The organism is Paenibacillus sp. FSL R10-2796 (assembly GCF_037965315.1).
Classification (GTDB): Bacteria; Bacillota; Bacilli; order Paenibacillales; family Paenibacillaceae; genus Paenibacillus_AQ; species Paenibacillus_AQ odorifer.
This window is the reverse complement of sequence record NZ_CP150178.1, coordinates 1384113-1495790: the sequence shown is the minus strand read 5'-3', so window position 1 is coordinate 1495790 and position 111678 is coordinate 1384113. Positions and strand designations below refer to the sequence as shown.

General features: G+C 42.6%; 150 protein-coding genes, 6 tRNA genes and 1 pseudogene (2 of these 157 running past the window's edge). 22 read left to right on the top strand and 135 right to left on the bottom strand.

Annotated elements, in window-relative coordinates; genetic code table 11:
- Positions 1-792, bottom strand: partial view of a transketolase gene (gene tkt, locus NST58_RS06905; protein ID WP_036681727.1) — the start only. It extends 1251 nt beyond the left edge of the window; only the first 792 of its 2043 coding nucleotides appear in the window; its start codon is at positions 790-792; its stop codon lies off the left edge, out of view.
- A 303-nt stretch (positions 793-1095) separates the two neighbouring features.
- Here tkt and NST58_RS06900 point away from each other — a divergent pair, with 303 nt between their 5' ends.
- A complete protein-coding gene (locus NST58_RS06900) occupies positions 1096-1728 on the top strand; it encodes a hypothetical protein (RefSeq protein ID WP_036681725.1) in 633 nt (210 codons plus the stop codon).
- An 87-nt stretch (positions 1729-1815) separates the two neighbouring features.
- Here NST58_RS06900 and NST58_RS06895 read toward each other — a convergent pair whose 3' ends face one another.
- The 11 genes from NST58_RS06895 to NST58_RS06845 all read right to left on the bottom strand — a co-directional run bounded on the left by NST58_RS06895 (position 1816) and on the right by NST58_RS06845 (position 12714).
- Positions 1816-5610: a hypothetical protein gene (locus tag NST58_RS06895; protein ID WP_339246991.1), complete on the bottom strand. Its 3795-nt coding sequence runs from the start codon at positions 5608-5610 to the stop codon at positions 1816-1818.
- A 12-nt stretch (positions 5611-5622) separates the two neighbouring features.
- Positions 5623-7881, bottom strand: coding sequence for a hypothetical protein (locus NST58_RS06890; RefSeq protein ID WP_339246989.1), 2259 nt, complete (start codon positions 7879-7881; stop codon positions 5623-5625).
- A 13-nt stretch (positions 7882-7894) separates the two neighbouring features.
- Positions 7895-8539 carry a hypothetical protein gene (locus tag NST58_RS06885; RefSeq protein ID WP_339246987.1) on the bottom strand — a complete coding sequence of 215 codons (645 nt, stop codon included), beginning with the start codon at positions 8537-8539 and terminating at the stop codon, positions 7895-7897.
- 36 nt (positions 8540-8575) lie between these two features.
- Positions 8576-9073, bottom strand: a complete 498-nt coding sequence (locus NST58_RS06880; protein WP_339246985.1) for a hypothetical protein — start codon at positions 9071-9073, stop codon at positions 8576-8578.
- 20 nt (positions 9074-9093) lie between these two features.
- Positions 9094-9474, bottom strand: coding sequence for a hypothetical protein (locus NST58_RS06875; protein ID WP_076220818.1), 381 nt, complete (start codon positions 9472-9474; stop codon positions 9094-9096).
- Positions 9475-9489: 15 nt separating this feature from the next.
- Positions 9490-9633: a hypothetical protein gene (locus NST58_RS06870; RefSeq protein ID WP_162636675.1), complete on the bottom strand. Its 144-nt coding sequence runs from the start codon at positions 9631-9633 to the stop codon at positions 9490-9492.
- Positions 9634-9638: 5 nt separating this feature from the next.
- A complete protein-coding gene (locus NST58_RS06865) occupies positions 9639-9848 on the bottom strand; it encodes a hypothetical protein (RefSeq protein WP_339246982.1) in 210 nt (69 codons plus the stop codon).
- A 57-nt stretch (positions 9849-9905) separates the two neighbouring features.
- Positions 9906-10775 (bottom strand): hypothetical protein, encoded by an 870-nt coding sequence (locus NST58_RS06860; protein ID WP_036681711.1) that lies wholly within the window; start codon positions 10773-10775, stop codon positions 9906-9908.
- An 11-nt stretch (positions 10776-10786) separates the two neighbouring features.
- A complete protein-coding gene (locus NST58_RS06855; RefSeq protein ID WP_339246979.1) occupies positions 10787-11836 on the bottom strand; it encodes a hypothetical protein in 1050 nt (349 codons plus the stop codon).
- A gap of 12 nt (positions 11837-11848) precedes the next feature.
- Positions 11849-12301, bottom strand: a complete 453-nt coding sequence (locus NST58_RS06850) for a hypothetical protein (RefSeq protein WP_339246976.1) — start codon at positions 12299-12301, stop codon at positions 11849-11851.
- A 221-nt stretch (positions 12302-12522) separates the two neighbouring features.
- Positions 12523-12714, bottom strand: a complete 192-nt coding sequence (locus NST58_RS06845; RefSeq protein WP_339246974.1) for a hypothetical protein — start codon at positions 12712-12714, stop codon at positions 12523-12525.
- Positions 12715-12781: 67 nt separating this feature from the next.
- On the opposite strand from NST58_RS06845, the gene NST58_RS06840 reads away from it, so the two are divergent.
- The 5 genes from NST58_RS06840 (at position 12782) to NST58_RS06820 (ending at position 14884) form a co-directional block, all read left to right on the top strand.
- Positions 12782-13009: a helix-turn-helix transcriptional regulator gene (locus NST58_RS06840; protein WP_076144367.1), complete on the top strand. Its 228-nt coding sequence runs from the start codon at positions 12782-12784 to the stop codon at positions 13007-13009.
- A gap of 209 nt (positions 13010-13218) precedes the next feature.
- The gene (locus tag NST58_RS06835; RefSeq protein WP_339246971.1) at positions 13219-13425 is read left to right on the top strand and encodes a hypothetical protein; all 207 of its coding nucleotides are present in this window, start codon (positions 13219-13221) and stop codon (positions 13423-13425) included.
- Between the two features lie 123 nt (positions 13426-13548).
- A complete protein-coding gene (locus NST58_RS06830; protein ID WP_339246968.1) occupies positions 13549-13737 on the top strand; it encodes a type II toxin-antitoxin system HicA family toxin in 189 nt (62 codons plus the stop codon).
- A gap of 36 nt (positions 13738-13773) precedes the next feature.
- A complete protein-coding gene (locus NST58_RS06825) occupies positions 13774-14196 on the top strand; it encodes a type II toxin-antitoxin system HicB family antitoxin (protein ID WP_339246966.1) in 423 nt (140 codons plus the stop codon).
- Between the two features lie 208 nt (positions 14197-14404).
- Entirely contained in the window at positions 14405-14884 is a 480-nt protein-coding gene (locus NST58_RS06820; protein WP_339246963.1) for a hypothetical protein, read from the top strand.
- 129 nt (positions 14885-15013) lie between these two features.
- Here NST58_RS06820 and NST58_RS06815 read toward each other — a convergent pair whose 3' ends face one another.
- Entirely contained in the window at positions 15014-15220 is a 207-nt protein-coding gene (locus tag NST58_RS06815; RefSeq protein WP_339246960.1) for a hypothetical protein, read from the bottom strand.
- 337 nt (positions 15221-15557) lie between these two features.
- On the opposite strand from NST58_RS06815, the gene NST58_RS06810 reads away from it, so the two are divergent.
- Complete coding sequence (locus NST58_RS06810) at positions 15558-16226, top strand: hypothetical protein (protein ID WP_339246958.1); 669 nt, start codon at positions 15558-15560, stop codon at positions 16224-16226.
- Positions 16219-17403: an XRE family transcriptional regulator gene (locus tag NST58_RS06805; RefSeq protein WP_339246955.1), complete on the top strand. Its 1185-nt coding sequence runs from the start codon at positions 16219-16221 to the stop codon at positions 17401-17403. Before NST58_RS06810 ends, NST58_RS06805 begins: the two co-directional genes overlap by 8 nt.
- A 42-nt stretch (positions 17404-17445) precedes the next feature.
- Here the strand turns inward: NST58_RS06805 and NST58_RS06800 are convergent, their stop codons facing one another.
- The 4 genes from NST58_RS06800 to NST58_RS06785 form a co-directional block, all read right to left on the bottom strand.
- Positions 17446-17790 carry a YolD-like family protein gene (locus NST58_RS06800; RefSeq protein WP_339246953.1) on the bottom strand — a complete coding sequence of 115 codons (345 nt, stop codon included), beginning with the start codon at positions 17788-17790 and terminating at the stop codon, positions 17446-17448.
- Positions 17771-18016 (bottom strand): winged helix-turn-helix transcriptional regulator, encoded by a 246-nt coding sequence (locus NST58_RS06795; protein ID WP_339246950.1) that lies wholly within the window; start codon positions 18014-18016, stop codon positions 17771-17773. The genes NST58_RS06800 and NST58_RS06795 overlap by 20 nt, the downstream gene beginning before the upstream one ends.
- Positions 18013-18204, bottom strand: coding sequence for a hypothetical protein (locus NST58_RS06790; protein ID WP_076303973.1), 192 nt, complete (start codon positions 18202-18204; stop codon positions 18013-18015). Before NST58_RS06790 ends, NST58_RS06795 begins: the two co-directional genes overlap by 4 nt.
- Before the next feature lie 313 nt (positions 18205-18517).
- The gene (locus NST58_RS06785) at positions 18518-19315 is read right to left on the bottom strand and encodes a hypothetical protein (RefSeq protein ID WP_339246948.1); all 798 of its coding nucleotides are present in this window, start codon (positions 19313-19315) and stop codon (positions 18518-18520) included.
- 118 nt (positions 19316-19433) lie between these two features.
- On the opposite strand from NST58_RS06785, the gene NST58_RS06780 reads away from it, so the two are divergent.
- Positions 19434-19808 (top strand): hypothetical protein, encoded by a 375-nt coding sequence (locus tag NST58_RS06780; RefSeq protein WP_339246945.1) that lies wholly within the window; start codon positions 19434-19436, stop codon positions 19806-19808.
- A gap of 162 nt (positions 19809-19970) precedes the next feature.
- Here NST58_RS06780 and NST58_RS06775 read toward each other — a convergent pair whose 3' ends face one another.
- The 76 genes from NST58_RS06775 to NST58_RS06400 form a co-directional block, all read right to left on the bottom strand.
- A complete protein-coding gene (locus NST58_RS06775) occupies positions 19971-20195 on the bottom strand; it encodes a hypothetical protein (RefSeq protein ID WP_339246942.1) in 225 nt (74 codons plus the stop codon).
- Positions 20196-20217: 22 nt separating this feature from the next.
- A complete protein-coding gene (locus NST58_RS06770; protein WP_339246939.1) occupies positions 20218-20436 on the bottom strand; it encodes a hypothetical protein in 219 nt (72 codons plus the stop codon).
- 37 nt (positions 20437-20473) lie between these two features.
- Positions 20474-21100, bottom strand: a complete 627-nt coding sequence (locus tag NST58_RS06765; protein ID WP_339246935.1) for a restriction endonuclease — start codon at positions 21098-21100, stop codon at positions 20474-20476.
- 168 nt (positions 21101-21268) lie between these two features.
- Positions 21269-21577 (bottom strand): STAS-like domain-containing protein, encoded by a 309-nt coding sequence (locus tag NST58_RS06760; protein WP_076144349.1) that lies wholly within the window; start codon positions 21575-21577, stop codon positions 21269-21271.
- On the bottom strand, positions 21562-22452 hold the full coding sequence (locus NST58_RS06755; RefSeq protein ID WP_339246931.1) for an ATP-binding protein: 891 nt from the start codon (positions 22450-22452) through the stop codon (positions 21562-21564). The genes NST58_RS06760 and NST58_RS06755 overlap by 16 nt, the downstream gene beginning before the upstream one ends.
- A gap of 131 nt (positions 22453-22583) precedes the next feature.
- A complete protein-coding gene (locus NST58_RS06750; RefSeq protein ID WP_339246928.1) occupies positions 22584-22862 on the bottom strand; it encodes a holin in 279 nt (92 codons plus the stop codon).
- 3 nt (positions 22863-22865) lie between these two features.
- Entirely contained in the window at positions 22866-23678 is an 813-nt protein-coding gene (locus NST58_RS06745) for a M15 family metallopeptidase (RefSeq protein ID WP_339246925.1), read from the bottom strand.
- Complete coding sequence (locus NST58_RS06740) at positions 23650-24096, bottom strand: phage holin family protein (protein WP_339246922.1); 447 nt, start codon at positions 24094-24096, stop codon at positions 23650-23652. The genes NST58_RS06745 and NST58_RS06740 overlap by 29 nt, the downstream gene beginning before the upstream one ends.
- Positions 24097-24186: 90 nt before the next feature.
- Complete coding sequence (locus NST58_RS06735; RefSeq protein ID WP_256715915.1) at positions 24187-24321, bottom strand: hypothetical protein; 135 nt, start codon at positions 24319-24321, stop codon at positions 24187-24189.
- Positions 24322-24371: 50 nt separating this feature from the next.
- Positions 24372-24950, bottom strand: a complete 579-nt coding sequence (locus NST58_RS06730; protein ID WP_339246919.1) for a hypothetical protein — start codon at positions 24948-24950, stop codon at positions 24372-24374.
- A 13-nt stretch (positions 24951-24963) separates the two neighbouring features.
- Positions 24964-27834, bottom strand: a complete 2871-nt coding sequence (locus tag NST58_RS06725; protein ID WP_339246918.1) for a hypothetical protein — start codon at positions 27832-27834, stop codon at positions 24964-24966.
- Positions 27824-28381: a YmfQ family protein gene (locus tag NST58_RS06720; protein WP_339246915.1), complete on the bottom strand. Its 558-nt coding sequence runs from the start codon at positions 28379-28381 to the stop codon at positions 27824-27826. The genes NST58_RS06725 and NST58_RS06720 overlap by 11 nt, the downstream gene beginning before the upstream one ends.
- Positions 28378-29442 carry a baseplate J/gp47 family protein gene (locus NST58_RS06715; protein ID WP_339246912.1) on the bottom strand — a complete coding sequence of 355 codons (1065 nt, stop codon included), beginning with the start codon at positions 29440-29442 and terminating at the stop codon, positions 28378-28380. Before NST58_RS06715 ends, NST58_RS06720 begins: the two co-directional genes overlap by 4 nt.
- On the bottom strand, positions 29429-29842 hold the full coding sequence (locus NST58_RS06710; RefSeq protein WP_339246909.1) for a DUF2634 domain-containing protein: 414 nt from the start codon (positions 29840-29842) through the stop codon (positions 29429-29431). Before NST58_RS06710 ends, NST58_RS06715 begins: the two co-directional genes overlap by 14 nt.
- The gene (locus tag NST58_RS06705; protein WP_339246908.1) at positions 29839-30132 is read right to left on the bottom strand and encodes a DUF2577 domain-containing protein; all 294 of its coding nucleotides are present in this window, start codon (positions 30130-30132) and stop codon (positions 29839-29841) included. Before NST58_RS06705 ends, NST58_RS06710 begins: the two co-directional genes overlap by 4 nt.
- Positions 30133-30134: 2 nt before the next feature.
- A complete protein-coding gene (locus NST58_RS06700) occupies positions 30135-31100 on the bottom strand; it encodes a hypothetical protein (RefSeq protein ID WP_339246905.1) in 966 nt (321 codons plus the stop codon).
- 6 nt (positions 31101-31106) lie between these two features.
- Positions 31107-31805, bottom strand: a complete 699-nt coding sequence (locus NST58_RS06695; RefSeq protein ID WP_339246903.1) for a LysM peptidoglycan-binding domain-containing protein — start codon at positions 31803-31805, stop codon at positions 31107-31109.
- A 13-nt stretch (positions 31806-31818) separates the two neighbouring features.
- Positions 31819-34257: a tape measure protein gene (locus NST58_RS06690; RefSeq protein WP_339246901.1), complete on the bottom strand. Its 2439-nt coding sequence runs from the start codon at positions 34255-34257 to the stop codon at positions 31819-31821.
- A gap of 61 nt (positions 34258-34318) precedes the next feature.
- Positions 34319-34957, bottom strand: a complete 639-nt coding sequence (locus NST58_RS06685; RefSeq protein WP_339246898.1) for a hypothetical protein — start codon at positions 34955-34957, stop codon at positions 34319-34321.
- Between the two features lie 248 nt (positions 34958-35205).
- Positions 35206-35628: a phage portal protein gene (locus NST58_RS06680; protein WP_036684221.1), complete on the bottom strand. Its 423-nt coding sequence runs from the start codon at positions 35626-35628 to the stop codon at positions 35206-35208.
- A 26-nt stretch (positions 35629-35654) separates the two neighbouring features.
- The gene (locus NST58_RS06675) at positions 35655-36116 is read right to left on the bottom strand and encodes a phage tail tube protein (RefSeq protein WP_076208586.1); all 462 of its coding nucleotides are present in this window, start codon (positions 36114-36116) and stop codon (positions 35655-35657) included.
- On the bottom strand, positions 36117-37433 hold the full coding sequence (locus NST58_RS06670; protein WP_339246896.1) for a phage tail sheath family protein: 1317 nt from the start codon (positions 37431-37433) through the stop codon (positions 36117-36119). It abuts the gene before it with no gap.
- 3 nt (positions 37434-37436) lie between these two features.
- The gene (locus NST58_RS06665; RefSeq protein ID WP_076303922.1) at positions 37437-37631 is read right to left on the bottom strand and encodes a hypothetical protein; all 195 of its coding nucleotides are present in this window, start codon (positions 37629-37631) and stop codon (positions 37437-37439) included.
- Positions 37628-38050, bottom strand: a complete 423-nt coding sequence (locus NST58_RS06660) for a DUF6838 family protein (protein ID WP_339246893.1) — start codon at positions 38048-38050, stop codon at positions 37628-37630. Before NST58_RS06660 ends, NST58_RS06665 begins: the two co-directional genes overlap by 4 nt.
- A gap of 2 nt (positions 38051-38052) precedes the next feature.
- Positions 38053-38457 (bottom strand): HK97 gp10 family phage protein, encoded by a 405-nt coding sequence (locus NST58_RS06655; protein ID WP_339246891.1) that lies wholly within the window; start codon positions 38455-38457, stop codon positions 38053-38055.
- Complete coding sequence (locus NST58_RS06650) at positions 38454-38828, bottom strand: ABC transporter ATP-binding protein (protein ID WP_339246888.1); 375 nt, start codon at positions 38826-38828, stop codon at positions 38454-38456. The genes NST58_RS06655 and NST58_RS06650 overlap by 4 nt, the downstream gene beginning before the upstream one ends.
- Position 38829: 1 nt before the next feature.
- Positions 38830-39198, bottom strand: coding sequence for a phage head-tail connector protein (locus NST58_RS06645; protein ID WP_339189800.1), 369 nt, complete (start codon positions 39196-39198; stop codon positions 38830-38832).
- Positions 39182-39490, bottom strand: a complete 309-nt coding sequence (locus NST58_RS06640; RefSeq protein ID WP_339246885.1) for a hypothetical protein — start codon at positions 39488-39490, stop codon at positions 39182-39184. The genes NST58_RS06645 and NST58_RS06640 overlap by 17 nt, the downstream gene beginning before the upstream one ends.
- A 45-nt stretch (positions 39491-39535) precedes the next feature.
- Complete coding sequence (locus NST58_RS06635; RefSeq protein ID WP_076208592.1) at positions 39536-40579, bottom strand: major capsid protein; 1044 nt, start codon at positions 40577-40579, stop codon at positions 39536-39538.
- Positions 40580-40602: 23 nt separating this feature from the next.
- Positions 40603-40974: a hypothetical protein gene (locus NST58_RS06630; protein WP_339246882.1), complete on the bottom strand. Its 372-nt coding sequence runs from the start codon at positions 40972-40974 to the stop codon at positions 40603-40605.
- An 18-nt stretch (positions 40975-40992) separates the two neighbouring features.
- Positions 40993-41634: a phage scaffolding protein gene (locus NST58_RS06625; protein ID WP_339246879.1), complete on the bottom strand. Its 642-nt coding sequence runs from the start codon at positions 41632-41634 to the stop codon at positions 40993-40995.
- Positions 41635-42045: 411 nt separating this feature from the next.
- Positions 42046-42207: a hypothetical protein gene (locus NST58_RS06620; protein ID WP_339246876.1), complete on the bottom strand. Its 162-nt coding sequence runs from the start codon at positions 42205-42207 to the stop codon at positions 42046-42048.
- Positions 42208-42216: 9 nt separating this feature from the next.
- Positions 42217-42465, bottom strand: coding sequence for a hypothetical protein (locus tag NST58_RS06615; protein WP_339246873.1), 249 nt, complete (start codon positions 42463-42465; stop codon positions 42217-42219).
- Between the two features lie 5 nt (positions 42466-42470).
- Positions 42471-44231: a minor capsid protein gene (locus NST58_RS06610; RefSeq protein ID WP_339246872.1), complete on the bottom strand. Its 1761-nt coding sequence runs from the start codon at positions 44229-44231 to the stop codon at positions 42471-42473.
- Positions 44228-44452, bottom strand: coding sequence for a hypothetical protein (locus tag NST58_RS06605; RefSeq protein ID WP_339246870.1), 225 nt, complete (start codon positions 44450-44452; stop codon positions 44228-44230). Before NST58_RS06605 ends, NST58_RS06610 begins: the two co-directional genes overlap by 4 nt.
- Entirely contained in the window at positions 44421-45947 is a 1527-nt protein-coding gene (locus NST58_RS06600) for a phage portal protein (RefSeq protein ID WP_339246867.1), read from the bottom strand. The genes NST58_RS06605 and NST58_RS06600 overlap by 32 nt, the downstream gene beginning before the upstream one ends.
- Before the next feature lie 20 nt (positions 45948-45967).
- Positions 45968-47212, bottom strand: coding sequence for a PBSX family phage terminase large subunit (locus NST58_RS06595; protein WP_339246865.1), 1245 nt, complete (start codon positions 47210-47212; stop codon positions 45968-45970).
- Positions 47205-48065, bottom strand: a complete 861-nt coding sequence (locus tag NST58_RS06590) for a terminase small subunit (RefSeq protein ID WP_339246862.1) — start codon at positions 48063-48065, stop codon at positions 47205-47207. Before NST58_RS06590 ends, NST58_RS06595 begins: the two co-directional genes overlap by 8 nt.
- Before the next feature lie 51 nt (positions 48066-48116).
- The gene (locus tag NST58_RS06585; protein ID WP_339246860.1) at positions 48117-48635 is read right to left on the bottom strand and encodes a hypothetical protein; all 519 of its coding nucleotides are present in this window, start codon (positions 48633-48635) and stop codon (positions 48117-48119) included.
- A gap of 120 nt (positions 48636-48755) precedes the next feature.
- Positions 48756-48908, bottom strand: coding sequence for a hypothetical protein (locus NST58_RS06580; protein WP_339246857.1), 153 nt, complete (start codon positions 48906-48908; stop codon positions 48756-48758).
- 18 nt (positions 48909-48926) lie between these two features.
- Positions 48927-48999, bottom strand: a tRNA-Ile gene (locus NST58_RS06575).
- Between the two features lie 25 nt (positions 49000-49024).
- A complete protein-coding gene (locus NST58_RS06570; protein ID WP_076208597.1) occupies positions 49025-49309 on the bottom strand; it encodes a hypothetical protein in 285 nt (94 codons plus the stop codon).
- A 161-nt stretch (positions 49310-49470) separates the two neighbouring features.
- Positions 49471-49992 (bottom strand): sigma factor-like helix-turn-helix DNA-binding protein, encoded by a 522-nt coding sequence (locus NST58_RS06565; protein ID WP_305953685.1) that lies wholly within the window; start codon positions 49990-49992, stop codon positions 49471-49473.
- 44 nt (positions 49993-50036) lie between these two features.
- The gene (locus NST58_RS06560; RefSeq protein WP_339246851.1) at positions 50037-50258 is read right to left on the bottom strand and encodes a hypothetical protein; all 222 of its coding nucleotides are present in this window, start codon (positions 50256-50258) and stop codon (positions 50037-50039) included.
- 297 nt (positions 50259-50555) lie between these two features.
- On the bottom strand, positions 50556-50732 hold the full coding sequence (locus tag NST58_RS06555; RefSeq protein WP_339246847.1) for a hypothetical protein: 177 nt from the start codon (positions 50730-50732) through the stop codon (positions 50556-50558).
- 15 nt (positions 50733-50747) lie between these two features.
- The gene (locus NST58_RS06550; protein WP_143767721.1) at positions 50748-51155 is read right to left on the bottom strand and encodes a YopX family protein; all 408 of its coding nucleotides are present in this window, start codon (positions 51153-51155) and stop codon (positions 50748-50750) included.
- Positions 51156-51400: 245 nt separating this feature from the next.
- Complete coding sequence (locus tag NST58_RS06545) at positions 51401-51775, bottom strand: hypothetical protein (RefSeq protein ID WP_339246845.1); 375 nt, start codon at positions 51773-51775, stop codon at positions 51401-51403.
- A complete protein-coding gene (locus NST58_RS06540; protein WP_339246841.1) occupies positions 51772-52071 on the bottom strand; it encodes a hypothetical protein in 300 nt (99 codons plus the stop codon). Before NST58_RS06540 ends, NST58_RS06545 begins: the two co-directional genes overlap by 4 nt.
- A complete protein-coding gene (locus tag NST58_RS06535) occupies positions 52072-52632 on the bottom strand; it encodes a hypothetical protein (RefSeq protein WP_339246838.1) in 561 nt (186 codons plus the stop codon).
- A gap of 282 nt (positions 52633-52914) precedes the next feature.
- The gene (locus NST58_RS06530; protein ID WP_076306095.1) at positions 52915-53148 is read right to left on the bottom strand and encodes a hypothetical protein; all 234 of its coding nucleotides are present in this window, start codon (positions 53146-53148) and stop codon (positions 52915-52917) included.
- A 105-nt stretch (positions 53149-53253) separates the two neighbouring features.
- The gene (locus NST58_RS06525; protein WP_178944294.1) at positions 53254-53397 is read right to left on the bottom strand and encodes a hypothetical protein; all 144 of its coding nucleotides are present in this window, start codon (positions 53395-53397) and stop codon (positions 53254-53256) included.
- The gene (locus NST58_RS06520) at positions 53390-53701 is read right to left on the bottom strand and encodes a hypothetical protein (protein WP_339246835.1); all 312 of its coding nucleotides are present in this window, start codon (positions 53699-53701) and stop codon (positions 53390-53392) included. Before NST58_RS06520 ends, NST58_RS06525 begins: the two co-directional genes overlap by 8 nt.
- A gap of 3 nt (positions 53702-53704) precedes the next feature.
- The gene (locus NST58_RS06515; protein WP_339246832.1) at positions 53705-54094 is read right to left on the bottom strand and encodes a hypothetical protein; all 390 of its coding nucleotides are present in this window, start codon (positions 54092-54094) and stop codon (positions 53705-53707) included.
- Positions 54091-54318 carry a hypothetical protein gene (locus NST58_RS06510; RefSeq protein ID WP_339246830.1) on the bottom strand — a complete coding sequence of 76 codons (228 nt, stop codon included), beginning with the start codon at positions 54316-54318 and terminating at the stop codon, positions 54091-54093. The genes NST58_RS06515 and NST58_RS06510 overlap by 4 nt, the downstream gene beginning before the upstream one ends.
- Positions 54315-54752 (bottom strand): hypothetical protein, encoded by a 438-nt coding sequence (locus NST58_RS06505; RefSeq protein WP_339246827.1) that lies wholly within the window; start codon positions 54750-54752, stop codon positions 54315-54317. The genes NST58_RS06510 and NST58_RS06505 overlap by 4 nt, the downstream gene beginning before the upstream one ends.
- Positions 54746-55102 carry a hypothetical protein gene (locus NST58_RS06500; protein ID WP_339246824.1) on the bottom strand — a complete coding sequence of 119 codons (357 nt, stop codon included), beginning with the start codon at positions 55100-55102 and terminating at the stop codon, positions 54746-54748. The genes NST58_RS06505 and NST58_RS06500 overlap by 7 nt, the downstream gene beginning before the upstream one ends.
- A complete protein-coding gene (locus NST58_RS06495) occupies positions 55099-55509 on the bottom strand; it encodes a YopX family protein (RefSeq protein WP_339246822.1) in 411 nt (136 codons plus the stop codon). The genes NST58_RS06500 and NST58_RS06495 overlap by 4 nt, the downstream gene beginning before the upstream one ends.
- Positions 55510-55696: 187 nt before the next feature.
- Positions 55697-56872, bottom strand: a complete 1176-nt coding sequence (locus NST58_RS06490) for a hypothetical protein (RefSeq protein WP_339246819.1) — start codon at positions 56870-56872, stop codon at positions 55697-55699.
- A 38-nt stretch (positions 56873-56910) separates the two neighbouring features.
- Positions 56911-57177 carry a hypothetical protein gene (locus NST58_RS06485; RefSeq protein WP_339246817.1) on the bottom strand — a complete coding sequence of 89 codons (267 nt, stop codon included), beginning with the start codon at positions 57175-57177 and terminating at the stop codon, positions 56911-56913.
- 34 nt (positions 57178-57211) lie between these two features.
- Positions 57212-57877 (bottom strand): HNH endonuclease signature motif containing protein, encoded by a 666-nt coding sequence (locus NST58_RS06480; protein ID WP_339246814.1) that lies wholly within the window; start codon positions 57875-57877, stop codon positions 57212-57214.
- On the bottom strand, positions 57849-58211 hold the full coding sequence (locus NST58_RS06475; RefSeq protein WP_339246812.1) for a hypothetical protein: 363 nt from the start codon (positions 58209-58211) through the stop codon (positions 57849-57851). The genes NST58_RS06480 and NST58_RS06475 overlap by 29 nt, the downstream gene beginning before the upstream one ends.
- A gap of 53 nt (positions 58212-58264) precedes the next feature.
- A complete protein-coding gene (locus NST58_RS06470) occupies positions 58265-58972 on the bottom strand; it encodes a hypothetical protein (RefSeq protein WP_339246809.1) in 708 nt (235 codons plus the stop codon).
- Positions 58973-59000: 28 nt separating this feature from the next.
- Positions 59001-59396, bottom strand: a complete 396-nt coding sequence (locus NST58_RS06465) for a replication terminator protein (protein ID WP_339246806.1) — start codon at positions 59394-59396, stop codon at positions 59001-59003.
- A gap of 94 nt (positions 59397-59490) precedes the next feature.
- Complete coding sequence (locus tag NST58_RS06460; protein WP_076144261.1) at positions 59491-60012, bottom strand: Holliday junction resolvase RecU; 522 nt, start codon at positions 60010-60012, stop codon at positions 59491-59493.
- Positions 59996-60154 carry a hypothetical protein gene (locus NST58_RS06455; protein ID WP_175618927.1) on the bottom strand — a complete coding sequence of 53 codons (159 nt, stop codon included), beginning with the start codon at positions 60152-60154 and terminating at the stop codon, positions 59996-59998. Before NST58_RS06455 ends, NST58_RS06460 begins: the two co-directional genes overlap by 17 nt.
- Positions 60151-60411: a hypothetical protein gene (locus NST58_RS06450; protein ID WP_076303890.1), complete on the bottom strand. Its 261-nt coding sequence runs from the start codon at positions 60409-60411 to the stop codon at positions 60151-60153. The genes NST58_RS06455 and NST58_RS06450 overlap by 4 nt, the downstream gene beginning before the upstream one ends.
- A 2-nt stretch (positions 60412-60413) precedes the next feature.
- Positions 60414-60581 carry a hypothetical protein gene (locus tag NST58_RS06445; RefSeq protein WP_339246803.1) on the bottom strand — a complete coding sequence of 56 codons (168 nt, stop codon included), beginning with the start codon at positions 60579-60581 and terminating at the stop codon, positions 60414-60416.
- Positions 60578-61570 carry a Lin1244/Lin1753 domain-containing protein gene (locus tag NST58_RS06440; RefSeq protein ID WP_339246800.1) on the bottom strand — a complete coding sequence of 331 codons (993 nt, stop codon included), beginning with the start codon at positions 61568-61570 and terminating at the stop codon, positions 60578-60580. The genes NST58_RS06445 and NST58_RS06440 overlap by 4 nt, the downstream gene beginning before the upstream one ends.
- 18 nt (positions 61571-61588) lie before the next feature.
- The gene (locus tag NST58_RS06435; RefSeq protein ID WP_339246797.1) at positions 61589-61939 is read right to left on the bottom strand and encodes a hypothetical protein; all 351 of its coding nucleotides are present in this window, start codon (positions 61937-61939) and stop codon (positions 61589-61591) included.
- The gene (locus NST58_RS06430; protein ID WP_036684313.1) at positions 61939-62337 is read right to left on the bottom strand and encodes a hypothetical protein; all 399 of its coding nucleotides are present in this window, start codon (positions 62335-62337) and stop codon (positions 61939-61941) included. Before NST58_RS06430 ends, NST58_RS06435 begins: the two co-directional genes overlap by 1 nt.
- A complete protein-coding gene (locus tag NST58_RS06425) occupies positions 62327-62800 on the bottom strand; it encodes a hypothetical protein (RefSeq protein ID WP_339246796.1) in 474 nt (157 codons plus the stop codon). Before NST58_RS06425 ends, NST58_RS06430 begins: the two co-directional genes overlap by 11 nt.
- Positions 62790-63098 (bottom strand): hypothetical protein, encoded by a 309-nt coding sequence (locus NST58_RS06420; RefSeq protein ID WP_339246794.1) that lies wholly within the window; start codon positions 63096-63098, stop codon positions 62790-62792. The genes NST58_RS06425 and NST58_RS06420 overlap by 11 nt, the downstream gene beginning before the upstream one ends.
- Positions 63099-63123: 25 nt before the next feature.
- Entirely contained in the window at positions 63124-63819 is a 696-nt protein-coding gene (locus NST58_RS06415; protein WP_076303886.1) for a Rha family transcriptional regulator, read from the bottom strand.
- A 286-nt stretch (positions 63820-64105) separates the two neighbouring features.
- Entirely contained in the window at positions 64106-64306 is a 201-nt protein-coding gene (locus NST58_RS06410; protein WP_339246789.1) for a hypothetical protein, read from the bottom strand.
- A 56-nt stretch (positions 64307-64362) separates the two neighbouring features.
- Positions 64363-64569 carry a helix-turn-helix domain-containing protein gene (locus tag NST58_RS06405; protein ID WP_339246786.1) on the bottom strand — a complete coding sequence of 69 codons (207 nt, stop codon included), beginning with the start codon at positions 64567-64569 and terminating at the stop codon, positions 64363-64365.
- Positions 64556-64798 carry a helix-turn-helix transcriptional regulator gene (locus NST58_RS06400; RefSeq protein ID WP_339246783.1) on the bottom strand — a complete coding sequence of 81 codons (243 nt, stop codon included), beginning with the start codon at positions 64796-64798 and terminating at the stop codon, positions 64556-64558. The genes NST58_RS06405 and NST58_RS06400 overlap by 14 nt, the downstream gene beginning before the upstream one ends.
- Before the next feature lie 194 nt (positions 64799-64992).
- Between NST58_RS06400 and NST58_RS06395 the strand changes: the two genes are divergently transcribed.
- From NST58_RS06395 to NST58_RS06385, 3 genes are all read left to right on the top strand, one after another.
- Entirely contained in the window at positions 64993-65349 is a 357-nt protein-coding gene (locus tag NST58_RS06395; protein WP_339248752.1) for a helix-turn-helix transcriptional regulator, read from the top strand.
- Between the two features lie 20 nt (positions 65350-65369).
- Positions 65370-65843, top strand: coding sequence for an ImmA/IrrE family metallo-endopeptidase (locus tag NST58_RS06390; RefSeq protein WP_339246780.1), 474 nt, complete (start codon positions 65370-65372; stop codon positions 65841-65843).
- 81 nt (positions 65844-65924) lie between these two features.
- Complete coding sequence (locus NST58_RS06385; RefSeq protein WP_339246777.1) at positions 65925-67136, top strand: tyrosine-type recombinase/integrase; 1212 nt, start codon at positions 65925-65927, stop codon at positions 67134-67136.
- Here the strand turns inward: NST58_RS06385 and NST58_RS06380 are convergent.
- The 5 genes from NST58_RS06380 to NST58_RS06360 form a co-directional block, all read right to left on the bottom strand.
- Positions 67120-68163, bottom strand: a complete 1044-nt coding sequence (locus tag NST58_RS06380; RefSeq protein ID WP_339246775.1) for an ATPase, T2SS/T4P/T4SS family — start codon at positions 68161-68163, stop codon at positions 67120-67122. The genes NST58_RS06385 and NST58_RS06380 overlap by 17 nt on opposite strands.
- Positions 68160-69224, bottom strand: a complete 1065-nt coding sequence (locus NST58_RS06375; protein WP_076304499.1) for a hypothetical protein — start codon at positions 69222-69224, stop codon at positions 68160-68162. Before NST58_RS06375 ends, NST58_RS06380 begins: the two co-directional genes overlap by 4 nt.
- Before the next feature lie 12 nt (positions 69225-69236).
- A complete protein-coding gene (locus tag NST58_RS06370) occupies positions 69237-69986 on the bottom strand; it encodes an SAF domain-containing protein (protein WP_036681705.1) in 750 nt (249 codons plus the stop codon).
- Between the two features lie 175 nt (positions 69987-70161).
- Entirely contained in the window at positions 70162-71061 is a 900-nt protein-coding gene (purU, locus tag NST58_RS06365; protein WP_036681703.1) for a formyltetrahydrofolate deformylase, read from the bottom strand.
- A 65-nt stretch (positions 71062-71126) separates the two neighbouring features.
- The gene (locus NST58_RS06360; RefSeq protein ID WP_036681702.1) at positions 71127-72236 is read right to left on the bottom strand and encodes a deoxyribonuclease IV; all 1110 of its coding nucleotides are present in this window, start codon (positions 72234-72236) and stop codon (positions 71127-71129) included.
- A 172-nt stretch (positions 72237-72408) separates the two neighbouring features.
- Here NST58_RS06360 and NST58_RS06355 point away from each other — a divergent pair, with 172 nt between their 5' ends.
- The gene (locus NST58_RS06355) at positions 72409-72870 is read left to right on the top strand and encodes a DUF2621 domain-containing protein (RefSeq protein WP_036681700.1); all 462 of its coding nucleotides are present in this window, start codon (positions 72409-72411) and stop codon (positions 72868-72870) included.
- Between the two features lie 39 nt (positions 72871-72909).
- On the top strand, positions 72910-73821 hold the full coding sequence (locus NST58_RS06350; protein ID WP_339246770.1) for a TIGR01777 family oxidoreductase: 912 nt from the start codon (positions 72910-72912) through the stop codon (positions 73819-73821).
- Between the two features lie 27 nt (positions 73822-73848).
- Here the strand turns inward: NST58_RS06350 and NST58_RS06345 are convergent, their stop codons facing one another.
- The 15 genes from NST58_RS06345 to NST58_RS06275 form a co-directional block, all read right to left on the bottom strand.
- Positions 73849-75423: a DUF6382 domain-containing protein gene (locus NST58_RS06345; protein ID WP_076147972.1), complete on the bottom strand. Its 1575-nt coding sequence runs from the start codon at positions 75421-75423 to the stop codon at positions 73849-73851.
- A gap of 18 nt (positions 75424-75441) precedes the next feature.
- Positions 75442-75951 (bottom strand): prepilin peptidase, encoded by a 510-nt coding sequence (locus tag NST58_RS06340; RefSeq protein ID WP_036681695.1) that lies wholly within the window; start codon positions 75949-75951, stop codon positions 75442-75444.
- A gap of 25 nt (positions 75952-75976) precedes the next feature.
- The gene (locus NST58_RS06335) at positions 75977-76957 is read right to left on the bottom strand and encodes a TadE/TadG family type IV pilus assembly protein (protein ID WP_036681693.1); all 981 of its coding nucleotides are present in this window, start codon (positions 76955-76957) and stop codon (positions 75977-75979) included.
- 18 nt (positions 76958-76975) lie between these two features.
- Positions 76976-79204 carry a hypothetical protein gene (locus NST58_RS06330; protein WP_339246766.1) on the bottom strand — a complete coding sequence of 743 codons (2229 nt, stop codon included), beginning with the start codon at positions 79202-79204 and terminating at the stop codon, positions 76976-76978.
- Between the two features lie 27 nt (positions 79205-79231).
- A complete protein-coding gene (locus NST58_RS06325; protein WP_339246763.1) occupies positions 79232-79903 on the bottom strand; it encodes a TadE family protein in 672 nt (223 codons plus the stop codon).
- The gene (locus NST58_RS06320) at positions 79900-80088 is read right to left on the bottom strand and encodes a Flp1 family type IVb pilin (protein WP_036681690.1); all 189 of its coding nucleotides are present in this window, start codon (positions 80086-80088) and stop codon (positions 79900-79902) included. Before NST58_RS06320 ends, NST58_RS06325 begins: the two co-directional genes overlap by 4 nt.
- Before the next feature lie 13 nt (positions 80089-80101).
- Complete coding sequence (locus tag NST58_RS06315; RefSeq protein ID WP_172628783.1) at positions 80102-80974, bottom strand: type II secretion system F family protein; 873 nt, start codon at positions 80972-80974, stop codon at positions 80102-80104.
- A gap of 13 nt (positions 80975-80987) precedes the next feature.
- Positions 80988-81791 (bottom strand): type II secretion system F family protein, encoded by an 804-nt coding sequence (locus tag NST58_RS06310; protein WP_076099050.1) that lies wholly within the window; start codon positions 81789-81791, stop codon positions 80988-80990.
- Positions 81792-81820: 29 nt separating this feature from the next.
- A complete protein-coding gene (locus NST58_RS06305) occupies positions 81821-83053 on the bottom strand; it encodes a CpaF family protein (RefSeq protein WP_076099051.1) in 1233 nt (410 codons plus the stop codon).
- Positions 83046-84209: a hypothetical protein gene (locus NST58_RS06300; RefSeq protein WP_076185824.1), complete on the bottom strand. Its 1164-nt coding sequence runs from the start codon at positions 84207-84209 to the stop codon at positions 83046-83048. The genes NST58_RS06305 and NST58_RS06300 overlap by 8 nt, the downstream gene beginning before the upstream one ends.
- Positions 84210-84394: 185 nt before the next feature.
- Positions 84395-84829: a DUF6526 family protein gene (locus tag NST58_RS06295; RefSeq protein ID WP_076099053.1), complete on the bottom strand. Its 435-nt coding sequence runs from the start codon at positions 84827-84829 to the stop codon at positions 84395-84397.
- Positions 84830-84864: 35 nt separating this feature from the next.
- Entirely contained in the window at positions 84865-85770 is a 906-nt protein-coding gene (locus NST58_RS06290) for a copper amine oxidase N-terminal domain-containing protein (protein ID WP_076099054.1), read from the bottom strand.
- A gap of 79 nt (positions 85771-85849) precedes the next feature.
- Complete coding sequence (locus tag NST58_RS06285; RefSeq protein ID WP_248547863.1) at positions 85850-86269, bottom strand: thiol-disulfide oxidoreductase DCC family protein; 420 nt, start codon at positions 86267-86269, stop codon at positions 85850-85852.
- Between the two features lie 94 nt (positions 86270-86363).
- Positions 86364-86642: a hypothetical protein gene (locus NST58_RS06280; RefSeq protein WP_036681678.1), complete on the bottom strand. Its 279-nt coding sequence runs from the start codon at positions 86640-86642 to the stop codon at positions 86364-86366.
- 190 nt (positions 86643-86832) lie between these two features.
- Entirely contained in the window at positions 86833-87255 is a 423-nt protein-coding gene (locus tag NST58_RS06275; RefSeq protein ID WP_339246758.1) for an organic hydroperoxide resistance protein, read from the bottom strand.
- A gap of 180 nt (positions 87256-87435) precedes the next feature.
- Between NST58_RS06275 and NST58_RS06270 the strand changes: the two genes are divergently transcribed.
- Positions 87436-87915 (top strand): glutathione peroxidase, encoded by a 480-nt coding sequence (locus tag NST58_RS06270; RefSeq protein WP_038569095.1) that lies wholly within the window; start codon positions 87436-87438, stop codon positions 87913-87915.
- Between the two features lie 169 nt (positions 87916-88084).
- Positions 88085-88594 carry a GyrI-like domain-containing protein gene (locus tag NST58_RS06265; protein WP_248547864.1) on the top strand — a complete coding sequence of 170 codons (510 nt, stop codon included), beginning with the start codon at positions 88085-88087 and terminating at the stop codon, positions 88592-88594.
- A gap of 67 nt (positions 88595-88661) precedes the next feature.
- On the opposite strand, the gene NST58_RS06260 is transcribed toward NST58_RS06265, so the two are convergent.
- Both NST58_RS06260 and NST58_RS06255 read right to left on the bottom strand, forming a co-directional pair.
- Positions 88662-88744 (bottom strand) — tRNA-Leu (locus tag NST58_RS06260).
- 88 nt (positions 88745-88832) lie between these two features.
- Positions 88833-89198 (bottom strand): helix-turn-helix domain-containing protein, encoded by a 366-nt coding sequence (locus NST58_RS06255; RefSeq protein WP_036681672.1) that lies wholly within the window; start codon positions 89196-89198, stop codon positions 88833-88835.
- A gap of 227 nt (positions 89199-89425) precedes the next feature.
- Between NST58_RS06255 and NST58_RS06250 the strand changes: the two genes are divergently transcribed.
- Positions 89426-90049, top strand: coding sequence for a hypothetical protein (locus tag NST58_RS06250; RefSeq protein WP_076185837.1), 624 nt, complete (start codon positions 89426-89428; stop codon positions 90047-90049).
- Between the two features lie 87 nt (positions 90050-90136).
- Here the strand turns inward: NST58_RS06250 and NST58_RS06245 are convergent.
- The 14 genes and pseudogenes from NST58_RS06245 to NST58_RS06180 all read right to left on the bottom strand — a co-directional run bounded on the left by NST58_RS06245 (position 90137) and on the right by NST58_RS06180 (position 98968).
- Positions 90137-90219: transfer RNA gene (locus NST58_RS06245), tRNA-Leu, on the bottom strand.
- A 6-nt stretch (positions 90220-90225) separates the two neighbouring features.
- A tRNA-Glu gene (locus NST58_RS06240) sits at positions 90226-90297 on the bottom strand.
- 138 nt (positions 90298-90435) lie between these two features.
- A complete protein-coding gene (locus tag NST58_RS06235) occupies positions 90436-91626 on the bottom strand; it encodes an ABC transporter substrate-binding protein (protein ID WP_076099058.1) in 1191 nt (396 codons plus the stop codon).
- A 71-nt stretch (positions 91627-91697) separates the two neighbouring features.
- Positions 91698-92399 carry an ABC transporter ATP-binding protein gene (locus tag NST58_RS06230; protein ID WP_076304490.1) on the bottom strand — a complete coding sequence of 234 codons (702 nt, stop codon included), beginning with the start codon at positions 92397-92399 and terminating at the stop codon, positions 91698-91700.
- Between the two features lie 6 nt (positions 92400-92405).
- Positions 92406-93188 (bottom strand): ABC transporter ATP-binding protein, encoded by a 783-nt coding sequence (locus NST58_RS06225; RefSeq protein WP_076307110.1) that lies wholly within the window; start codon positions 93186-93188, stop codon positions 92406-92408.
- The gene (locus NST58_RS06220; RefSeq protein ID WP_076128228.1) at positions 93157-94125 is read right to left on the bottom strand and encodes a branched-chain amino acid ABC transporter permease; all 969 of its coding nucleotides are present in this window, start codon (positions 94123-94125) and stop codon (positions 93157-93159) included. Before NST58_RS06220 ends, NST58_RS06225 begins: the two co-directional genes overlap by 32 nt.
- A 10-nt stretch (positions 94126-94135) precedes the next feature.
- Positions 94136-95041, bottom strand: coding sequence for a branched-chain amino acid ABC transporter permease (locus NST58_RS06215; RefSeq protein WP_038569087.1), 906 nt, complete (start codon positions 95039-95041; stop codon positions 94136-94138).
- 472 nt (positions 95042-95513) lie between these two features.
- Entirely contained in the window at positions 95514-95975 is a 462-nt protein-coding gene (locus NST58_RS06210; protein ID WP_076280575.1) for a DinB family protein, read from the bottom strand.
- A 34-nt stretch (positions 95976-96009) separates the two neighbouring features.
- Positions 96010-96331 (bottom strand): annotated as a pseudogene (locus NST58_RS06205) (macro domain-containing protein).
- Positions 96332-96572: 241 nt separating this feature from the next.
- Positions 96573-97178, bottom strand: a complete 606-nt coding sequence (locus NST58_RS06200) for a class I SAM-dependent methyltransferase (RefSeq protein WP_248547869.1) — start codon at positions 97176-97178, stop codon at positions 96573-96575.
- Positions 97179-97280: 102 nt separating this feature from the next.
- Positions 97281-97601 carry an oxidoreductase gene (locus tag NST58_RS06195; RefSeq protein WP_339246753.1) on the bottom strand — a complete coding sequence of 107 codons (321 nt, stop codon included), beginning with the start codon at positions 97599-97601 and terminating at the stop codon, positions 97281-97283.
- Between the two features lie 299 nt (positions 97602-97900).
- A tRNA-Ser gene (locus NST58_RS06190) sits at positions 97901-97989 on the bottom strand.
- Positions 97990-97996: 7 nt separating this feature from the next.
- A tRNA-Asn gene (locus NST58_RS06185) sits at positions 97997-98072 on the bottom strand.
- 143 nt (positions 98073-98215) lie between these two features.
- Positions 98216-98968: an MBL fold metallo-hydrolase gene (locus NST58_RS06180; RefSeq protein ID WP_248547870.1), complete on the bottom strand. Its 753-nt coding sequence runs from the start codon at positions 98966-98968 to the stop codon at positions 98216-98218.
- 129 nt (positions 98969-99097) lie between these two features.
- On the opposite strand from NST58_RS06180, the gene NST58_RS06175 reads away from it, so the two are divergent.
- Positions 99098-99526, top strand: coding sequence for an Lrp/AsnC family transcriptional regulator (locus tag NST58_RS06175; protein WP_038569079.1), 429 nt, complete (start codon positions 99098-99100; stop codon positions 99524-99526).
- Positions 99527-99971: 445 nt separating this feature from the next.
- Here the strand turns inward: NST58_RS06175 and NST58_RS06170 are convergent, their stop codons facing one another.
- Positions 99972-106817: an S-layer homology domain-containing protein gene (locus tag NST58_RS06170; protein ID WP_339246750.1), complete on the bottom strand. Its 6846-nt coding sequence runs from the start codon at positions 106815-106817 to the stop codon at positions 99972-99974.
- Between the two features lie 203 nt (positions 106818-107020).
- Between NST58_RS06170 and NST58_RS06165 the strand changes: the two genes are divergently transcribed.
- Positions 107021-107659, top strand: coding sequence for a pentapeptide repeat-containing protein (locus NST58_RS06165; RefSeq protein WP_076219628.1), 639 nt, complete (start codon positions 107021-107023; stop codon positions 107657-107659).
- Here NST58_RS06165 and NST58_RS06160 read toward each other — a convergent pair.
- On the bottom strand, positions 107649-108110 hold the full coding sequence (locus tag NST58_RS06160) for a SprT family protein (RefSeq protein WP_081383508.1): 462 nt from the start codon (positions 108108-108110) through the stop codon (positions 107649-107651). The two genes, NST58_RS06165 and NST58_RS06160, sit on opposite strands and share 11 nt — an antisense overlap.
- A gap of 120 nt (positions 108111-108230) precedes the next feature.
- Here NST58_RS06160 and NST58_RS06155 point away from each other — a divergent pair, with 120 nt between their 5' ends.
- From NST58_RS06155 to NST58_RS06145, 3 genes are all read left to right on the top strand, one after another.
- A complete protein-coding gene (locus tag NST58_RS06155; protein ID WP_036686808.1) occupies positions 108231-108593 on the top strand; it encodes a hypothetical protein in 363 nt (120 codons plus the stop codon).
- A 64-nt stretch (positions 108594-108657) separates the two neighbouring features.
- Positions 108658-108789 carry a cortex morphogenetic protein CmpA gene (cmpA, locus tag NST58_RS06150; RefSeq protein WP_094903512.1) on the top strand — a complete coding sequence of 44 codons (132 nt, stop codon included), beginning with the start codon at positions 108658-108660 and terminating at the stop codon, positions 108787-108789.
- A 96-nt stretch (positions 108790-108885) separates the two neighbouring features.
- Positions 108886-109371 carry a hypothetical protein gene (locus NST58_RS06145; protein WP_076280204.1) on the top strand — a complete coding sequence of 162 codons (486 nt, stop codon included), beginning with the start codon at positions 108886-108888 and terminating at the stop codon, positions 109369-109371.
- Between the two features lie 26 nt (positions 109372-109397).
- Here NST58_RS06145 and NST58_RS06140 read toward each other — a convergent pair whose 3' ends face one another.
- The 4 genes from NST58_RS06140 to NST58_RS06125 all read right to left on the bottom strand — a co-directional run.
- On the bottom strand, positions 109398-109592 hold the full coding sequence (locus NST58_RS06140; RefSeq protein ID WP_036686806.1) for a hypothetical protein: 195 nt from the start codon (positions 109590-109592) through the stop codon (positions 109398-109400).
- 121 nt (positions 109593-109713) lie between these two features.
- Entirely contained in the window at positions 109714-110604 is an 891-nt protein-coding gene (locus NST58_RS06135) for a carbohydrate ABC transporter permease (protein ID WP_076187513.1), read from the bottom strand.
- 13 nt (positions 110605-110617) lie between these two features.
- Positions 110618-111499: a sugar ABC transporter permease gene (locus tag NST58_RS06130; protein WP_036686803.1), complete on the bottom strand. Its 882-nt coding sequence runs from the start codon at positions 111497-111499 to the stop codon at positions 110618-110620.
- Between the two features lie 101 nt (positions 111500-111600).
- Positions 111601-111678, bottom strand: partial view of an extracellular solute-binding protein gene (locus NST58_RS06125; protein WP_038569072.1) — the end only. It continues 1245 nt past the right edge of the window; the window shows 78 of its 1323 coding nt (coding positions 1246-1323); the start codon falls outside the window, past its right edge; the stop codon is at positions 111601-111603.

Here is a 111678-nt window from a genome sequence, read left to right as displayed (position 1 = left end):
GCTACCATAACCAATAACTGTCTTCACTTCGATCAAAGTCGGTTTGCTAGTCTCAGCTTGCGCCTCAGCGATAGCTTTTTCAATAGCCGGAAGGTCATTTCCGTCTTCTACGCGCAGAACTTGCCAACCATAAGCATCAAAACGTTGAGCTACATTTTCGGAGAAAGAAAGATTCAATTTACCATCAAGGGAAATATCATTTGAATCATATAATACAACCAATTTTCCGAGTTTCAAATGACCAGCAAGAGAAGCGGACTCAGAAGAGATCCCTTCCATAAGGTCACCGTCACCACAAATAGCATAAGTATAGTGGTCAACTACGTTATGTCCTTCTTTGTTGTAGGTTGCGCCCAATTGAGCTTCGGCCATAGCCATACCAACGGCCATACCAATACCTTGTCCAAGCGGACCTGTAGTTGCATCAACACCAGCTGTGTGACCAACTTCCGGGTGACCAGGAGTCAAGCTACCCCATTGACGGAATTGTTTCAATTCTTCCATAGGAAGATCATAGCCGCTAAGGTGCAGCAAGCTGTACAGAAGCATGGAACCATGTCCAGCGGACAATACAAAACGATCGCGGTTTACCCATGTTGGATGATCAGGGTTATGATTCATTGTTTTTGCAAACAGCTGGTAGCCCATTGGTGCAGAACCCATTGGCATACCTGGATGGCCGGAATTCGCTTTTTCGATAGCATCAATAGCCAACGTACGAATTGTTGTGATCGACAGGTTATCTACTGTTGAGTTTTCTTCCTTCTGGATCGCTTGTTCTTGTTCACTCATTTAATAGTTCCTCCTCTGAAATCTCAAGAATGTCATTTTGACTCTTATTGTATCACTAGTGTGGAAGCAATTCCAATTGTTTTTAAAAACTCTTTGTTTGACAGCTTATGTTTTGCAATATCTACGCATTTATATACGCAAAAGTAACTATGTCATGAGACGGGTTTTTACTTAGCCTATGGTCTAGTTTTCTATTGCGACTAAAGTTTGTTTTACAATGCTCGAATATAAAGTAAGATGGAGTTACTCAAGTAAAATTTTCATTCATTATCCAATATCTCCAAGTGGAAAGGAATTCTGAACATGACTTCGAAAAAGGATGTTTATATTGTGCTTACCGGTACAGGTACAGCCTTCAGTGGTTTCATTAAGTGGTTTACAAAAGCTGATCTGAACCATGCTTCGATCGCCTTTGATAGTGAACTACGTGAGGTGTACAGCTTCGGAAGAAAAAAAATGCACAATCCATTCGTCGCGGGTCTGATTCAAGAAAATTTCATTCACCCTTTCTATAGCAGCGCAAATTGCTCTATTTATCAGTTACGTGTCAGTGCCACGGAATACGATGCCATGTACAATCATGTCCAAGGGATGATGAAAAATCAGGAACGTTATAAATACCATCTTTTAGGCCTGATCGGCGTACTTCTAAATGTTAAAATAGATCGAGAGAACGCTTATTTCTGCTCTCATTTTGTTGCTTCCTTATTTGAAAATACCGCAGTTCAGCCTGTGAATAAGCCTTCCTGCTTTGTTACCCCGGAGGATTTCGCTCTTTCACTCTGTTCCCATAAAATATTCAGCGGCAAGTTATCCTATTATGTGCGTAGAGCTCAAAGAGCCTCTGCACGTTCGACGAATATACCTTTACATACCCCTTCTGTTGCGACAAGAATGATGAGAATGAATGAAGAACGGACTGAAGGAGTTATATAAGTTGTTGCTCGTAAAAAAGGGCTATGCGGATCGTATTTCCGCGTAGCCCTTTTTAGATGGAAAAAGGATAAATTCGTAGATGTATCATTACTTCACACGATGGTTCCGAAAATATTCAGACCAATCGCCAGCAATCACAACAGTAACTGTATCAATTTTGGTATTGTACTCATTCTTAGCTGTGAAGGTAAAGGTCACTGGACCATCGGGAAGTTTCACAAATGCCGGATTATAAAATTCGCCTGTCCACAAGGTTTTATCACTGTTCGTTGGATTTAGTTGCGTAGAATAACCTCCCGTCATCGTTACCTCAACAGTATCAGGTAGACCGGTTGCTATCCCTTGCAAAATAAATCGCTCACCTGCCCAAAACACATTATAGCCTCTTGGACTCTCCTCATTACCGCTCTTGTTCAAATTGTAGCCTTTACGGTTGTTATTCCATTCCTCTGTGTGCTGGACCCCACCTTTAATACTCAGTAGATTAACCATGAAATATTTACGCGCTGAGATATTACTCCAGTTATAACCATCAAAAGCTTCCACTTCCACGGCATATTTTTCGTTCTCAACCAATATTCCCGCGGGCACTTGCCACTGTTTGGCACTTGAATTTTGTTCGCCAGATTGAACCTTAACCATCCCTGTCGCCAAGTTGATAATTTGTACCTTATACCGCTGTTGTTCATCTCCATCCTCATCTTGATAATCCCACTTGATGATTGGTGTAAGCGTACTTGCGATCATAGGCTTACTTGAGTCAGTACTTGTTGGGTACGTTATCGTTACGGTAGGTTTACGGTTGGCTACGGTGATACTCAGAGATAGCTCTCGATACAGTCCTAGAGAATCCGTAACGGTTTGTTTCAAGGTAAAGACGCCATTTGAGGTGAATTTCTTCGTAAATTCAGCTTGAGTACTAGCCAATCCTTCCGTCCCGTTAGATGATTTCAAATCATACTTATGGCTGATCGTATCTCCTTTTGGAAGGTCTGGATCCGTCGCTTTGCTCTTGATATTTAGAAGATCCGTGCGATAAATCGGCTCTTTGGCAGCATCTCTGCCTGTATCCGTGATAAGTGTGAATCCGGGCTGCGGCGGATTGTCGATGATAAACGTTTTTTCGTTAGATATTTCTGACCAGCTTAATTTGGAATAAGCCCGCCCATATACGGTGAAGTATTCAAAGCGATTAAATGTATGGTTAGGGAGTTGATACTGCCGCAGCTGACCTGTGGTGTCAAGGTTTTCAACTGTCTTAACTAAGAGTCCGTCTTTCGAAAAAAATTCTAAACGGTACTTCTCCTGCGGATCACTCTCTGGGTCTGTATAATTCCATTTAATTAATGGATCTCCTTGTATTTCGGCATCTATAACGGATGGATTGGTTACGGTTCCCGCCGGGGTTATCAATGTCATTGAGGGCGCTAGATTTTTAGTAACACTCACCTTCAACGTAGCTATATTAGACTTATCACCGATCTGATCGATAACCCAGTGTTCCAATGTATAGATACCGGACTCAGGAAAATTAACATCAATACTAGGAGTTCGAAGCCATTGCGTAATGCCATCACTATCCGTTACTTTCCAGAAGTATTGCAGACTAGCGATGTCGGAGGGATCTCCATCCTCATCAAAAGATGTATATTGTCGGGTATCATATTGGAATACTGCCGATGGACCATTAATAGCAGCTGTTGGAACATGATTTTTAACAGTAAATACGCGTGTTGCATTGGAACTTAAAGCTCCAATACTTGAGGGATTAGGTACATCTGTTGCCTTAAGGCGCATTTCCCATCCTTCTGATATAGCCTGCTGCGGTGAAATTCCGTTTCCAGCAATAAGATCTCGTATCGTCAAAGATTGGTTGCGGTTACTGCCAGCATAATAATAAGGACTATTGTTGAGTTTGGCGTACCATAAATAAGCAAGCGAATCTCCATCTTCATCAGGATCTGGTGTTAGATTATCCATTGTAATTACAGTGTCTCGATATACTTCAGCTGGCATGTTAAATGCTGCTGCGGGTGGGTGATTAATCACCTGAACATTTTGGCGATACCAATCTGACCATAATCCTCGGTTGTCATGCACTTGTAAACTAATTTGATAATTACCGATTCCAAAAGCTGCGATATTAGGTGGCGTTGTAGCTCCACCCCAATGCTCCCAAACTTTGTTCCAACCGTCTTTGATAACCGTCCAGTAATACACATCTAATGGATCATTATCCGGATCAAACGATTTGTCAGTTATGGTAGTAGCTTTACGATAGGAAACAATATTAGGATCCACAGTAAATAACGCTACGGGAGGTAGATTACCTGCAGCTCCCACCGTCCTTACACACCAGTCGCTCCAGACCCCCAACCCATTTTCACCATCGACATCCCGTACTCTAAGACGTATGTCATATTGTCCAGAACTCGGTAATTGAGCTGGCGGTTGACCATCTGTCCATATTTCAGAATCAGTTTTTTTATACTGCCATTGCCAAGCTATAAGCCCCTTATTAACAGCCGTGATGTGGTCCAAATCGTAGGAACTATCTGTTAGCTGAAGAGATCCCCACGCCAGTTTGGCAGCAAACAATGCAGTTGGCTTCCGATGAACATGATAAGTCATTGAAGATAAATTATCTCGGCTCCATAAACGATAGTCATCGAATCGGTCATCGTTTTTAGGATTATCTCGTGCTTGAAAGGTTGCGTTATAGAGTCCGCTATATGGAAAGGAGGTATACCTTTCTGAACGCCATAACCCACTATCCGAAATGATACCCATCGAATTATCGAAGAAATACGGGTTATGGTCGTATCTATAGCGTTCTTGATATTTAGAATCTCCTTCATAGTCCTTGTATGTGGTTGATACGTCTATAGGAGTGTTAATCAATATAAAGGATTTATTCCTAAGCCTATAGGATACATTAACGACCAACGATTTCTCATCCTTATAATTATAGGGATCCACAACCTTGATAATGATATTGTGTCGTCCGGGAGGAATTCCGTCTGCCAAAACATCTATTGGGATGGAAAACCATTTATTATTCAGTGCCTGTTGGACATTGACTTGTTTATAGAACACATTAGGAATTTCAGCACTAACGACTAGATCATTATTGTCCACATCTCGAACATATCCTTCGATATTCATACCACTGAATCCTGGCTCATTCAGTAGCTGCTGCTCGCTTGGTGTAGTCACTGTGAGCGTAGGTGCTGAATTTATTACTAGAGGTATGTTAACCCAATCATAATATACGTTGTTATGCCAACCATTCATCCATTCGTTAGGTTGGTGTTGCGCATCACTTGCTCTTAGTGCGACTTTAAGGGCTTTTGGAATGCCATACTTCGCTGGATAAGCATAACTTTCATAAAAAGCGGTTGTATTTCTGTCAAGGTTAAACTGAAGACTATCCGAACTTTTCACAGGTGGCATTTCTTCAATTCTCCATGAGGCATCAGTAGCATAATCAGTATTACCACTTCCATCTGTCCTGTACATATAACTGTAGATATTAAGAAATCTAGTACGCTGCGTATCATAGTACCAATTAATATCCCCTGATGTTAAAACTACAGGCGCATCAGGTACATAATCGTAGCGCAGTATTCTTGTTGTTAGATCAAAAGTAATATTGGTTAGGGTTATAGCAGGCATATTCAAACTTAAAGATCCTATATTCCCCATAGCTGGCTCCCAAGGAGTTGTTTTATTAAATCCTTCAAGACGGATATCCATAAAATTGATGATATTTGGGTCACCTGTCGCCTCTACCTTTGCACTCCCCGAATAAAATTCAGGGAATGAAAGAAGTAGTAATACAAGGGCCATAAACGTTGAAATTGTTTTTTTTAATTTCTGCATCTCTAATCCTCTCTACCATGACCAATCGACATCAGGTGCCTGATTTTTAACCGTGAAGATCCGTTCGATCACATTTTGTGTAACTTCTGAATCTATGGATTGCCGATCAGCCTGCGTCACAAACTCCTCGATGGTCGGCTGGCCAAACTCTTCAAATACAGTTAGTCTTACTTCGTATTTTCCGACTTCCTTTACCTTGAGATTCAAACGATCTAAATTCTGATTATTAAAAATAACCCATGGTTCACCCGAAAAATTTCCGTTGTTATCAGAATCGTAGCGGTATTCCCAAAGCCTTCGAGCCACCATATCTTGGTCTGGTGAGTACGACATATCATCTATTGATAGGGTCGCTTGATTACCATCTGAAGGATTGCGATACACTGTTCCAGCCATCGTAAAGTATGCAAAAGGTTTCTGGTCTGGAGCTATATCAAAAGTTGTTTCGTTTCTCGCAGTTAGCCCTAATGTATTCTCCACATAAATGGTTGCTTTATATTTCCCTGGCTTCTTGAATAGCACATCTTTGCTATATACTCCGTTCAGCGATCCGCTATATTTAATATCAGAATTCGTTCCACCTGATACGGCTGTGATCGTGAATTTAGTCTTAGCATCTACTAATGGGTAGTGGGTCGGGCTACTAACGTAACTTTGTATGATAACCTTTCGATTTTGCTTTAATGTACCATCTACCCTGATAGATGCATCTGGTTTTGGCTCAATGACATTAACCTCAGTACTAGTACTTCCAGTCATTTTGTCGTCGTCCATTACAGTCAAAGCAAGTGTTTGTTCCCCCAAATGGTCTTTATCATACCAAAGCGTTCCCCTTGGCAAAGTGCTCAATTCTCCCTTAGCATTAGGCGTATCCCAAAAGTAATCCGTAATATAACCATCGGGGTCATACGACCCTGCTGCACTGGCTACAAACTCTTGTCCTGCTTTTACAGTTTTCGGTGCATTTATAAGAGCTACTGGGGGTTTTAACTCTCTCGGTAGTTCTGGCGGTGATGTAGGACCTGGAAACCCTCCTCCCGGAGGACCTGAGGTTGTATACACTCCTGCTTTGACTGTAAAAGATTCTTTTAACGAGTCGAACTTACTTCTTTTGGTCACGACTTCATTCTTAAATCTCACTACTATACTTAGTTCGTACTCTTGACTGTAGTTACTTTTACCTGCCACTTTCTCCTTCGGAATTTCAAACTTGAAAGTTTCGTTTGCCGTTAGAGTTTTGATATACATCTTTTTTGTCTGGAGTGAGCCTTCATTACCTTTCTCTTTGGCATAAAAAATCCATTCTGAAATGTTTGATGTATCTTTATAGGATAGCAGCTCACCCTTCAATGCGATCTTAACCGAAACATTCTTATTATCAAACTTAATTGGGTTTGGATTAGGTTGTTCTAGAATTGCAGAACCTGTGAGTGTAGCTTCATCTGGGAGACCATATTCAAAGCTGACTGTTCCCCCGTAGCTGTAGGTGGTGACTTTAGCGTCTGCAGTGTAATAATAGGATGCGAATGCTTTATACTTTCGTCCTTCCGCTTTACCAGATAATCCGTCATTACTTTCTTTATCCCAAGGAACACCGTCAGGGATCATATAATTCAATATAATTCTCCCATTTTTAAATTTAGGATCGTCTGCATATGATGATTTTTTAAAAGGAATAACTTTTATAGTAGATTGAATGATATCTTGATCATTAATAACATCATTTACCGATCCGTTATACCATTTTAGATATTCTTTATCTTGATAAGGTCCTGCCGTTACCTTTGTTCTAGGTGGATTTTTTGAGGGATACCCATCAGTGGCAATTTTATCATCTGTCACCATCCGATCATTTCTTTCATCGTATTGATTTATTTGCCATCTTCTTCCGTCTGAATACAACCAAATCGAGTTGTATATGTCTGTTCTATACATTGCTTTCCAAGAAGCTTTATATCCTACTACATTACTAATATATTTTTGATTAGGCACTCCTTTAAGTGCAACTTTGATTTTCCCATTTTCCAACGAGATGCTTATTTTTCCATTAGATCCAGTATATTTTAAAGTGCCTGTTTTGATAGAAGAGCCAGTTATACCATTAGGTAGCTCCAAATAAAAATCTTTAGCTGAATTGTTAGATCCAAGCAAACCAGTCGTAATAGGAACAGAAATTGAAGTTAATTTTGTTTCAGCAGCTTGCACAGATGTGGAGAATGCAAAAGGAACAAGTAACAAAAAGCACATACATATTAAAATATCTTTTTTCATATTGATTGTCCTTTTAATAGTTGACTATTAATTTTTCATCAAATCCACCAGCATGATACATACGAATTGCAAAATAGTCAAAATCTTTTTCATATAAAAATGCTTGATAAGTGGATAGTTGTTCCCCTGGCTTGAGCGTGTAGTAATAGAATGCACTTTTATTGTTGATTTTCTCTTCATTTACCTTCGGCCAAATCGGGTCTAATTCCCCCCCATCTTTTAGTGATAAAACCCATTTATCTTTTTGATCATACAATGCTCTTTTCACAATACTTTTGCTGTTGTTTTTAATTATTATCTTAGTCCAAACCAAGTATTTAGGATTGCTAACCATTCCTCCAAATGAGTCATATTTAAATTGTTTCACTAGATTTTGTGCATCTTTTGACTTGAAATCATAAATCATGAATTTCTCCAGCGTATAACTAAACCCACCCGCCGTAACCGTAACCGGCAACTCTAAATCCTTTTTCAAACCATATTTACTTAAGTTATCCCTCATAATGGGTGCTGGTGTAGCAGCAGGTTTTGCTGTAACTGATGGTGTAGCTGCGGCTATTGGTGTAACCGCTGCTGCGTTAGTAATCACGTTCTGCCCCAATACCATGCTAAATAACATTGTCGTAGTCAAAACTGCCCTTACAATGGTCTTCTTCATCACTGAATCTCTCCCTTTTCTTTAATTGGCATTTTATTACTTATTGAACTTATACTCCTGAACTGCTGGCACCCTGATGGGCTGTTGTGTTTTGGATCTTGAGATCAGAACCGGGTGTTCCGTCTCAATGACGGCAATAACCGAAGGACCTGCGATGTATTTGGTTATGCCATATTCGCTATCCTCGTATAAAAGTGGAAAATTCACGCCATCGGAATCGTCAATAATATCGAACTTCACAATCTTTACTTGTGTCTTAAAACGACTGCCCCCTTGGGGGGAAAGGCCGCTATCAAGGCCTAGATTGTTCTGCAGGGTTTGCTGAAAAGTATCGTACGCATCTTCGGGATCTATAATCAGACGACCACGAGTCAATTCGGTCTCATCTAATTCCTGTGCGGCATCGTGAACAGCGATATTATTTGCGTCTTTTAACATGCTGCGCAGCTGGTCCCACTCCTGATTCTGGATCTGAAAGAACCAGGAGTAGATAAAGATCAGTAGGACAAATGCCAGCTTAATAATGTAATCCATAAATTACGCTCATCCCTTAGTCAATCGAGATACTCACTCATAATTGATCCATGCCCATAATATCGAGTCGGCTGCGAAACCGTAGAAAAATTATAAGGAAACAGATTTATCCGCGGCGCGGTTACATACACATCAATTCGTTGCTTTCGCTCTTGAACGGTGTCTGTACTGCTAGTAATTTCTATCGAAGCTTCAGAAAATCCAATCGCCTTCAGATTTGAAATTACTTCATTCCGCATAGAAGCTGTAACCATCCCCTCTGTTGCTGCTTTTTGTGTGATATAGGACGTATTAGCTTTGACCTGTAAATCTAGCAGATAATCTATGTAGGAGAAGATAGGCTGCAGGATAATAAACAGGACTAGCCACATGAACAATGCCCGGAGGACGGTCTCCTTCATTAGACACGCCTCCTTCTAATACTGTTCCACTTGCTTAGTATGTGAGATGATATCATCCTGACTGCTGCCGATCATATGCGTAGCTACCGTGACAAACATCCCCGCAATTACAAAGCCAATGGCCAAAAACATAGCGACGGAAATAGAGTCTTTTTTCATCTGACTTATACCGAAACGTGAGTCATGGACATAGTTAGTGCAGTCTGGCTGGAATCCAGCGGTTGAGTTAGAGATACCCCCGGGATCGTCGGTCTATTATCATCGGCAGCATTAATCACGTCACGCACCAGAGGAATCAAAATGGAAATTACGATGGCCACACACAAAAAACCGATAGCGATAAACAAACCTGTAGAAATAGCGTCTTTTTTCATTGTTAATTTCTCCCTTTTTATTTTAGGTTTTAAAAATAAGGTTGAATATACAATTTTTCACTGGAACATGCCGACTCCATTAAAATTTCCTTTGATTAGCAAAATGTACTGCATCGCCATGGCAACGATCATCAAAAAAGTAGCAATCGATGGAATAACATTAATAATCGTCGATAGATCACCGATGAAAGACCATTTTTTTAAATACTGATCGCTGGAGATTTTGGAGATAATCTTGCCTTGTTCACGCAAATAGTTTGCAGCTTCCGTGTCATCATCCATGCCTTCTGTCGCCAGCAAAATGGACCGGATGTCATTAATAAAGTGATGGTTATCCGGAAATTTGGCACAAAACCATTCAATCGCCCCCTCCACACCCTCATCTACTGCCCGTTCTGACAGCTCATACAAATCCTGACGTATATATTGAAAATGTCCCGCTGTACTCCCACAAAAAGCACCAAACTGCACATATCCGCGCTTACGTAGGCGATTATTCTCATAGAGACGAATGAAGGAGATCAACTCGCCATCTTTTTGAATATTCGTCTTTTGGTGAAGCCACGCCAACACCCAACCAAGCGGAAGATAACGCATCGGACTGCTGATTACGAGAATAAGTAGAGCAATTAGAGGGTCATAGAATGAAAAAGGAACAGATCGGATGAAATCGCTGACGACTTGGCTAAATAAATAGATGATTGCCGCTGAATAACGAAATAGCGTAACTTTTCGAGCCGAAATTGATAAACCGCATTCATTCAACAATTGCTGAAATCTATCACTCTGCACGTGTTCACCCAGCGAATTCCACCGGATGCCCAGTCGGACAAGATATCGTTCCTGCTTACTGCTGCTGCTCACAAACACAAGTAATGCGACATACACGATCCCGATCACTGTAATTAGTAGTAATAATCTATCCATAGTTCATCACCTTAGTGGTAGTCCAGTTTGGGCCTGGCAAGAATAGTACTGATCACAAAAGAGATAAAAAGGCCGGAGACGATCACCATCAAAAAGGAAAGGCCTACCGTAGTTTCGAACTGCAGTTGGAAATAGACATCGGGCTTCAGCATATACATAAAGGTTCCAACCGTAGATACCAGCACCAGAAGATTCCCATATAAGCCAAGGCTGATCGCATCTCTGCTTCCTGCTTTTACAGTTAAAATCGTCTCTCTCTGCTGCTCCATAGAACGATTCAACAGCATTAGCGAGCTTTTTAAATAACAGGTTCCCTCCTTCTCGGCATAGAGCAGATCTGATATAAACTCTAAAGCGAAGGTGGTGCCGATCGCACTGGAGAATCTCCCTGCCTCCTCAACAAGCTCCTTCTCATTACTGTAATTAGAAAATGCGGCACCTAGCAGCTTCAGAGGGCTCTTTAGTACATTTTTATCCGTAAGAAAATCCGCTGTCCGATCAAGGATCGAATCTACCGACAAATGTGTGAATTTGGTGGAGATTTTGACTACATCGAGGAGAGCGTAGCTTCCATGTACCTTCCGCTGTGCATAGATGTATCTCATACGAAAATAAGGAATCGTCGCAGATATTACAGCTATAAAAAGCGGAAATCTCCACGCCCCCTGAATCGGCTGTCCTTCATTAAAAGTAATCCCCTCCAAAAAAGGATTGTTAAAACTCAACCTTCCAGGGAGCTCACTAATTGTCAGTAGTCCTGATAAGAAAACCGCAATAAACAAAATGGCTGTACGCATAACAAAACGCATAACGCTAATACCCGGTTCATACTTCCGGTGTACGAAATACAGAAGCTTGTCCAGATGGCGGTAGAGCCACAGCCTTTTTTTAACCGAGCTAACTCTTTTGCCAAAAATGCTCATCTTATGTTTAATTCGAAAATCGAATTTCTGGACTACCTGCCGTAAATGCCTTTCGATGAGCAGTTTGGTGAGTAACCACAGTCCCCACACAATCCATAAATGAAGGACAAAACGAAAAATATAAAATAGTAAATCCATATCTGCACCTCCTCACTCATCAAGTACTATCTTAGATTTCAAGCTTTCTTTAAGCGGCTGATCCATTGGCTTTGTTAAAGCAAGTCGTCCCAGCTCTTTTTGGAGAATCCGCGTAGCCTGCGCATTTTTCTTAGTCATTTTCAGCATCAGATTTTTCGTCAGCTTGTCATTATAAGACCAACACATTTCCTCCGGCTCCCAGCGCATAAGATCATTAGCAAACACTGAATTTCTCTCCTCTTCGTAAAAGATTTCTGATATTCGCGCCAGCCGCTTCTTCCCGTTCGGGACACTCTCCAAAATAAACACCAGCTCGCATGATTTCAGCGCAGAAATCAAATGCCCCTTTAGACTCCCGCCAATTCTTGTCGACACAGCAAACGCACCTTGATAAGGAATGTCCTCCGAATCCACGGTGTGGAAGGTTCCGGTGATCCCGTCGTATCCTTTTTCCCCACTCCACAAATAAAATTCCCACTCGTTATAACGCATCTCTGTCGTGCAATAATTTCCCCGTTTTTATCTCATGATTAATTTACATCGTATTTTTAGCACATTTTCATCGTAAATATGTTTGTTTTCTCAGATTTGAATAGTAATAAAAAATATCGTTGTGGGGAAAATGTGGGGAAATAAATAAAGCCTTGCTTATCTTGATAAGACAAGATTTCAAGGCTCTATCCACTCTATATTATAGAATCAATTATTTTTGATTGAAGAGTATTTTCTAGTTCAATAACATCTTCGATGACACTAAGAATATCATTAGATGCTTCACCTTTAGTACACCCGTTTTGTTGCTTGAGCTGCCAATACACAGACATCATTTTTGATTTTATACTAGCGACCCTAGATAAATCATTCATATCAACTTCCATGAGTAGTCCTCCTTGATGTGCTATAATTTGCTGGTATAAAAACTGAAATTGAAGGGAGCTTGGCAGCTTGCGCGTAACTCGCGGAAGGTGTCTACTCCAAGATTGGATCGACAGTAAAGGCTGGACTCAAGCAGAGTACGCCAAACGATCCGGTCGGCCCAAACGTATCATCTCCCATTTTTGCAATAATGAGAGAGTGATGAAGCCAGAAGATGAGTACGCAGCATCTCTCATATTTGATTGCAGAATGGAAGATTTACACGAATGGATTGTTGTACAAGACAACAAGGAGTAGGCTGTGCGGAAAGTCCGCACTTCCCTACTTCAATTAGGAGCATTTTGCTCTTAAATCATTTTAAATCCGTTTATTGGAATTTACTGTCGCTATATGTCGAAACGTCTATCGGTAATTAAATACAGACTTTAACAGTTAAGACCATATTCATATAACAACGACAATTAATACTACGAAGTAAGGAAAATTTGCCTTAGGGGATGGAAGAAGTGAAAATCGAAGAGTTAAAACTTGGCGTTCGAGTCCGTATCAAAGAAGGTTTCCATATCGGTAAGATCGGTATTGTTATAGCTAAAGGAACAGAAACTGTCTTGCTCGATATTGGCGAGCCATTACTTATTAGTGAACCACCTGAACATCTGGGACCTGCACCTGAGGATCCATTACCACCAGGATGGGAAGAAGTTGAGCTATAAAATGACTTATACACCATCAAACCTTAAAGAATTAGAAAAACCTTAAAACTCAAAGATACGTATAATAAACACGTTGACACGTACATTTAACACGTGTATAATAGGAACATAAGGAGGGTTGAGATGAAAGCTTATAATTCAAGAGAAATCATAAATATTCTTGAAGAGGACGGATGGTTCCTAATCGGAGTACATGGTAGCCACCATTACTTCAAACATTCGAAAAAGCCCGGAAAAGTTACAGTGCCACACCCTAGAAGCAGCTTTCCTCCGAAGACACAAAAGAGTATTCTAAAATCAGCAGGGTTGTAGGGGCGAAAGCCCCTCTCCACAAGGAGGTTAATATAAATGAGCAAGAAAGATGTTTATCGCTACTGGGCGTTGCTAGACACTACAGACGAAGGAATCTCTGTTCGTTTCCCCGATCTTCCCGGATGTCTGACTTCCGGTGATACAGCTGAAGAAGCACACACCGCAGCACGTGAAGCTCTTGAAGGGTTTATGTATATGATGGAGCAAGACAATGACCCTATTCCTTCACCGTCTGTTCTCGGTGATATCTTGAAGCAAGCAGATCCGACAGAGGCCGCCTGTGAAGTGCAGGTCTATATGCCAACTGTTAGGGATGCAATGGAAGCCAAGGCTGTAAAAAAAACATTGACTGTACCGAAGTGGTTAAACGATGAGGCAGAAAAACAGCATCTGAACTTTAGTCAAATATTGCAAGAGGGATTGAAACGAAGCCTTGGAATCGAAAAGCAACGCATTTAATTAGTTACCTCCTTGCGAACATACCTATCCTATAGGGACCTTCGCAAGACTACCTAATTCAACCTCCTCAATGATGTATTAACGTCAAATAGAAAAATCCCTACCGACCATATAGGTTAGTAGGGATTTTTTTATAGAATCAATACAACTTTCACCATAACAGTAAACGTGTTATAGTGTCCATATAATTTGATGGAGGTAAATCATTATGGAGAAAATCATCGATGAAAACACAGCATTAAGACACTATTTCCCGCTTCCAGCACATCTTTATTGTATGGATATCGATTGTTTAAAAACCGTGGCTCATGAAGAAGAACGAGGACACAATTTAACGGGGCTTATAAACGCTCTATACATTCAAGGTCATTTAGATCTTGATCGTTTATTAAACTGTACTTGGAAGGAAATATGTCAGGCGCGAAGAATAGGTGTTAAAAAGCACGAACTTTTAATTAGTTTACTAGAACGGATTTCTGCAGAGCCCATGATAATAGAAAATCACAAAATCGCCCCAACGATAACAATGCACACTGAAAAAGATATCGGGGAATTAACCTTAAAGAAAATCATTGAAAAATATAAAGAAACACCCGTGGATTTATTAAAGATGCAAGAAGCAAATGAAAAGGAAGCTCGTTTACAGAAAATTAAAGATAGGCTCCGTGAAATGGGGATGATACATTAAATAAGCCCTTCCAGTGTCATTACTGACTAGTTTTTCACTCATTCTCTAGACCAGGAAAGAAACTCATTTATTTCTAAAGCCCATCTATTTCCACTATTTAAACTGCTTTTAAGTTTACTAGCCACTTGTTCAGCACTCATATTCACAATCGATCCCTCGTTTACTAACCCCCCTACCTGAAATCCCTTTTACAATCGAAATAGATTTTTTTATCGGTCTTTTTCTATGAATGTCGTAAACAAATGCTAATGCTTTTTCCATTTCATTTTCGCTAAGACTTCGGTCGATTAGAATCATCATGTCTAGAACTGGGATGAAGTTTTCCTTGTATTCCACTAACAATCTCCTCTTCTTCCAACTTGGTCTTCCGCGTATCCTTTTCTAGTTTCCTTTTCATCGCCAAATAACAAAGTTCGTAAATGAAATTTTGTGTTTCCTTTGGGAATTGATCAAGATGCACAATTAACACCCTCTAATATAACTTTTATCATGAATTATTCCCAAAACGATCAAACGTTAACGCGATTCAATAAAATGACTACAATATATATAAAAACCTATATAATTACTGACGGAATTGGTTATATGTATTTATATGGAAATTCACTTTACACTTTTAAACGTTTTATGTATAATTACTTTACACCGAAAATGTAAAGTAAGGAGTGAAGCTATGATTAATGAAGTGACATTTACCGAGGCTATGTTCAGAAGAGATTTTAATCCACGTTTACTTGGTCACTTAAAACTCGCAATTAACCACGGCTACATAATGTCAAACAAGTGCATAGACGACAATGATTTCTTGAAGGATTTTGTAGGTAAACGTGACAGATCGAGGTTACAGAATACAGCAGTTGAATTTGCTATCAAAGACAGGGCCGAGCGATTTGGGTTGGAGTTAAAAGCTGTTCCATCTAACAATGTCCGTGGAAGCTTTCCGCATTATGATTTTTTTACTGGGAAGTCTATTTTCACTGTCAGTAGAACTGATAAGTACGATGCCTTTCCTCGTGATGCTGATTTTAGGAGTTTCAACGGTGGAATGAACTCTCAAATCGAAATGGTGCATGATGGAAATTCATTGGTTGTCGTGAATGACTTCGATGATGTTGAAAAATATTACTCTATTTTAACCTTCGGCGGAAAATTAGATGTTGAATTTATGTACTTGGGAGTACCAAATATGACCATCAATAGATGGTTACATCAACAAAATATCGCTACTGCACTTACACCAGTAGAAAAGATAGTTCCACAAAAAGAAGAAATTGCAGAAACTCAAGTAGCAGCCATTAAAGATGAATTCTTAAAACGCAAGGAAGTGTCACAGGGTGAATAGAAATAACGATCACGGGAAATCATCTAAAGCCGCGCATTTACAACAACAATTTGTCCCGGATCGTTTACGACAACTAAGGGTTGCGCTTGGATACTCCACTATAGATTTCTCAGATAATATCAATGTTTCACGTCAAGCTCTAAATCAGTTTGAGACAAATCGCATCACACCGAGTTACGATACAATGCTGTTGATTGAAAAAGTAACTGGTTTTCCTTCAAGTTATTTTTTCAAACCTTTTTCAGCCGCAAACGAAGGACCTTTTTTATTCAGGGCAAATCGTACATCCTTAAAGAAAACTAAAGAGTTCTCACGATTCATCATGCTACAAATGCAAGAAATATATGAGTACTTTAGTAACTATTTAGATTTCACCCCTGTAAATATTCCCCTTTTAGAGTTTGATGTCAGTTCTTCTTTAGATGATATCGAAGAAATCGCTATTGAAGTTCGTAAGCATTGGGGATTAGGTTTAGGTCCGATAAGTCATGTATATCGGCTACTTGAAAACAATGGTGTCGTTCTTGCTCGTTTGAATAAGAAACTGGATAAAGTTGATGCTTTCTCTCAGTGGAGAAACGGAAGACCGTTTATGGTTGTTGGTAATGAAGATTTCACTGCATGCCGACTGAGACTAAACGCAATGCATGAATTCGGTCATTTGCTTATGCATACTGATAGTGAGTTTGAAGATAAGGTGAATCTAGACCCCGAGTTTAATGAATTGGTGGAAGCGCAGGCATTTAGATTTGCGGGCGCCTTTTTGCTACCAAGAGAATCATTCTTAAATGAATTGTTCTCCTTCTCGCTCCCTCACCTTATTGAACTCAAACAAAGATGGGGAGTCTCGCTAGCTGCTATTGTGCGGCGCTGCAAGGACTTGGAAATAATTACTGAATCGAAATATGAAACACTGATTAGACAAGTCAAAAAATATGGAAGAACGGAACCATTGGATGATGTAATAGAACGTGAAATACCTACGGCATTCAGTCAATCTGCTAATCTTCTTATTGACCATGGGATTAAACAAAGACAAGAAATTTTAAACGATCTAAGAGTCCCTGCTAATTTAGTTGAGGTACTAATGGGAGTGAAAAACGGATTTTTCTCTGAAGTTGAATCTCCTTCGAATATTGTTAACATCCGATCGTTGAATAATAGACAGACTTATTAAAAAAACAAGCCCTATCAGAGTTAACTGGTGGGGCTTGTTTTTTTATGAGATCACTTCTATAATATCCTCTATCTTTATCCATTCCCAATCATCGCCATAACGAAACTTAATCTGTCTAAGGTGCTGATCTACTCTCATGACTATTCCATGGATGGATCTGTCCTCATATTCCCCAAACAATGTAATCGTGATCGGACTGCAATCCTCTAAAGATTGAGCTAATACCTGTGAGATTTCAGCTAATGCTTGGGGATCCAACTCAGGCTTTGATCGCACCTCTTCATTCAGCGAATCGTCCAGAATCCTATTTTTATGCTCAGGCATTATCATCCGACTTCCCTCCCAAAGTCCATTACCTTCAAGTTTCTTACGCTGTTGTGGTTTCATTGTCTTCGTCTACTCCCTTAATAACTCTCAACGCTCGTGGCAAGTTCTTACCTCTCTGTATGTACCCCTTGATCTCTAAGCGCTCCATATGTGCATGTATTACCGCTGTAGATGACAATCCTACCTCCTTGGCAAGCTCCCGCAAAGTAGGTGGATAGTGATTAATTTCGATCATCTTAATTAATGATCTGAGTATTTCTTTTTCTTTATTCGTTAATGGCTTCATGCAATTGCTCCTTTATCACTTGGCTGCCAAGCTAATATGTTTACCATTAGAAACACTCTTGGCGCTCCTGTATTTAAGCATGTTGCGCGAATCTTGCCGTCATTCATGCTTTTAACTTCAATTTTGCGCTGAGTAATCTTGCCGACTTTATCTAAGTAAACAATTTCAACGGTTTGACCAATCTGCATTTGCAAGTTGATAGCCTTCCAAAATAAGAACGTTTGTTTGTATTATAACCAAACATACGTTCGAAAATCAATGTAAAAAAGAGCCACGATTATTCTCCGGGCTTCTTTGTGTATTCAATTAATTTGATTACTTTTTCTTAGAGGTTTTCGTTATTGTCATTTCTAGACCAACCTTTGAATTTGTTTTGTCTAACCTCACAGTTAACTTCTTGAATATAAAAACACACTACGAGCTTAATAAGCGTAGTGTGTTTTTGTTCATCATTCAATTTTTAAAATCTCATTTATTAAAATCTCATTTATTAAAATCTCATTATTCTGGCCATTGTGGGAAAGTTCCTAAAACCATTACCCCAAAAGTATATTTCCAAGTCGTGCTTCCTCTTTTAAGTTGCGTTGTGAATTTCACTCCAATTTGAGTGCCTAATCCACTAGTTAATACGGGTTCCCAATTATAATTTTGGACTTCAAATAAATATGTATTTCCAGATATTATATTCCAAGGATTTCCGGGGTGATTGCCCTCATTTGTATAATTTTGATTCGTGACGGCTCCGTTTTTTCCAGGACCGACCTGTATGATAGTCGAGTCTGCAGTCATAGATGAAATCGTAGAATCTTCTTTGTCCCAACGGACATAGGCTTTATCCATTCCAGTATACATGTCATTATAATAGGTACTAGAATAGATCGTTATGGATAGATTCACACCTCCGGAAGGATCCCATTTATTGTCTCCCTTAAATGCTCTTAAACTAACATCAGTTTTATACTGAGTTCTTTCTTCACCTGTTTCAAGGTTTTTAATATCACGGATCTTGTGTGTTTCATTTTTGAGGATTTCAGTTTCTAATGAACTTTCCGTTTCACCATCCGTAGACAGTAGTAAAGCCTTCTCATTACTGTTATCAAAAAAACGAGCAGCCTTCTGTTCACTCACATTGTAATCTAAATCCGTCTCATCGTAAGCTTTGGTTACTGTAAAGCCTTCCGGAATAAAATCATTATCAACATCCTCTACATTTTTAGCTGATACAATACCACCTACACTAGTCAATGATAACGAAAAAACAAGTGTCATAATTCCAAATTTAATTTTTTTTCTCAACATTTCCAAATTCCTCCTTTAAATGTGATATATAGACACTATACCACATTAAAATAGTATTACTAGTATAATTTCCAGATTTATTGTATTATTTTAGTAGATTAAAATACATTAAAAGTAGGTGTCCATCACGAAAAAACTAATTCTATTAAGTATTTTGCCATTATTTTTTTTGATTGGTTGCTCTGATAAAACTCTCAGTTGGGAAGGACAAAGTGCTCATTGGACCGCAACAATAAAAAACGAAAAAAGTTCAGAACTAACTAATTTCACTATTAAATATATCGGAAAAGAGAAAGAATTAACTACTATCTCTTATCAGTTCGCAGGGCAAGTTATAACAGCTAAAGGGCTGTACGATGATAAAACTTATCCTAATTCACTTCAAATTCAATCAACTTCAGAGAAAAATATGGAACGCGAAGAATCTTCGGTAAAACTTATAATTAAGTGGAACAATAGTAATGAAGAAATCGTACAATTAAAGAAAAATTAAACTTTTATGAGATATATCACAATGTTCACTCGTGCCGTTCGATGTAAACCTAGGCTTAGAGCAGTAATAGAAACTCCGAAATCATTTTTAAGTAAATTAATGAGCAGATCAACAAATACCCCGCCAACCACTTTAGGTTGACGGGGTATTTGTTATACATACTTAAGCCAAAACCATCCTAAACTCAAATTCATTTCTCATGTAATAAGCATCAGCAATCTTAACGCTCACTGGACTCCATTTCTGAATTGGACCCTCACAATCAATTGTACAGTCAGCTAGATCACCGCGACGTTCAAGTATATCCACTTTAGATTGTTTAAGGGCAGCTGTTAGAAATTCAGAGTCTGTCTTGAGGACTTTGTATACATTACTCAACAAGATCACGCCTTTGTTTTAAATTGAAGTTCTACATTATGTATACTCTGAATTCAAACCGCCCCCGAACAAAATGAGCTCCAGCGAGTTTAATAGAGTCTGGTGTATACCCCTCTACAATTCCACCATAATCCATAATATGCCCCATTGGATCTTGTTCCAGCCGAAACCATACGGTTACCTTGGATTGGGACAGGGCTGCTGCTAGAAACTCGGAATCCGAGACCAATACCTTATATGTAACACTCACTTCTTTCACTCCTATGTATTGAAATCACGAACGATAACTATTTCTTCGCGACCAGTCGTTTTTCTGCTTTAAAATCCTTCTTAATTACTTTATTGTTGTTCATGTAATTATCCCATGAATCATACTTCCAATGTGGATCTCCTTCAATAATATCCTTGACCTTGTCTATTTGCCCCATTTTAAATAAATCAATTATCTCAATAAGATCATTTCTGCTATGTAATTTAACGCCGTTATATCCTGCAAGTTCATCACAAGCAGCAGTGTACACATTTGAGGCTATCACCATAGACTTCTTGGCTCGATAGTACCTCATTGAGCTATACACCTCTTGAACTGCTCCTAAGCCTACTGGGTACGAATAGCGCTTCGCCTGGACTACATCACGATACCCTTCACGATCTGTAAAAACTAAATCAGTACCAAAGTCTCTACTTCTAGGAGTTTTGTAAGCATCCTTATATCCCAAAGCTAAAAACAGGAGATATAAATATTCTTCAAAGTCTGATCCATCCTCCATCTGATCTATGTCCTTGATTGTAATCTTCAGAGGATCGATTATTTCACCTTTTGAGTACTGCGGTTTTCTTTTCGATAAAAGAAGAACTACAACAACTGTAGTAACGACTACGATAATCCCAGCAAAAATTAATACCTTAAGCAATTTTTATCCTCCTCAGCAAAAAAAACTCACGAGCTTCCTCGTGAGACCTTAACTACAATATAATTCATTTGGGACATTATGTATATGTTTCTATATCATTGGTAAGAATAGGGTTCCAAACAAAACACCTCGCCAATAAATGGCAAGGTGTCTATTAATAACAATTATTTAAACCTCAAGAAGCCTTTTTCTGTTATTAACCTCAAAAGCAAATCGACGTTTAATTGTTTCATTTATTGTCCTATTGGCATCCGAAAACCCTAAGTGTTCCTTTATGAAGTCAAAATCATAAGTCTCAAGTAAATCAATAAAAGCCGAGTTAATGAATGACGAAGATGCGCTGTCAATTCCTTTGAAAGAAACGATTACTTTTTCGCCGCTTCTAAAATGCCTTAATAGCAGTTTTTGGATTGTTTCGCCGTCATCATTGGAGTAACATTGACTTACAAAATCAATGATCTTCAATAATCGTCCCATGAGAAATCCTCCTTAACATATTCAATTGTGTCCGTTCTGAAATTTAATTCAAGTAATGTTCCTGGGTAAAATCCCTCGCTCAGTTCTGAGCTGATAACCATATGCTCACCATTATGGTTACAACATAGTATACCACTGTTTGAGTGTATGTAAACATCGCCTTTATTATTATTTACCACATTATGTAATAAGAAAGCAAGACCTGCACCTCTGTTTCTAGGGGTAGATTTTGTTGTAAACCCCTCTTCAACAGCCTTAATTAAGGCTTCAGCATCATTAAGCGATGGATGCTTAGTTTGCACACTTGATGGTATCCCTATTCCGAAATCCGAAATAGCTACAGTAACCAAATTCTTCTTTGCGAATTGTTGTATGAAAATAAATCCATTATTCTCGCTCGAATGATCTTTGATGTTGTTAAAGACTTCTTTAAGACATGTTTTAATATCTCCCAAAGACTCTTTGCTTAAACTCAACTTTAGTGCTAACCATTCCATAGCGTTATCTAAGTACTGGTAACTTCTGTCATAAACCACATTTTCTAAAGGAAGTGTTGTAGCTCTCAAAGCAGAAGTTGAGTCAAGTGTCTCGTTTAGATAGCTCTTAAAAAACATTGAATCGTCAAGGTATGACATAGTACACCACTTATTCTTCTTGTTTGGCTTTCTATACCTGAAGGAAACTGAAGATCCATGTTTCTGTAATTTTCCAATTAAATTGCTGAGTACCGTTATTCCAACTGGTTGTATGAATTCTAAAGGTCGAAAATCAAAAATTATCTTTTCATCCCTTGGTAACATTTCCTCATCTAAAATCTGTTTAATAAATGGGTACATAGACTCTCTAGTAAACCTCGAAGGTAGTTCAACTTCCATGCTAAAATCTCCTCTGTAGCGTTATAGATGTCTATTGTACTACCCTTATCAACAATTCGTATACAATAAAATCCAATTGTTTTGTATTTATACAAAAATCCCACCAGCTGAAGCCAGTGGGCATACTTTTTTTACTCTTTTGTATTCCCTGATCTATTACTAAACGCCATCTCAAATAATCCCGTTGCTGATAGTCCCGCTAGGCCGCCCGCCCATAATCTAAGCACTAAGCCTAGCTCTGTAAATGGATAAGCAGCTGCGCCGATCAACAGGCCGATAACTAATCCAATCAAGGGCAATATATTTTTAGGCACGTTAAACGAAGTCTTTACGAACTGCACTCCTGCCAACACAAAAACGGCGATCACCGAGGCGAACGCCAGTACATTAGTTAGGTTTTCATTGTCCATAAATTATTTATCTCCCTTCGCAAATAATCCCATATTGTACAACATTTGAATCACATTAAGTTCTAGTTTTGATTTTTCTGCCGATGTAGTAATCGCTCCAACCGCTTTAGCAGCTGTAATAGCCTCACTATAATTGATGGCATATGTTTCCTTGCCCGAGATGTTTAATCGCTTTTCTACGTCCATTAGGCGCTCATCCTGTTTCGCTATGATTGCTTCTAGCTCCTCAATTTTACTCATGTCTTCCTTTACCTCCTCTTTTAGTCGATCTATAATAGCTGTTGCTTTTGCCATAGCAATCTCTGACGGATTAGCACCCGCACGTAGTTGTGAGGTTGTCATTCCAAAAGTGATTTGAAAATGTGGTGCATCCTTAATCGAGACAAAATCACCGCCCCATTCAAAACCAAGAGCTTTAGCCTCCTGAACTACCTCAGTCCAATCAGCTACCTTGTCACCATCACCGTCACGTTTTAAATCCCATGATACCTGTTTCCCATCTGGTAGTAACAACGCGAAGTCGATAGCTAGTCCAAAGTTATGATAACTGGTCCCGCCCTTAGCGTTGGTGACCTTTAGTTTATCAGGCTGTGCCTTAACGCTAGATAATCCAACTGCATTAAGCTCTGCTTGCGTCCGTCCCTGAGCAAATAGTCCATTCTGCTCAGCTATTGTCCGCAACCCCTGAGTTATCAAAATAGGCACTCCCCGAGCGTAACAGCGTTCAATTAAAACTGTCGCAGCTGCTAAAACTACGGGATGTAAACCAATCAATCTCGTAGATGATTTACTCTTTACTTGATCCAGCGTCAACATCGTTCTTCCCCTCCTTCTTTCCACCAGATTTAGACTCCAAGACTGCAACAGCATCCCGCAGGATTGGCGGCATAGGTAAGCCCATTTTCCCAGCGTTCTCAATAATGCTCAAAAGCTCGTTTGCCAAATAAAAAAACACTACTGCATCCCGCAAGTAGTGCATGTCACCGAGTACAACGTCTATAAAATGAGCGACCACAACAAACATAAAAATGGATACTTTTTTCGCCACACCAATGTAACCCTTCATACTTCTCAATTCTCCGTTTATCCAGGCGGCGATCCATCCTGTTACAAAATCCACGCAAACTAACATAAGAAGTGCTTGTAACATAACAGTCCATCCTCCCCAAATGTATCCAACAACAACGCCTGCTGCTGTTGATACAGCTTTTATAATTTGAGCCTTGTCATCCATACGCCCCCGCCCCTTCTATCTCTGATTTTAAAAATAGCCCCCGGGGATCCGAGGGCAAAATAAAAACGCCTCAATGGGCGCCAACTTTATTTATTCTTCTTCAGCAAGGAATTCAAGTCCGCTATCAACCAAAATTTCTTTTACTCCTGGTCTCAAAGTCGATGGAACCTCAATATATTTGGTCTTACCTAAGATTACGCGCTGTGCAAAAAACATAGCCATCATGATGTCACCCCCTTTCCTCTTTGACATGAACCAGTAAAAAATGCGCGCTATCATTGGTATATCTGCATTGCCATTTCAGCAATGATATCCTCAATGAAATCGGCGCGTTCAGTTATTGCGTTGTTCTGTGCTTTTAAGAGCATGTTTTCTTTTTTTAGCATCTCAATTTCTGAGAGTTCTCCAGGCTTCGTCAACTCCGCAATCTCTTCTGGTGTTAAGCTCTCGATCCATAGGTTATCTGGCATCATAGGTGGCATATAGATAGGCTGCTCGCCTTGTTCTTCGCCTTCTGCATAACTCTCCCGCCAATCGTGTAGCTCGTCGGCATAGTCGCTCTGTGCCTCTAGTACAACGTCCTGATATGCTTCCCATGCTAATAGATCAAATCGAGGATGATACAATCCGGTGGGCATCGGAACACCTACAAGATAACCGATGATCTCTCTTGGCTGTTCTGGTTCTTCTGGCATGTCCGGTTCATCTTCGATCTCTTCATCTCCCGGCAGCTCAGGAGCTTCTTCCTGCACTGGCTGGGCATAAATAGGGACGACCCCTATTAAAGAGTCGTCCGGTTCTACATCTTCTATATACAGTCCGTTTAGGTCTACTTTCGGTACTGCTTTTCTCATGATATCGCCTCCTTTAATCTAACGGAAACCGTAGACCATCAAATATAATATTTTGCTTTACGTTGACCTCTGTTGTTATATCTCCATTTACACCTACTGACACTGCGCTCGACATTGGATCTACTTTTGATGTCCATGAGGATGTAAGCATTCTAGTGATTCGCACAGGTCGAAACTGCGTCGGCAAATTAAAAATCTTTGTACCCACTGGTACGTCAGTAATGTTGTAATATACGTACCCACGAAATTCAATAAATCCTTTATTCACGCGATAAGCTAAATCGAAGGCAGTAAATCCGCTTAGCACTGCGGACGGTGTAATCCAAGGCCCTGCATCCTTCTCCGCTTTCTTGGCAGCTAACACACTAACGGTTGAGCTTATCTCTGTCACTGCATCTGTTAAATCATGAATTTGCATCTTCTCAGTGGCGGCGTACGCTCCTGATACCGAAGGTACTGGTGATTTATCCAGTTTGATGTAAGAGACGCTGTAGGAAGCAGCTGTATCGTAATTATCCGTCCATGCATAAAACGTTCCGTCTGCTAATTTATCAATATTCCAAAAATCAGGCAGACCGTTTTTAAAAACTTGTTTAATTTCGGAGGCGCGTTTTTTCAGGCTAGAATCTCCACCATTGCCTGCGTCATTGAGTCCAATGTAGTATACGTCTGATAAAGCATTTTTCTTCGGTCTCGCAGGCTCCCTCGATATATAACCACTGCCTACCTCGATAAAGTTATCGCCTTCGAGCAGAGAAAGAGCGCCATCCTCTTGTACCGTCTCCGTGGTCGGTGTTGCTAGACGGTATAGAAGTTGATACGGTGTCCAGCCCGAAGGTATTGTTGTTGGCAATACTCCTACCGGATTGCCAGCACTCAAAATCTCGACCCATCCTTTTGTTTGTCCGGCCGTACCGTTATATGGATTTGTAGCCACTCCACTAGCGCCGTTGTACATCCGCCAGCCATTAAAATATGCCTTAATTTCGTCAGATGTAGGAGTGTAGGAGTCCCCCCAACCGGAATCTGTGATGGCAATAGTAATGTATAATACACCATTGTAAAGCGTTGATTGATCAGCAGCTGAATAAACACCCGCTGAAGGATATAAAGGGTATCCGTTATACTTAGTCACTCGTTCTGATGCGTTTATGCCACTAGAAGTTGGTAAAATAACGCGTACACGTTTGAAACCTGTGTAATTCGTATCGAATAACCACGACCAGTCACCCACAAGATTGGATTTACGCCATAACCTCGTCACCTCATACCGTCCGTTAACCTCACGCAGTATATCCGGTTCGTTGCCATCCGTTGGGTTAGCGTGTAACTCTACTCCACCAAAAGAGATAGGAGAGTCTTCGCGGGGCTGAAACGGTGTGGCGACGTTGCCGAGTTCGAGTTGCCAGTTTTTGAACCTATATACTCCATTGATTTCATTGGACAAATACACTCTAATTTTAATCGCATTAGCTGGGGCAGGGCCTATATTAATACTACCGCCAGTCATGGGCAAAAATGCTTGCATAATATTTTGACCATCGCTGCCAAAAAATCCGCCATCAGCGTAGGCGCCTGCATCTACGGTATCCATGCTAAAAGTATATTTTTGTCCAGGTATAACCGGAAAATCAATGTAGGAAGTGTTGTATATGCCTTGTGCCGTAAGCGTCATATCATATGGCCCGTTCATCTTTGCGTTGGCGTGCAAACTATCCGGCACGCTTGGCAGCAAATTACGTCCATACCGTCTAACCCATAACCCATCCACTCCATTAATACCAGGAGGTACATAAGGCAATAGAGCATCAATAGCAGCGCCTGTGATCGTGGTTCCGATGGCTGCATAGTCTGTTGCGGATACGGCGTATAGGCGTAATTCATCGTAATATACCGTGCTTGCTCCCGCGCTTCCATAACCAACTACAATCCTCAACCCATTGCCAACCAAAGAATTGTTTACTGGTAATTTAAGAGGTACAAACTGCCAACTACCAACAATACTTGTGTTTGGAGAGGTTGAGTATCTTATTGTATTTGTCCCCATATCATATAATGCAATTGTCGGGGCTCCCGCAGTGTAGGACTCAATAAATACCCAAACACCAAATACATATTGCAGCGGCTTATCAATTTGAACTGAGAAGTCACGCGTCATGTAGCTCCCGCCTGTTGAACCCGATGCCATCTTAAACGATGAAGCACCCGATTTTTTCTGAGCGGTAGAAATAGCCGGGAGTGTTGACCCAGCCAACGACCACCCCGTTAAACTCTCTCCACTCCCAGCCCCACCAAGTAAATCTATTAACGTCCTACCCTGTACCTTTAATCCTTGTAGTCTAGCGTTCTTTGTTGCGTTTAGAATTTGCTGTCCAGCCACTAAATTGATAGCTGTGAGAGATTCAGTATTTAGCCTGTTATTAATCGGAAGCACTGCTGCATCCGCTTTAGCCTGAGATCCTGTTGTTGTTTCTTTGGCGTTCCATGTTGCCTTTTCAGCATCAGTTGCAAAACGATGTGTGGCATCTTCTACAACTTCCGATCCGTTAACATTTCCCCATGATGAGCTTCCGGCTGTTGTTCCAGCTTTAAGTACTTTGCCATTGTTACTAGTACCCGTAGCTGGTACGTGTTGATTACCATCTCCTGTAGGATGTGTATAATTATTAGCTCCGGTAGCTACTCCAGACAATTTTGTCTTTTCCGCTGTCGTGTAATCATTGGTAGATAATTGCTTGCCGGATACCTTATCTACCTTATTACCAACAGTTGTGTCTATTTTATCCCAGTTATCATTGAGCATAGTATCGATGTTAAAAGTATCATTACCATCGGTAACTGGGTTAACTTTGAGTAAATTCAAATTGGGTGTATTACTGGACAACAGGCCCACCTCCCGCAAATTTATTTAATAGCGTCTGCTGCAATTGGTTGATTGTCATGATCTTATGCACCTCTTTGATAAGCAAATAACGGTAGGCATAAGACAAAGTCATATGAGCCGGTTTGATATCCTCTAAGGCTTTTTTAAGGTCATCTATGTTAATTGGCACACCCAATGTATCAATAAAGGTAATCACGATCTTATACTCAGCTGGAGATACAGCCACATCAACAGTGCCGCCGTCATATGCCTGTGCTACATTCTTAATCATGTCTCCGGATACCTTGCCAAATCCACGCATTTTTGAAATGATCACAGACCGCCGTTGCTCAGTAGGTTTGTTGGTATCGACTACGATTTGTAATTCCTCTTCGTATCTCCCCAATGCCCAAGTAGCCGACTCCGGGAATGCTTGGTTCAATAATTCTTCAACCCGTGCGCCAAGGAGATCAAACTCTGGTCCTTCACCGTTCATCAACTCGTTCATTTCGAGTATGTCGGCATAATAAGCTGGGAGATATCCTTTTAAATGGTCAGCCCCACTCATGTTACAGTCACCGTCCCAAGCACTGCTACAGCATCATCTGGTATCTGAATATTAACTGTTTGATTGTTTACTTTCAGATTTGTATAATCAATCACCGGTGGTATATCTAATATTAGACTCTGTATCCGGGTATAACGGACTAACGAGTCAGTAAAGGCAAGAGTGGCCAGATAATTCCTAGTCGCTGTCTCCAACTGCGTTTTTACTTGATCCGTTGTAGCTCCACTTGCAAGAGTTACACTCACCGATATATTAATAGGAAACTCAGTAGCCCCAACTACCGTAACAACTGCACCGATCGGTGCTACTCCTTCACCCATCCCGTCCTTTGTCGGATCAATAAAATTCTGAACAGCCTCTACAATCGCTGTCGATGGTTTTCTCATATCATTGTTTAGCAACACTACCTTAACGGTACCAGGTCCATTCCATAGAGGGAACGCCTTAGCCCGACCAACACCGCTGATTTCCCGAGCCCATTGCTCATATTGGTATCTGTTACCGCTGGTGACTGGTTTGGTTATCCGCTCCTGATACCTCTCGTAGAGCGCTTTATCCGTTTCCCGGTCCACTCCGGCAACAAGCAGTTCTGTCAGTTCGGCCCGAGCTAGGTTATTAATAAAATCAATTGGCAGTAGTGCCCCGAATGTTTGATTTCCAGCAGCTCCTACAGTTTCTGATTCCATCCGGTAATTACCAAGAGAAAGCCGTTCTATTGCCTTGTAGTTGATATCACCTATTGCAAACCGACTGCCTACCGGGATATCTAAAAGTGTATTGGATGAATTGTAAAACAACCCTCTTAATTGCGCTTTAGTAGCCACCTTTCTGGTAACACCTGACCATGCTACTGCCCGATCTAAGTAATCACCACTCGTTGTGTCTGCGAAGATCAGGTTTGTATTAATATCTAACTCGACATACATCTGAGCTAATTCCATTGCTGCTGGAGCCATAGCATCATAAATAATGCTACCTTCTCGCTTGTCCAGCCCATCTGGTACCCTGTCTAACATCCGTTCTAAGATCGTTTCAAACGTTTGATCTTCATACACCACCATTCACCTCCAATCGGTCTGTATAGTTTCCGTAATCACTCTCTACGTCAAACAAGACGAGCACCGCATCGCCATCATAGGTAAATCTAAAGTTGGTTACAGAAACGATACGATCATCCTGCAGTAACGCTTCCCTAGTCCATCGTTCCACTTCAGTTTCAAACACCGCACGGCCCCGCATCGCTCCAACATCTGCCTCACTACCGTAATTGTCACTGTAAATCAAGTTTTCAAATCGGATTGTCGAGAGTATTTTTATAACTGCCTGTTTTACGGCATCCAATCCATCCACTACCACAGATCCTATACGCCCATTTACAAGGTCTAATTTATAAGTAAGACTTGGTTGGGGTGTATCCTCCATATCCTCATTCAGTAGCACATTATCGCTCTGTGGTATCAAACGCTCACCACCCTATCCATGATTACGTAGCGTTGACCACCTTGCATGCGGATAAGTAAAAGTTTATCTCCAGTAGCTAACGGCTTACGAATTACGTATTCTTGGATTCCTATTGATATTTTCTGTTCAGATAAGGTTTCCGGAACAATTAAAAAATCCTCCGTAAGTGAAAGCCGATTATCGACCAACACTACAAGAGGATTAATTTTTTCTACAATTCCTAGCTGTACCAGAACTGGACCAGCAGCATTCACCGCTTCAGTGGCAGCGCGTTTTATCGCATCTATCATGATCACACCAACCTTAGCTCTAAGTCCATGGTATGCACTCCGCCTTCTTTCTTATGAGTACATTCATCGACTAGGAAGAATTTATTTATGTTCATTACGTTGATATATAAATTAACGTAGCATCCTGCACGCATCCGGTAATCTCCAAGGGCCTCTATACTAAGCGTCCGCTTCTCTCGATTCTTCATAAACAGTTGCTGAGTTAGTTGCTCAGTAATTTGAGCCTGATTCAGATTCTCATCTACCGACTCGTAGAGTTGTAGCAATCCCCACTTAGCAATGCTGGCGCTATCCTTGGTAACGTAAGTTTCCCGCTTACCAGTCTCCTTGTTGTCTCTGTACAATACAATTTGATTGTATGTCTCATCGTCAATGTTGCGGCTGTAAGAATAATCCGTCATGAGTGAATCATCACCCACCACAAAAGGAAAGCGCATATTAGAAGCATTACGTATCGTCAAGCTCCCAAAATCGTCAAAGAATACAAAGTTGGTCCCGTAGTTAATCAGGGTCTCATCTAACGCCATGCAGATCATATCGATAAACGTTTTATCGTCGCGGATCTGGGAAGGAATAATGTACTTTGTATCTTCCAGCGTTCCGGTCTTGAGCTGCATGTCTTGAGCGATCTTTTGAACTACCTGAGTTGCTGTCTGTTTCGTAAATACATAAGTTCCGCTATTCATCAGATACCGGATCTGATCATAAGCAAGGATGCTTATTTCTTCCGTCTTACCAGTTTCAATACTGAAAATATATCCATAGAAAACCTTATGTCCCTCATCTGTGTACCTAACCACATCGCCATTATTCAGTTGGAATTTTTTATCTTGCCATGGGCCATGGTCTACAAGGGTGAATTCTAAGGATGCCGCCTTACCTATACGGATCGTCTTCCAAGATATATCAGTAACGATGCTGGAAACATCCCAGACGGCGCCATTTTTATTATCGATCAATAATTCCATGTATCATCACCCCGGTAGCTTCAGAACAGAGCCGATTTTGAGTGTCTTCAGCTGCGCGTCTGTTAAGCCGTTTAACTTCTGAATCTCTTTCCACCGGCTACCGTCACCGAGTTCTCTTTTAGCTATCTTCATCAAAGTGTCCCCGGATTTGATGGTAACCGTTTTAGACTTGGTACGTTCATCTGCGCGTTTCGCTGGCTCTTTCTTAGTGGTGGTGGTTGTTGTACCAGCTGGTGTTGTATTTGTCTTCAACGTCACCTTTTTAGCAGCGTAAAATACATACTCCTTCAGGCTGATTTCATATTCAAAATCGCCCGGGCTCCCGGCAACCTCTTTATAATTAAATTCTTCGATACTGGCAGCAATATTTATTTTGAGACCCGTTGACGTAAAAATAAACCGGATCGGCTTGCGCTTGTTCATCCAGGTTTCAATTAATTGGATGTAGTCCGCGGGTTGCCCCCAGTTTTTTGATGATACATAGCTTGGTACAGTACCACCGACTGCTATCGCCGGAAAAAAACTACTAAAGCTAATCTCTTTCAGCTTAGCGGCCTTGATTACATTAATTTCACCAAGATCCGTTATATCATAAGTCTCTCCGTCACCTTCCCCGCCGATCTCTATTTCTTCCGGAAGGACGGGGATTTCAAACCATATTGCGCGGTTGTTAAAACTCAGTTCGATGCTGTAGTCATTAGCCACGCTATCGCCTCCTTTAGCTATAGAGACCCTTTGCAGTACTAGCTATATCTTCGTTAAGTTTAGTTTCAATCTTCTTAACAATGGAATCGACATTAGCCTCATTGGTTACTGGTCCTGTCTTGACCTGAATAGTCGGTGTCAATGTCACAAAGTTTTGAATGTTCTTCATTTCCGCGACATCGCGCATAATCTTCAGGTCTTCTTTAGAGATATCAATCGGCTTCTCTACTTTGCCGACCTTATCGACTTTTTTTAACTTATCAGTTTTTGGAGCTGCAGCAGCTGCGGCACCACCAGCAGCAGAAAACCCCATTCCAGCAACCTTATCATCTTTTCCTGATTTTGCATTTTTAGCGTTCTCAGCAGCTGCTTCAGATTCACGTTTCGTTGCACGTTCATCTAACATTTTTTGGACTTTAGCCTCACGTTCTTTAGCCTTTGTTGCTGCACTATTCTCCATTGCAGCTAAGTTTGCTGCCCTCTGTTGCTTCGCAGCTTCTTCTTCAGCGGCTTTTCCAGCAGCTAATTCTATGTGGCTAATGGTCTCAAGTTCAACAAAGGGTAGTTTATTCAATGTATTAATCAAATCATTAATTCGATCAATAGCGCCATTTGCCAAATCCTCCATAAAAGTTAAGGACTTGGTTTTAGCCCATCCGAATGCATCCGCTATTGCGTACCCTATACTTGTGAAGAAAATTGGTACCTGATTGAAGAAATTCATTATTCCATTCCAAACCCTAAGAAATCCGGCTGCAAACGCATCATTTGTATTCCATAGTTTTATTAGCCACATAATCAAACCTGCCAGAATAGTAGCAACTAAAATAAATATATTGGCTTTCATAGCTGCGTTTAAACCTCGCCATGCGAGAGCCAAACCACCTGTAGCAGCTGTTTGAAGAAATACTGCCGCTGTCATTATTCCTGTTCCAATTGAAGCAAATATAGAGGCAGATCCAACAGCCATAGATGCGAGTTTCCACGCCGTTAATGCCGCTGCAATCCCCCAAACAATTGGCTCAATAGTTGTCCAATTCGTAGTAATATAGCTATACACCTGTGCAGCAGCATCTCCTAACGAAACAACAATATCGACAGTTGTGGTGATGCCTTCGCTTAAACCACTCAAAAATTGTTCTCCGTCACTCGTACTTAACCATGCAGTTAGATCCTGTAGCATCTTAGTAATCCTACTAAGAGGACCTTCTGCCCCGTTGATTGTTCCAATCCACTCAGCTACTTTATTCTTCATAATTGTCATTGCCGAACCAAAAGTCATAGGCATTTGACTAAACATCTTATCGATTTTTCCGCTTTGCTTTTCAAAAGCTTTAACAATCATCGCAGATGTTAGTTTACCATCAGCTCCCATTGCTTTAAGTTCCCCGCGTGCTACACCTAGCCCCTCCGCTAATAGGCTCATCACCGCTGGAGCATTTTCACTAAGGGACCTCAATTCATCCCCTTGTAAAACCCCACTCCCGAGCGCTTGCCCCATTTGCAATATAGAGGCAGTCGTTTCTTGGGCTCCTGCACCTGAGATTACCAAAGCTTTGTTGAAGCTCTTCGTGAATTTAATAATATCGTCATCTGTTTTAAAAATACCCTGAGTACTCATAGCGAGTTTAGTGACCATATCCGCTGTAGCTTGGTAGTTTGCCCGAGTATCATTCGCCGCGTCCATTACCTGACGTTGTAACTCTAGCTGTGTTCGAAGGCCATCATTAACCATTGCTAATCTAGCGTTAGTCAACGCCACATCATCTGATGTTTCCAAAAGTTTTTTAGCTGCAGCAATAGATAGATAAGCTGCGACTACATTTTTGAGGCTACTTAACCAATTAGATGTGTTTTTCGTTGCATTATTAATTTGTCCGTTCACCCTAGACTGTAGGTCGGCAATTTGCCGTTCTAACCTAGCGATACGTTCTAGAGCTCTTTGCAATTCACCTGCGTCTGCACTGCGTGTTCTTAATTGTCGCGTTGATCTAATGAGTTGAGACACCAAGCGTTGGAGATTTGTAAACATAGCCTCCAAAGACCGAGGTAGCTCAATTCGAATCTGCGCAACGACACTACTTAATTCAGATTCAATCTGTCTTTTTATAATTGCAATTTGCGAGGAAATATCAGCGGTATTGATTTTTATTTTAATTAACGATTCTTCACCGCCTAACCGCTGCCTGATTACTGCTAATTGCTGTAATATTTCTGTAGTATTAATGTTTATTCGTATCAGGCTACCTGTTCCTAGAGCTGAAATCTGCTGTTTAATCATATCTAAATTACTGATCACATCAAAAGCGCTGATTCTTAATACCATTGGATTCTGCATTTGAGATTGCAATCGTGCCATTAACTGAATAGTCGCTGCTAAAGAAGCGTTAACCTGATTCAAGCGCTGACTAAAGACATCATTTAATGCAAGACTCGCTGCAATGCTTGGCAATTTGGCTTCCTCCTTTCTACACAATATAAAAAAAGCACTCCAGCGTGGAGTGCTTCGTTAACTACAATTGAACTGATTGCTTTGGATTGTTCGTTATTATTGGTCTAAGTTTATGTGTTATTTTTTGTGCCGATGCTGCTGTATGACCTCCATCAAACATGAGCGCGGCCATCTCGCCGTTAGAATTCGTATAGTTAATTATAAGATAGTGCGTGTTAGTTCTTTTTTCTTTGTTCGTCGCTCTTGATCCGACAATTAAACCGATTGGGCCAAACAACAACCCTCCAGCGATTCCTTTAGTTGCACTACTATGGACTATATTTGCAATTTCCGTATCCGTTTTTACTTCTACAGCCCTTATCTGAGAGTTGTTAATGTTAAAGTCAGTGCCACCCCCATCTATCACCAGTTTATCTTGTGTTACAGATAGGTTGCACAATGTTCCCTCACCTAATGGCAATCCTTCAACATGATCCAATGCACTTGTTACTAAAAACTCGTTTTTATCATCGTTTGAGTCTAAATGGTTATGTGGTTTAACTCTAAGGAAATAACCTAAAGCAAAGAAAATTAAAGTAAATATTACGCCAATTGTCCCTCCATTTACATCAGGCTTAACAAACAAAAATATAGTGAATGTCAAGAAGAATATAGAGACTATGAAACAAAGCACCGCTAAAACATTGCGTAAGCCTTTCATATAAATTCCACTCCCAGAGGTAATATTTACTAACAATATACCAAACAGGCAATGAACGGTCTATTACTTTTTACGTCCTTTAGAACTGGCCTTAGACGCTTGTTTCTTTTCCTTATCCACCCGAAGAGAGATCATAGCATATATAGCGGCACGTTCCCTCTGTCCCATCGCCATAAGGTCATGCGGTAAAATGTGAAGCTCATGGAGGGCGTAGTAAGCTAAGTTAGCCTCACCGTCACCCTCCTCTATTAGTTTTTTACTTCTTCTATCTGCTCATTGATATCTTGATCAAAACCGTTTAGTGTCTGTACCCGTTCGCTGAGGGCTGAGAATTCGCCAGGAAGCAACATTTTGCGTAACAGAACTTCTGAACCAAGTACTCCATAGGATTTTTGAATTTCTGCGTTTTTGAGATCTGGATAAGATACAGAAGCCACCACCATTTTTGCCATGTATTCATTAGCATCCATTTCAGATGTAAATTGTCCGTATTTACCTTTGGTTCGCTTCGTGGCAGCCTTACGAAGTTCTTTATTTTCTTCTTCCGTGATACTTCGTAGCTTCCAAGGAATCGCCTTTCCATCTTTATCTTTAAATCTAGGAGAGACCACGAAATCCTCTGTAGTCTCCACCGCTGCGTTTTGTGCGTAGAATGCTGAAAAATCGCTCATATTATTAATTCCTCCTGAATTTTATTTTAATTGGCTGGTGGGTTAAATGCCTGACCCATATCAATATCCTCAAAGGTAAAATCGATATCCTCTTCTAGTGCATCAGATTCTGTATCCAGTGATACCATAACTACACTATCAAGGTTCACACCTAGTAGAGTAATTGTTTGAGACCCAATGGTAGATCCCGGATCTTCATTAGTTACCGTAATATCAAAGTTGGTATCTCTACCCGTTTTGATATAATCGATCATTAACTGGCGGAAACGACTTGTTACATAATAAATCGTCATGCTGCCGGTACCCGACCATCCAGTAGTTTTATGCTGAGTACCACGGCGGCCTAATGTTTTAACTTCAGCCTTTTCCTTCTCTACGGAAGCTTCTAGCGTTTTGATATAAAACATTTCCTCAACCTGGCCGTTAATTGTGGCGTAAGCCCGCCCCTCTTGTCCGCTAATCGTGTCATTCGCCTTTAAAAACGACATTTATCTCACCTGCACTTTCATATATACTTTTTCGATACTATCTACTGGTTGAATATTGGCTTCCACGTAGATGGCATCTGAGTCAATACCAGGAAGTACCGTGATATCCGTCTGGGCATCAAAGTTTTCAATGGCATCAATACTCTGTAGGTTATCCAGATAGATCACAGCCTCTTTACGAAACAGAGCTCGACCATCAACATTATTTGATACCTTACCGATGTAAAATGATTCAAAGATACGCTTCAGATCATTCGCAATACCATCCAACACACGGAGCACACGGTTTTTTTGAAGTTGTTTTCCCTTCTTTGGAGTGTAAGAGAGGAAAGTGTTAATATCCTGTTCTATCACAGCCCGATTAACGGAAGGGGTGAAGACAAATTCTCCGGCTTTCAGAGCTGCTTCAATTTGTGTACTTGTATACCTTGGTGCCACATCTACAGCATCGTCGTATGCCGAATAAGTAAGAGACTCATTCATCTCAGCTGCTGCCGAAGCACCTGCTACCCAAGCAGTAGCCTGGGCTGCTGTAAGGATGGTCCCGTCTGAAAGTACCACGCCATTCTTGACGCTGATTACACCTTCGAAATCGGCTACAGGGTAGTTCTCAAGTGCTGCCTGTACCTTTTTACCTTCTGACTCTCTCAAGCGCCGTACAAAGGCAGCATATACCGCTTTGAGCGCATTGTCCGTGGATGTCAGTGCCACTGTCTGGAAATCGTACAGCTCTAGTGCAGCAAGATATGCAGTATGATCCGCATTAGTCACAGTGCCGTTTGCTCCACCAATCAAAGGAGCTCCAGCATTTGCAGTTAGTGTGCCGGTCCCGCTCCATATAATCCAGTCATTCGGGATGAGCCCCGCAATATTAGCGACTACCTGCGTGTCCACTACTGCATTATCCAGCAACGTTTTTACATCAAACTTGCTACTATCGTCGATGTTGGTTTGTACGACAACCTTCAGGCTATTACCTCTCGTACCACCGTATCTGGCTGTAGCCATCAGAGTGCCTACTGATACAGTCGCTTTAACTCCTTCGTTAAGCTTGTAAAGCAACACTGTACGTGCTCGTTTCAGTGCCTCACGCACTAGCAATAGTTCCGGGGCTGTAATGTCATAGCCAAGCGTTTTGAATGTATCCTCACCAGCTATAATCGGTGTGATGACCTTAGCCGCTCCCCATGGGAGAGTTAGCGCTAAAGAGGTTATTCCCCTGCTGCCAACCGTGCCCAATGCCCCGCCAGACGTTTCCACGTTAACATATACACCGGGTCTTACTTTATTTTGAGTTGTCCATGTTCCACCGGCCATAATCTACTCAGCCTCCTTGTTCTTAAAATCTTCGATGACCTGCTGTGCCTCAGACGCCGTATACAACTTCTCCGGCTCCAGCAGCGCCGACAGGACATCTTTATCCTGGTATGAGTATTTGGTAGAGTTCAAGAACTGCTCCTTTGTATACGAAGCTTCAGGAGCTTCAACACCTGACTTTTCATTTTTAACACTCACTTAATACCGCCTCCTTGCTTCATAGTCTGCATTTTAATATCCGGTGCTTTATCCCGGATCAGGTGAACATTGTACTCAACGAAGAAATGCAATACTCCATCCACTATTTCATGCCTCATACCTGTTCCCCGGTAGAGCCCATCATGCCCAGTTACATATTCCAACTCGGTATACAATTGTTCAGATATCAGCTCGCATTCTTCTCGGGGAGCTGCTGATTCCTGTTGCGGGAAGTAATGAATGTCAAAGGGATTGAAGCGCTGATAACGCCGGTTAACCCCTCGGACCTGACTGCTTTCCAATAACAGCACAAAAAAGCACGGCTGCTTCATGCCCTGCTCCACTGCTTCGTCATAAACCGGATACTCCGGAGTAAATAACGATAGCTTTTTTATGAGTGCGTTTTTTATATCCTGCATACTCACCGCCCCATATGCTTCTCCATATATTTTTTCAGCTTCCGCTCCATGATCCCTGGTAACTCTCTCTTAAGTTCCTGCTCAGACAGTGTCAGCATGAATTTACCGTTAACCCAACCTGTCCGTAGTCTGGTAACATGGCCGTACTCTACATAGAGGGCATATTCTACATTATTGACGATCTCGACGTGTACACCGCCTCCTGGGAGCCGAACCACATCACCAATTTGCCAGCCTCGCCGTAAGTCTCCCGTTTTGACCGGGGTACGTGCTACGGTTTTAGCTAGCAACCTCCCGGCAAGTTCGCGAATACATTCCTCCATAAACTGAGGAAACTCATTTTTCATCCGTTGTAGGTTTTTCTGAAGCTTCTTAACGTCCTTGAAGTCAAACTTTCCCATGCTCATGCGTTCAGGACCTCTTTTAGCTTAATCTCCTGATGAGTAGCATACCTGAATGCCTTACCCGTCTGTTCTCCTTTGAACTCCATGCCGTTCTGCTGAACCGTGATTCGGCTCCCTGGCTTGATAGTTATATCAGGGGAGATAAATAACTTGGCATCATAATTGATCTGATCGGCTGTCACTGTTTGCGTGGCAGCAGGTAAGGAAGACTGAGAGAGAGCACACGGCTCATTAGCCAAGATAATGATAGGCTGCTGTCGTGTTTTACCGCTTAATGGATCTTTTACATCCTTCATTTCCGAAACAGTACATAGGCCTTCATAGGTGCTCTCAATAGCTAACCGCTCTGCTGGTATATTACCGAAACTGACCATGTTACCACCTCAATCTTCGGAAAGCCTGTAATTGAGCTGCGTAGTTCCGAACGAATGCTGCTCCGTTGCCTGCTACAACTGTAGCCTTAGCTGATCCGAAAGCCGTAGTCACATCACCGCGCTTGATGCTAGTGACAGCCGGGACCGTCTGCTCAAACTCCGTTGGATGCTTGGTCCGATAATAGTCCTCTGCGATCTGCAGCACGACATTATCCAAAGCAGCCGGAATAGATGAGATGTTACAATAGGTTTTGATCTCCTGAATGATAGTCTCCAAAACAAACTGCAGCCGGCCATCCTTGGAAGTATCTTCGATGGGGATGGAAAGCAATCTCTTCAACTTATCGAGATACTTAAGATACTCCTCCATTAGGGTCACCCGCTTTCAGGATTGCCGCGAGCACTTCCTCCTTCTTGGATGCATCACCCAAATCGATGGCATGCTCAAAAGCGTAAGCCTTAAGCTCATCCACTTTCATCTTTTCTAGCGGTTTATCTACCTCATCGATTTCTGGTACATCTTCCCGTCGGATTACTCCATCCTTAATCAGGGATTCTACTTCACTAGGGAGGATCAAAATCCTATCACTCGCCTTATAGAATTTCCGATTGTATTTCGCTCCAGTTATCAGAGCTATCTCGATTCTCTTTTCCTCAGACACTCTCATCATCCTTTCAAAATAAATAGGAGAGGCGTTAGCCCCTCCTTAAACCACTTTCGCAATAAAAATATTGTCGATAGTTTCAAATGATGGCAGCGTGATTGCAGAAACGATTGTTTCCACACTTACTGGGTGTGGCTGCTTAATTGTTGTGATGGCCACACCTGTATTCACGATAGATACTTCTGCACTTGTTGCCCCGCTCATAAGATCAGCTTCTTCTGGAGTAGTACCATACCACGTTTTACCCAAAGCTCCGTCTGGAATCAGTGTGAAATAATCGTCTGGATAGAATTGGTGTGAGCTGCCATCTTGTAGAGCATATTTCTTGTTGTAAACCGCAACCGTCAATCCCAGTTTGGACTCCAGGTATTGACGCATCAGTGCATCAGTCATGATGATGTTTAGCCCGCCAAGAGGATTCATATCCAAACGCACCTTTTCGTTAGCTAGAATGTTATTCCACGTCTTACGAGTAACGATGGCCTTTGTTGGACGCACACCTTGCTCATCTTCAATCGTGTCCTGCCATTCTTTGATGTCTCCCACGATATTAGCTGTTGGATCATCCCATTTATCTGATCCTGTAAGAGTGGTCTTATGCCCAGCCTTCATGTTGTAGTCATAATCATAGTCAATCCGATTGGCCGTGATTCTGATTTTACCCGATGACAACAATTGCATTCGCATGCGCTCAGCATTAACCTCTGCACCGCTAACCAAACTAGCTCTATCATCGTAAATTTGAGTAATCAAAGATTTTACATATTCGCCGTTGTTCGAGTCCAAAAGTCTTAGCAATTCTTGACGATCTTTTTCTTTTAACAGCATAGCCTCACGGAAAAACGGCATCTCTGTTTCTACCTTTCCGAATCCGATTCGATCTCTCAGAGTTGCTTTAACATCGAATTCCGATGGCATCAAGGCTACAGGCAGTCCTCCTGCTCCTTTGATCCAACCAATATCTAAACCGAGCTTTTTTGCTGATGGAAACAACGTTGCTCCCAGATATGGAATAGCGTTTGATGGGTTAGCCGCAATATAAGCCGCAATCTCTGGAGCTCTTACTAAATCTTGAATGTTAGGCATAATTTATTTTCACCTATCCTTTCTTAGTCGATAAATGTGATCTGCTTCAATGCTGTCAGTTCTTCAGCAGTAGGAGCAGTCGGGATTTTATTTTTATTAATGAACGCATGAATGAGCATCGCCCCTGGTGCTGGACCACTTGTTACATCTGTATCATTCAACAGAACACCTTCAGCATTGGATACTCCAGTAGTGGTTGTAGCCTTGACCGCCAGTTTAGTATCATCAGCAATCACACCGCCACCTAGAATAGTTCCAGCTGGCACAATCTTTTTACCATCAGCGTTAGCAGTAACACCTGCATCGCTCACCGTGACGGCAATTGCTACATAGTGATCTGGGAATTTAAGAATTTCTTTCTTATTCCCATAGGTAGTTTCTTTAAATTTACTCATTTTGTTTATCCTCCGTTCTTATTTAAAGTAGCTTTCTCGGGCTGTATCCAACCCTTCAATGCCTTTAGTAGATTCCGCCAATTGTTTACCGAAGCTACCGACCTTGTCATCGCCTTGTTCACCCTTAGATTGATCCTTGCCGTCCAATAGAGAGGTTCCTTTAAACTTGAACCCTCCACCACCGCCTTTATCCTCGGTTTTAAACAAGTAGGCATCCGATGTTTGTAAACCCTTAAGCTGCTCGTCTAAGCCGACCACTTTACCGTCATCACCGATGACCAGCCTTTCCTTGTCTATTAGCCCAGTAACATGCTTCTCGTTATGCACCTTACCAGTTAGCGCAGCAGTAATAGCATTGTCCAACTTAATCTGTTGCAGGTCGGCGTCATATTTTTCCTTTGCTGTCTTGTTATCAGTTTTGAGCTGGTCAATCTGCTTCTTTAGGTCATCTGACAGTCCGGCAGCTTTACTCAGATCCTCGATTTGCTTGTCCCGATCAGCGACATCCTTCTCTGCCTGCTGCTTAGCCGTAGAAACTTCGTTATACTGACTCTTCGGAACGAAGTGCTTCGGTATCTCTTTGCCAGCATCTGCAATAGCTCCGTCAATCTTGGAATCTTCAACGCCCAACTTCTTCAACAACTCTTTCAACCAATCCATCTATCATCTACCTCCATAGATTTGTATAGCTGCTCTCCAGCTTAGGGAGTGAACCGATATGCTCCGGTTCATGAGCAAATAGGCCGCGGTAGTCTCAACCACGGCCTAACTTTTTCTTATCCCGTTTCCAAATGTCCGAAAATCTCATGTAACATCCTAAAGGCGTCTTCATGATTCCGACTTTATTAAACCAATGATATAGCCCTACTCGCTTGGAACGAAAGAATACGTAAATCAGCTTGAAGGGATATGCCCACCATCTGCATAAGCGTATGGATTGAGTCCAGTGGTCTATTTCCCAAACAACCCATCCAACAACTGGGGGTTTCCTTCTGTAGTCACTGAAACTGACCTTCATGGTACCCTCCTGTTCAGCAATATAAAAAGCACCCTCGCATATTGGAGAGTGCTTTACTTTAACAATTCATTAAGTTCTTGTCGCAATGCTTCAATTTCCCGGGCTGTCCTGTCAAAATCCTCAGAAGTCCCGCGATCATGGTTAACTTGATCCTCGGAAACTTCATAGCTTTCGATTAACTGCTCACAAAATTCCCTGATTTTTTCTTTATCCACCGACACACCTCACAATCCATATTTCTGTTTGATCATTACCCACTTCATACCTTCTTCACGATTTAACCGCCGTTCATCCGCCGCATTAGCGTCTAGAACACCTACTGGCTGTTTCGAGAGCTCATCGCGCTTCTGAAGGTACTCATATCTAACGGCGCTGATCTCGTCTACCAAAGCGTCAAATCGTTCGCCTAGCTTATCGCGTTGCGGGGCAAACTGTTCAGCAATAGCCGCTCTATTCTCTTCTTTAGTTCGCAAGATCATCACTCCTTTGTATATTGTAGCGATTCAAGTAGCATTACTAGCTGTTCCATGGTTAGATGCTTTTCGTCATAACCTGTGAGTGCCTGCTCAATAGTTAGTAATGCAAGATACGAATCTTCTGCTTTATCAAGTAAACGGTTTATCTCATCTGTACTCAGGTTTATTGGGGCTGACTTCTTGAGAATGTACGTACTGCTGGAATCAACAGCTCGTAATTCCTTAATACCCTTTTGTATGAATGCTAGGACATCGTCACGGCTAAATGATCCACCTGCTTCACCGTCTATCGTAGGGTGATTATGGGTAACAATGCTCTTTTTAAGTACATCAGGTGGTGTAATCTTGTTGATATCAACGGATGCTTTATCACCCTTAACATGGATAACCTCACCTTCTTTAGTAAGAGCTATTGCATGTTCTTCCGGTGCATTCCTGATGGCTTGCTCCGCATCCTTTACATAGTTGCGGACGATATCAGGTTTAGATAGATCGATATTACCTAGTTTACGCGGAATGTCTGGCTGCAGCTTCGGTAGATCCATCTTACTGAGATTAATCAGCGGTGGTGCAGTCTTTCCGGTTTCATCATACCATTTCTCTGGTTCCAGGGTATATATGCTTTTCTCAGGAATTGGAATATCCTTTGTTGGCCCACCTGGAACCTCAATAGTAGGTAATGGAGTCTCCGGCGCTTGCTTAGTTGGGGTTTCAACAGTAACTGTCTCAGTAGCTTCGGGAGCGTACTTTTCAGCCCAGTCATTGTAGTTGATATCCTCTGGAACCTTATACGTTTTGCCATCTTCATCCCTAGCAACCCGCTCTTTGATGTTGTCCTCATAGTGCGGTATGGTGGTTGATCGGCAATAAGCATGCATAGGTGGATAATTGACATTAACCTGAGCATCTTCGATATCAAATACTTTCCCGTCTAGGTCTCGGCAAGTAATGGATGTCCGGCTGTCCAGTGTAGCAGTGTAGCGGTATTGCTCTACTCCAAGTTCTTTGTAGCCGGCTATACGAGACTGACCAGCGAAGTATGCTGATTCCGTCAGTATTAACCGCTCTGCATTCTTCCGTGACACATCGAAGCGTTTCATAAGCTGCTCTATCATTTGCTTAGAGGTATCACCACTAATAAGCCCCTGACTAAAGATGTTACGAAGCGTTCCAGTCAGCCTGACGCGATCAGTCCATATACGTTGGGAAAAGCTGCTGCCATCTGGTGCCCAAGGTGCTGATAGGATAGCTTCCAACTGCCTTTTATCGATCTTTGCAAATGAAGCTCCTATACCGATACCCTTTTCAAGTTCAAAAATACTTCGATAGTAACCATCCTTGTAGACGTTACCTAATAGCTCTGTTGTGCCTGATAGACGCTTAACAGATAATTCCTCGACATGTTGTTTCATCTGCAATTGAATGGATTCTAAGCGGGTAACACGTACTCTAATGCTGGCATTCTCTAGTTCCTTCATCCACCGCTGATCTATGGCGTTCTCTTTACCACGAGCAATGTAATCCTCAACGGTCCACTTGAATTCTTTCAGCTCTCCAGCTTTAAGAACTTGCTTAGCAGCGGATAAGCTTACAATCCCATTATTATCTGCAAACCGTTGATAGAAATTGTTAACATCTGTCTGGATGGATATCTGAGCCTTCCGATATTCCTTATTCATTGCCTTTGTGAATGGTACACCCTTATTTAAAAGTGATTCATTCAGTTGCTCCATTCGCTTAGACCAGTAAGCTGCTGACTTCATTCGTTATCAGCTCCCGCCTCTTCTGATGGATTAGAAATAACGAATCCACAAACGGGCGGCTTATCTTCGGATATCCCTCCAGCTGTAACCTCTATCAATCTCCTTAGGCTATCAATAGTACTTAGCGGCACAGCAGAGCCAGAAACGATATCGGTGGTTGCTCGATCACTCAAGGCACAGATTAGATCGTTAATTTTCGCTTGTGTCTGTTTTGTTATCATCAGCTCCACCTCCTGAGGAAGTGTCATTATTAGGGAGCTCGTATTCATCAATTTTTGCAAGACTTGCGGCCTCTTCAGCTTCCAGACGTTTCAATTCTTCCTTTACATCAGTAACCCACGGATGATTTGCTACTTGTGTCTCTTTGGATACGATTCCCTCACTGTTCTTAGCATCAGTGATAACCTGTGATTCATTAATGACGATGTCCCGATTAAATAGGAAGTTGACTGTTTCTTCAGAAAAATCGTCGCCTGTGGTGTTCTCGATATGTTTATCAACGAACCAAAGAAGCTGTTCAAGTGCTGCTTGGAATTCATTTTCTATGTCATTAGCATCCATGTCCAAATCAGCATATAAGAATTTTAACGCTTCCCCGCTCGGTGCTGTAGCAAATGAATCTGCTTGAGTATCTACCCCACGGCCAAATTCATAGATATCGTTTCGAGTCATATCCATATGAGTCTTGTACGCTTCCGTGTCGATCTCTAAGTTAAGAGTGTCTACTCCACTGTTATCATCTGCTGACACCTTAACAGCCCGTAGTATGGACAGGTTACGACGGAACTCACCTAAATCAGAGCCCTCATATCCACGGATTACATAAACACTGTTCGGCAAATCCTCCAAGTTATTGCTATTGTCAGATTTTTTTTGATCATACTCATCAATCTGGCTCTTGAGCAATGATATTAGCGGTAGCTCATCCTCGTTGTATTTAAAGCATATGAAGGGGATTCGCTCCCAGTTCAATGCCTTCTCATCTGTCTCTTCCTTTTCATCAATTACAGAGAAGTGGCCGCTATTCCCTCCCGATTCCACATCAGAGATGAGACCGCTTATAGATGGCGTGGGCAAATGGCTACTGGAGCCAACCACATAACGGTTAACACCCTTAGAATGCCAATACTCAACTTTCTGGATAGTGGTCTTTTTAGTTCCTTGATAGGCTTCGACCTCATACACCCGGATGAGCGCTTGCAGATCAGTGTGAGCAGCGTCCCTCCATAGGGGAATGATCTCTTCTGACGGCAGCATTTTAAACCGGAAATTGCCCTTTTCATCATAGTAAATGTGAAGCCAAGCGCGGCCCTTCTTAATGGACTCCTTTAGCAGGCTCTTGAGCATCCGTTTGAATCCTTTATCAAAGAATCCGCTCAGCAATTCATCGTAGACTTTGTTTTCTGTTTGAATGCTCATTTCCTTACTCAGCAGATACCCCGCTTTTTGGTCAACAAGTTTCCTCAAGAATCCATGAACGATTTTATTATTAGCCAGGTTTTTAGCTTCAATTTGTGCCCCACCATCACCGATCGTCATACGCTTTCGGTCCAGTATGTCGCTCTTATTTCGGTAATACTTCTCCCCGGCAAGCATGTCCTTGCGATCTTGGGAGTTGTACCAATCATCGATTTCCTGTTTGATGATCTGTTCAATCGTCATAGCATTTGCTGCTCCGTCTTCAATGATTTTGAAAACTTCCTGTGTGGTACTCAAATAGGTTTCCTCCTCTCCTATTAATCAAATGAGAATGCATCTGGTTTGCGGATTTGTTCCATAGCATAACGCAACGCATCCATAGCATGGTTAAAGTCATCTACTGGCTTTTTCGTGAACTTCCCAGCTTTATTCTGTTCCCATACATAGCTTGATAATTCTATGCTGACATTCGGGCATTTGAATTTATGAACTATAATTTCATATTGCTGAATGGTCTGAATACCAACCTTAATGCTATCCCCGCCCTTTTCAGCAGCTCTAATCCTACCGATCCCGAAGCCGCGGATTTCAGCAATGGACTTCGGCTCTGAGGAATCCGCAATGATACGCTCCTTAGAGTAGCCCTTTTCTTTCAGCATATCGGCAATATCATCATTCAGCATGCCGTGCTCATAGTGTTCATCGAAGATATACAGCTTCTTCTCCTCTTTGTTGACCAGAGCGCATACAAGAGCGGTAGGGTCATTCGTATAACCAAAGTCGAGTCCAAACACTGCCCTGTAACCCTTTTGCTTGGCAATAGTTCGGTAATCAAACTCTTCTTCCCGCCAGTCTTCATATATAGCACCCTCAGCGATACCCCAATCTCCGTCACCCTCTACCCTATGACGCTTTGGTTTATGCTTCTTCATCCATTCAAATAGCTTGCGGTCCTCGTCTCCCAGGAACTCATTACAGCGGTATGTTGTAGTATCCACGAATGTATCTGGGTTCTCGGTATCAAAGAAGCGATGTTTCAACCAATGCTTTTCATTCCATGGGTTAAAAGTAATCGTTAGCTGCTTATAATATCCTTCAGGCAGCAGACCACGAATAGACATATCCACCTTATCGAAATCATCTTCGTTAAGGATCTGATAGGCTTCTTCAAACCATGCCCAACACAAATATCCGGTGTCCACAGTAATAGAGGTGATTGACATCGGATCATCTAGGCCTCGGAACAATATTTTTTGTCCTGTTGGCTTATATATAGCTTCCAGCGGAGATTTCTTGAAATGCCACTTGTTACCTACACCCAACCTATTAGCCGCCCATTTGAGTTGCGCCCACGTCGAGTCTTTATGTGAGTTGAATGTCTTACGAAGCACCAAGGTATTAGCAAGTGGGTACTCCATCATCTTTGCGATGATCGATAGAGCAGCTGTTACACTCTTTTTGGAGCCCCGTCCTCCCTTTACAACCCGATAGCGTCCTTTAAAATGCCAGAACTTTGCGTATCCCTTACCAACGGTCTCCTGTAAGCTGATAACCTTACTCATGGAGATCATCCTTTATGAATACGACCTCAGATTCGACTTCTTTACTGATGGCTGCAACCTCAAGCTGCATCTTCTGGACTCGGAGTTTAGTCTCTTCATCCATGTAGCCTAGATATTTCTCCAGTTCTTTCAGGGCCTTCAATTTATCGTAGAACTTAATACTGACTCCATCGCGCCCCTGCTTAACCTCGCTTATTAGCGTTCCGTCAACTTCATAACTGTTTTTAAAATGTACGAAATCAACGGTACGGGTCAACTGGACACCTTCTTGATCTAGCACCGGACCATATTCATTCAGCACGGGTTCCTCAGTCTGTCCAAATTCAACATAATCTGAGGTATCAGCAAAGGCGATCTTAAGATATTCCGCAATTACACGCTGAACACTTAAACCAAGTTCAGAGGTAACAGCCTCTTTATGCTCTGCAATTTTGGCCTGTACCTTAGGTTTTCTAAGGTTCTCCCATCCAATTACATAAGCAGTCTTCTTACTGTAGCCTGCTGCCATTGCTGCACGAGTTGCATTGAAGTCTCTGAGGTATTCAAGAATGAATATTTCTTCCTTCTCCGTGAGTTTTGCTGAGTCGCTTTTATCCGGGTCACCCCTAGCCGCTATCTTTTGGCTCTTGTTAACCTTTGGATTCTTTTGTTGTACAACACTCTTCTTTGGCTGTTGTACAACGTTATTTGATAATTGTTGTACAACACTCCATTTATCACGCTGCTTCCATACGGCTACCTTCTTCTCATCAACGTCTAGTTTCTCCGCTATCTGCCTGTTTGTTATTTCCCCACCGTGTTTACGCCATATCTCTAGTGCGCGGTCACGGTTTGGATCGCGTGCTCTTGGCATTACATTATCACCACCCCCGTATTTAAGGCATGAAAAAAGCACCCTAAGGTGCTAAATTTTTTTTATCAATTGCTCTACCTCATTAGCAACACCAAACGCCATAGTTTTGATAGGGCCTGAATTAAGTTCATAATGTGAAAAAGTAAAGTCATCTGTGTCATTATCAAACCAAAAATCACTATAGTGTTTATCGAACACTTTAATTATTTTTGGTAATGCATCGATCTGCGTTTCATTGAAGAATTGAGCAAATTCATAAGGCGATGGAAGTGTAATTAATTTCGCTTTCTTTATCGCCAATTTATTAGGCGCTCCTGAAGCAATCCCAGACAATACATTATGGATGTAAATGGCATCATTTCTATACCTTTCTTGATACACCTTACTCATAATTTCTCTTTCTTTTTCCTGCATAACGTTTTGTCTCTCGTTAAATTTGAGGCTCTCCTCAGCAGCTAAAGCACTCCTATCCGCCGCTTTTGCAGCTTTAACAGAAGCGATCAAGAGAAAAAAACTAAAAACGATCGATCCTGAAGCCGCTACTGCATCCCAATTTATTTCTACTGTCATTCAATCCCCTCCTAACCAAATATTTCGACTACCGGGGAATATTTTCCTGCTATTATTTACCCATGTACCTTACTTCGCCGTCACCTCTGCAGCTTTTTGGGTTTAGATTATGGGCAGGTATTAATTTAGGATAATCGCTGCCACAGCAGCAAATGCCAAACAATAAAAAGCTTCATTCCAATCCTTCTTACCACGCGCTGTATTTGATTTGAAGAGTAAATATCCCATGCCTATACTTCCGATGATTCTAAATGCAACCAGTACATATTCCATGAGTCACCCCCGTTTCTATACTCCCTGCTGGAATCGAACCAGCGGCCGCCGAGATATAAGCTCGGAACTCTTACCCCTAATTTAAGGGAGTAAATAAAAAAGCCGCCTACCGGCGACTAGGATTCTTTAGATATTCTCTTATTGATGTGTAAGACAATTAGGTTAGAATCGATGTCTCTAAAATTAATTTTAGCGGAGTTATTAGACACCTCTTCTACACCTTCCTCGGTGATTTCACCCTTCTTACCATACTCAGGAAGTATAAGGTGGTTTCCATCAAGTTTATAATCAACAACATGACGAACTCCCGCTTTGACTACTTCACCATCATCCGTCCAAATCGTTATATCAATTAACCCTTTACCATCGAATAACTTTTTGACCTGATCTACTTTACTCATACAATCGCCTCCTGTCATCTAATTCAACAAAAGGTGACATATTCCTTTATTTGGTCGAGCTCAATTAACCGTGAGCTCATCGGCTGGCGTGGGGTTTTACACGTCATTCATTATAAGAGTCCAACCGTTAATAGGTTCCTCCTATATATAGTGGGCGTTTACTAGACAAAAAACAGGGAATTCTCTACGGTATCGCTAATCTTACGCTGCGCTCGTTGAATATATTCGCTAACGCTGCCGTAGGTAATGCCGAGCATCTTGGCTATTTCAGAATGTGGGATGCACTGCCCATGTGCTAGGGTATAACATTCTCGTTCCCGTTCGCTTAATTGATTTAGTGCGAATTCTAGTTGAAACCGTTGTTCGTCCGAAAGATTGGCGGGGCTTCCCGCTTTTGAGTCACTAGCGAAAGCCTGCATTCGTATTGGATCAAGTAGTATTTCTCGCTCATAACCAGCTCTACGTTCAATTCCTCTCTTATTTCCCGGTCTTCTTCCAGTGCTTAACCACTCTATAGCAAATTCACAATCTGACACCATTCCGGAGATTACCTTTTTATCATCAGCGTCAGCCTTCCTGTATGCTCGCTCCGCGCCTTTGAGGGAGAGTTGATAGTTTAGGGCAGTTGCTGGACCTAAGTCCGTTACCTTCACTACAGGAGCCTTGCTATTGGCGATGTTCATCCTCATTCCCCTTTGTGGTATAATTTGGTCGAGGATAAAAGCTGCTATTGCCCTGACGCTTCAGGGCTTTTTTCTGTATAAATACCTTCTACCAACATAGAAAACATCTTCATATTTGTACTGATAGGATATGTGTTATACGGATCTTTGAATCTAACCCAGCTCGGACCCCACGCCAGTACATTTACAGGCTCTCCAGGGCTTGCAGTAAAAATATATTGTCTATGCCCGTCCGACAATGCTTTTTGAATGTCCTTGTATCTCATTGTCTGTACCCTCCCTCGGAAGGTTGATATGGGCATAGTGAGTGACCTCATGTAGTTCAATAAAGTTATGATCGTCTCTCCATACCTTTGTTTGGTTATTATAGTCTGCTGTCCATATGCAATCCCCGTCCTCTAAGACGATATAATGGCCGGATTCTTTCGGCGGATTTTCCGGGTCATACTTTATCCAATTGATCATAGTGTCTTGTTCCTCTCTTTATGGGGAGCAGATTATGTTAACCTTATCCGGCCCCCGTTATCACTGGGATTATTCGGTCTGACTCGATGACCTGCAGCCTATGATTTAGGTCTGATCTTCATACTGTTCTTCTTCACCATACCCCATACCCAATCAATGCAATGCTCGGCTGCTTCATTTCGTGTAATGGAATCCACACCAGAATCCGCGATCATCTCCATAATTTCGCCCAACTTCTTGGCTTGTTCTTTACCGATTTCTACTGTTTGCCTCATATCCTCTTCTCCCCCTTATACCTCTAGATTCTCGAATTCATTGCCTATGATATTGAATCTACATTTTCCATCCTCTTCAACGTACTGCCATAGAGGGAATGAAGCATTTTTTATGAGTACGGACTTCGTTTTAATAACCTTCACCTTAAATTGAGCCTTTTCGCTGTCCCAAGAAATTAAGTAAGTCGCATGTTCTCCTTCGGCTATATCACCATTGCATATTTCCTGACCGTCTTTGTCCTTTAATCCGGTATACTCCATTAGTTCGAAATCCGACATCCTCAGTACGTGGTATCCCTTTCCGTCCATTTCCATGTATACGCCCAATACTTTAGTATCGAAGTTGATCATTACCAGATTTTCCGGCTGAATCATGACTCCTAATGGTTTGTACCACGCGCGATATTTTGGGACTCTGCTCAATCTGATCGTCTCCTTTGATTGGGGTCTCAGCCCCCTAAATTACCAATTAATCCAGTACACCGGATCTGCATGCACTACGCCGATCAACAATTCATGTATTGCAAAACCTATAACCAACATTGCACAGAGAGTTTTAAACGTTTCCCACGTATTTTTCATGTGTCTCAGCCCCCTTATAAGTTCATCCAGCCCTGCGGCCTCCGCTGTCGCTAAGTAATGCGGTCGAATCGGAGGCCTGACGACCGTTATAAGTTCAGTACTGCCAATAGTGCTACCTTACAAATTGCATCAGGAGTTGTTTTACACATAACCTCTTCAAATGCAAGTCCACTGGCTGTCGATGGGTATACAATAGAGTAGCCGGATTGGTGTACATATAAGTTTAAGTTGAATCCAAGGTTCCTCATCTTCTCTACAACTATCCATGCTGCGGATATGTCTTCGGAATACCTAGATATGTCAATCCAAGTTACAGAACCATCCGTGTTTTTGAACATACTGTTTCCTACACGCGCCCATTGGAACCCCGATAAATCAACGTTGAAAATGTGTTCTTCGATAAGGGCATCCAGCTTACGTCCCGGCTCCATAGCCAGTATCTCTTCCCTTGTGAGTGTCATTGGTTAGCTCCTTCCTCAACCTTATAAGCATGAAACCCTTTAAACTCATCTGCGTGCTGCCATTGTCTGTACCATTCCCGTGCATGTTTAGCAAAGACTGCGTTATGCTCATCTTGATTGTTGACCGCCCATGTTATTTCGTGGTAACTATACTTGGGATGTTGGGTTTTCAGATCGTCGATCTTATAACTACCGCTAAGCTTCCGTTCTCCGACTTTCCAAATCTTAATTTTATCGTTTTTAAGAATGACGGAAGCATGCACCTCATGTGGGTAAACATCTAACCAGTGTGGCATCTATTCTCCCTCCTTGGGTGCTGGGGCTGTTGGAATCACGATTGGTGTCCAGTGCGTATAACAATCAGACCAATCGGAATCCAGTGGATTGCCGCAATATGGCGGTTCCTGAATCGGAAACATCCACCACAGCATATCTCCCATTTCTTCATGCCATTCGTCTAATGGTCTTGCGGCAAATTGTTGTTTGATCTCTGGTGTGGGTGCTGGGGTATCTGGGTAAAGGGTGGATAAAATATCGTTACATTCCTCGTGAATTCCTCCGTAGTAGAAGTCATGAGCGCTGTTTTCTTCTCGAAGCTTTTCCACAAATGCTTTCAGTTGTTGTTCTCTTGCCTCTGCTGCGTCTGCACGGCCTCTATGCTTTTCTAAAGCTGTACACGCTGCTTCATACGCTTCTGGTGTTGGATACTTCCTGAACGCTTCCTTTCGCCATTTCTCAGCTTCTTGTAGCCAGTGGGAAGCAATGTGCAATTCATTCGGGACACTACCTAGTACTTCCCATCGTTCCTCTTCGCGTATGATCAGCGCCATATCCTTTTGCCAGTCCCTTTGTGTCATTGGTCTTCCTCCCCGATCTTGATCAAATCACCTTTAAACATTTCTGACTCTTTTCTGCACTCTGGATTAGGGCAAATGTGAAATGAATTGTTTTCCCTTTGTTGAATCTCGCAAATTTCATCTGAGTATGTTCCGTACTTTTTCATTGTCTCGGCATTCCAAAGTTTTGAGTAAGATTTAATCCTGCAGTGTGGACATGTATATTTCAGTTTCACGTTACATCCTCCTTGTGGGAGAGGAGGGCTATTAACCCTCTCTGTCCCTGTATCTTCGTACTGTGCTTTATACAATCAAAGTTCCAGCGTTCCCCACGATAGTCCAGACACCATCTGGATAAACATCCAGCCAATCCCCTAGACCAATGATCTTATTTTCAACCGCCAGACCTCTTACACCCGCCTTATTCTTCGCTTGGACAACTAGCGCCATTTCTCCAGTCTCTTCGTCCTTCAACACATCATGCTCCTGTATAAGCTTTCCTGTTGTGTCGTGTCTTGGTTCAACTATTCTAGCCATTACCTATCACCATTCCTTTATAGTTTGTTTTACTCTGCCTTTGGGAGAGGAGGGATACTCCTACTCCCTTAATGATCTGGTTCGGCCCCCGGCTAAAGCCTGGGGTTATGCTGTCGGACGATGGCCTTCGTCCGTTTCTTCGTACTGTGCCGCTTTTGAAATATATACCTCGCCTTCTCCAGCACAAGTATCGCAATCTCCATAATCGGTATAACCTCTACCATTACAGTCAGGACAAGTCTTATTCATTGTTTTTCTCCTTCACATCTACTTTTCCGGTCTCGTCGTACACATCAAACAGCTCATTGGTGGCCCTGAGCGTGGACTCTCTCAGCTCAAGGATGCGCTTAAGCGTCTTGCAGGTGTACACCTTCATACCTTGGTAGCGCCCATCAATCCCTTTAAATCCTCCTCGATAGAAGCGAGAGAATTCGTGGGCCTTGTATACTGCCCGATCGTCGCTCATGAATTTCCGCTCTGGGATGATGTTACCGTTAGTTAGAGGAATGGGCGGAATCGTCTTTTCCTCTGGCTCCTTGCGTAAATAGTACATATACTACCTCGCCCCCTGTAGCGTGATATATGCCGCCTCTGCCCTCTCTCGGGGGCTGGCGAGCAACAAACTTGCTATAGCTCTATAGCTTGGTTCTGAACATATCGTGAGTTCATCAGTGTTTACGAACTCATCCAAATGGTCAATATACGCCTTGTAATTCAATTCAAGCGCCTTTGCCTGTACCTCTAGGATGGCAGCAGGGTCGGTGCAATAGTCTGGCACCCAAGTCCACGCTATTTCCTCAGAGTTTCTACCGAAGGGGTTTGCAGATTCCTCTCCTGTTGGATTTACTAGCCAATAGCAGCTTCCTTTCAGTCTTACTTTGTACCCCATCAACTCCGCCAGCACCATGTTAAGCTGCTGGTTTGTCTTATTCTTTACCTGTGTCATTGGGCTCCCTCCATTCCGAGCATGATAACTCGCTCACCGATCCCTTTCCCCGTTATTAGGATGCCTTCAACCTCTATTGACTTACTAGGCAGATGAGCAACCTCATACCCTTTATTGCGAATTGCTTCTGCTAATGGTCCGATCATACTTGGCAGGATACCTATAGTGTCGTATTCACCGCCCTTGACCAAAACCGTTATTACGATTGGCTTTTCTTGGCTCATGCCTTGTTGCTCCCTTCCTTATTTCCTAGGGCTGCCTCTATATTTTCTACGCCATCCGATAGATCCGCCCACGGACATAACCGTGTGTCAAAATCTTTGTACCGTGCCTCGCCTACGGATAGAGCATCCTCCATTGTGTTTCTTGCTGATTCAAGCGCCTCCTGTTGTCGGGCTATGGTCTGCTGTGCCTCTGCTAACTTAGTGTCGCGTTCTCTTAACTTCTCATTAGCACGTTTTTGAGTATCCTCGCGGTTGAATTCAAGTGACTTAACATACAGTTCGAGTTTCCCAATACGTTGTTGTGACTCTTTTAGAGCAGCCAGCAACCCCAATACTTCTTCGTAGGTTATATCTGATATATCGTGTCCATATCCTTCGCTAATTTCGTGAGCAGCATCTTCTTTTATCTCTTCTATCCGTTCTGGTGTCAGCATTGAGATTCCCCCTCACCAAGTAATTGAATTAATAGCCCTTCTGCAAATTCTGCTGCTTCCACTTCTTCGCTTGGAAGTAGTTCTCGGATATATCTATGCCCAGCCCGGAATGTTGCCAGTTTGCGTATCGCCTCCCATACTTGCGCCCATACACCAACGCCGAATTTTTCATATAATGGGCCTTTATACTTAGCGTATAGATCAGCTAAAGGACTCTTTGCCGCAGAGTGGCTCACTCTTAAATCCTGCTTGGTTAGGTCTCTTAGGATTTCAGATTTTATATCTGCTTTGAGCAATGCAAGCTGTTCTGGTGTCATGCTGGGTAAGGAAACTTTTCCTGCTTCGCTCATGCATTCGCCGCCTCTCCTCCGAGCAATTCCGGATTGTCGTGAATGTTTCCGATGATCGTAGTTTCAGCCGTTTCACTAAATAGGTAGTCTCCGTCCTTACCGTCCATATTTTCAAGCAGAAATGAACCATCATAAAACTTCACGATCCCTGTCCTAGTACCAGAAAGGGGAAATAACATTTCTTCGGCTTTACATATATCTCTCTCATAGATCTCAAGGTCATTCCGGTCATTTATGCCGCTGTACTGCCCCTCAGTTCCCTTGATGATTTCATGCAGCTTAAGGTGTCCTTTATTATCTAGAGTGGCTATTGCCAAAGATCCGGCACTACTTACCTGCACCAAACATCCAAACACCCATTGGCCTGTTTCTTTCGACTTACCGCGAAACTTAATGGCTCTGCTCATACTGGTTATGCCTCCTTATGGTATAATTATGAAAATTCCATGAGGTGATCATTGATGAATCGCAAGGTACTTATCTGGCTTGGTATAGTGACAATTGCTCTATTAATTCTCTTTTTCATTGGACTCAACTATATGTTTTATTATTCGGGGAGGTAGAGGGTGGTTAATCCTCAATTCTCTTTGGTCATTAAGATGCTAATGCTCCTATTTCCCAGGCTATCTTCCGAACTTCCGGCCAGTAATGTGCGTCTGGTCCCTGCCCGTTGCTATCCTTACAAAACCATTCTGTAATCGTTCGTTTGCCATGAACCACGTATTCTCTCAGAGCCTTTACCCAATAGCTTTCTGTACCGGACATTGGTAACGTCCGTCCATATAAACTAAGCCTTATTGGATTCTCATGTACCTTATGGGTTCCCCATGCTTTGCTTTCGATTTCAATAAGTCCTAAACGTCCGCTCTCTTTGATCTCGAAGACAAAATGTCTTGAAGTCCAATCAAATTTGTAAAGCTTCTCAAGCATTTGGTTCGCTTTCAAGAGACGCCCCTTTTTACCGATTTCCTTACATTCTTTGCTAATCTGATCTGTAGCAGGACCACTAAACTTAATGCGAGCTGCTGGTTTGTGATGTCCTGATTTCTTAATTAATTTTGGTTGGCGGTTTTCCTCACTGTCTAAATCGAAGAATTCAAAACTAGCAATGTTTCTATATCTGTATTCGTGCAAGATCACCCACCACATGTTGTTGATATTGTGATAAACGATACCGCGCTGTAAACATCCTTTACGATCTCTGAAATACTTAACTTCTCCATTCCGGATGCGTTTCCCGTCTTTATCTTTGCTGTTGTAACTTGGTACCTCGTACTCCGGTAATTCTTTACCTTCTTTGTAATGGCATGAGCTTTTAATGTGGTCCATCACTTTATCAAAAGCCCTGACTGTAACCGGCTTGGATTGATCCAGATACCCATCTGCCTTGCACGTTTCTTTGATGTGTTTTAATTCAGTTAGAAATGACAAGCGAAGCAAGTATGGCATGAGCTTTAATTTATCGAAATCATAGTAACCGCCGCTTCTATTGACTGTGTTAATTTCTTGGAAAAATTCAATTTTGAATCCCATGCGGTATTTTTCAGCCTTAAACTTAAGATCGCCTTTATGCCCCTCAAAGTGGTCTTTTGCCAAACAAGCGTAATCTCTTAAAATACGCTGATCTGTCTGAATGAGCCATCCTCGCAGTTTCATCTTTTCAAAAATAAGACCCATAACAGCCGAGGCATTATCTGATTCATCTCTTAGATAAAAACTTGTTCCCTGCGAAGCAAGATTGTCTTCGAAATACATTTCTTTATTGATCATTTCTCGCTCTCTCCTTACGGCCTATACCCGAATTTGTATTAAACTCCCAACTCTCGCATTTCTGCATCCTCTGTAGCATCTAACGTGATTGATGGCATGCCATCCCATAACTCTCGAATCTCATTAGCCTTAGCAACTACTGCTGCTTTTTGCTTGGGGGTTAATACGATATCCATAGCCTCTTGATAATGGTTTTCTGCCTTGGTATAAGCTCGGGTATGCAGTACATTCATGTAGCGCCAAAACTTATCGTTACTCAGGGATTTAATCCTCTGGAAGTGTCTACGCTGTTCTGTTTCGGTCATTAAAATAATCGCCTCTCGTTGTTATATGAATTATTTAATCTTCAAATCGGTCATTAGGATGGTAAGATCCCTGAGCAGCATAGCCATTAAGAGCATCAGTAAACATTCCAGTAAAGGTATTTAAGTCCTTAGTTTCTAAAGACTCCAGTAATCTAATTTCCTTTACTCGGAGATCCCTACCGGCTGCCGTTGCGATTAGATCCGCTATGGGTTCAATCTGCTGAAGCCGTTCATCCCTTGCTTTCTCCAACTCAAGTTGTTTATTTAGTTTATGATTGTGTTCGTCCCAGTCTTGTTCATCAAACCAGAAGTAATCGCCGTACTTGTTCCAAAATACTGAAATCCAGTATTGCAAGAGCTCTTCATCCGTTTGGATAATGTCATGACACACTCCACAAAGGCGTAAGCCGTTTGTTTTAACCCCTCTGCCCTTGCGTCCTCGCGGCATGACGTGATGTGTTGTTGTATCTGGGGCAGTTTTACAATGTGAACATTTACCGTCAGCCTCTGCAATCAATTCCTTAATTACTGCCGCTGGAAACTCACAGCGCTGTTTTGAACTTTTACCTGGCTTGTGTTCTGCGAATATCTTTTGCTTCAAAGGAGATACCTCTTTCTTCTCCTTCTTGCGCTGCCCTAGGCTGTTTGTCTTCTTAGGTTTCTCTTCTTTCTTAGGCTTCCAAAATGTTTGATGGGTCACATTTACCCACCTCCTCGTTTGCTCTCCGTAGAAGTACTCTTTCTTCTAAGTAGTTTGTTTTCCTTCGATTAATTTCGTGAGCTTGTCTATGGTAAAAAGGTACGTACCTGTAATCATCTTTGATTTCTACTCGATAAATGAAGGCCACTGGATCTTCGCGATCTTTAACTGGTGCGCCCAGATCAGCGCAACGTTTACGGGTTAATACTATTCCATCCGCTGGCAGTGATCCGTACCATCTGCCCGTTAATGAACCAGTAGCATCAGGAATAAAACACGATGCTCCGGTATCCATCATTTCATTTTTAGTGAAGTATCCTTTTCCGTTTGGCAATTAGGATCATTCCTTTTAAGATGGGGCAGCCGAAGCCGCCCCAGTATGTTTTGTTAAGCGATAATGAATACTCTTCCAGATTCAATATCTTCTTTAAGTGATTGCATTAAATATTCTTTGATGTCTGCCATTGCCTGCAACTTCCAAGCTCCTCCATCTGCTTCAAACAACGCAGCTCGTGGACCATCCTGCATGCGGAAGACAAAATCACAAGTTGGTTGTGAAATCTCAACAAAGGTGCGGAACGGTTTTAACGTCACTGGATTAGGGACTTTAACATCTGCTACCGCTGTGATACCTGTTTTCGCGGTAACACTTTGGGAGATACCATCATCTCCAGTGGTTTTCACGTTATCTTCTTTGATATTCCCTACTACTTTTAGCAGAGTGTCGCGATCCGCGCTCTGAACAAAGCATGATTGCAGGAGGATATTGAATTCTTCGACTGATAAAAAACTCTTGAAGGGAATACTTGGTAACAACGCTTCGGCTTGGACAAGTACGTTACGACGCTTGTCCCGGTTAAATGTACTCAAGACCCTAACTTCTGTTGGGCTTTCGATATGAACTAACACCGGAGGTTGCTGGTCATAATCATTTTGGATGTACTCTACGATTCCGGATAAATTGCGAACCTTGAGGGTTGTTGTAGTTGCCTCCGCGACTAATTCCAAATTTCCGGTAGCATAAGTTTGCCCTCCGACTGGTATAATTCCTTTATTACCAAGCCCGACGATATATTGAAATGCTTCTTTTAACATGAATGATTCCTCCTAAGGGATAAATAGATTATTTGAAATTAACTACATTACTTTCCTTTTGCTCTACTTGATTAACTTTGTTACCTCTATCGTCAGCTACATCCCCGTCATTATCGATCATCATCTGATCCTTAACGCCGGACACAAGTTCCGCTGCCTGCGCTTTACCTTCGTTATCCATTCCGAAGATAATTGTTGTTGATACGCCCTTCGCTGGTGCCAATGCTGTTTTCACATCAATATCAACAGACCCTATCTCTCGCTTTTCATTAGGCTTTATTGCAATGGTCAGCGTTAACTTGCGAACGTTCTTCCAATTAGTGTTTGGGTCCAAAACGTTAGCGGCCAGTTTTTGCATTTCAATGTTCAGACGTTCACCGACAGCACCCTCAGCTAGATTATTAAAGTTAATTTCTTTACTCATATTTAAATCCTCCATTATCTAAAATTTGTATATATGGGTACATCAGTTCTATTTTTTGCTATGGAGGTGCCCGATCCCCTATCATACTCGGGGTCTATGCCGTTTCCGCAAACCAGATTTTATCTACTGCAGCCAAATAATCAAGAGGAACACGGCCTGTCCTAACTTCAAATGCGTCAATCTCGAAGTTATCTAATGTCATGCTTTTACGTCCGCCCCTGGAAGCCTCAACCTTGTATGCACGTAATGCTGTGAAGGGTAAAAGGTATGTTTTACGTTGTTTTCTAAACTCGACTAGTACGAAACATAGAGCTCCGAACTTATGACACTTCTCTAAATGTTCGTACTGATGATCCTCAACCTTTTTTAGGTCAAATCTATCAAGCTCTTGGATTGACTTAGCTTCGAAAAAAACAGCTCTTCCACGATAGATGCCATCGTAATCAACAGTTGATTTAGCTTCAAAGAATCCAGCAAGTACTTTTGTTCCTTTACTCTTTGTTACCTTTACTGGCGTTGATCGCTTATTGATGACGGCTAATTCTCTATGTTCATAGGATTCATTTGTGAAATTAATTAAGTTTTCAAAAGCTGCACCTCTATTTCCTTGAGCCATCTTTACCACCCTTTCTAGGAGTCCGCGGCGGATCAAGTACATAACGCATATCATCAATCATTAGTACGCTCGGGGCATCCTCATGCATTTTTGCAACTGTTACGATCTTTTTATATTTCTTACCAACCTCGTAATGTGTCATTTCGAATCTTTCCTCGCTCTTTTTGGGGATTCTAATTCACGTTTTTCAGCTATTTGGTCAATCATGTCCTCAATCTTTGCCCGTACAACTTTTTGACTAGTTGATAACCCAACACCTGCAGTTGATGCCTCTGAAATAATTTTAGCTACGATATGGTCAGCTGCTGCCAAATGTTCAAAAAGTCGATATTCCAAGGATTCAAAAATTCTATCGAATTCATTTAGCAAGTATTTCTCCCGGCGTTCAGCAGCAGTCATAGTCACCACGCCTCTGAACGTCTACGATCGACGAGCACCATTATGAGTTTTTTAATTTTTTCTCTGGCTATAAGCTCCATGGTGGCGTGAATCCGTATGTCATAATCTAGAGAGTCATTGTTGATTATCTGCAGAAGCTCAGTGTCAGTCTTCCAGTTTAGAAATTTCAACGTCTTTTCTCCTCCTCAGCTCGTTTTCTTTTATCAAGAAGCTCAGCCATGGACTTCTCATGAAGTTCGATTTCTTCTTGTGTAGGAGGAGCAACGGGGTTCTTAGTAATTTCAATTTGTGGTTTCCCACTTTGCCCACCCCGCCCATTCCTATAACTATTACTAGAAGGATTGCTTCGTAGTTCTTTCTCCTTTGTCCATGGCTCGTCTATGCCTTCGGATTTCCATCGTTTTAGAATGGCACGAACATAACTAAGATTTCGCTTGCCAGCAATTATCGAAGTACGCATAGCCTCGCATAGCCATCTTTCGCCATAGTCATTTATAAAGTCATTAAGCTGATCAGATATCACAGAACTGATTGTGCCAAACCCTTCAGCTTCAAACATCCGGAACGGATTAACTGGCAGAGGCACCTCTATCTCTATTGGTTTTATTTCACTTTCTTTTTCTTTACTTTCCTCTCCTTTACTTTCCTTTACTTTACTTTGTGTACTTTCTGCTGACATTTTCCCTTGTTTGTCGGGATTAATGTAAACATTAACTGGTGTACTTTCAGCACTGACGATCACGATTGAGTGTGATACTTTCTTACTTTCTTCTAACGGATCAATGAGTAAATGACCTTCAAATAAAGTTACTTCTTTACGTCTTTTCGCTGCCTCAATATATCTTTTCTGGAACCCTCTTGATGTCAACACCTTGTAATTTTTGTATACATTTTCATTGAAGAATCCCCAGTTTATGCATTCATTTACGATCTCTTTTACAGTGTTAATGTCAGCATTAACCTTACTGGAAAGGGCATAGTGTTCACGCTCCTCCCAGGGATAAAAATATCCATTGCGATAAATATTCATCATAATTTTTACGATAACTCCGAGTCCCTGCATTCCATATTTAGCTATTGGGACAACTAATTTATCATCCTGATCAAAATCAATATCCAATGGGAAATAGTCTAGGCCTTCTTTTAATGGCCTTGCCATGATGTCAGACCCCTTTCCTTAGCTTCCATTCATCGCACCAATCAGACACTTATAATCGCAGCACAACCCCTTATGACCGTATTTAACAACTGCTTGTCCGATTGGTATCTTTTTCCGACACTTAGGGTTAATACAATTTCCAGGTGATCTTTGTTTGTGCAGAGTTTTAGGATTAAGAAGCTTAAGTTTAGGCTGGTAGGTTTTATTAAGAGATTTCATTTTTTGTTGCAACTCAAAAATTTCTTTTTCTATTTTATTTTTTCGTTTCTGAGTAAGCTTCGAACCTTTTTTATGTTCGGCGTATAGTGTTCTCAACCGTCTCCTAATAGCCGTTGCTTCTAAAACCTTCATGGCAGATTCGTCTTTCATTAATCCCCACCTCCTAATGTGTTCATATCAACCCGTACTCTTAATCTGAGTTCATAAATGTACTCACGGAGAGAAGAAAACTCATTCTTCCACATCATCTTTTCTTCAAGAGCTGTAGCCTCAACCATTCGCAAGTCCTCAATAGCAAGATCGCCGGCTATCTCTTTCTCTCCGCGCTTTGCTTCCTTCCTAGCTTTGGCATAAGCTATTTTACGGGCTGCATAGATACGAGCATGCTCACCGTCTCTAACAGCCGACACTCGTCCAATAAGCATGTGAGCAGCTGTAAGCAGGCGTATTTTTTCCATGATTGCTCCAGGAGCATTGTCATCGTATGCGTCAGCCTGAGCACGCAATTTTCTGATGTCCTTGATATACTGCTTAATATCAATGTCCATCTGATTTCACTCGATCTCTTATTAATTTGTTGCCGAAGCAATGATAATTACAGATATGACCGCCATGGGCTGATAGATGTACCTTCCCTTCAGGAATAACTGTCTCGCAGGCTAGACATTTAAAATTACCGTTGGTCCAGCCTGTAGTTACTTTCTCACGCTGTATCTGACGCTCTAAAAAGTCTCTTCTCCTTTGTTCTGGAGTTCTCATCCATTCTGGATAATTCATCGTTTCTAAAACAAGGTCTAGCGACTCTTCACGCATGTCCTTTACATATTTAGAGTGATCTATTGCTGCACGTTCTTGAGCCGTGAAATCCATCCCATCAAGGATGGGATCGGCATAGGGTTGGCGTTTATGCATAGATAAAACTGCATTAAATAAACTTGTAGATTGGATTGTAACCTCATATATCCGCCCAGTTACATCTACCATAGGTAAATTCCAATCTTTAGCTTGCATTGCTTTTTCCTCCAAATCCTGATAAACTGACCGTAATTGAATTTGTTGTGCACGTGTCTAGCCTTCCGGCTCCTACCCCGGTGGGCTGTTTTTCATTTAATCGGCCATTTCGGAACTTGTCTAAGGCGATTTCATCCCAGACTTTCAGTAGCTGATCCTGACATCCGCGCCGAATTCTAGCAGCAAATAAATAGATACTGAAATCAATCTCGCCACCTCGTAACAACGCATCATCTTCAACTGTCTTCCAAAATGCAACCTCTTCGCGAAGATCCGCAACAACTGTATGCTTGTCCATAAGATCCCTCCTATTCTTGATGAGTTCAAAACAACATTTGACCATTTGCTTGTTCAATCTGTCTCATTAGGTTGTTGGGTGGATTCCAATGTGGAACGTAGTGAAGCGCACGATCGTAATCTTTAATGAATGTGTTGTTATATGAATTGATCTCAAAGAACTCAGTGAATTCATTCCACAGCGCTGAATATACTTGCGTCCGAAGGCTGCTATCCTTATAGGCTGCTGATTTCTTTCCACCCACGATTTCTAGAACTCGTTTGTTCCCTGCCTTTTTTAGTGTTCGTTGCTGCCCGTAATCAATCGTTGTTCGGTTTTCTAAATGCTCTACCCGGTCTTCCATTTCTTTAGTTCGAATATCCAGCATTAGAATTGCTTGTAATTCTTTACTAGCCCCAGCGAATGGATTCTTGATCTTTTCTTCCATAGCTTCGAATTTAGTCACATAAGCAGCTGTGAAGAGCACACCCTTTTCTCCTGTCATTTTATTGGCTACCATATCGCAACCTTTACGAGTCAAGAGGTAATTAGGCTGTTCTTTGTTCTGTGCATTGAGATAATGGCTTGGAATGAAGAATTGATGACTCCCGAGATCTTGGGAGTCCAAAATCTCTGCATATCTCCGAATGTCTGATAAAAGATGGTCATGACGTTTACCCATCATGTCTGCTACTTCACGGCTGTCAATTGTAACTGGCTCCTTAACAATTTGTTTATGCATAAATCGCTACCTCCCTTTACTCCTAGCTGATCTCCTATCTTTCGCGTTATTGGAGTCGCTAGGGTATCCGATATTTAATCGCTGAATTGGCGTGTGTCCTTCTAGATTCTTGTTTGCGGCTTGAGGATCGTATCCGATACTTTGCGGTTTACCGAATCTCCCGAACAGTTCTTTGCGCTCCATTTTATGAGCAGTGCGGCAATGATTGACTGTGATTACATCACCTGTATGACCACAATTGGGATAAGGGCATCTGACTGTACTGCATATGATTACTGTCACGTAACTAAACCTCCTTGCCTTCACCTAGAGAAGTTATATACCTTACTTCTAAGTCATCAATGAGTGCCAACATACTTGGATTATCCAACCAGTTACGACGAGTACGGTCAGTGAAGTCTTGTATTTGCTCTGGCGTACAACCACGATTCAAACAGTTTTGAAATATAGTTGTCAGATCAGGGTATCTGCTTTTCTTTTTACTCATGGGGTACCTCCTTTCAGGTATAAAACCATATGATGTGGTTATGATGGCTGATAGGGCTACACCTGAGAACTGCAGCTTGCCCTCTCTTGTTCGTTCAACCAACCCACGAAGGCATCTTTCCGAATTCTCCAGGTCCCGTTCAACTTAATCCCAGGCATCTTGTTAGCTCTACACCAACTGTAGATTGCGCTTCGGGAGACCCCTAAGTAGCCAGCAGCCTGTTCAGCAGTTAATAGATTCGGCATATCATTAAGATCCATCATTTCTCACCTCCCCCCTCTCATCTTCCGTTTGATCCGAAGAATCGAAAAGATAGTCAATACTGCTCTCTGGAAAAAAAGCGTCTTTAATTGCAAAAGCTTCGTCGACGTGCATTCTGTACCTCCCGTTAATTTTGTCACCAACGGTGGAACGCCGTTTTTGCAGAGTCTTAGCAATATCTGACACAGTGATATTTTTCTTTAACATTTCCACTCGAAGATTGCTATACACCCTATTCCCTCCTTTCGCAATGAACGCAATTTCGTTTGCGATGAGTTGACTATAAACGATATAACGGTCACAGTCAACCTAAATTTCGTTCAAATGAACTAAATTTCGTTCAAAAATACTTTACAACTATATACAACTCATGTATTATAAACACATGAACGATTTATCGTTCACATCTAAAACGAAGGGTGAGTATTAAATTGGAGAGAGCTAAAATATTAGTCCGACTAATTAAAGAAAAAGGCTATCCCAGCAATCGAGCTTTTGCTGACGAAATTGGTATTCCGCCTACTACTCTGCAATCAATGCTAACCAGAGGAATTGGAAAGGCATCTGTCGATAATGTAATTAAAATATGCCGTGCTTTAGGAATAACTGTGGATGAACTACAAGAGATGTCAAAAAAGAGTGAGGACGAGGCTGAAGTAGAGATACAAACCATTGCGGCCCATCATGACGGATACGATTGGACTGACGAAGAACTAATGGAAATAGAAAAATTCAAAGAGTTTGTTCGCTCAAAGAAAAACCAACAATCCTCAGACAAGTAACTGCTATCAGGAGTGGTGTTATGGTATATGATCTATTACTTCAAAAAGCTCACCTTCTGTTAATAGAAGTCATAGAGCGCCCCTTAGCGGGTAAATTAAGGGGCATATATGCTGACGGAGTTATTTGCATCGATAGCAGACTTGAATCGAAGACAGAGAAAGCTTGCACACTCATCGAGGAAATCGGACATCACGAAACCAGTGCAGGAGATATTCTGATGCAAGACTGCATTAATCAAAGGAAGCAAGAAAAGAAGGCGAAAAACTGGGGCTATGAAGAATTAGTGCCACTTTCCTCTTTTCTTCTGGGACATGAAGCCGGAGTCAGAAATATTTATGAATTTGCTGAGTTACTTGGTGTGACAGATGATTTTCTAATCAATGCAATTGATCACTATTGGGAAGTATACGGACCTTGCACAGTGTACAAGCCTGAAAATGATGAATACATAATTTACTTCGATCCCGTCGCGGTAATAAAAATTTTCAAATAACCTATGATTATTAGCCGCATAGGGCGGCTTCACATATGAATTCAATAGAACATATATTCGTGAAAGGAGGTGAATTTAGTTATGGGTAGAAAACCAAAGGAACCTAGGGAGGAAATAAAGTATCCAGGCGTACGTTCGGAAAATGGTAGACATACATATCGCTACAGTGTTCCGGTACCTGGAAAAAAAGGGAGAAAACAAAAAGAAACTCCTAGCTATCCAACAGCAAAGGAAGCTTTTGAAGCAGGAATTAAAATTAAAGCCCAGTTATTAAACGGAACTTACTTCGAAGAAAAGGATATCGTATTTGATGATTTTGTTGTGGAGTGGCTTAAAATGTACGAAGCAACTGGCAAGGTTAAAAATACAACTGTCGATATTCGTATGCGTGAATTACAAAAGTGCAAAAAATACTTTGGTCATAAAAAAATTGGAGAAGTGTCAAAAAGGGATTACCAAATGATGCTCGATGATCAAAAGAAGCAAAATTATTCATTAAACTCAATTAAGCTTCTCAATTCGTCTTGCTCACTTATTTTCAAAAAAGCCGTTGAATTAGAAATGATTAAATCAGACCCCACTTCTGGTGCTGAGATACCAACTTATCAAACTACTGTTGAAGATTTAGAAAATAAAACTGAGATTCCAAAGTATATGGAAAAGGAGGAATTACTAAGATTTCTGAAAGCAGTAAAGGAACATGGAGATAGGCAGGACTTTAATCTCTTCTTTCTAATGGCCTATACAGGAATACGGATCGGTGAAATGAGCGCACTAAATAAAAACAAAGATATTAACCGGTCTGAGAAATTCATATCTATAACAAAAACGCTCTATTGTAAAAAGAAGATTAAAGAGTATGTCATTAACACACCTAAAACAAAAGCATCACGACGAGAAATTGATATTACCGATAGTGTCATTGATGTTGTTGATGATCAAATTGCATGGCTAAATGAATTTAAAATGGCAAATCGAAAAAACTACTACGATGCTGGATTCTTATTCGTAAACACCAGAAGAAATCCAGGATACCCCGAAGCTCATCCAAACATCACTTTGAGAATGAAAACTTATTTGGAAATCGCGGGTCTTCCATCAGCCCTGACCCCCCATAGTTTAAGGCATACTCATGTGTCCCTATTAGCAGAGGTAGGAGTGGCGCTTGAAACAATACAAAAACGAATGGGTCATAGTAGCGACGAAGTAACCCGTCTGATTTACTTGCACGTAACCAAGAAGAGAAGAAAAGAAGCTCCTGAAAAATTTGAAAAACTCATGAATGGTTTATAGTGTGGGGATCCTGTGGGGAAAACCTCAAGAAAACGTTGATCTGTTGCGAGTTATAACGCATCTCTGTCATATACAAAATATTTGGGTCATGCCGCAGCGACTCTACTCCCACCTCCATCAGTTCCTCATTCGCAGCTTGAATTGGAATAATTCGATGCCCTTTAATTTGATACGGTAAAATGGATTCCGGATGTTTCTCTATCATCACTACTCCCATGCAGGAGGAAGAGCCAAGCAGTTGCTCACCAACGATCGTATTGGCAAAGGTTGTTTTTCCTGACCCTACAGCACCCGCAATAATGGTGTTGCGAAATGTGGACGATAACGCCCGAATGAACTCAACCGCCTCGGCAGGAATACATTCCGTACCCGCTTGATCCTCCAAATCCAGGAATTCTACAACCTGTCGCCGCAGTGATATCGTAGTAAAACCCTCCCAGACCCTAGGTGATACCCAAATCGCAAGCCGAATAAATCTACCTGGCCAGAGCGGATCATCCATTTTGAACTCCACCGAAGGATTATCCTTGTTCAGCTTTTTATTGGGATCACTTTTTAGCAAGGAACGCTTCAGCTGCTCCACCCGATCCAGTGAAGGCATTTCATACGGATAAGCTATAAACTCACCTTTATGGTTATAAAAAATTTGCTTCCCAATCATTTGTAATCCGGTTGACTCGCTGTATGCACGATCAGTAAACCAACGATACGCTGGTCCAAAACCCTTCCACTCGTGATACAGGGCCTCTGCCGCCGTTCGGTACGCTTCTGGAACCTTTCCAGTAAAAGGTGTTTTTCGTAAGTACTTCTCAATCTTATTCATAAAAAAGCTAACTGCCAGCGGATCGCCAATCAAAGCCTTTGCATTTAGCTCGAAGTAAGCGTCATCCTCACGTTCTAACCCTTCGTTCATCTCGGTTTTCATTTTTTGTAAAAAAGCATAGAAATCTTCCTTGCCCGGTTTACTAGTGCGTAGCACGCTTTGTTTTAGAGAAAAGAGTGGACGACTCGCGAGAGTTTCAATCATAGAAATATCCCTTTCTTTTTGGCCTCTGGCGCTAATCCCATCGACACCAATAGAGAATGTACCTTATCATCCACATGCTGTAGCTCTTTTTTGCCTAGAGGCAAGCTTTCCTGCAAGGGCTGGTAATACGGTAGCTCCAGCAAGATTTCAGTGCCAAATCTAAGGGCCATATTTTTGGACGAAGATATTTCCTCCACATTACTGCGGTTAATGATCAGCTGGAAATCATGCGGACGCAGATCTATATGCCCCGCAAGCTCGAATAGAGGTTCTAATCTGTATTCATGTTTAGGATGAGTGACAATCATACGTAACGACGACTTTTGCATACCGACATACCACGCAGCACTCTCGGGAATTGAACCGAAATCAGCAATAACCACATCCGCATTTGCTCCAGCTCTAGCCAAGAAATATTCGATCTCCTCCTCCAGATAATCCTGGACACTTAAGTAGTCGTAATTCCCCGGTAGATACAAATAGCCATCCTGCCTAATCAATTGCTCGAAATCTTCATCATGAATCATCTTCCCTGTAAGCTTGGGGCGCAGTTTGTCTAGACTTATCGTCGCTTTTCGGTCATACCCGGGGTCATATAAATCCAAACCAAGTACAAGAACACGTAGACCTGCCGCAGCAATTCGTCTTGCGAACAGCTTCGCCACACTCGTGCAGCCAATGCCTGGACCTGAGCCAAAAAAGCCAACCAAATTGCTCCGTTCCTCGCCATCCTCTTCCAGGATAAAACGAATCTTCTCTATCACTGCTGACGAGGTAGAACGAGGAGGAATAAAATATAAACCTAAGCTTTCACATAACATATGCACAGCTTGATAGCCGCGAATTCCCTTTTGCAGATATAAATACAGGATCATAGAGCTTGGATATTTGTGTCGCAGCTCGCTAAGCGCTTGAACAGGTACCTGGTCACTAGTAACCATTAACATATGACCTTCGGTATGCGCCGGATCGGGATACACGTTTTGTGTAACTACATTAAATCCCGCGTTTTTGATATCATTAATCGTTAACTGATCTATGCCCAGACTAAATATTTTCAAGGCAATCTCCCCCTACTCTACCCGTACGATCCACAGCTTTTTGCCCTGCTCCAAAAATTGCCCTAGCCGTTGACCCTCACTTTTCTTCAGCTTCAATTCTGGTGTCGCTACCTTGCCAGTAGAAGTGAATCGGTTATTGTTGTTGCCTTTCTCAGAATCCTGCACATCATTATTGTCTTCTGTTCGCACATAGTTCACGGTAACTCCAGATAAAAAGATCTCTTTAGCAGGATCGCTAAGCAAGCTTTGTTCTTTCACCTGTTCCTCGTTTTCTTTTTTAACTGTATTTGAACCAAGCGCCTCTCGCTGCTTCTCTCGCTCACCTTCTACAAGATAAATGTCTACCTTATCCCGGCTTCGCAACGAACCATTGATGGCATAAATAGCCTCCTTCGGAATAGGAAATATACCTTCATCCTGCAAAGGCTCTAAATCATTAACATCCACCAGTGATGCTGTCAAAATACTACCGTTAGTCAGATTCACATTCGTAATTTTGTACTCCACTTGTGCGATTTCCGTAATTACACCAGAGGGTATGTCCTTGGTCTGAACAGAATCCAGATATAAATCACTTGCTTTCAGCTCATAATTTTTAGGTAGAGACTCCCCAGCTCGCACCTTAACTTTGACCACGGTTTGGGAAAGCACGTAGGGCTTGAAATAGAGATCATAACCTAGCAATCCCCCGAATCCAGTAATCAAAATGAGACTTGCGAAAAAATAATTACGTTTTAACAAACGTCCCCGCTGTAACGCCAAACCTTCCACCTCCTTAACTACATGATTTTTGAGAACGACAAAAAGCACCTTGGCATAAATAGCCAAGCTGCTGGTAAAATGCTTTTTTACCTGATAGAGATTTAGTGAACTATTAAATTAAAGGATTCCGGTGAAAGCCCTCGGGCATAACCGTTGCTTTCACCGGAGAATACCTTTATTTAAATACTACAGTTTTATTCTGATGGACGAGAATCCGGTCCTCGATATGCCATTTCACCGCACGAGCCAGAACAACACGTTCAATGGTACGTCCAATCCGTTTCAGCTCAATAACATCATCACTGTGGCTTACCCGCTGCACATCCTGTTCAATAATCGGTCCACCATCTAGTTCTTCAGTAACATAGTGAGCGGTTGCCCCGATTATTTTCACCCCACGTTGGTACGCTTGGGCGTATGGATTGCCGCCAATAAAGGCAGGCAGGAAAGAGTGGTGAATATTAATAATCTGATGGCGATAATGCTCAATAAAGGACGGCGAGATAATCTGCATATACCGTGCCAATATAATCACATCGATATCGTCTCCGATGACCTCTAACTGGCGTTTTTCTGCTTCAGCCTTAGTATCCGCTGTGACTGGAATATGATGAAATGGAATGCCAAACGACTCGACATAAGATTTCATATCCAAATGGTTACTAACGACGAGGGCAATATCGGCATCGAGATCGCCCGCTTGCCACTGCCAGAGCAGTTCAACAAGACAATGGTCTTCTTTAGAGACGAATATGGCAAGTTTCTTCTTATGACGAACATTAAAGATCTTCCAGTCCATCTTAAAACGCTCCGCCACTCCGCCAAATTGAGAGCGAATCTCTTCCAGACGATCGCCTAATTCAGGTAGGTCAAACTCGACTCTCATAAAGAACATTCCACCATCTGGATCCATCGTATACTGATCCGACTGCACAATATTTGCGCCATGCTGATACAGAAAGTGTGATACAGCCGCCACAATTCCCGGTCCGTCAGGACAGGAAATGAGCATACGTGCCCGGTTGGAATAATGCTCGACACCTGACGAATTGTTTCTTTTTACGTGTAATTCCATGACCCTCTTCCCATCCTCTCATCTACATACGCAATCTGAAGTATAGCTTAAGCGTTCACGAGCACTTAATTGCCTGCTAACCAAGCAATTAAACGATGATTAATAGCTTCCTCACTTAGTTGCGGGAACAACTGGGCAGCGACAACTTCATCGTACAGACGCTCCAGTGGTTCACGTGGATCAGCTTTTTTAGCTTTGGCATCGTTCTTCAGCAGCTCCCAGACATTAAGTACATATTGACGGGAATCAATCTCCTGCTTGGCAAAAAATTCACGTAATGTTTCAACATCCTGCACGAATTCCGGTCCAAAGCGTTCAGCTACGTTACCACGCAGCAAAGCGATCTCCACCTCATACATCGGACGTTGTGTCTTAGCATCTTTACCAATCCATGGGGTCTCCAGAATGAAAGGCAGACCTTCCAGCTTTTCATGGTGTACGATTTTGTTAATCGTATCAAACCCAATCCAACCCGAGCCAATTGGCGTGTGACGGTCTTTGCGAGCGCCACATGGATTTTTACTGTCATTAATGTGGATTACACCAAGACGATTCAACCCGATAGTCTCATCAAATTTGTTGAGAACACCGTCCAAATCATTAACGATATCATAACCAGCATCATGAATGTGGCAAGTATCAAGACAGACCGATAGACGTTCGTTATGTTCGACCTTAGCAATAATAGAAGCGATTTCTTCGAAGCTGCGGCCGATCTCTGTTCCTTTGCCAGCCATAGTTTCTAGAGCGATATGCACTTCCGTTTCATTCGTGCCTCCAAGCACCTCATTCAGACCATCTGCAATCCGCTGAATACCATATTCAGCATCTTTATCAGTGAACGCACCTGGATGTAATACAATATGCTTGACCTCAAGTGCATGGGTACGGCGTATTTCCTCTTGCAGGAAATCAACAGCCAGTTGGTACGTATTCTCTTTATAGGAAGCGAGATTAATAATGTAAGGTGCATGGACAACAATCTCCTCTACACCATTCTCTTTCATAACCTGCTTCCCTTCGTTGGGATACATGGCATCAATCGGCTTGCGGCGCGTATTCTGCGGCGCTCCTGTATATATCATAAACGAGCTGGAACCATACTCATTTGCTTCATTTGCTGCGGTCAAAAGACCCTTGTCCGAGCAAGACACATGTGAACCTATTTTCAGCATACTTCTTCCCTCTTTCCTTCACGAATTAACCCCTATTCTACCGTGATCGGAAAAATAAATCTAGACGAGGCCAATATGCCGGGTTCTGCTTCGCAAAACTTTGGAAATAAGCTATACTTTAATATGAGAATAATTCGTGTGAGAATCCTCATTGCCAAAAGGTGGTGTATGCATGTTTATCCAATCAGGACTTGGTTTATTATCCACACCGAGCAATTGGTTTATGAACTCTATCGCTTTCTGGACATTTATGCTGCTTGGTTCCATGTGTATCGGCGGTTTTTTTATGTTCCGCAAATTCCTAAAGGTCCTGCCCAAAGCTGATGGAAAGTCAAAGCTAGACTGGCAAAATTACTGGGTGGAACGTAGCCGCCCGCTCTGGAGTGACGAAACAAAAGCCTTTTTGGACCAGCTTGTTCAGCCTGTACCTGGTCCATTTCGTGATATTGCGAAGCATTCTATTGCTGCCGAGATCGGAAAAATCGCCGTCGAGAGTAATGCAAAAGAAGTTACTCGCGATCACTGCATTAAAGGTTACATAGTTGCCACACCGCGGCGCGATAACCGTTTTCTTGTCAATTTTCTCGAAAAGAATAAAATCGATTACTCTGCTTACCAGCATTTGTTTAAGTAATTTTTAATGAATTGTACGATTTAGAACGGAGGCCCTCCTTTGAAATATGTGATATGTGGCGGCACCGGTTTTATAGGTAGCGAACTAGCAAAATACTGGCTGCAAGCAGGTAATGAAGTTGCTATTGTAGGTCGGAATTTACCAAAAGACGCAACAACAATTCATCCTAAGCTGAGTTACCACACCTGGGACAGTCTAAGTTCTAATCCCGCTCCAGTGGAAAATGCAGCTGCCCTAATTAATCTCGCCGGAGCTTCCCTTAGCCAGCGCTGGAGTCCAAGTGGCAAAAAAGCGATTATGCAGTCCCGACTTGCAACCGTTTCCGCAGCAGCTAAATTAGTAGATCAAATGAAGCAAAAGCCCTCCGTAATCATTCAGGCTTCCTCCGTGGCGATTTACGGTACCTCTTTAGAGGATACTTTTAGTGAGTCCTCACCAGCCCAGGTCATGGATTTCCCTTCAGAAGTAGTTAAGACATGGGAAGAGGCTTCAGATGAAACTTACCATGGTATCCGCGTGGTCAAGCTGCGTACCGGAGTTGTGCTCGGCAATGAGAGCGGAGCATTCCCCAAAATGAAGCTGCCTTATTTATTAGGTTTTGGCGGTAACATTGGCTCCGGAAAGCAGTGGGTCTCTTGGATTCATCTGACGGATATCGTCCGTCTAATTGATTTCTGTACGCAAAATCCCACGATTAACGGACCTGTTAATGCGACTGCTCCACATCCGGTAACGAACGAAGAGTTCGGAAGGACGATTGGCAAAGTCTACAAACGGCCGCACTGGTTCCCTTTGCCAGCCTTCCTGTTAAAAACAGCAGTCGGAGAATTATCCGAAATCTTACTCAAAGGTCAGCGCGTCCTGCCCGCAGCGGCATTAAATCATGGCTTTGACTTTACCTTCCCTACACTTCAAGTCGCTTTAGAAGATTTGAAAAAACAAAAATTGTAGAGCCACATTCATCGTTGGAACTCACCTTCATACTATATGGAATGTGTAGCTTCCTTTTATAATTTTAAATGTGGTCCCCTCTGTTAGTGGATACTCTTTATACGGGATCATGGCTTCACCTTGAAAAAGCGTTCCATTTCTGGAGTCAAGATCCTTGAGAATATATCCGCTGGTGCTTCTAGATATCTCAGCGTGTACTCTAGAAGCTCCTTCTGATCTTTCCACATATTGAGCGACCTCTGCCGATCGGCCGATAATGAAGCTAGTTCGATTTAACTCGATCATTTCCGCCTCTTCACCCTCCTCACCGCTTCTTTGAAGATAAGGAATACTCTGATCCAGCTTTTCGATTTGTCGTCCTTGCTCAGGCATTTTCTCCCGTGATAATAAAGTTGTTGGTGCTATGGCTTCTGGTGCTTTAACAGAACAATGTTCCTCTGCTAGTGATTCATGACGGGTTGCCGGAACGTTAGCTGCTGAATCTGAGGATTGCGGAGTTATCTTTGGAATTGATGTTGGAGGACGTGTACAAGCCACAGGGTTCCTGCCAAAATTCCACTCCAATTCTTTCCGACTCGGATTACAGTTAGTATCTTCAGAATCCTCACTCAGACAATCCTCATCTTCTTTACCAACCTTTAGCCTTCCGCTCCAAACCATCCAGCTTAAAACAGCCAATACAATCGTCACAACTACACAGACGGCAAGCCATAACGGCTTTGGACTATCCAAATATAGAAACTTCCACAGTAGTGCATCTCCTAATAGACACCCTAGCACTATATAGGTTCTTGAGCTTGAGGCTTGCGGATTCGTTACCTGCTCATCCTCCAAGCTTAGAGACACGCTCTCCTCCTCTTTTATCTTAAGATTAGGATAGCTGCTGATCCAAGGAGTAGCAGTCGGCTGCTCCAATCCCTTATCTTCGCGATGCTCATATATTTTTCTTAATGGTGGAGCTGCTGCCTCTTTCACTAGATATTCTTTTACGCCTTCATGAAGCTGTCTTTCAGGTGTAACGGGCTCTCTTTCTGTCAGCAACTCTGATAAAAGAATCTTTAAGCCAGCTGGAGTAAATCCCTCTTCACTGCAATATTGCAATAGTCTTTGCACACCACTGCCAGTTAGCTCTGTGATAGATGCCATTAACACCATGATTAGTGACTTGAGTGACTCTCCAAGCTTTGAACCAGACTTATTCTCCTGAATGGGTATGTAGGTCAGGTATACTTTACCGCTCTGTAACGACCCTTCAATAAAAATGTAATCTGCATGCAAAGCATACTGTTCCGCCCGCAGCATATATAACCTGCCATCTTCCATGCCTTGGGCAATTTGCAGCAATAACCCGAAAAATGAGCTCATACTTAGCTTTTCTCCTTTGAGTAGATGACTAAGCATTTTTTTGCGTAAAACAGCGTATTCCATAGTAACCTTCATATCTATTTCTCTAAGTAACAGCCTCAAATGATGAGGAATGTCGGTGTTCATCAGCATGCGTGCCTGAATCAAATTAAGCTTCTCCGCAGGTATTCCTTCGGGTTCACCAAGGATCATATATATACCATCCTGTTGTATAAAATCACGGGTTAATCCGAACAACAAACATCAGCTCCCGAACTAAAAGTATAGATAAGCGCATATGGAACCAGGGATAACAGCCAGCATGAAAGGGAATTTCAACAGTTCACTATCGTTATTTTTTAATAGAAACGGGCTCTTCCATAAAATAAATCCAGAAATTCTGCTGATGATCTTACGTGAACGACTGACCGCCTCCCGTCTCTTTAAAACAATTAACCAGCCTATTAAAGCTCCAAATAGTACGGAGTACATCACGACTTGCAGCGTAAACAACATCCCTGTCCACGCGCCGATTCCAGCAAAAAGCTTAACATCCCCCGCGCCAACCGCCCCTATTAAATGCATGATCAGAAGGACTGTAAATCCTACAGCAGCTCCCCCGAAAGCCCACAGCAGTCCATGCCAGCTATTGATCACCCCTTGTGCAAGCAGACCGGTGAGCAAGCCTGACAAGGTGATCCAGTTTGGTATTCTCATCGACTTCAAATCTGTAATCAGTGCCGCTGCTAAAAACGGTAGACATCCCCAAAATGTCCACTCTGCCATTTATTACACTCCTTTTTCCACCCTTTCACTTCACTACTGTGAACATAACCTCAACAGATCTACCATCATCCAGTTGTATAACAAACGGCCACGAGCCCGGTGTGGTATTTACACCAATTTTCCATTCCCACTCGATATATCCATCTTCATCCGCTTGTTTCCAGCCTAAATATTTGGCAGTACTGCCCCCGCTCTTATAAAAGACTGACAAGCTGGCAGAAGCATTCGGCGGTATTCTGGCACGAACCTTGCCTTGCTTATTCGCTACAGCCGGGTTCGGCTTTTCTAAGATTTCAATGAATTCATCTGGTTGGCCAGTACCGTTCCCCTCCTTGGCTGTGCCTTCTCCCGTGTCCCCGATCCAGAGACGTTCAACAGCACTTGCTTCTAAAACAATACTTTGGTTTAGAAAGGGGACCTTCATCGGCAGCTTATAACTAACCACTAGCCCAAGGTAGGGACGAGTACCCTCTTTTAGCTCCGGCACCATAACATTAGATACATGAATTCGCTCATAATCCAGTAAATCTGATGTCAGGTATGGTTTCAATAAAGGTTTGATCGCAAGATCAAGTACACTTTCACTAGTCTCTGCCTGAAGCTTCTGCAACGGTCCCTCACCACTTTCTAAAGCCGACATAACCCACTCATTTAACGGCTTGGGTAAAGACTCAGCATAACTATCGCCCCAATCAGTAAGTGACAAGCGAGGAATAGTCCAATTCAGGCCAGCAGAATGATCACTGTCATCCCCTCCTGAATCATCACTTACTTCGCTGAATATTCCCCATTTCTGCACCGCCAAAGCCGTAGGATACATATGAGTTGAAATAGACTTTACAGTGTCTGATGCTGTACTTTGCAAAGCTGTCGAATACAAGGTCATCTGTACGATAGAAATCAGGAACAGGACGAATAGCAGGAAGAACGGAAGAACCATCGCCGCTTCTACTACCATGCTACCTTCTTCCTTGTCTTCCCCTCTGATTCCATACCCATCCCCCATCTCCTTACCAACCTCCCGCTAATAAGAATAATCAGCTTTTACTGCCCTCAGATACTTATTCCCTTGTACCTCTCCCGGAAAACCAGCAGTGTAATTCAACATTTTAACTACACTTGGCAGAAACCATAACTGCATTTGGAGCTTAATGTCCGATGATACATAGGTGTTTCTTTCCGCTGGATTTATTCCTGTGTTCAGTTGAATTAGAGCCAGCATCCGCGATAGCTGCACTTCCCCGCCTCCATGCATTATCATGAACAGTCGCAGATGATCACGGTAAGTCAGCTGCGCCGGCATATATTTGGATAAAGGAATCGCATCCTTCTCACAAAGCTGCAACATATCCTGAATGGCATGCTGGATTCCATACAACAGTGCCGCCGCTAGAACAGCCAGTGGATTTCCCAAGGTTGCCTTTTCTATAAATCCTTCCATTGTGCGAATGGACAACCTCGTCGCGAATATTTCGGCATAGGCTGCGGCCACATTCCCTGCGGGATTATGAAATCCGTATAAAATGTATTCCAGCTCCTGAGCGCGAGGATCAAGCTGATCTGTGAGCTCACTAGTGTCTTCCAGAGAATTCAGTGCCAGACTAGCTAACTTTGAAACATCAAAATGCTGAAAATAAAGCGCGGAATACTCTGTTTGAAAAAGCCTGTCTCTAGCGCCCCCCATAATGCCACTCATTGCTGCATAAATCCCGTCAATATCCTTCATCGCCGAGCTTCCAGCAGCATAGAGATCTGAGGATACTTCAGATTTATCAGAGGATTGAAACTCCAATCCGTTGTTAAATGAAACATTGTCCTCATAAAATTGATGAAGGATTTGATAACGTTCCATCGAAGCTGCCGCTCCGCTACCTAACATTCTAATTTTGTTCAGCAGTGCTCTAACCTCGCCCAGCTTGGATTTGGCTTCCCACTCTACTTGCTTACGTGCTTTATCCGAGCTGCGATGCTCTTCAAGAAAAGCCAAATCACTAGCGATAACACTTCCCTTCTTACCGTATTTTTTATAATAGTTGTCCACTACATGCGAAGCCCCTAGAACAGAGGAGTTCATTTGGTAGGAATCGCCGTTGACTCCCAAAGCTTCATGCAACACTCCTGATAATCCTGTTACCGTCGGTTCAATGGACTCGTACGCACTTTGCTGCTTAAATAAACTATTCTCCATACTACTAATGTCAGCCGAAGAGAGGATTAAGGCGTCCTCCTGTTCATGCAGCTTTTTAAGTGGCTCAGCACTTATTTCTCCCGAGTTTCCCGGAATATCCCAGTCCTTAGCAGGATCATCTGCCAGATTTACGCCACTAATTCGGGAAGCTGCTAAAACATCTCTCATCTCGTCATTCAATTGCTGCGCCTTGTTGAACGCATCCTTTGCTTCCTCCATTGATTGTCCATGTTCTTCACGAAAGGTTGTTAATAAGGATGGGAGCCGCGACAACATCTCTGAAGTTCGGCTCTGATAAAGTGCCAACTGATAAGTGTACTTTGCAGGCTTTTTACTATCACGATACAGATCGTCGTAATATTTCCCGAGATAGTCACTATACTGTGCTGGTATATCCGCGGCTGCTTGCATGCTTCCGAGCGAATGGGCCGAGATAGAATCCCCGGGCGGGTTCATAATCCATAGTAGTACTCTTCTTCCACTCTCCGCCGCTTGGCTTCTCCGCTCTAACATTAGATCCAAATTCTCTTCACGTTCATCATATAAAGGTTGCAGCTTACTGAGTAATTCGGTAGCTCTTGAGGCCTCTGCCATTACGCCCGACAGCGGCTTGAATTTACCTGCCAGCTCCAAGGCGAAATCAACCGGAGCCTTATATTTCATCTCTTCCAGTATTTGATGACGAAAAACATCATAACTTCCCAGCGGCCGGCTCCATTCCAAGGAGGAGGATTCCAGTGCAAAGGGTAAGAGATTGAACGTATCCCCCCGCCCACTTTTATGCAAATTTTCATTGAGCACTTTGGACAGCAGCAGATCACCATCACTATCACCGAATGCAAACAAACCGTATCTCTCACGCAATTCAACATGATATGAAGACATAACAGAGCGGACACTGGCTCTCGCTAATCGTTCCTCCTGAACGTTGAACGCAGCGATTCGCGCATAATCAATCAGCACAGCAGTAAACAGAAAGACGAAAGCCAGCACCATGATTAGAAAAATTGTAACTGAGCCTTCTGTTTTGCCCTTAGCAGGACAACCCGTATTTATAATTTTCATTATAACCCCCTCCCTTGAACAGAGTTTTTACTTATCCTGAAGCTTGGTCAGCATAGCAGAAGCATCCTTCTTATTCATGTAGACTGCTGATCCACTGCCCTCAGAGCCCCCTTTAAATTTAGCTCCGAAATAACGCATCAGATCGACCGTACGAATAAACTCGACAGGCTCAACAATGATAGACTGGGCTTCAACAGTTGGTTTAGCCTCATCCGATAGAACCTTATCAAGCACAGGTAAGCTCAGCAGACGGTTTAACTCGGTCTTTACTCTCCGTCCTGTAAGGCTGTGAGCATAACGCATAGTTCCTGGCATATTATCCGGAATCATGGTAGACGAATGGCCCAGTTTAAGCACTGGCAAATCACTCTTCTCTGATACTTCACCGGGCAACTCTATTGTCACGCTAGCACTGCCAGCTTCTCCACCGAATAATGAGGTTAGCAAGGCATCATCCCCAATTCTCCAATAAAGGGAGTCATACTCACCAGCCATGTAAGAACCAGAGACCTCTTTGTGACTGTTGTCCCAGTTGTAAGCCGCCCGTTCAGTAGCTCCTGAAGCCACCTGCAACAGCATGGACTTCTGATAGCTATACAAGCAAAAAAACAAAAGAAGCATCGTAATAAACATGACGATCGGCAACAGAAGTGACGCTTCAATAGTAAAACTGCCTTGATCACCCTTAAACTTGTTCAATCGAATACTTCCTGACTCTTTTCACCCGCCGTTTTAATTAAGGCTTCTACTACCTCTTGAATTTTGTCCTTAAACAAAAGAACAACTGCAATCAAGACAGCAATAATCAAAATCATCTCCAAAGTTCCTAAACCTTCCTCGTCTTCCCAAAAGTTCTTCATACTGTCCAACATTGTTGATACCATCAGCTTCAGCCTCCTACATTTTTAACATCAAAAATGCTGGCGTTCCCACCAGTACAATTACTATTAAAAAGATAACTACCATCGGAAAAACTAATTTAGAGGATGCTTGCTCTCCGCGCGTCCGGCTAAGAGCCTTTCGTTTATCCCACAACATCCGCGACAGATCACGTAGCGATAGCACAAAATCCGCTCCACCTCTGCGATAATTCAGCAAAACTGTCGTTGTGAATACCGATACCTCCTGCACAGCGCATCTCTTGCTGAAATTTTCAAACGCCTGCTGGAAAGAATATCCGCCCTCCCATTCACTAGTCATAGTCATTAGCTCCTTATACAGAGGATGATTCGTATCCCCCCGGTGGCTTTCCACACAGCGAATAATAGCTCGTTGCACGGTCTCTCCTGCGCCAACCAACAACACAATACTGTTCAGCAGCTCTGGCAATTCGAGCATAATATTCTGCTCCCTAACTCTCACCTTTTTGTGCAGATCACTGACCATAGCGGTTGGTAGAGCAATTGCCAAAAACACACCCAATATCATACCTGCCTGTTCGCCACTAAATGCTGTAATCAAGCTTCCACCTACAAGCAACAGCCAGCTGTAACTTAGCATCTCACCCATGAACAGCAGGGTCCGCTCTGCGCTATAACGCATCCCATAACTGCGCTGTAGAGAACGCTGAATTCTGAACAACAGTGAGGGAAACCGACTGGCGATACCACTCTTCTCAATAAGCAGTAATAACGGTTCGCCTAACTTCCGAAGCCGTAATCCTTCCATAGGAAGACTGCGTAACGCGACATATCTGTTGCCGCATTGAATTCGCAGTAGAACCCAGACTATCAGCAAAATAACAGTAACCACCGCACATAGCCAGCGCATGATTTCACCCCCTTCACAGTGGAATGTCCATTATTTTAGTAGTCCAGAGATAACATAGGAATAAAGCAACAAGCGCTAATGTCGATATGGCTATACCCGCTCCTGTATACATTGGCTCCATATATTCTCCAGCCGTCAAACTCATAAACATCACCATGATCAGCGGAGCTATAAGCAGTGCCTTAGCCTCAAATTTCTTCTGAGCAATACTTACAGCAATATCCTGCTGAATATCCAGCTTCTCACCGATAATCGTTGATGTACGGCGCACCACTTCTACAAGATCACCACCAGTACGCTTACAGACCGAGAACACATCCGCGAATCGCTCGATGTCCTCCATTCCCGCTCTTTCACTAAAGTTCCGCAGCGCTTCTTCCACAGGCTGTCCATATTCCATGCGTGCACAGATAATGTTTAACTCGGAGATCATATCACTGCTTCCCTCCGGGTCGAGCATACGTAAATCCTGAACCGCCTCTCGGAATGCATTCTCCACCGAACGCCCAGCTGAAAGGGAGGAAGACAGCGAAAATAAAGTCTGCTTAAATTGTAAATTCAGTGCATTTCGACGTCTTTTCAGTAGATAGTTACGCAGCATATGCGGGGCATAAGCTCCGCCAGGCATAAGCAGCAACGACAGCAGCCAATGATGATAAAAAAGATATCCAATTCCATACATCAGCAGTCCACCTGCAGTAAGGGTCAGAATCCTCTGCAGCAAGGTCAATTCGTATACCTTATAATCTGGTAATAACGAAGGACCGTCAGGATCCGCTTCTACAGGCTTTGCAGCAACAAATTTAAACTTAAGCATGACCTCCCCCCTTCTGAAATTTTGCATCTCTATTGAGCCAATGGATAGGAGTTTACACCAGCCATCCTAAGCTTCGTTGTATGCAACAATGGGTTACCACAGGGAAGCAGCCCCCCTTGCACCCTTCCCTCTCGTTCACCAGCTTCTTGAAATTCATATAAGGGATTCAAGATCACTTCCCCGTCTTTCAACCCCGCAACCTCACTGATTTCCATCACCCGCCTGGAACGATCACGGAGACGTGATAAGTGTACGAAGATATCAATTGCGGATGAAATTTGCTGGCGAACAACAGCTACCGGAAGCTCCGCAGCACTTAGCACCATCGTCTCCAGTCGGCTGACCATATCGTGTGCGCTGTTACTATGGCCGGAAGACAAGCTTCCATCGTGTCCGGTGTTCATAGCCTGCAGCATATCGAGACATTCCGCTCCCCGTACCTCCCCCACAACAATCCGGTTAGGGCGCATTCGCAGAGAAGAACGAATCAAATCTCGGATGGAAATCTCCCCTCTACCTTCCGTGTTAGCATTCCTGGTCTCCAGTGAAACAAGGTTCGGCACGGTTACAATCTGCAGTTCAGCGGAATCCTCTATCGTAATGACCCTCTCCTGTGGGGGGATATACTGAGATAATGCATTAAGAAAAGTAGTCTTCCCAGAGCCGGTCCCGCCACTAATAAAAATATTGTATTTAGCAGCCACTAAAATTTGCAGCAACTCTGCAGCTTCCAAGCTTAAGGCTTCACGACGGACTAAATCCTGCATCGTCATCGGTGTTTCAGGAAATTTCCGAATGGTCATCGCCGGGCCTTTCAGAGCTACCGGCGGAAGCACGATATTTACACGCGATCCGTCTTTTAGCCGAGCGTCAACGATAGGAGAAGAGTCATTTACAACCCGGTTCACACCGGATACAACCGTTTGGATAATATCCTCCAACCTGCTGCTGGACTCAAATTCCAAATGGAGACGACGAATCTGCCCCTCCTCTTCTACAAAAATCTCAGTATGGCTGTTAATCATAATCTCAGTGATCGCCGGATTATCCACTAAGGGCTGGAGTACATCCAATCCTCGAAAAGAATCGAACAATCTCTTCACGAGCTCATGTTTCTCCTGTGCTGTTAAATAACGCAGATTTTCGCTGTCCAAAATTGTCCTTTCAATATATTGGGTGAGTTCACGATTTCCAACTGCAGAAGTAACATCTAATCCTGCCCGGATGTCACTGCGAAGTGCCTTAAACATTTCCTCATTCATGTAAACCCTTACCAGTGAATACTTGCGGAAGCGACGGTTCTATAATCTGCTTGCACAGCTGTAAGATCTCCTTTTGGAATTGTGGTGAGTTCAGAAAAAGCTCCTCACGGTGCTGCAGCGTCCAAGATGGGATATACGGAAGTACACCTTCAACGGTAATTCCTTCCGGAGGTGCCCACACCTCTAAACCCTCTGCGGCAAAATTCACGGCAAATCTACTTTTGTCCATCACTTGGCTGGGCATACCAGAATTAGGAGCATTGCAATGGGATAGCCATCTCATGGTCTTATGAATGCTTACCTCGTCATTTCTAACTACCCACAATAGAATTCCGCATTTATGTAACACAGCTTTGGCACGTTCTTCTTCAATACTGCCGGTATCTATTATAACTACGTCAAAATTTCTTTCCGCAACCAACAGCGCCAACAAATCTAGCGTATCCTGCGTAGTCATCTGCAGCATTTCTTTTACATTAATAATTGGCCTAAAAGCAGCACTTCGAAGGTGATCATACCTAATCACGTATTGCCCCAAATCAATCGTATCGGCTCCGCCCTTATCCCGGCTGGCTTTGATTTCATAAAGGAGCCGCTCTAGTCCAGGCGTATTTCCTGCAGGGGGCCGTAAAAATAATCCACTGCTGTCCACACTTTCAAGATTCAAGTAAAAGACCGAAAGCCCCAATTCACCTAGCTGCTTAGCCATATTCATAGCTACTGTGGTTTTGCCCGTGTTCCCGCTTGAGGAGACGATACCGAGCAGCAGCGTTTCATCTAATACAGAGGAACCTCTAGCTCGTTTCACTTCACATAGTTGAATAAATGCTCCCAGCAGAGAAGGCAGTGCCTGATATTTCGCAATCATGATGCCTCCAGCCAGGCTTTTAGAACTCCTGCTAAGATAAGCTCCCTCCTCACTCAAAACTGCCCAAGGCACCTTAGTTCTTCCCTCCACAAGCCAAGCCTCGATAAAAGTAACGTCACCTACAACAGCATCCGGCATATCCTCTCCCCTCATAAAATCGATAAAAGCATCCAGCCGACTAAAAGCCGTGATTCGCAGCATTTCTCCATACTCACTATGATGAAGATAGTGTAGCAATGGTTCGATATATTGGCTTTCACGCACTGCGAGTACAATCCTTGCCGCCATAAAACCTCTCTCCTTTCGCAAGAAATTTATAAATATTGTCAAAAAAAAGACAGCAAAAAAGCACCGACAATAACCGTGGATACGGTACATTGAACGGTGCTTCCGTTACTATCCCTTTAATTTACAGCTATAGTAGCATATATATAAGAAGGCAGCAATAAGTTTTTTCGCACATCAAGTGGTTTTTAGACTCTCATCGTATCTTCACGCCAATTCTTGATGGCAGACCGGATATCGGCAGGACTAAGCTTTTCCTTCACCGCCCGCTGACATAGTGCCGGAAACTCTTCATCTCCTGCATACCGAAGTGCAATAATCTGAGCTAATTCAAGCTTTGGATTTAATGCTTCGCCTGTCAATCGGAAATACCGGAACTGCTCCTCCACCCTCACTACTCGATCCTGATTTTTTGTGGCATAAATTCGAATTCGAGTAATCGCAAATAACAGGCATAGAGATAAACCAAATAATAGCAAGGGCACTGTTAAAGCACCATCATCACGTAACACCTGAACGACATAAATTCCCGACCACACAAATATAATCAGCGCTAGCGGCATAGTTACAAAATGATAAGGCCAATCAAAACGCATAAAACCTTTAGGCTTCCCCTTGTTCATCATTCATCTCCATATTTATATGACTTGTATATTGCTTAAAGCTTAGTCTCTCCGGGAATAGCTACGACAAAAGGTTCATTATTCCCCCAGTACAGAGACTGTCCTGAAACTTTAGTAGTTCCATCCGCATTAACCATTCCATAAATAATCTGACTTCCCCAAACACTCGTATAAAAAGAGGCATAGGATGGAGCTAGAACAGGTGCTTTACCATATTCCTTCGCAACTGGGTAACCGAATATCGCGGTAAAATCTTTATTTGTAGCCTCTTTGGACATATCCAGATCAGCTTCCCAAACTACTTTTACAATATTATCCTTGATCTCATAATACTTTACGAAATGTCCATACAATATAAAATAACCATCAGATCTGCCTTCAGGAAAATAATACGTCATTGACAATGCTTCATTATCACCCGTCAATTTGGAGGGTTCTCTTTCTTCAACCGGGAATTGCAGAGCAGCTATGCGGGAAACAACTAAGTCATTACTATTATAATTCTGCACAAGTTTAGCATTGGCCCGTTCCTGAACCCAGACTGTATTCGTAGCAGCATCTACTGTTACTCTCGCTCCAAGAGCCTCCGCAATAAACCGCAGGGGTACCGCTACTCTTCCATCCACTATTTTGGCCGATACATCCAGTTGTACAGCATCCGAGTTCTTCCAAGCCGTCCGTGAGCCAACCGTAAGCTTAATCTTCATAGAATCTCTAGCAATCGTAGCTTGCTTGGTATTGGCATCCCATTGAATAGAAGTATTCTTGAATCTTTCAAAAGCCTTCAGCGGAACCAACGTCTTCCCCGACACGATTTGCACACCAACATCCACACTTGAATTGTTCACCATAATGCGAAGCTTGGGGGCAGCTGAGGCCGTACCGATCATACTTAAAGATAATAACATGACTATAAAAAACAGAAGCCCTTTCCGTTTCACTATTCGTTCACCCCTAGTCATAATATGAAAAAACTATACCCATTTATAGTTTCATTATAACATTCTCCCAAATTATGGATTACAAAAATCTCCGTTTGATCTCTGGGGTAGGGAGCATACACTGCTCATCACGTCCGAACCAACGATAGCGGTTCTTGGCTACATACCGATAAAGGGCATTGCGCAATGGGCGTGGTACTAAGATGAACACGTATGCGGCAGGCCAAGGAAATCTCAATTTACGGGCAATTCTTAGCGCAGCGGCCGACTCTGTATAATACACTCCGTTCTCCAGTAAAATCACTGTGTTTAATTGTCCAGGCTGAAGTCCGGACTCTTTCATTAGCTTTGCCGCAATCTCATTCTGTAATGGTGCGAATAGAAATTTAGCGTCGGGGTCACGCGGGATAATGAAACGAACTACCCCCTGGCAAAGATGACACACTCCGTCTATCAACACGATAGACTTATCTTTCATAAGGTTCAGTTCCTCGTTCATGGCTCCCCCTCCGTCTTAAAGGCGTAAATTTCTGCTTTTTTGGGTAAACAAAAACGCGGGATAACCTCCCGCGCCATCAAGTGCCGTTCTTTAATTATTCTGCGATTGCTTTCTCAATCCATTGATCCCCGATCATTTGCCCTTCGAAATCAGCAGTGAATGCCTCCATGCATTTGCAGATGAAATCTTTGCGGCAAATTGGACATGGAGTTTTAAGCAGGCGGCTGATGTTCGTCATTTTCCATTCCGGAAACCGATGATAAAACGCGCGGCACTCCGTTCCATCAGCAAGCTTGATAATGAACTCGTACAATCCTTCCTTATCGTTGCTGCTGGCTTTGGTCACATTCGTAATATTCGGTCTGTAAGACATCTTCATCACCCATTATTTAAATTTTTGGTTGTAAATTGCACACGCAGGCACATTCTCAGATACTTAGACATATTAAAGAATTTTAAGGGTGATGTCAACCAAAGACGCCTAACACGGCAGCTATTTATTACTCTTTTATGATTTACGTCTCTATTTAGCCATTATTTCCATAAAATATATACAGATACATTTAATCGACAATCTTTAATTCAACCTCGATATTACCTCTGGTTGCTTTGGAGTAAGGACAGAATTCGTGAGCCTTCTTCGCCAGTTCCTCTGCTTTGTCGTGTTCAATCCCTGGCAGCTTCACATCCATTCTCACAGCAAGTCTAAAGCCTCCATCGCTGTCATCCTTCCCAATGGACACATTACAAGTTACCTCCACGTCATGGAGTTTCACGCCCTCTTTACGGGCGATATTCGCTAGTGCACTCTCGTAACACGCTCCATAACCAGCCGAGAATAGTTGCTCTGGATTGGTACCGGAACCTCCCGGCCCTCCAAGCTCTTTAGGCATGCTTAGATTATGCTTTAACACGCCATCCGAGGATTCAATGGAGCCTTCACGACCGCCAGTGACTGTTGTAGTTGCTGTGTATAATGCTTTCATGAGTCATCTTCTCCTTCATCAAGCTGTATTGGTCATGCTCATACTTTATACTTTAAACAACAGGTATGATTTGAAACGATGATGAGGAATGATTCATAATACTTTCTTATTTGGCTCCAGACCATAAATAGTGTACAATTAAATTGTTAAAAACTTAAATTAGCTATGGAGGTGTCATCCATGAGTATTTATGATTTTGAGGTCAACACTCTTAAGGGTGAAGAGGAATCATTGTCAAAGTACAAGGGTAAAGTACTCCTGGTTGTGAATACTGCCAGCAAATGTGGATTTACTCCCCAGTATAAAGGTCTTCAGGAAGTGTACGAGAAATTCAAGGACCGCGGGTTCGAAGTTTTAGGATTTCCAAGCAATCAATTTGCTGGACAAGAGCCTGGCGAAAGTGATGAAATTGCGGAATACTGCGAGATTAATTATGGGGTAACCTTCCCTATGTTCGAGAAGATTGACGTAAAAGGCGATGAAGCACATCCATTATTCAAATACTTATCCAAAGAAGCCCCTGGTGTCTTAGGCTCAAAAAGCGTGAAATGGAACTTTACGAAGTTTCTGGTTGACCAAGATGGCCGTGTTCTAAAACGGTTTGCTCCTAAAACCACTCCACAGCAGATCGAATCCGATATCTCCAAGCTTTTGAAATAATTCATTAGAAAAAGGATACTCACCACATCACACAGCCCCCTGTTGTTATGCGGTAAAGTATCCTTTTTAACTAGAAAGAACGTCATAATATCGCTATATATCAGCACCCTTTAATCTCTTGGAATATTTTATAATATTGTTGAAATATTTTTGCTGGGAGGGACAATCGGTGACTGTTCAACTGCTTGATATACCCGAACTAAATGTTATTGGCTGGGCAAATGTAAACTCATCCGGGGAGCCATACGCGAATCTTTGGGAATATGTTTTTGGCGAGCTGGATATTGATACAAAATTTGATACTATACCCACAAAAGTTCAAAGCAGCGGTTGTTATCTCGGTCTATTTCAGAACCGTACATCCGTGCCTAGACTGTGGGAGCATACCGCATGGGATATTGATTTTTTCCTTTGTGTTGAAGTCGAGCAGTTAGATTGTATCCCTGAAGGCCTTGTTCATAAGAAACTTCCTGCGTCTACCTATGCTATATTTACTGCTAACGGATTCCCTCAGTTGGCTTTTCAACATACCTGGAATTATATATATAATGAATGGCTGCCGGATTCCGGTTATAAGTTCAACCCTGATGGAGTCTTTTACATCCAATACACGGAAAAGTCCGGTCCAGATGATGAAGGATTCGAAGCCAATCTATGCGTGCCGCTTGTAAAGAAGTAGGTTGTGTGATTGAGGATTGAACAAAAAAAGAAGCCTTGCATCGCAAGGCCTCTTTCTTCATTCTGTATGCGGTAGAGAGGACTCGAACCTCCACGGGTATACACCCACTACCCCCTCAAGATAGCGTGTCTGCCATTCCACCACTACCGCGCGGTGTGTAAAACATAGAACATAAATTTGTTTGAGGTCAACATTCATTATTATAAATGTACTTTTCTCAAAAGTAAAGATGCAGATTTTAAGATTCTTCGTCGACCATTTTCTGTTTACGATATTCAGCAAAAGCTATATATTCCTTGATAAAATTCTTTTCTGCTGGAAGTAATTCATCTACTCGGCTTTCCGATAGCTGAACATCACTCAAATCATAGTCTACGCCGCTCTCTCGTACAGTATCCGGTGTATCTTTGCCGAGAATGAGCCAGTCCAGACTAACATGAAAAAAATCACCGATCTCAATCAGCTTATGTGTTCCTGGAGTAGTCTTCCCCCGCTTCCAATCTCCCATATTACCTGTGCTGATATTTAACTGCTCACAGAATGATTTTTTGGTCAAACCTTTCTGCTTAATCAGGTATTCTATACGTTCGTATATGGTCTGCATCGGTGAATCGCCCTCCATCTAAAAATAAATTACTTATTTACGTAATCTTCTATTGCAAAATAACGTAAATAAGTATATAATTAGTATTGTTATGTATTATCCGATTATATCATATGGCTGGAGTGACGATAAGAGGCGACTCAGGTGACAAGTATCTGTTAGAATACCGTCTGGCCCCCTTTGTTAACTTATCATCCTGAATGATCTCTAGGAGGGAGCGGTGACTTTTGTCAAAATGCTTATCATCTTCCATTATCCATTCACTTGAAGCTTTACCGCACAATGCGGTGGTAATCAACAGTCATGGGATTATCCAGTTCACCAACAGTAGGTGGAAGACCTTTAGTCATGAATATGGTCTTTCTACTAATAAGAAATGGATTGGCGCGTATTACTCAGAGCTCATGCAAGATGTGATTGTCGATCCCGATCAATGGGCCAAGCTTTATGAATCAGTGAAATATATACTCCGCAGAGAGCATCAGGTTTATACTTCCGAATTCTCCATACAAACCGCTAATAAAGGGAAACGAATCTTCCGTTTGGAGATCTACCCATTTCTCTCAGATCCGCACCCAGAAGCCACTTTTATAATTTCACTATATGATGTGGGCCCCTATAAAGAAGAACCTCTTCATCCGGAGATCATAAACCTCCGTTCAACCTTACCATCATCTTTTGAGCTAATCCCAATCTGTGCTTCCTGTAAATGTATTCGTAATCCCAAGGATGAATGGATCACCATTGAACATTTCTTAAAGCATCAGCTTTCTTTGCAATTCACTCATGATATCTGCCCAGACTGCATAAGACAGCTCTATCCCCAGTATGCTGGGGCTTTTAAGAGATGACCTGACGTCACTGAATTTCACTTCTAATCTTATAAAAAAAAGTAAGAAATCCTCTGCGAACAAAGGGTTTCTTACTTTTTATTTGTATGCGGTAGAGAGGACTCGAACCTCCACGGGTATACACCCACTACCCCCTCAAGATAGCGTGTCTGCCATTCCACCACTACCGCATAATATGACCCGTATGGGATTCGAACCCATGTTACCTCCGTGAAAGGGAGGTGTCTTAACCCCTTGACCAACGGGCCATGCTTTACAAGTTATTTTCTTGTCACAACAAAAATGAGTATATCAAACCATAAGAATTTTGACAAGTCTTTTTTTAAAAAAAGTTAAAACAAAAAGAAACGCGCACCAATAAAGGAACGCGCCTCTAATCACAACGCTTATGGATTTACTTTTGCCTCAAAGGTTTGTACCCCATCTACAAACTTTAGCACCACAGCTGCTTTTACCGGGTCATGCGTTTCATTCATTGTGATTTTACCCGTGGCCAGTTGTAAATCCTTTGTCCCCGCCAGTGCATCCTTCAGCTTCTCAGGTTCTGTGGAATCCGCACGTGTAATCGCGTCTGCCACTAGTTTCACAGCATCATATCCAAGCGCAGCCATCCCATCTGGAACAAGATCACCGTTAGCAGCCTTGAAGGCATCTACGAACGATTTTACTTCTGGCGAGCTATCTTCAGGTGAATAGTGATTGGACATAAACGTATTGTTCAGGGCATCCGCTCCGGCAATCTCAGCCAGCTGAGGTGAATCCCAGCCATCTCCGCCCATAAACGGAACGGTGATCCCCATTTCGCGAGCTTGCTTTACGATTTTGCCGACCTCCTCATAATAGCCTGGAAGATAAATAACATCGGGATTAGCTTCTTTAATACGTGTTAATACAGCTTTAAAATCAGAATCTTTTTGTTGATAGGATTCTTCGCTTAAGATAGAGCCTCCGTTCTTAGTAAACGTTGCTTTAAAGAAGGTCTGCAGCCCTTTGGAATAATCGCTTGAAGCATCCGTATAAATAACAGCCGTCTTCGCTTTAAGTGTATCCTTAGCAAAGTTAGCCATTACTTCACCTTGGAAAGGATCAATAAAGGAGGCCCGGAATACCCATTCGTTCAAATCTCCAGTACGTTCATCAACTGTTACTTTGGGATTGGTGGCTGAGGAGCTAACCAGCGGGATGCCTTTTTCTTGAGCAACGGGAACAATTCCGAGTGTATTCGTAGATGTAGTTGCACCGATAATAGCTACAACTTTATTGGTAGTAATCAGCTTTTGCGCTGCGCGTGTCGCCTCTTCCGACTTGGAAGCATTATCCGCTTCAATCAGTTCAAGTTTTTTGCCGAGTATTCCACCTGCGTCATTAATTTCTTTTACCGCCAGCTTTGCCCCTTTGAGTGCAGAATCACCGAAGGAAGCCTGGCCGCCTGTAAGCTCAAGGTCTGCTCCAATCTTGATGGTCCCTCCACCAGCGTTCCCACCTTCAGCGGTAGTGTTGTCTGTCTTGTTCCCACAGCCTGCCAGCAATCCACCAGCCAGCAATGCAGTCAGCAATATGGCCCCGATTTTCTTCATCCTCTTCCAGCCTCCCAAAATAAATATTTTATAGGTTCTTTCTGTGATGCTGTTGTGAACTAGCCGATGAATTAATGTCCCAGATAAGCCATTCTGATCTCTTCCGAATCTGCCAATTCCTTGGCATCTCCCTCAAGCACCACTCTGCCCGTCTCAAGAACGTAAGCCCGATGAGCAATTTTTAGCGCCTGATGGGCATTTTGTTCTACAAGAAGCACTGTTGTTCCAGAGGCATTTACTTCCTGGATGATCCGAAAAATATCCTGAACGAGCAATGGAGCAAGCCCCATCGAGGGTTCATCTAATAATAAAAGCTTGGGATGCCCCATCATCGCGCGCCCCATAGCAAGCATCTGCTGCTCCCCGCCGGATAATGTGCCGGCAAGCTGTTTTTTTCTTTCTAAAAGACGCGGGAAGGTGGAGTAAACCTTGGCAAAATCAGCAGCTAAGCTGCCCGAATCTTGTAAAAAAGCTCCTAGCTCCAGATTTTCTTCCACAGACATATTAGCAAATACACGCCTGCCCTCCGGACAATGAATGAGCCCCTGTTTTACGATGGACTGAACACTCTGATTCGTAATAGATTTATCCATGAAATCTATACTGCCTGTTTTGGGTTTCAGCAGTCCCGAAAGCGTCTTAAGCAACGTGGACTTGCCTGCTCCATTTGCGCCGATTAGAGTTACAATCTCGCCTTTTTTTACATTCATACTTAAATCCTTCAAGGCATGAATAGCCCCATAATATACATTGATCCCCTGTACGCTAAGCATGGTCCACTACGCCTCCTGTCCCAAATAGGCTTCTATGACTTTGGGATGATTCCGTATTTCAACGGGCGTACCTTCAGCAATCAACATTCCGCGATCCAGCACATAAATCCGGTCACACACCCCCATAACCAGGGACATATCGTGCTCGATAAGCAGGATCGTCAGCTCAAACTCTTCACGGATCCAGGCAATAAGATTCATTAGATCCCGAGTTTCATTCGGGTTCATCCCTGCGGCTGGTTCATCCAATAGCAAAAGCTTAGGTCCTGCTGCAAGCGCGCGCGCAATTTCCAAACGCCTTTGATTTCCATAGCTAAGATTCCCGGCACATTCATCACATTGATCGGCAAGATTAAATATTTTGAGAATATCCATAGCCTTTTGCGTAATTTCGTTTTCTTCTACAAAATGCTTAGGCAGACGAAGCATGGAAGTGAACATCGAATGTCTGGCATGCTGGTGAAATGCGATCTTAACGTTATCCAGCACCGTCATAGAAGTAAATAGACGGATATTCTGAAATGTCCGCGCTGCCCCTTTTCGGTTAATCCGATAAGGCTTCATCCCGCCTACTGCCTGATTGCTGAGGATAATATCGCCACTGGAAGGCGGGTATACACCTGTCAGCAAGTTAAAAAGGGTTGTTTTTCCCGCGCCATTAGGTCCGATGAGCCCAATCAACTCGCCTTTATTAATATGGAGAGATACCTCGTTAAGCGCCTTAAGCCCGCCAAATGCACGACTTGCTTGTTGAACATCAAGAAGCACTTCCACTGTTGATGCTGTCACTTGGCTTGACCTCCTTTTTAGACCATTTCAAGAAAGAAAAACCCGTGCTGCCAAGCAGCCCTTTAGGCCGAAAAATCATCATCAGAATTAGAATCGCCGAGTAAATAATCATCCGCAGCTCCGGATATTCCTGAAGCACCGTGAAGAGCACCGTCAGTACAATCGCACCCACGATGGCCCCGCTTGTACTTCCTAGCCCACCTAACACTACCATGACTAGAATTTCGAATGATTTCAGAAAATTAAAGCTGCCAGGATTGATGACGTAGAACTTATGAGCAGAGAGACCACCAGCTATTCCCGCAAATAATGCTCCAAGTGAAAAAGCAATGACTTTGTACAAAGTTGTATTAATCCCCATCGCTTCAGCAGCAATTTCATTCTCCCGAATCGCTATACAAGCCCGGCCGTGAGTGGAACGTATAAAGTTATTGATCACAACAATCGTGACCAGTGTGAACAGAAACATAATCGTCCAAGTCGTTTGATTAGGGATGCCGCTTAGGCCTGAAGCTCCGCCCACATATTCTGTATTGAGCAGGACAATCCGGATAATCTCACCAAATCCCAGCGTAGCAATCGCCAGATAGTCTCCATTCAGCCGCAAGGTCGGAATCCCGATAAGTACACCAAAAAATGCAGCAACCAGTCCAGAGATCACTAGCGCCAGCACGAATGGCATCTCAAAGTTCAAAGTTAAAATGGAAGAAACGTAAGCACCAATAGACATAAATCCAGCATGCCCGATTGAGAATTGCCCCGTTATCCCATTAATCAGATTCAAAGACACCGCCAGCATGACATTTATACAAATTAGAATTAGCGTAGACTCCATGACATCATCAAATATTCCCGTTGTTAGAAGAACTTGAATGACGATATATAGCATGACAGAAAAGACAATGCCTATCCAAAATGACTTGTTTATCTTCTTCATAGGCATCTCCCTACACTTTCTCGCGGACATTTTTACCAAATAGCCCGGATGGTTTAAAGATAAGGATTAGGATGAGTACAGCAAATGCCACACCATCACGCCAAGAAGAGTATCCCAGAGATGAAACCTCTGTCTCGACTGTGCCCAGCAGAAGTCCCCCTACCAGAGCACCAGGAATACTGCCAATGCCACCTAGAACCGCAGCCACAAAAGCTTTAAGCCCCGGAAGCACCCCCATCATCGGATCCACTGAATTATAAGTCATTCCGAAAATAACGCCTGCTGCTGCCGCAAGTGCAGATCCTATAGCGAAGGTGGCTGAAATGGTCCGATCTACATTAATCCCCATCAACCGTGCTGCTTCCATATCAAAAGAAACGGCCCGCATCGCTTTACCAATCTTTGTTCGGTGCACAATATACTGAAGGATGATCATCAAAATAACCGTCGTCCCCAAGATCATGATTTGATTGGAGTCCACCTGAATCGAGGAACCAAACAAGTTGTATTGCTGCTTATTAAGAATCTCCGGAAATCCTTTAGCCTGAGGACCAAGCACAAACACACCGCTGTATTCCAGCAAAAAAGAAACGCCAATTGCAGTAATCAACACAGCGATTCGCGAAGCTTTTCGTAGAGGTTTGTATGCTAGCCGTTCGATTGACATCCCCAGCAACGCACTGATTGTCATAGAAATCACCAATGAGATAAGTAAGACCAGTATCGGAGGAAGCCCTGCTGAAGCCAAGTACCTGGCACTGAACAATCCAATAAACGACCCAACCATAAACACATCCCCATGGGCGAAATTGATCAATTTAATAATCCCGTAAACCATGGTGTACCCTAGTGCGATCAGAGCATAGATGCTCCCTACAGAAATCCCGTTAATTAACTGTTGAATGAAATACTCCATCGCCGTCCCCCAATCCCCATATTTATTTTTAAAAACACCTTTCTTTAGCTTACATTCATTTTCATCGTTTTATGTCACTTATATTAACACAGTACTATACATGCGTCAGTAAAATTTGTGGTTTTTACTATAATATTCAATATTTTATGTTATATTACATAACAATTTGAGTTAATACTTTGGGATGTATAGAAATAAAAAGTGGGTAAAAAGAAGAAAACAGGAGAATTATGGAGATTTTTAAAGTTTGATTTTCAGTGGGGGAGTCTTTGATTTTACCTACAGATTGCATTTAATGATAAATAATATAACATTTGTCTCTTTGGACATGTGTTTTTCGAGTTTATTATGAGTTACCGGTCAAGTTGTTTCTCTATTTTTGCGCAAAAAAAAGCTCTGGCCCACACAATAATTCGAGTGAGAGAAAGCTAATTAGGGTGGTCAGTTCCATTCTTTGCACTTCCCTCACGAGTCAATTACTCATCATTTTCTTGTTTAATTCTTTAATCTGCATCATATGATGTAGGTCATGCGATATAAAATCCTTTAAATAGGACTCAAAGGAAAACCTTCCGTCCACATATTTGCCTGAGTATTTTCCCTCCTCAAGACTACTTATACAATCTAATATTAAGTTACGATACTTCACAGTCAATTCTATTAATTCGTCTTTGGTTTTTGTTTTACCATATGTAACAGCATCATTATTGAATTGATCGAAATCAATAAGTTGAAGTGTTATCGCTTTATCGTATGCTATCGGTTCGATCGTCGATTCATAGAAGTATTTATCCCATAACAAAATATGACTAACAACATCATGAATGGTCCATTTTCCTTCAGCGATGGGTGTTTTCCAATCTAAATCAATAATTTCTAGAACAAATCCATTCCATTCCTTAAACTGATTTAGCAAATCTGATCTGTTATTCATTGGCACATCTCCTTTTCTGGTAAACATCAAAATTCTAACAAAATCTCTTTAATTCATTCTTATATAGTTCATAGTTCGCTTCATCGAAACATATAAAAATAACCTTATTTATTTCCGACTTATTATTTATAATATATTTTGAAACTTCATCTATAGCTATGCTACAAGCAAGATCTTTCGGAAAATTATATATTCCTGTACTTATATTAGGTATCGCAATACTTGTTACTTCATTAGATTCATCCGCCTCCACCCATCAAGCTTGTGTTTGCTGCATTGACGATAGCATCAACATCTAATTTAGTTATATCTCCTTGAATCAACTGAATCATTGAGTTATTTATAATTACATCCATCTGAAATCCCCCCCGAAGTATAATGGTTGCGAACAAGCATCAAGTGCTGATTGACATTCAAGCGGCTTAAATCACCCTAGGAAACAGTCGCTAGCATTAGACTCGCGGGGTTGTCCACCTAGCTAACTCTTCTTCAAACCTTTTCCTTTATCGAACCAACACCTCGTGGTCCACGGCGTGAACGTATTGTTCGCAGCTATCTAGCTTTTTCGGAGCTACTAATATGTTCTTCAGCATCCAGCTATTTTTTATATATGTAATCGATAAATCCTTGTCGTATCCATTCGCCTTCAAACTTTCTTTCCAGTACTCGATCTTCTTTGTATATTAACTGCAAATCATCAAACATAGAATCCGCCTCATGATAATCATAATAAGAGTGTATTACGAATTCATCGTCTTCCATTTGTTCAAACTGATTATCCCCCAAATCAACTCCATCGCCGACTCTAAAATCCTTTAGGGTTAAAAAATTTACAAATAATAATCCATTAGGTTTTAGAACGCGTTTCATTTCATTTATCGCTTTTTTCACATCTTGTTTTCTCATATGAAAAATAGAGTTATATGAATACACAAAACTCATCGACTCATCACTTAGTGCCAACTGTCTCATGTCGCCTTGTTGTATACTTAGATTCTGTCCTCTTTCAGTTGCGAACTGACTAGCTCTTTTAATTTGTTCGTCATTCATCTCAATACCGTATGTACTGTATCCATAGTTTGCAAACAAACTTAGTGGAGGTGAATCCCCTCCCGCCCCGCAGTCTAATATGTTTTTTTCCATACCACTTTCATTGCATAATGCCAAAAATCTGTACAAGGGGATCTGCTTAAACAGTTCCATGTTGATTCCACTCCTTTGATCATGCAGTTATTGGATTCACTCATAGATCTTTCCCATATAAATTATTTGAGCACATCTCTTCCATGGGTTTTCAGGTTTACTTTATTGAATCCCCGCAGTTCCAAATGTCTCTTTAATAACTTTTTCGTATTCATCCCATTTAAAGCAAAAAGGGCCTATATCAATAGTCTTATTACCGGATTCTAATTTGAAATCTCTCCATATAATAAGATCCTCTTCTCTCTCAATAAATACGGATATAAAGCCACATTCTTCATCGCCACACCAGGGACAGACTAATATTGGGTACCTGTAGTACAAATATTCATGCATTTCGTTTAACAAAAAATAATTAATCATTTTCCTTTGATGCTCTTCACTACCCCACCCGAGCGAAGGAACCCTATCATATTTTTTTAACATTTGGTAAAGAGACCTATCATCAATTATTATGTCGGTAAAATAGTATTTTTATTTCCCTCTTGATCGGGATCAAAACTATCATATCGGCTTGACGGTTTTGTTTGTATTTGATTTATAGTTTTCATGCTCCTCCTTTAAACTCTTCACACTTATCAAATAAACATTCGATCCCTCCACTCCATTCCCCTTCCAAAATATTGAATTCACCGTTCTCAGAATCGCATATAGCAACCAAAAAATAAATTTACACAACAAAAAAAGAGCTCCCAGAATGGAAGCTCTTCTTATGTAATTCAGAACGGAGAGAGTGGGATTCGAACCCACGCACCGCTTACGCAGTCTAACCCCTTAGCAGAGGGTCCCCTTATAGCCACTTGGGTATCTCTCCATGAAAATGGCTCCCCGAACAGGACTCGAACCTGTGACAACTCGATTAACAGTCGAGTGCTCTACCAACTGAGCTATCAGGGAACATTACAAGTGAACATGAATTAATTTATCATGATTTCAAGGTCTAGTCAAGCGGGCAAAATAATTTTTGTGATCGTTTTCAAATTTATGCTATTATTCGGCCGCTTGCTAGATTTTTTAAAGAGATTTCCATCCCTCTCCGTCTATAGATTACACCATTCTCCATCCTGCGGAAGCTGTACCCGATCCCCCAACGATTCCTTCTCTAAATGAGCTTTTAGCTTATCTCGGGTAACCAAACAATGGTTAATGGCGTCCATGTGCACAGCAATCACTTTAGTAGAAGGAGCATATTCACATAGGTCTACGACATCCTGCTCATTCATTGTAATATGGCATCCGCTTAAAAACTGCGCACCACCAGCATTCACAACGGTCACCTCAGGTTTAAAAACCTCCAATGCCATTCTCACCTTATCACACCAAATCGTATCCCCAGCCACATATAGAACAGGTTCGCCTTCCGCCTGAAACACAAACCCGGATACCTTACCCATAAGTTTACCAGTCACTCCAGTGCCATGCCGTCCATCAGTACGTGTTATAGTTATTCCATTAAACGTCAGTGAACCGCTAATTTCCGTGGTATGCTCAAACCCCTGCTTCGCTAATTTATCTCCATCTCCTTCCTGACATAATAGTGGTAGATCATGCGGCAACAAAGAAATGGCAGCAGCATCCCAATGATCCTGATGAAGATGTGTGACAAGAATTGCATTAGGACTCAGCCATTGTTCTACGGCTCCCGGCAAAGGAACGAGCGGATTGCGGCGATCATTTTCAGTATTAAAAATAGGCGGATTAGCACCCTGTTCACTCAACATAGGATCAATTAAAAATGTACTGCCACCATACTCTAGCCATAGGGTCGCGTTGCGGATATGCTGTATTTTCATCGGAAGCCCTTCTTTCTTTCAGTTATCTTCTGCTACAATTAATTATAGTTGGACCTTAAAACAGAATACATTGAGATTGGAAAAAGATTGGCCTGTTCTACTTTCACGCAGAAAGGATTTTAGATAATAATGAGTTCTTATTTTATAGATGATGTGGATTTTCGCATCCTGCAGCTTCTAATTGAAGATTCCACGATCAGTCACAAAGATATTGGGCAGCAAGTGCATATGACCGGTCAGGCTGTGGGCGCACGTATTCGCAAAATGCAGGACACCGGAGTGATTGAAGGCTACACGGTCCGCTGGAATCCGGATAAGGTTGGGGAGACTATTCATGCCTTTATTACTGTTTTTTTGGGTTCGAATACGGTTCACCCAGCCTTTCAGACATTCGCAAAGCAGCATGATAGTGTAAAAGAAATACATAGGGTCAGCGGAGAAGGCTGCTACTGGATACGTGTTCGTACCGGAAGCCAAAAGGAGTTGAATAGCTTTCTCGACGAACTGCTGAAGTTCGGAAATTACAGAGTCAATCTATCGATGGGAAAACTGAAATAAGTCTGTATCGGAATCGGATATGAAGCTACTATCGGACCCAGTTGACCTTATACTCAGCATAATCGCATATTTGGCATACTATCGGACCCCATTGCCTCTATTGGCACGAAAAACACCAAATATGAGCCTCTTTCGAACGAATAGCATCACTTGAGTCCGAAACCCTGCCCAAAAGGCTAAAAACTTGCCAATAGCGTCATTGGGGTCCGCAAGCCTCAGCCAATGATAGCTCGGCGATGTTGGTGTTGGTGCAGGTGTCGATGTTGGTGTTGGTGTTTATGCAAGTGATTGGGTTACTCAAAGCCAATGAGCTTTCGCTTGCTCATAAGCTTTTATAGCAGACCAGCCATCGTCAAAAACGCAGAGCAGCGATCCTCCAATAACCGGAGGATCGCTGCTCTGCTGTCTTTTTACTTATGCCATATTGTAGCTTCTACTGCGGTAGCTAATTCAATAATTCAGCTGCTCTAAGCAACCGGACAAGAATTATGGCGGCTTCTGCACGGCTAGTATCACTGCTAGGTGCAAAGCTTCCTGATGGTTGACCTTTCATAATACCTTTTGCAGCCAGGTCAGACACTGCTTCTTTAGCCCATGAGGAAATAGTTGAAGCGTCTGTGAAAACATCTGTAGCATCGTTTGTTCCAGATCCTTCAGCTTCTAGGTTCAGCAGCTTCATTGCTCTGGCTGCCATAACAGCCATTTGCTCCCGTGTAATAGGGGCGTTCGGACGGAAGGTTCCATCCTCATAGCCTTGAACCAGTCCTAAGGCTGCAGCAGCTCTGGCGTCCGCTGCATACCAAGATAAATCGGACACATCACTGAAGGTCTTCGTCGTGTTCGCAGCTACAAGACCTAACGATCGAATCAGCATAGCTGCGAACTCGGCACGACTGACAGATTTCTGAGGTGCAAAGGTATCTGTGGATTGTCCGGTCAAGATCAGTCGGCTGGCAAGTCTCTCAATCTCATTTCTCGCCCAATGTGTGGAAATATCTCCAAAAGTCACAGGGTGCAGCGCAGCGACAAATACACCGCTCGCAATACTGCTCTTAACCGTAACCTTGGTCATCCCATTAACGAGCTCATACAATGCCGGTACATAACGGAAGGAACCCGTCTGTTCATCGTAAATAAGGACTACACCTGTCTTCGCATCCAGCGCCTCCTTAAGCATAAATGTACGATCTACATAAGTGGTACCGAACCCGCTTGCTGCTACAGAGGTTTTTCCATCCGTTACCTTTAGAGTGAAATTAGCCGGTGTTCCTTGCACAGTAAAGCCTTGCTGCTTAGCTTTGGCAAGCAGTTGTTCCAATCCTTTTCCGCTTAGCAAATTTACATTGAACTCCAGTGTGCCTGTCGGCATTTGTGCGGCTTTGAGCACACTCTCCACAAGCTCTAACGGGAAGCGGTAGCTCATCCCCCCACTTTCAATAACAAGCACAGCTTTGGGGCTAAGTGCCGCCGCCTTACGTAAAGCATCTGCACTAAACCGGGCTGTGCCGTCACCGTTAGCTGAAATCTCGATAACAGCCTGCCCTGCAGTCGCCTTAGCTTTTAGCTGCGCATCATGATTAGCTGCTGGCGTAGGTGCTGGTGTAGCCGTCGGTGTGCCGGGTTGAACAGGGTTCACTGACCCTGTAGGGTCTGTTGGACCAGGAGTACTTGTTGGTTCTGGAGTATTCGTTGGACTAGGAGTACTTGTTGGATCCACAGGATCGATCGGGTCTACAGGATCTGTCCCGCCAAGTGATAGCACCTCAATTGTATATCCCCTCTTATCGCTGCCCACAGTTACCGTGAAGTCTGTGATACCCGCTTTAATTCCATTAAGACTGTCGTTGGTAAATGTAGCAATCTCATTGCTCATAATATTTAGAGTAGCTTGTGCGGTAAGATCTCTGCCTTGTTTATCTAGTACCTTAAGCGTAGCTGACTTACCCTGCTCTAATACCACAGGCCCGCTCTGTCCATCTACTAGTTTGATAGAGAACGGTTTAATGGCTGAGGCTATTCCTTGATTTTGTTCTTTAATGCTTAAATCAGGAGAGGCATTGGTCAGTAGGTTCATCCGTTCGCCACGAATAATCATGTTGTCGACCAGCAGACTCCCCTTCAGATTTTTCGTAACTTCTATACCGCTTGTACCTGCGCCATCCAATACATTATTCGTCAGCACAACTCCATCAATGGAAGTGAGAGTATCTCCCTCTAGATCACCTTGAGCAATCAGCCCCGAATAAGTGCTGTCCAGTGCTGTATTGTTGCGAATGAGTACTTTTCCTTTCAGATCACTCTCACCAGCATAAAGCCATAACGCACCCAGATTCACGCCGTAACCGGAATCGTAACTGCCAGTTCTAAGCAAGGTATTTCGCTCCACAATCGTTGTTCCTTGGAATGGCTCGGCGGTGAAACGGGTGGACACTGCAATCCCGGCTCCATTAGTCACAGTGTCTTTTACCACGTTGTCCTGGACTTTGTTATCTTTCCCCCCAAAGACTACAATGTTATCCGCTAACCAAGGCAAGGATACCGTATTAAAACGTGCCGTGTTGTTATAGCTCGGTGTACGTTCCGTACCATTCACATCCGTCAACTTGCCGTCAGTAAACGACCACATTGCGATTCCATCATCCCCTGGATAGCGGATGTCACTTTGTTCCATCATGCTGTTGCCAGTCCCTACGGCAAAGTTAATTCCGTCTGCCATAAGATTGCGGATCCGCAGACCTGCCATGTACAGACCATTCGTACGCGCCTTTTCACCCATCGGCTGAGTTAACCACAAGCCTGCTTTGGTATGTTCTATCCAAACGTTCTGTATAATCGAACCTTGGCCAAAAGCACCATGAAAAGCGTTGGTGATCGCTTCATCATCCCGTTCGTTAATGCCGCCTTCAATCATCAGATCGTAAACACCAACCTTACCGCCGTGACCATAAAACTTAGCTCCATTCAGAACCGTATACCACATGCCGGCACCACGTATTTCAGCGGTATCCAGATCCAGCAGACCCTCACCGACATTAAAGGTACCCGCCGGGAACCACACACCTTTACCTGTCGCATTCGCTTCGGCAAGGGCTGCCTTGAAGGCTGCGGTATCATCTCCCTCATCATTCGCTGCCGCTCCAAAATCCGTTACGGAAATAAATCCGTCCGGGCGAGCCAACTCAGGGGCAACCTGCTCCATATCCACCAGGTCAATGACGTAAGAAGCTGCGTTGTCTTCTGTTCCCTTCTCTAAGCGAATAGTTGCTCCGGCAGGAGCATCGCCGATCAGAGCATGGATTTCGTCAAAGAAGCGGTGTCCACTGCCTTGGCGAGGGTCATTTGACCATGGGTAGCTGCCATATTCCCAAGCATATCTGGATGTCAGCTTAAGCTGCTTCTTAACTCCATCCACATATAGAGTCAAGGTTTCTTCCGCACCAGCCCCATCTGGACTATCAGGAATGGAATATCGAAGAACAATGGAGTTAGCTGATTCTGCAAGCTTGAACTCTAAATAATCTCCCGTATTCTTCAAGGCCACCGCTTGTCGTCCAGAAGCCTCGGAAGCCATGCTGAGATATTTCCGCGACGAGCCACTCAGCGTTCCGTTTGTTGCCGCATCCTCAGCTTCATAGCTGATATATGGAACCGTTGCTCCACGGTATGTTTTGTTAACGCTGTTTTTTACGGTCAGGCTATCAAGGGTTACTTTACTCCAATCCACGTTGTCACTGCTTAGAGAAACCGTGTTGATGCCTGCACGAAGCTGCAATTTTACCGCTATAGTCTTCCAAGAGGCAGACTTGCCAAGACTAACCTTGCCCCCTTCGTTTAATCCATTCACCTCTAGTGCCAGATCCGTTGCGGCAGCAGCGGTATTTTTGTATCGAATAACAGCATCGTATTCCCCAGCCTGCTGGGCGTTGACTGCAAACCGTATAACACGTTCCCCTTTGAATGCTTCTCCTCCTGCATAAATTGCATCAGCAGGGATAGGTAAGAAGCTCCAGAGCTCACTATCAGTTCCATTTGCAGCAGAACCAAGCTGAACAGCCGATGTGCTGTGAGAAAGAAGACCTGTTCCGTTCGCACTTAGCAGAAGAGCATAACCTAACTTCTCTTCCAGCTTCCATTGGGATCTTTCTGTATCTCCAGCAGCTAACAAGACCACTTGGCCCGATTCATTGAGCGAAAGATAATGTTGTGTCTGAACATTCATAATCCGTTTGCGTCCGTTTATCTCCTGGACCAGCCACTGGGATTGAGCCGCCATATCGGAAGCATCTGCATATAGGACAGCCCCCTCTTTTTCGGCCAATACTTTACCAGCCATGCCTTTCGGTACAATGGTTATGATGTTGGTATCATCTTGAACTGGAGTTGTTGTATTGTTATTACGCAGTTCTCCAGATGGAGTAGTAAACTCCTGTGGAGCTGCCTCAAGTGTCCATAGTGCCGTACCCTCACTTTCTAGCAAAAGCGCACGTTCAGCATATCCTGTCTTATTGGCAATGTTTATTAATTCATCGTCGTATTCTCCAAAGAGACTACGAATGGTGTAATGTGTATAATCGGAAGCCAAGCTTACTTCCCAGGCGGATGCTCCGTCTACAGCAGGATCTGTACTACTGCTCTCCAAATATGAATAATCACCATTCAGCGTTAAAAAATGACCTGTTGCCCGGTTGGTGATCGTCTGTTTACCCTCCTGCACAGATACATTCCAGTGCGAAAATCCATTGTCTGCTGACGGCTGCCCGTACAGAACAACCCCATGCTCATTTTCGTATAAATACTCTCCGCTGCTTGCATTCTTGAATCTTACAGGGTAATCAGGCAGCGGCGGAGCAATCGCTTCAACCGCTTCAGCAGTAAAATGTGCACTGCTTTTTTCCGCTGTATCTGCAGCTTTACTGATTCGGAGAATTGGGTTGCCGTTATCATCAGGCGCACCATAGATATAGTGACCAGCCCATGAGCTCATAATGGTAGTCACACCGGACGGTTGCATATCAACCTTCCACTTAATGCTGGCCCATACATCGTACACTGTTTGCAAAGTCTGAACGCTAACTTTAGGATCAATCTCATCTACAGCCCCACCTATATGCTCAAGGGAGAGATAGCGTCCAGTGCCTTTATTTTTTATCTTCACCGATCCATTGCTGCCGGTTATTTCTTGCAGCTGCCAGACAAAGGAATCGTCATTCAAATCAAGTGGACCATAAGTAGCCTGGCCTACTGTTACATCCTCGTTCTCAGCAGCTAGAGGTGCAAGATTTTCGTTAGAGTGTGCAGATTCCAGGTCAGCATAGACAGCTTCAGTAACCGTCTTGGATTCTGGCAATTCCTCTAGTGCGGCTGAAGAAGTCAGCAAAGGACCGTCCTTAAGATATTGATCCTCTCCATTTACAGCATCTAGCTGAAAACGGAACAAATCTTGTTTTTTCTCGGTGACCGGAACAAATCTCCACTGCGGACTGCCCCAACCTGGATTGATCACTCCGTACTCAGCATATTTAGTGAGGTTTTGAAGTGAAATATACTTCTCTGGGATTTTATTAGGTTCCTTGTCGAGAACGCTACTGATTACGTAGGTGTTGTTCCCAACATTTTTGCCTGTCCAGATGTATTCTCGTTCCACATGATTTCTGTCTGGAAGCTCTGTGACCTGAAGGTGGCCATTTGGCATATTCATCGTGTTCATGTAATGGCCTGTTTTCTTGTTTTTGAACAGCTTGCGGCCGTTATATTTCTCCACGAGCCACTGATCGGAGCCGTCCTTCTGCATATTTCCATATTTTAAAAGACCATCAACACTCTCATACCAATAAAATGACTTCCAGCCATTCTGAATCCGGTAATAGGGCACGGTGCCGTCAGTTGGTGTGTTAGGATCTAAAAGCTGCCACTGAGCGCTCAAAGAAGTCGCATCCCCAATCGCACCCGCATGTTCTCCACCCAATGTAGACAAATAAATGCCTGTGCTTTCGAGATTCTGAAGCGTCTGGTAATCATCATAATCATCGGAATCATTAAAAATCCATTGATCCGACGGCTGACTTCCGCTAATCTGCAAGGCCTTGGCAGTACCTTCACTATAAGAAACATAATGATCGGTTGCCGCATTACGGATACGCTTATTACCGTCATAATCTTCTATATACCATAGATAGTCAGAGGTGTTAGCGGCATCTGGCGCAATAATTCCATGCTTAAGCTCGCCGTTTGCGGATTCATATAAGAAATCTGTAGCCACTTGTGCATCCGTATAAGTTGCCAGTCGTACAGGCTGTAATTCGGAAATAGGCACGATTCTCCACTGCGCGCTTGGATTAGAGGCTGAACCCGGCCAGCTGTTAGATCGCACATTATTGTCATCGCTGAATTGTGGATTTAGCCATAATGGACTCCCCTCTTCAGTTAAACCACTGTTACGAAGGGTAATGAAGCCCGTCCCATCAGGGCCTGGTGCATGCTCTTGGACCCATTCACTTAGCTTCACGTGATCCATATCGACTTCCTGCGAAAAAACCCCAGCCCAGGTCACTTCATTTTGCTTAATATAATGACCTGTCGCACGGTTGCGAATCATTACTGTTCCGTCATCCGTCCCTGATTCAAGATACCACTGGGCCGCTTCATTGCTGACAGGCTGTTTACCGTAAAGAACATTCCCTTCACTTTCATACATTACCTGACCGGGGCGGAGACGACTCTCTAGCCGTACAGGTGCTGCATTTAGATCTATAAAAGCCCACTGCGGACTCTCAAACGTAACATTGATATCCGAGCTTACTTGCGCATAACCAAGCTGATTCTCCTCGTGGATAACCAACTTCCCCTCTGGCACAGTCGCACTTCGGATGATCATGTATCCATTGCGATTGGAAGTATCGATTAGCCACTGATCCGCAACACTTCCTGAACCTTGGTGTTCTGCCGCCTTAAGTGAATCCTCTTTGCCGTTGTTACCAGCCATTGTAATGTAATGGCCTGTCTTCACATTCTTGATTCGTGACAGCCCGTTCACCGTCTCAACCGTCCAATGCGCTGAAGCATCGGCTGGATTGGTCATGCCATAACGCACGATTCCTGCGGATGTCTCATATAAAAAGTTGTTTTTCCACTTATTCTTGATGAGTACCGTACCTGATGGAATTTGCTCAGCGCCTGTTCCTCCAACCCCTTCTGCTCCCACGGAACCACTACCGGTTCCCATTACAGGCAAGCTTGAAAAAATCAGCAGCAGCGCGAGCAGACCCGCCATTGCGGACCTGATTCGTTTCATACATGTGCCCCCTCTAATTAATATGGACTTCCTTTTCATATTAGTTTGGGAACGCTTACAAAACGATGTGCGATTTTATCCAGAAAAAGGTGTATTTGTACGGATATCCAATCCCTACAACCTTCATGAAGATTGACAAATCGGTTTAACGCGATGATAGTTAGTTTTAGCTACCCGCAAGGAGTAAACAAACGGAGGTACATATGAATTTCAAAATTGATTCGCCAAAAATAGCAGATCCTGACTCTCTTCTTCCTGAGCAAATATATTCACTGCAAACCAAAGACGAATTCAGCTGTTGCAGCATCAGCGATACGGTTATTGATAATCAAGAGGCTAATAAGGTCAGCTTCGATCGCGTGATTTTTAAAAATGTAACGATTACGGAGTGCTCCCTAACTGGGATCGAGCTTATGGACGTGATATTTGATCACTGTGATCTATCCAATGTGGATTTTACGAATGGCATTATTCATCGAACTGAATTTAGAAACTGCAAGCTCATCGGCACAGACTTTACAAGAGGCAGATTCCAGAATGTTCGTGTAGTAGATTGTATCGGGGATTTTGCTACGTTTCGATTCGCTAATCTGAAGCAGGTTTCTTTTGAGAACAGCTCATTAATGAGTTCCGACTACTATCAGTCAAATTTCCAAAAAATCAGCTTCAGCGAGTGTAATATGGATCAAGCCACATTGTCAGGATCAAAGCTTAATGGGATCGACCTTAGTGACTGCGAGTTCAGTGGCTTGATCGTGGATATCAAAGATTTAGAAGGATGCATCATTTCGCCTCAGCAAGCTGTTTCTTTTGTCGGATTATTAGGTTTGGTTATAAAATAAATAACTTCAACTTGCCCGAACATTTACCGCAGCGATAACGCTTAGGGTCTACTTTTCGCTTACGCGGATACTCCATGGCACAGGCACTGCATACAAGCTTATATCGATAGGGCAGCGGCTTCCGAGCTTTTGCACCCGGCAGTGTCTGACAGTAGCGGCTTCCGCCGACTTGCGCCAGCAGGCTTTTGAAATCAGCGTCACGATGCATATACCCTCGCTTAGCCAAATGCAAATGATAATGGCAGAGCTCATGCTTTATAATCCGCTCCGTCTCTTCTCTGCCAAACATGGCAAGCTGATGGGGATTAATCTCTATATTATGGCTTTTGGTAAAATATCGGCCGCCCGTTGAGGACAACCGGCTGTTAAAGCTGGCCTTATGCCTAAACGGCACGCCAAAGCTGTCCCGTGATACCTGCTCAATCCACAGCTGCAGCTCTTCGTTGCTCATAGTTTCCATAGCGTTCTATCACAAGTCCTTTCCACGGGAAATAAGATCTCTACTTGAATTGTAACTTGTGCATAGGCTAAACTGTCAAGAAGGAAGACAAGTACGGAGGGAGAATGAACAATGCCGAAAATGCGGTATGTAATTTTGCAGCAAAATCAAGAACTACAATTCGTGGAAATGCCTGAGGAATATGCGTACCAACTAAGTGCGCTCAATTTACGCCTGAACAAAGAAATCGACAAGCTGACAGCCGATAATGTTCCGGATCTGCCCTTAGCCATCGCCGAGTGCGATTCGCTGGATCTGTTACGTGAGGATTACTCCCTGGAGTCCGGTCTGGATTATATCAATAGATTGGAACAAGCCTTCGCCTCTGTTCAAGAGCAGAAGAACTACCCACTGATCTCCCTGCTTACTGAGATACGAGCACTACAGGCTCAATTGGAGCAGTGGTACGAAGAGGAAGCAGAAAGCCTACTGTAATCCGCACCTTTAGGCTTATTTCTCCATATTCTAACTTACGTAAGTTGTTAGAGGAGGGATTCGCTTGCCACAGTGGCTCTGCCATCAGCTAATGAAAGCTTATTACAAAAAAGACCGCCGTCAGATCAAGCTGCTGAATGAGTGCTGGTTCTTTTATCGTAATTCTGCGGAATCGAGTAATGAGATGAAGTTATAGCCTCGGATGATTAAGATCTAGGACATATTTAAAGCAGCGGATACCGTCTTTTAAAAAGACGGTATCCGTTTTTGTTAAGAAAGGGGACTTATAATTATGATCAGTAGAACAAGACATATACAGCTGTCTCCGGAAAGTGGGACTGAGGAAGAGGACAATTATAATCTCTATGTTATAGTCACATTCCCTGACCGCTCCCGCTGGGCATCGGATTTCTACACCTTCAAGAACATCGAAGCGATCCGACAAGACTACATCCAAAGTGGTGCTTGTCTAAATGGGGCCTACTGGAGTGCACCTAATTATCTAACTGTCGTGGATCATATTGATCGCAAGCGAATTGAAGAAATCGTCGATTTATATATTTCGGAAGGTACATTCGAATACGCCTTTGAATACATAGGACAGGTCACGGAGCGGGATCTGGAGATTATCGATTATCCGGAAGGCTTTTTCAACCCTTTAGAAAAGCTTGAGCACAGGTACGTTATGCGGCAGTTCGCTGCAATTGAGTTTATGCTGGAGAATGCTGCACCAGAAACTATAGCAGTAATAAAAAAGATCATCGCAGAGAAACAATAAGACTCCGCCTTAAGAATCAATCCTTATTAAAACTTAGGAAATACATATTTAACCAAAAAGAACAGAAAACCAAAAAATATAATAATGTAAGCAGCATATTTAATAAAGGTAGATGCGACAACGCTGGAATCCGATTTCCGTTGTACCTCCCTATGCTCCACTTCAACACTTCTATCCTTATAGCCCGGTTCCATCAGCAATCTCTCCTTTCGAATGTTCATCTTTGATAGCCTCCATTAACCCGAGGCTTTCAAGATTGAATCAAAATTCTAGATTGGATTAAAAAAAAGACCGGAATTCTCTTCAGCTTTTCGAGCTGAGAAATTCAGGTCTTCTTTCTACTTACCCTTTAACCGAACCCGCCGCAATTCCCTCAACGATACGGTTACTGAGGAACAGGAATGTAATCAGAATAGGCAAAATACTGATCATAAGCGTTGCCCCGATCGCACCCCAATCCGTCGTATATTGACCAATGAAGTTTTGCACCCCCACGGTCAGCGTCTTGTAAGAATCAGAACTAATAAATGTGTTTACAAAAATAAATTCGTTCCAGTTATAGATCATATTAATAATGGCTGTAGTCGCGATCACCGAGCTTGTCATAGGAAGTATAATTCTAAAAAACATTCTGTTCACGGAACAACCATCAATTACTGCAGCCTCTTCCACTTCGCGTGGCAGTGCGTAATAGAAACCCAGCAAAATCATAATCGTTATCGGCATGTTAAAAGCGACATAAGACAAAATAAGTGACAAAGGGTGATCCGTTAAGCCAATCTTATTGAATATACTAAATAACGGAATAAGCGTGGAGTGAACAGGAATCATCATCGCTACCATAAACAATCCCAGTACGAACGAGCTTCCCTTCCATTTCATCCTGGTAACTGCATACGTAACCAAGCTCCCGAAGATAACCGTTAACACCGTAGCCACGATGGTAATCCATACGCTATTGAAGAAATACACGTTGATGTTCCCTACATTCCAGACCTTCGCGTAATTCTCCCAATGAGGATTCATCGGCAACGATAGAGCAGGAAGGTTGAACACTTCCTGATTATTTTTTAATGAGAAAAACAGCAGCCATACAAGCGGAAACAATTGCAGAGCAGCAACGGCAATCAACACGATATATAGCAATGAGTAGCCTAATTTACGTGTGATCTCCGCACCTGCGCCGCCTGGCTTTGGCCCGATTTCTAGCCTTCCTGCAGTTCCAGACATCATGAAGCGCCCCTCCTTATGAGTATTGGATCGAATCTTTCGTAGCAGTTAATTTGCGAATGACCCAAGTAATGACGAGACAGATGACGAGCAGGAAGAAACCAATTGCGCTCCCGTAGCCAAAATCATAAGCCCGAAAAGCCTGATGATACATATAAGACGCCATCACTTCACTAGAGCCATTAGGACCTCCATCCGTCATAACAAAGATTAAGTCAAAATACTTCAGAGAACCTACAACGGCCAGAACAATCGTAACTTTAATGACTTCCATTGCGAGTGGAAGCTTTATTTTCCAAGCGATTTGTAAGGCAGAGGCTCCGTCAATCTTTGCTGCCTCTTCCAGAGAGGTCGGGATATTCTTGAGTGCTGCGTAATAGATCAGAATATAGAAACCAGCATATTGCCACAGAATGGGAATAAATAAAGCAAACAAAACTAATGTAGGCTCTGCAAGCCATGCAGGAGGATTAGCAAAACCAATGGATACTAATAAGCTGTTCACAATTCCGTTCGTCGGATGATAAATTCTTAGCCAAAGCTGCGCAATCGCAACGGACGATAGCAGCATCGGAATCAGATATATTTTGCGAAACAAGTTAGCTCCCTTGATCCGGGCGGCTAATACCATAGCAATTGCCAAATAAATAATGAGACTTAGGGTAGAAAACAACGCTAACTGCAGAGAATGCCAAGCACTATTCCAGAAGGTTTGGTCTGTTAGCAAAGCTTTATAGTTATCAAATCCGATAAAAGTCAGAGCACCTATGCCATTCCATTTATTCAGTCCATAATAACCCGTTAGAACAATCGGAATATATACAATAGCCAGAATTAGAAGCAAGGCGGGAAATACATATAACGCGATTATTTTTTTGTTAGACATCACTTTATCCAAAGTGTCCGACTCCTTTCCTTCATAAACCGTTTGAGGAAAGGCTTATCCGGCATCACGCTGCCGGATAAGCTAATTGTCCCCTTCGCCTAGTTGTCGAAGCTTTAGTTGCCTTTGGAGATGGCCGCGTCATGCTCCTCGGAATACTTCTCTGGCGTCACCGCTTTGCCAAAAAGAGCCTG

Bases quoted from the DNA above. Each gene is read 5' to 3' on its own strand.
- NST58_RS06900 (WP_036681725.1), top strand. From the start codon at position 1,096: ATGACTTCGAAAAAGGATGTTTATATTGTGCTTACCGGTACAGGTACA.
- NST58_RS06895 (WP_339246991.1), bottom strand. From the start codon at position 5,610: ATGCAGAAATTAAAAAAAACAATTTCAACGTTTATGGCCCTTGTATTA.
- NST58_RS06890 (WP_339246989.1), bottom strand. From the start codon at position 7,881: ATGAAAAAAGATATTTTAATATGTATGTGCTTTTTGTTACTTGTTCCT.
- NST58_RS06885 (WP_339246987.1), bottom strand. From the start codon at position 8,539: ATGAAGAAGACCATTGTAAGGGCAGTTTTGACTACGACAATGTTATTT.
- NST58_RS06880 (WP_339246985.1), bottom strand. From the start codon at position 9,073: ATGGATTACATTATTAAGCTGGCATTTGTCCTACTGATCTTTATCTAC.
- NST58_RS06875 (WP_076220818.1), bottom strand. From the start codon at position 9,474: ATGAAGGAGACCGTCCTCCGGGCATTGTTCATGTGGCTAGTCCTGTTT.
- NST58_RS06870 (WP_162636675.1), bottom strand. From the start codon at position 9,633: ATGAAAAAAGACTCTATTTCCGTCGCTATGTTTTTGGCCATTGGCTTT.
- NST58_RS06865 (WP_339246982.1), bottom strand. From the start codon at position 9,848: ATGAAAAAAGACGCTATTTCTACAGGTTTGTTTATCGCTATCGGTTTT.
- NST58_RS06860 (WP_036681711.1), bottom strand. From the start codon at position 10,775: ATGGATAGATTATTACTACTAATTACAGTGATCGGGATCGTGTATGTC.
- NST58_RS06855 (WP_339246979.1), bottom strand. From the start codon at position 11,836: ATGGATTTACTATTTTATATTTTTCGTTTTGTCCTTCATTTATGGATT.
- NST58_RS06845 (WP_339246974.1), bottom strand. From the start codon at position 12,714: ATGGAAGTTGATATGAATGATTTATCTAGGGTCGCTAGTATAAAATCA.
- NST58_RS06830 (WP_339246968.1), top strand. From the start codon at position 13,549: ATGAAAGCTTATAATTCAAGAGAAATCATAAATATTCTTGAAGAGGAC.
- NST58_RS06825 (WP_339246966.1), top strand. From the start codon at position 13,774: ATGAGCAAGAAAGATGTTTATCGCTACTGGGCGTTGCTAGACACTACA.
- NST58_RS06820 (WP_339246963.1), top strand. From the start codon at position 14,405: ATGGAGAAAATCATCGATGAAAACACAGCATTAAGACACTATTTCCCG.
- NST58_RS06810 (WP_339246958.1), top strand. From the start codon at position 15,558: ATGATTAATGAAGTGACATTTACCGAGGCTATGTTCAGAAGAGATTTT.
- NST58_RS06800 (WP_339246953.1), bottom strand. From the start codon at position 17,790: ATGAAACCACAACAGCGTAAGAAACTTGAAGGTAATGGACTTTGGGAG.
- NST58_RS06795 (WP_339246950.1), bottom strand. From the start codon at position 18,016: ATGAAGCCATTAACGAATAAAGAAAAAGAAATACTCAGATCATTAATT.
- NST58_RS06790 (WP_076303973.1), bottom strand. From the start codon at position 18,204: ATGCAGATTGGTCAAACCGTTGAAATTGTTTACTTAGATAAAGTCGGC.
- NST58_RS06785 (WP_339246948.1), bottom strand. From the start codon at position 19,315: ATGTTGAGAAAAAAAATTAAATTTGGAATTATGACACTTGTTTTTTCG.
- NST58_RS06760 (WP_076144349.1), bottom strand. From the start codon at position 21,577: ATGGGACGATTATTGAAGATCATTGATTTTGTAAGTCAATGTTACTCC.
- NST58_RS06755 (WP_339246931.1), bottom strand. From the start codon at position 22,452: ATGGAAGTTGAACTACCTTCGAGGTTTACTAGAGAGTCTATGTACCCA.
- NST58_RS06750 (WP_339246928.1), bottom strand. From the start codon at position 22,862: ATGGACAATGAAAACCTAACTAATGTACTGGCGTTCGCCTCGGTGATC.
- NST58_RS06745 (WP_339246925.1), bottom strand. From the start codon at position 23,678: ATGTTGACGCTGGATCAAGTAAAGAGTAAATCATCTACGAGATTGATT.
- NST58_RS06740 (WP_339246922.1), bottom strand. From the start codon at position 24,096: ATGGATGACAAGGCTCAAATTATAAAAGCTGTATCAACAGCAGCAGGC.
- NST58_RS06735 (WP_256715915.1), bottom strand. From the start codon at position 24,321: ATGATGGCTATGTTTTTTGCACAGCGCGTAATCTTAGGTAAGACCAAA.
- NST58_RS06730 (WP_339246919.1), bottom strand. From the start codon at position 24,950: ATGAGAAAAGCAGTACCGAAAGTAGACCTAAACGGACTGTATATAGAA.
- NST58_RS06720 (WP_339246915.1), bottom strand. From the start codon at position 28,381: ATGAGTGGGGCTGACCATTTAAAAGGATATCTCCCAGCTTATTATGCC.
- NST58_RS06715 (WP_339246912.1), bottom strand. From the start codon at position 29,442: ATGGTGGTGTATGAAGATCAAACGTTTGAAACGATCTTAGAACGGATG.
- NST58_RS06705 (WP_339246908.1), bottom strand. From the start codon at position 30,132: ATGATAGATGCGATAAAACGCGCTGCCACTGAAGCGGTGAATGCTGCT.
- NST58_RS06700 (WP_339246905.1), bottom strand. From the start codon at position 31,100: ATGGAATTATTGATCGATAATAAAAATGGCGCCGTCTGGGATGTTTCC.
- NST58_RS06685 (WP_339246898.1), bottom strand. From the start codon at position 34,957: ATGAAAGGCTTACGCAATGTTTTAGCGGTGCTTTGTTTCATAGTCTCT.
- NST58_RS06680 (WP_036684221.1), bottom strand. From the start codon at position 35,628: ATGAGCGATTTTTCAGCATTCTACGCACAAAACGCAGCGGTGGAGACT.
- NST58_RS06675 (WP_076208586.1), bottom strand. From the start codon at position 36,116: ATGTCGTTTTTAAAGGCGAATGACACGATTAGCGGACAAGAGGGGCGG.
- NST58_RS06670 (WP_339246896.1), bottom strand. From the start codon at position 37,433: ATGGCCGGTGGAACATGGACAACTCAAAATAAAGTAAGACCCGGTGTA.
- NST58_RS06660 (WP_339246893.1), bottom strand. From the start codon at position 38,050: ATGCAGGATATAAAAAACGCACTCATAAAAAAGCTATCGTTATTTACT.
- NST58_RS06655 (WP_339246891.1), bottom strand. From the start codon at position 38,457: ATGAGCATGGGAAAGTTTGACTTCAAGGACGTTAAGAAGCTTCAGAAA.
- NST58_RS06650 (WP_339246888.1), bottom strand. From the start codon at position 38,828: ATGGTCAGTTTCGGTAATATACCAGCAGAGCGGTTAGCTATTGAGAGC.
- NST58_RS06645 (WP_339189800.1), bottom strand. From the start codon at position 39,198: ATGGAGGAGTATCTTAAGTATCTCGATAAGTTGAAGAGATTGCTTTCC.
- NST58_RS06635 (WP_076208592.1), bottom strand. From the start codon at position 40,579: ATGCCTAACATTCAAGATTTAGTAAGAGCTCCAGAGATTGCGGCTTAT.
- NST58_RS06630 (WP_339246882.1), bottom strand. From the start codon at position 40,974: ATGAGTAAATTTAAAGAAACTACCTATGGGAATAAGAAAGAAATTCTT.
- NST58_RS06625 (WP_339246879.1), bottom strand. From the start codon at position 41,634: ATGGATTGGTTGAAAGAGTTGTTGAAGAAGTTGGGCGTTGAAGATTCC.
- NST58_RS06610 (WP_339246872.1), bottom strand. From the start codon at position 44,231: ATGAAGTCAGCAGCTTACTGGTCTAAGCGAATGGAGCAACTGAATGAA.
- NST58_RS06605 (WP_339246870.1), bottom strand. From the start codon at position 44,452: ATGATAACAAAACAGACACAAGCGAAAATTAACGATCTAATCTGTGCC.
- NST58_RS06595 (WP_339246865.1), bottom strand. From the start codon at position 47,212: ATGAGTAAGGTTATCAGCTTACAGGAGACCGTTGGTAAGGGATACGCA.
- NST58_RS06590 (WP_339246862.1), bottom strand. From the start codon at position 48,065: ATGCCAAGAGCACGCGATCCAAACCGTGACCGCGCACTAGAGATATGG.
- NST58_RS06585 (WP_339246860.1), bottom strand. From the start codon at position 48,635: ATGACAGTAGAAATAAATTGGGATGCAGTAGCGGCTTCAGGATCGATC.
- NST58_RS06580 (WP_339246857.1), bottom strand. From the start codon at position 48,908: ATGGAATATGTACTGGTTGCATTTAGAATCATCGGAAGTATAGGCATG.
- NST58_RS06570 (WP_076208597.1), bottom strand. From the start codon at position 49,309: ATGAGTAAAGTAGATCAGGTCAAAAAGTTATTCGATGGTAAAGGGTTA.
- NST58_RS06565 (WP_305953685.1), bottom strand. From the start codon at position 49,992: ATGAACATCGCCAATAGCAAGGCTCCTGTAGTGAAGGTAACGGACTTA.
- NST58_RS06560 (WP_339246851.1), bottom strand. From the start codon at position 50,258: ATGAGATACAAGGACATTCAAAAAGCATTGTCGGACGGGCATAGACAA.
- NST58_RS06555 (WP_339246847.1), bottom strand. From the start codon at position 50,732: ATGAGGCAAACAGTAGAAATCGGTAAAGAACAAGCCAAGAAGTTGGGC.
- NST58_RS06545 (WP_339246845.1), bottom strand. From the start codon at position 51,775: ATGACACTCACAAGGGAAGAGATACTGGCTATGGAGCCGGGACGTAAG.
- NST58_RS06540 (WP_339246841.1), bottom strand. From the start codon at position 52,071: ATGCCACACTGGTTAGATGTTTACCCACATGAGGTGCATGCTTCCGTC.
- NST58_RS06535 (WP_339246838.1), bottom strand. From the start codon at position 52,632: ATGACACAAAGGGACTGGCAAAAGGATATGGCGCTGATCATACGCGAA.
- NST58_RS06530 (WP_076306095.1), bottom strand. From the start codon at position 53,148: ATGGCTAGAATAGTTGAACCAAGACACGACACAACAGGAAAGCTTATA.
- NST58_RS06525 (WP_178944294.1), bottom strand. From the start codon at position 53,397: ATGAATAAGACTTGTCCTGACTGTAATGGTAGAGGTTATACCGATTAT.
- NST58_RS06520 (WP_339246835.1), bottom strand. From the start codon at position 53,701: ATGTACTATTTACGCAAGGAGCCAGAGGAAAAGACGATTCCGCCCATT.
- NST58_RS06515 (WP_339246832.1), bottom strand. From the start codon at position 54,094: ATGACACAGGTAAAGAATAAGACAAACCAGCAGCTTAACATGGTGCTG.
- NST58_RS06510 (WP_339246830.1), bottom strand. From the start codon at position 54,318: ATGAGCCAAGAAAAGCCAATCGTAATAACGGTTTTGGTCAAGGGCGGT.
- NST58_RS06505 (WP_339246827.1), bottom strand. From the start codon at position 54,752: ATGCTGACACCAGAACGGATAGAAGAGATAAAAGAAGATGCTGCTCAC.
- NST58_RS06500 (WP_339246824.1), bottom strand. From the start codon at position 55,102: ATGAGCGAAGCAGGAAAAGTTTCCTTACCCAGCATGACACCAGAACAG.
- NST58_RS06495 (WP_339246822.1), bottom strand. From the start codon at position 55,509: ATGAGCAGAGCCATTAAGTTTCGCGGTAAGTCGAAAGAAACAGGCCAA.
- NST58_RS06490 (WP_339246819.1), bottom strand. From the start codon at position 56,872: ATGATCAATAAAGAAATGTATTTCGAAGACAATCTTGCTTCGCAGGGA.
- NST58_RS06485 (WP_339246817.1), bottom strand. From the start codon at position 57,177: ATGACCGAAACAGAACAGCGTAGACACTTCCAGAGGATTAAATCCCTG.
- NST58_RS06470 (WP_339246809.1), bottom strand. From the start codon at position 58,972: ATGTTAAAAGAAGCATTTCAATATATCGTCGGGCTTGGTAATAAAGGA.
- NST58_RS06465 (WP_339246806.1), bottom strand. From the start codon at position 59,396: ATGAGTAAAGAAATTAACTTTAATAATCTAGCTGAGGGTGCTGTCGGT.
- NST58_RS06460 (WP_076144261.1), bottom strand. From the start codon at position 60,012: ATGGCTCAAGGAAATAGAGGTGCAGCTTTTGAAAACTTAATTAATTTC.
- NST58_RS06455 (WP_175618927.1), bottom strand. From the start codon at position 60,154: ATGACACATTACGAGGTTGGTAAGAAATATAAAAAGATCGTAACAGTT.
- NST58_RS06450 (WP_076303890.1), bottom strand. From the start codon at position 60,411: ATGACTGCTGCTGAACGCCGGGAGAAATACTTGCTAAATGAATTCGAT.
- NST58_RS06440 (WP_339246800.1), bottom strand. From the start codon at position 61,570: ATGGCAAGGCCATTAAAAGAAGGCCTAGACTATTTCCCATTGGATATT.
- NST58_RS06435 (WP_339246797.1), bottom strand. From the start codon at position 61,939: ATGAAAGACGAATCTGCCATGAAGGTTTTAGAAGCAACGGCTATTAGG.
- NST58_RS06430 (WP_036684313.1), bottom strand. From the start codon at position 62,337: ATGGACATTGATATTAAGCAGTATATCAAGGACATCAGAAAATTGCGT.
- NST58_RS06425 (WP_339246796.1), bottom strand. From the start codon at position 62,800: ATGCAAGCTAAAGATTGGAATTTACCTATGGTAGATGTAACTGGGCGG.
- NST58_RS06420 (WP_339246794.1), bottom strand. From the start codon at position 63,098: ATGGACAAGCATACAGTTGTTGCGGATCTTCGCGAAGAGGTTGCATTT.
- NST58_RS06415 (WP_076303886.1), bottom strand. From the start codon at position 63,819: ATGCATAAACAAATTGTTAAGGAGCCAGTTACAATTGACAGCCGTGAA.
- NST58_RS06410 (WP_339246789.1), bottom strand. From the start codon at position 64,306: ATGAGTAAAAAGAAAAGCAGATACCCTGATCTGACAACTATATTTCAA.
- NST58_RS06405 (WP_339246786.1), bottom strand. From the start codon at position 64,569: ATGATGGATCTTAATGATATGCCGAATCTATTAACTGCTGAACAGGCT.
- NST58_RS06390 (WP_339246780.1), top strand. From the start codon at position 65,370: ATGGTATATGATCTATTACTTCAAAAAGCTCACCTTCTGTTAATAGAA.
- NST58_RS06385 (WP_339246777.1), top strand. From the start codon at position 65,925: ATGGGTAGAAAACCAAAGGAACCTAGGGAGGAAATAAAGTATCCAGGC.
- NST58_RS06380 (WP_339246775.1), bottom strand. From the start codon at position 68,163: ATGATTGAAACTCTCGCGAGTCGTCCACTCTTTTCTCTAAAACAAAGC.
- purU (WP_036681703.1), bottom strand. From the start codon at position 71,061: ATGGAATTACACGTAAAAAGAAACAATTCGTCAGGTGTCGAGCATTAT.
- NST58_RS06360 (WP_036681702.1), bottom strand. From the start codon at position 72,236: ATGCTGAAAATAGGTTCACATGTGTCTTGCTCGGACAAGGGTCTTTTG.
- NST58_RS06355 (WP_036681700.1), top strand. From the start codon at position 72,409: ATGTTTATCCAATCAGGACTTGGTTTATTATCCACACCGAGCAATTGG.
- NST58_RS06340 (WP_036681695.1), bottom strand. From the start codon at position 75,951: ATGGCAGAGTGGACATTTTGGGGATGTCTACCGTTTTTAGCAGCGGCA.
- NST58_RS06335 (WP_036681693.1), bottom strand. From the start codon at position 76,957: ATGGGGGATGGGTATGGAATCAGAGGGGAAGACAAGGAAGAAGGTAGC.
- NST58_RS06330 (WP_339246766.1), bottom strand. From the start codon at position 79,204: ATGAAAATTATAAATACGGGTTGTCCTGCTAAGGGCAAAACAGAAGGC.
- NST58_RS06320 (WP_036681690.1), bottom strand. From the start codon at position 80,088: ATGGTATCAACAATGTTGGACAGTATGAAGAACTTTTGGGAAGACGAG.
- NST58_RS06315 (WP_172628783.1), bottom strand. From the start codon at position 80,974: ATGCGCTGGCTATGTGCGGTGGTTACTGTTATTTTGCTGATAGTCTGG.
- NST58_RS06310 (WP_076099050.1), bottom strand. From the start codon at position 81,791: ATGCTTAAGTTTAAATTTGTTGCTGCAAAGCCTGTAGAAGCGGATCCT.
- NST58_RS06305 (WP_076099051.1), bottom strand. From the start codon at position 83,053: ATGAATGAGGAAATGTTTAAGGCACTTCGCAGTGACATCCGGGCAGGA.
- NST58_RS06300 (WP_076185824.1), bottom strand. From the start codon at position 84,209: ATGGCGGCAAGGATTGTACTCGCAGTGCGTGAAAGCCAATATATCGAA.
- NST58_RS06295 (WP_076099053.1), bottom strand. From the start codon at position 84,829: ATGAACAAGGGGAAGCCTAAAGGTTTTATGCGTTTTGATTGGCCTTAT.
- NST58_RS06285 (WP_248547863.1), bottom strand. From the start codon at position 86,269: ATGAACGAGGAACTGAACCTTATGAAAGATAAGTCTATCGTGTTGATA.
- NST58_RS06280 (WP_036681678.1), bottom strand. From the start codon at position 86,642: ATGTCTTACAGACCGAATATTACGAATGTGACCAAAGCCAGCAGCAAC.
- NST58_RS06275 (WP_339246758.1), bottom strand. From the start codon at position 87,255: ATGAAAGCATTATACACAGCAACTACAACAGTCACTGGCGGTCGTGAA.
- NST58_RS06270 (WP_038569095.1), top strand. From the start codon at position 87,436: ATGAGTATTTATGATTTTGAGGTCAACACTCTTAAGGGTGAAGAGGAA.
- NST58_RS06255 (WP_036681672.1), bottom strand. From the start codon at position 89,198: ATGCAGACCATATACGAACGTATAGAATACCTGATTAAGCAGAAAGGT.
- NST58_RS06235 (WP_076099058.1), bottom strand. From the start codon at position 91,626: ATGAAGAAAATCGGGGCCATATTGCTGACTGCATTGCTGGCTGGTGGA.
- NST58_RS06230 (WP_076304490.1), bottom strand. From the start codon at position 92,399: ATGCTTAGCGTACAGGGGATCAATGTATATTATGGGGCTATTCATGCC.
- NST58_RS06220 (WP_076128228.1), bottom strand. From the start codon at position 94,125: ATGAAGAAGATAAACAAGTCATTTTGGATAGGCATTGTCTTTTCTGTC.
- NST58_RS06215 (WP_038569087.1), bottom strand. From the start codon at position 95,041: ATGGAGTATTTCATTCAACAGTTAATTAACGGGATTTCTGTAGGGAGC.
- NST58_RS06210 (WP_076280575.1), bottom strand. From the start codon at position 95,975: ATGAATAACAGATCAGATTTGCTAAATCAGTTTAAGGAATGGAATGGA.
- NST58_RS06200 (WP_248547869.1), bottom strand. From the start codon at position 97,178: ATGGAACTGTTTAAGCAGATCCCCTTGTACAGATTTTTGGCATTATGC.
- NST58_RS06195 (WP_339246753.1), bottom strand. From the start codon at position 97,601: ATGTTAAAAAAATATGATAGGGTTCCTTCGCTCGGGTGGGGTAGTGAA.
- NST58_RS06180 (WP_248547870.1), bottom strand. From the start codon at position 98,968: ATGAAAATACAGCATATCCGCAACGCGACCCTATGGCTAGAGTATGGT.
- NST58_RS06175 (WP_038569079.1), top strand. From the start codon at position 99,098: ATGAGTTCTTATTTTATAGATGATGTGGATTTTCGCATCCTGCAGCTT.
- NST58_RS06170 (WP_339246750.1), bottom strand. From the start codon at position 106,817: ATGAAACGAATCAGGTCCGCAATGGCGGGTCTGCTCGCGCTGCTGCTG.
- NST58_RS06165 (WP_076219628.1), top strand. From the start codon at position 107,021: ATGAATTTCAAAATTGATTCGCCAAAAATAGCAGATCCTGACTCTCTT.
- NST58_RS06160 (WP_081383508.1), bottom strand. From the start codon at position 108,110: ATGAGCAACGAAGAGCTGCAGCTGTGGATTGAGCAGGTATCACGGGAC.
- NST58_RS06155 (WP_036686808.1), top strand. From the start codon at position 108,231: ATGCCGAAAATGCGGTATGTAATTTTGCAGCAAAATCAAGAACTACAA.
- NST58_RS06145 (WP_076280204.1), top strand. From the start codon at position 108,886: ATGATCAGTAGAACAAGACATATACAGCTGTCTCCGGAAAGTGGGACT.
- NST58_RS06140 (WP_036686806.1), bottom strand. From the start codon at position 109,592: ATGAACATTCGAAAGGAGAGATTGCTGATGGAACCGGGCTATAAGGAT.
- NST58_RS06135 (WP_076187513.1), bottom strand. From the start codon at position 110,604: ATGATGTCTGGAACTGCAGGAAGGCTAGAAATCGGGCCAAAGCCAGGC.